Raw genomic sequence first — 110,083 nt, forward strand, 5'->3', positions numbered from 1 at the left:
CATGGGATTCCACCCTATCGCCGCCTGCGCTTACATGGAGCGCGCTTTAAAATGAACATTTCTTGAATAATTGCGCTCTCAGCAAGGCATAGTGCTCGCGCCGTCCGGTTCCGGCATCGAAATTCGCATTGTCGCGGCCGTTTGGCGGGCGTATCCTTTGTTCGAGATCGTGTTCGCCTGCATCGTGAGGCGACGGCGCGAGTTCCTCCCGGTGTGCGAATTGCCCACGCAATGGAGGAATCGCCATGACCGTTTCCCCGACCCTGCAAAAGTATCTGGACCAGAGCGTCACCTACGACCTGATCCCCCACGTCCCCACGATGTCGTCGACACGCACGGCGGAAGCCTGCCATGTGCCGGGCGAGGCACTCGCCAAGGCGGTCGTGCTGCGCCGGGACGGCGGTTACATGATGGCCGTGCTTCCGGCCTCCCGTCACCTGCATCTGTCGGCCCTGAAAAGTCAGCTCGGCCACAAGGTCGATCTCGCGAGCGAGGACGAAATCGAACGGCTGTTCGAGGACTGCGACCGCGGGGCCGTCCCGCCGCTCGGCGAATGCTACGGGCTGGACGTCATCATCGACGACAGCATCGATGCGCGGCGGCATGTCTATATGGAAAGCGGCGATCACGCCACGCTGATCCGCATGGAGGGCGCGCAATTCGCGCGGCTGACAGCGAAGGCCTGGCACGGCCACTTCAGCACGCACGATTGAGCCGCTCGTTCCGCGCCTGCACGGTCAAGCGACTTCAAGCAGGACGCCCCGCACCCGTTCGCGGTCGAACAGGTGCGAGTCGTTTTTGACGATTCGGTCGCAACAGGCCGCCGCTTCAATGATGGGCCGCAACGCTCTTCACGTAGCCGGACACCAGATCGCCTGACGTAAACTGGCTGATATCGCCGAGGCTGATCATGCCGACCATGCGTTTGCTCTTGTTGATCACCGGCAACCTGCGGACTTTCAGCGTCTCCATGTGATGCACCGCTTTCGCAAGGTCGTCGTCCTCGCGGCAGCAATGGATGCCTTCGGTCATCACGTCGCGCGCCTTGGCGCGACTGGCATCGAAACCGTTGCCTGCAAGCCCTTTGCAGACGATGTCGCGATCGGTCACCATCCCGACCAGCTTGTCGTCCTCCCCGATCGGAATGCAGCCGATATCGTGCGCTCGCATCAGCTTTGCGATTTCGGTAATCGGCGTGTCGGGGCTGACCCAGTCGACGCCCTTGTGCATCGCGTCTTTGACTTTCATGGCGGATCTCCGTTGCTGCGATTTCAGGTGGTATTCACGTGATGCAGAACAGTTCCCCCTTGGCTTGAGTATACGACGGATCGGCTGGAACGGCATCGCAAAAAGCACCGGCAACTTCTTGAATTGGCGAAGCGCGTCGTTGCGCGCGGGTTGATGCACCCCGCGCGCAACGATGTCGGCCAAACCAGAAGAAATCAGAAGAAGCCGAGCTTCTTCGGGCTGTAGCTGACCAGCAAGTTCTTGGTCTGCTGGTAGTGATCGAGCATCATCTTGTGGGTCTCCCGGCCGACACCCGATTGCTTGTAACCGCCGAACGCGGCATGCGCCGGATAGGCATGGTAGCAATTGGTCCAGACCCGGCCTGCCTGGATGGCGCGGCCGAAACGATAGAGCCGGCTCGCGTCGCGGCTCCAGATACCGGCGCCGAGACCGTAGAGCGTGTCGTTGGCGATCGCGAGCGCCTCGTCGTCGTCCTTGAAGGTGGTGACCGAAACGACCGGTCCGAAAATCTCTTCCTGGAAGACGCGCATCTTGTTGTTGCCCTTGAACACCGTCGGCTTGACATAGAAGCCACCGGAAAGGTCGCCCGGCAGGTCGTTGCGCGTCCCGCCCGTCAGCACCTGCGCGCCTTCCTCGCGGCCGATGTCGATATAGGACAGGATCTTCTGCATCTGCTCGGAGGACGCCTGCGCGCCGATCATGGTGGCCGGATCGAGCGGATCGCCCTGGACGATCGCCTCAACCCGCTTCAAGGCCCGCTCCATGAAGCGGTCGAAGATCTTTTCGTGGATCAGCGCGCGGCTCGGACAGGTGCAGACCTCGCCCTGGTTGAACGCGAACATGACGAAGCCTTCGATCGCCTTGTCGAAGAAATCATCGTCCTCGGCCATGACGTCCTCGAAGAAGATGTTGGGCGACTTGCCGCCGAGTTCGAGCGTTACTGGAATGAGGTTCTGGCTCGCGTACTGCATGATCAGCCGGCCCGTCGACGTCTCGCCGGTGAAGGCGATCTTGGCGATGCGCGGCGATGACGCCAGCGGCTTGCCGGCCTCAAGGCCGAAGCCGTTGACGATATTGAGCACGCCCGGCGGCAACAGGTCGCCGATCAGGCCTGCCCACACCATGATCGCGGCCGGGGTCTGCTCGGCCGGCTTCAGCACGACGCAGTTTCCGGCGGCCAGCGCCGGGGCGAGCTTCCAGCACGCCATCAGCAGCGGAAAATTCCACGGAATGATCTGGCCGACGACGCCGAGCGGCTCGTGGAAATGATAGGCGACGGTGTCGTGGTCGATTTCGGAAAGGCCGCCTTCCTGGGCGCGGATGGCGCCGGCGAAGTAGCGGAAATGGTCGATGGCGAGCGGCACGTCGGCCGCAGTCGTCTCGCGGATCGGCTTGCCATTGTCCCAGGTTTCGGCGAGCGCGAGCAGATCGAGGTTTTCCTCCATGCGGTCGGCGATGCGATTGAGGATCAGCGCGCGTTCGGCGACGCTGGTGCGGCCCCAGGCTTGCTTGGCTGCGTGCGCGGCGTCGAGCGCGTCTTCGACGTCCTTGGCATCGGAGCGCGCGATCTCGCACAGCAGCCGGCCGTTGACCGGCGAGAAATTCTCGAAATAGCGGCCCGAGCGCGGCTCGGCCCATTTTCCGTTGATGTAGTTCCCGTATCGCCTTTCGAACGGGGCCTTCGCAGTTCGTGAAAATTCGACCTTGTTCATGGCTGTTCCTCGCTATGGCGTCGCTGGATGCGGCGCTCGGGAAAACCATGAAGGAGGCCGGCTTTACTGTCTGCCCGTCGAATCCGGATCGCGAGCGCGTGTGTCGCAGAACTGCGACAGTCGAATGGAGAATCCTTTAATGCGTGCGATGGAGATCGAAGCGCCGCAGCTTTCGATGCAGCGTTGCACGGCTGATCCCGAGCGCCTCGGCGGCGGCCGAGACATTCCCGTCACTGCGCGCCAGCGCCCGCTGCACGGCGGCCCGCTCTGCCTGGTCAAGATCCCGCGCCGGGCTGGACGTGCCGCCGAGCAGGTCGGATGCCGGCAACGGCTTCTTCAGAAAATCCCGCGTCACACCGAGCGCCAGCCGCGCCGACCGCGTCGCGCCGATGACGAGGTCGTCGGCATCGACCGCGATCAGCCCGCCGCCGCCGCGATTGATATCGGGCGCAAACAGAAAGCGGGCGTTCGGGAACGCCAGGCGGAAATTCTCCATCTCGATCCGGCGGGCGGCATCGCCGACGGCAACCGCAATGAGATTGACGAAACCTTCCGTGAGGTCGGCGCGGCAGGAGGATACGTCGAGCGCCGCGGCCAGCCTGCCCTCGTGATCGTAGATCGGCGCCGAGGTGCAACTCAGCAGCGTGTTTCGCGCATAAAAATGCTGGTCGCGATGAACGGTGAGCGCGCGTTGCTCGGCGAGACAGGTCCCGATGCCGTTGGTACCCTCGCACTCCTCGCTCCAGACCGTCGCGGTCCACAGGCCCCACGCCTTGAACGTCTCGTCGTCGGACACCGCGCCGCGCCGGTCGACCGGCACGCCGTTGCGGTCGGCCAGCAGCACGCAGCAGCCGACGCCGCCGACCGCGAGAAACAGCCGGTCGAGGTTGGATTGCGCGGCCCGGACCAGCGGCCCGATCTGCTGGCGCGCCAATTCGAATTCGGCCTGGCTCAACCGGCGCGGCAGGTTGCATTCGGCGGGGTCGAGGTGGTGAAAATTGGATGACCGGCGCCAGGACGCGACCACGGCGGATTTTGCGGCCGAGCCGCGCGCGACCGTCGCCTGCACCTGATCGGCATGGTGTCTGGTGGTCTGCGCCACGCTCATTCCTCCCGCGTAGGTCAAAATATTCGGCCCGGACGGTTGGTGAATTGATCTCGATCAAGCGCGCGACCTTGACCTGTCCCCGCCCTCGACCGGGCATTTAGCCGGTTATGCCCGATGATGCTGACACGTTTTGGCAGCATACCCTGCTAGACTTTCGTCGGCTTGGTAACGGAGCGGATTAATGTCGCGCGCGCAGCGGCTACTCGATCTCATTCAACTCTTGCGTGGCTATCGGCGTCCGGTCAGCGGCGCGGTGCTGGCCGAGGCGCTCGGGATTTCGCTGCGCACGCTCTACCGCGACATCGAAACACTCAACGGTCAGGGCGCCCATATCGATGGCGAGCCGGGTGTCGGCTACGTGCTGCGCCCCGGATTCATGCTGCCGCCGCTGATGTTCTCGGAAGAGGAGATCGAGGCTATCGTGCTCGGCTCGCGCTGGGTGGCGGACCGCACCGACGCGGCGTTGAGCGGCGCCGCACGCAGCGCATTGGCCAAGATATCCGCCGTGCTTCCGGCGGACCTGAAAGATGGTCTCGATACGTCGGGCCTGCTGATCGGACCGGGACAAGCGATCGCCGCCGGTGATGCCGAACTGCCGGTCATTCGCTCGGCGATCCGTACCGGGCAAAAGTTGCGGATCGGCTATCAGGATGGCAGCGGCGGCCGTTCAAAGCGCATCATCTGGCCGTTCGCGCTCGGGTTTTTCGACCGCGTGCGTATCGTCGTGGCGTGGTGCGAACTCCGCGAGGGCTTTCGGCATTTCCGCACCGACCGCATCGGCAAGGTGCAGATCCTCGGCAAGCGCTATCCGCGCCGCCGGCAGGCCCTGTTGAAGGAATGGCGCGCCAGCGAAGGAATCCCCGAACGCTAGAGCTTTGGTTCTGATTGAATCAGAACCGAAGGCCCAGATTCTTGCCTTGACGCGTTTTCTTCACGCGAACCGGGAGCCACTTCGCTCGAAAACGCTGCGACGAATTTCACTGCTGACAGTTTTTGGCAGGGTCATCCCCTAGGCTGAACTCATGCCGGACGCCGCCAGGCGGCTTCGGCGATGATGTTCAGAGAGGAATCTTCCCGATGCCAAATTTCAGTTTCGTCCTGCTCTATGTCGAGAACCCGCCGGCCAGCGCCGGCTTTTATGCGGACCTGCTCGGCCATCCCATCGTCGAGACCTCGCCGACCTTTGCGATGCTGTCGCTGTCGGAAGGCGTGATGCTGGGGCTGTGGTCGCGCAAGACCGTGGAGCCTGCCGCCAATGCGCAGGCAGGGGCCAGCGAAGTCGCGTTCACGGTGGAAAATGCCGCCGCGCTCGAGGCGACCTTCGCCGACTGGAAGAAGCGCGGGCTGAGCATTCTCCAGGAGCCGGTGCAGATGGATTTCGGCACGACTTTTGTTGCGACCGATCCCGATGGCCATCGCCTGCGCGTGTTCGTTCCGGTGGCGGCATGACCCGGAACTGGGTGGCGGTGGCTTCGGCCGAACATGTTCGTATCGGCCGAGGCAACGGCTTCATGCAGGTCTGTCATGGCAAGGCCGCGCCGCTCCGGCGCGTCCAGCCCGGCGACCGCGTCGTCTACTACTCGCCGACCGGCGCCTTCGGCGGGCGGGACGGATTGCAGTCGTTTACCGCGATCGGCGTCGTGGATGACCACGCGCCCTATCAGGCGGACATGGACGGCGGCTTCTCGCCGTTCCGCCGTGACGTCAACTGGTGCGCGGCCCGAGAAGCGCCGATCAAGCCCCTCGTCGGCCGGCTCGAGTTCACGACAGCCAAACGCAACTGGGGCTTTCAGCTTCGCTTTGGTCTGTTCGAGATTTCCGGGGACGACATGGCGATGATTGCAGAGGCGATGGGCGCATCGTTGACACCGCGGTGACGACGAAATCGCCGCCGCCGGATCGACCAAGCCGCGGGAGATGACGGCGCCGCGCAAGGCACGCGGCGGGGCCATCCACGGTCAGTTCAACAACTCGACCTTGCCGGTCGCAAGCCGGTAGATGCCGCCGACTACTTTGACCTTGTTCTGCTCGACGGCTGCGTTGAGGATCGGTGCGGCCGATTTCAGCTTGGCGACGTTATCGATCACGTTCTGCCGAATGGCGTTGTCGAGCGCATTTCCGCTCTGCTGTGCCGACGCCTTCACCGCGGGTGCAATCGCAGCCACCAGAGACGGAATGTGTCCCGGAGGCGGCGTGTTGTCCTTCAGGGATTTGATCGTCGCGTCGACGGCACCGCAACTGTCGTGACCAAGGACGAGGATCATCGGCGCGCCAAGCACGGCGACGGCATATTCCATGCTTGCAACCGTATCGTCGTTGGCGAAATTGCCGGCCACGCGGCAGACGAACAAATCACCACGCCCGCTATCGAAGGCATATTCGGGTGCGATGCGCGAATCCGCGCAGCTCAGGATGGCCGCGTAAGGGTTCTGACCTCCGGCCAACGCCTCCCTCTCATGCTTGAAGTCGTGGCGCCGCGCCGTGCCGTCAACATAGCGCGCATTTCCCTCCATCAATTTCTTGAGGGCGGCATCCGGCGACAACACGTTCTGCGGCTTGGGAGGAGCCTTGGTATCCTTGGCGGTATCCTTGGCGCTGGCTGTGTCGGCGAGCATCAGCCCACCAAGTGCCGAGGCCGCGAACAGAACGACGGAGCGCCGCGAGGGCGCCGTCGGGTGAAGCTGATCCATTGAACATTTTTCGCACATTGCAATTTCCTCGCCCTTGCGGCGTCGAGTTCGGTGACGCCCGAATTCCTATGATTATGGTTGCGCGGCATAACTTCGCGACGCCGAAATGATTAGGCTTTGCCTGTTACTTGACTCTTAAGTTTGCTGAGTTGGATGCAAATCCAATTCGAAACAACCATTAGCTGCAAATCGAATCCTGGAAAAACATCGCGCATGCGGCGTACAGACGCCGCCTACAGCGTCTGCACGTCCACCACGCCGGCAACCGCCTTGATCGCACCCGCGATCTGCGGCGAGACCTTGAAGCGCCCCGGCAGCTTCATTTCCACCTCGGTCTGGAGGTCGAGCATGATGACGAGCGAGACGTCGCCATCGGCGCCGCCGGATGGCGCGGGCGCGGGTTTGGCCGGCGCGCCCTTCGTCAGCCCGTTCGGAGCGGCGGCTTCGGGCATGTTGAGCCGCCGCGCGATCGAATCCAGTGGCTTGGTGTCGCGAACGAAAATCCGCAGGCCTTTTTGGGTTTTCGCCGCGGCGTCATCCAGCGGCTCGGCATGCAGCACCCGCGCGCGTACGTCCTCGCCCTGCAGTTCGGCGCCGAGCTGCAGCAACACGGCCGCACCCGGCTCCAGCACGTCGCGGTATTGTGCAAGGCCTTCGGAAAACAGCACCGCCTCGAAATGGCCGGTCGGGTCCGACAACCCCATGATGCCCATCTTGTTGCCGGTCTTGGTGCGCCGCTCCATCCGCGACACGACCGTGGCCGCGACCTTGCCGGCGGTCGCGCCGGTTTTGACGGCGCGCGAGAATTCCGCCCAGGACTGCACCCGCAGCCGCTTCAACACGGTGGCGTAATCATCGAGCGGGTGGCCGGACAGGAAAAAGCCGACGGCGTCGTATTCACGGCGGAGTTTTTCGGCCGGCAGCCACGGCTCGATCTGCGGCAGCATGATGGTCGGCGCGTCGGCGGCGTTGCCGAACATGTCGTTCTGACCGATCGTTACGGCCTCATGGCTGCGCTGGCAGGCGGCGAGAACGGCATCGGCGCCGGCAAAGACGCGGGCACGGTTCGAGTCGAGCGTGTCAAAGGCGCCGGCGGCCGCCAGGCTTTCGATCACCCGCTTGTTGATGGCGCGCGGATTGACCCGTGCCGCGAAGTCGGCAAGCGAGGTGAAGACGCCCTTGCGCCGCTCTTCGACGATCAACTCCACGGCCTGGGGACCGACACCCTTCAGCGCGGCCAGCGCGTAGTAGATGGTGTTCTCGCCGACCTCGAAGGTGGCGCCCGAACGGTTGATGTTCGGCGCTTCGACCTTGATGCCGAGCCGCTGCGCCTCGGCGCGAAATTCCGACAGCTTGTCGGTGTTGTTGAGTTCGAGCGTCATCGACGCCGCCAGAAACTCCACCGGGTAATGCGCCTTCATGTAGGCGGTGTGGTAGGACACCAGCGCGTAGGCTGCGGCATGGCTCTTGTTGAAGCCGTAGTCGGCGAATTTGGCGAGCAGTTCGAAAATTGTATCGGCCTGCCCCTTCGGCACGCCGTTCTTGACCGCGCCGGCGACGAAGACCGCGCGCTGCTTTTCCATCTCGGCGCGGATCTTCTTGCCCATCGCGCGGCGCAGCAGGTCGGCGTCGCCGAGCGAATAGCCGGCCATGACCTGCGCGATCTGCATCACCTGTTCCTGGTAGATGATGACGCCGAACGTCTCCTTCAGGATCGGCTCCAGGATCGGATGCAGATATTCCGGCTCCTCGTCGCCGTGCTTGCGCGCGCAATAGGTCGGGATGTTGGCCATCGGGCCCGGGCGATAGAGCGCTACCAGCGCGATGATGTCCTCGAAACGGTCGGGCCGCATGTCGATCAGCGCGCGCCGCATGCCCTGGCTTTCCACCTGGAACACGCCGACCACATCGCCGCGCGCCAGCATCTGGTAACTCGGCGCATCGTCGATCGGCAGCGTCGGCAGGTCGACCTGGATGTCGCGCTGCCTGAGCAGTTTGACCGCGACGTCGAGCACGGTCAGCGTCTTCAGGCCGAGGAAGTCGAATTTCACCAGCCCCGCCGGCTCGACCCACTTCATGTTGAACTGGGTCACCGGCATGTCGGATTTGGGATCGCGGTAGAGCGGCACCAGTTCGCTCAAGGGCCTATCGCCGATCACGATGCCGGCGGCGTGGGTCGAGGCGTGGCGCGTCAGCCCTTCGAGGCGCTGGGCGATGTCGAAGGCGCGCGCGACCACCGGGTCCTCGTCGCGGAACGCCTGCAGCTTCGGTTCGCTCTCAATCGCCTGCGCCAGCGTCACCGGCGCGGCCGGATTTTGCGGCACCAGTTTTGTCAGCTTGTCGACCTGGCCATACGGCATCTGCAGCACGCGGCCGACGTCGCGCAGCACGCCGCGTGCCTGCAGCGTTCCGAAGGTGATGATCTGCGCCACCTGGTCGCGGCCGTAGCGCTGCTGCACGTAGTCGATCACCTCGCCGCGGCGGTCCTGACAGAAATCGATGTCGAAGTCCGGCATCGAAACGCGTTCGGGATTGAGGAAGCGCTCGAACAGCAGCCCGAATCGAATCGGATCGAGATCGGTGATAGTCAGCGAATAGGCCACCAGCGAACCGGCGCCGGAGCCGCGGCCCGGACCGACCGGAATGTCGTGGGCCTTGGCCCATTTGATGAAGTCCGACACGATCAGGAAGTAGCCCGCATAGTTCATGCGGTTGATCACGTCGATCTCGAAGGCGAGACGCTTCTGGTATCCCTCTTCCGTGGTGCCGGGCGACAGGCCGTGAACCTGCAGGCGGCTTGCGAGCCCCTCCCCGGCCTGGCGCTTCAGCTCGGCGGCCTCCTCGGCTTCCGCGTCGGAGCCCGAGCCGGCGCCGACCGTGAAGCGCGGCAGGATCGGCTTTCGCGTCTTCGGCCGAAACGAACAGCGCTCCGCGATCTCGACGGTGGAGGCCAGCGCCTCCGGTATGTCGGCGAACAGCACCGCCATCTCGGCGCGGGTCTTGAAGCGATGATCGGGCGTGAGCTGCTCGCGATCGGTCTCGGCGATCAGCTTGCCGCCGGCGATGCACAGCAGCGCGTCGTGGGCCTCGTAATCGTCATTCGCTGCGAAATATGGCTCGTTGGTCGCGACCAGCGGCAATCCCTTGGCATAGGCGAGGTCGATCAGGCCTGATTCGGCGCGGCGTTCCTTGTCGATGCCGTGGCGCTGCAATTCGACATAGAGGCGATCGCCGAACAGGCTCGCCAGCCGGTCGCAACGCGCTGCCGCGAGCGCGGCATGATCGCCAGCCAGCGCCAGCGAGATCGGGCCGTCGGGGCCGCCGGTCAGCGCGATCAAATCCTCGGCATCGCCTTCCAGCCATTCGAGCTTGATGTGCGGGGATTGATGCACCGGCGTTTCCAGAAACGCCCGCGAGTTCAGCCGCATCAGGCTGCGGTAGCCGCGCTCGCGCGCCGCCAGCAAGACGATTCGCGACGGCGCCGAGGCCAGCGCGTTGCGCGCGTTCGGGTCCTGGTCGCCGAAATCGACGGCGAGCTCGCAGCCGACGATCGGCTGGATGCCGTAGCCCGCCATCTTGTCGGAGAATTCCAGCGCCCCGAACATGTTGTCGGTGTCGGTCAGCGCCAGCGCCGGCTGGCGGTCGGCCTTCGCCAACTCGCCAAGCTTGGCAATCTTGATCGAGCCCTTCAGCAGCGAATAGGCCGAATGAACGTGGAGGTGAACGAATCCGGCACTGGACATGGTCGCTTAACGGGCTCTTGCATCATGGTGGGGAGCGATCGTCAGCACGGATGCGCACCGACTCGCTGCCCACAATGGTGATGCCTTGGCCCTGCGGAGTCCACGCGGAACGAAGCTTCCGCGCCTACCATCCGGCTTTTCCCCAGCCCGTCCGCAAGGCGCGGTTGGTTCAGGTTTCGCACGGTCTCAAAGCTGAGGAATCACCTGCGCCCAGATCGCAATCATCGCGACAAACAGCGTAATCGACGCCAGCGCCGCCGCTTCTTCCACAAACATCCGCAACATCGTCCGACTCCCTACGATATGAGAACATATGAGGAACATTGTTCCTTTTTTGTTCCGGGAGTCAAGGCCCGCTAGTGGGTCAGTTTGACGAATAAACCCTGTGGTTAATTCTGGCCGGCTGACGGTCTAGCGGCGGGGCTCACGGCGCGACGAAATGAAGGACAAAAGCCGCCACAACGCATGTCCCGACGGCAATGACTGCGCCTCTCCGCCGATCCGGAATAACGCCAAGCGTGAGGACCACCATCGCAGCCAGCAAGGCAATTTTGATAAAGGCGTCCATCGCCAGAATATGCGCCTGCCGCCGCCCGCTTTCCAGCCCGTCGCAACAAAAAAGCCCCGGGCGGCGCCCGGGGCTTCTCTGTTTCACAAAGTCTCGCGAGATCAGTACTTCGCGATGACCGGGCCGCCGAAGCGGTAGTTGATGCGGGCGGTGACGAGATCGACGTCCTGACGGATGCGATCGGTGCCGAAGAAGGCGCCGCCCGGCGTGGTGAAGGTGTAGGTACGGTCCTGCATGAACAGGTGATTGTACTCGACGCCAACCGACCAGTTCGGTGCGAAGGCGTATTCGAGGCCAGCACCGATCGTGCCACCCCAACGGGTGTCGTCGCCGGTGACGCCAGCGAGCGCGCCGCCCACAACGTTATTGACGCGATAGGTGTTCGAGGTCACCGCAGCACCGCCCTTGACGTACAGCAGGACGTTGTTGACGGCGTAACCAACCTGGCCAGTGAACAGGCCGAACGCATCGACGTTGGTGTGGTTGCGGAAGGCGGGGAACGCCTGGCTCACGTTGCTGCCCGACAAGTCGGCCCAGTTGCCCTGAGCTTCGAGACCGAACACGAACGTGCCAGCCTGCCAGCGGTAGCCGACCTGGCCACCAACCGTGCCGCCAGTGGCGTCATGGGAACCTTCAGGACCGAAGGGGAAACCGGCATCCCAGGAGTTGCGGCTCGAACCCCAACCACCGTTCGCACCGATGTAGAATCCGGTCCAGTCGTACACAGCAGCAATCATCGGGGGCGCCTTGGTGTAAGGACGCGCAGCGAGATCAGCAGCAACAGCCGGCGCAGCCGCCGCGCCGAGCGCGATCAGACTGGACGTAACAAGCAAAAGCTTCTTCATTCTTTTTATTCCCGTTCCTTTTAGACAGCCCCCAAGGCCGAGGCATGCTCATAGCATCGTTCGCTCGAATTACTGTAACCTCACGGCCACAACGCCCACGAAACAGCCGCAGTGTGAACGCAAGTTAATGTTGTGCCGCAGGCGTTTTTCGAAACTTTGCAATGGAACCCGCTCCAAGACATTCACATTCGCTTTTGCAGCGGTATTGCAATGCGGAACCGCTTGACGGGAGCGCGCCGGTGCGGCTTGTGTCGATGAAATGGAACCGGCGACGCGCGGAAGTACATGAGGAGATTCGAAATGCGTAAAGCGATTCTGGCCGTGCTTGCCGCGAGCGGATTGGCCGCACTCGGCGCCGCGCCCGCCGAAGCGGTCGGTACCCGATATCCGTTCTGCCTTCAGGGAGACGAGTATCCGGGGCTGAGCTACTGCACCTTCACGAGCTACGAGCAGTGCCAGGCGACCGCCTCGGGACGGTTTCTCCAGTGCATCGCCAATCCCTATTATGTCAGCGAGAGCGAACCGCCAATCTCCGGGTATCGCCCACTGCGCGGTCGTCCGCTGCCGCCCGCCCCCGGCAACGGCAGGTACTGATCCGCCCGTCCGGCGCAAATTGCGCTGCGTGCGCGCGCCGCCGACGGATGTTCAACGCGCGAACGTGATTTGACGCGACCATGGGTGGATCGTCAGGTTAGCGACTGGCGATTTCCAAGGGCTGCGGCGGAGGATGCATGCAAAGGGCATTGCTGGCGCTCATGGCGGCGTTTGCCGTCTCGGCAGTGATGCCGGCAGCGGCGCGCGAGTTTCCCTACTGCATCAAGGGCTGCGATTTCGGCGCCGCTGGCGGCGATTGCAGTTTTTCGTCGCTGGCACAGTGCCAGGCGACCGCCTCCGGGCGAGATGCGTATTGCGCGGCGAATCCCTATTTCAACGCCAAGGCGGAAATGCAGACCGATCGGAGCCGTCAATCCCGAAGGAAATTCTGATGCGCGTTCTGGCTTTGTCAATTTGGGCAATCGCAGCCGCCTCGGCAGCGGCGCCGGCGCAGGCACAAACCTACGATCCCAATTATCCGGTTTGCCTGCATGTGATGGGCAGGGTCAGCTACTACGAATGCACCTATACCTCGCTCCCTCAATGCAACATGTCGGCGTCGGGCCGCTCGGCGCAATGCGTGATCAATCCCTATTACGCATATGCGTCTCAAGACCCGTCGGCACGCCGTTACAAGCGCCACCACAGCGGCTACTGAGCGTTATCTGTTTGATTGAGCACCGGGCGTAGCGCGGGCAATCGCTTCCGGGCGAGCCGCCGATCCCGAAGGAGATTTTGATGCGCATTCCGGCTTTGGCAACCCTCGCGATTGCAATGATCTCCGCTTCGGCACCGGCGCGAGCGCAAACCTACAGTCCCGACTATCCGGTCTGCCTGCATGTCTACGGCCCGGTCACTTACTATGAGTGCCGCTACACATCGATCCCGCAATGCAACCAGTCGGCCTCGGGACGTGCGGCGCAATGCGTGGTCAATCCCTACGCGGCCTATCAGGACCGGGCGGTGCGCAAGCGCGGCGTTTACTGAACGCCGCTACTCCATTTCCACGACCTGGCCGTCGACCAACGACACCCGTCGGTCCATCCGGCCGGCCAGTTCCATGTTGTGGGTGGCGATCAGCATCGCGACCTGCGTCGCCTTCACCAACTGCATCAGCGCCTTGAAGACGTGATCGGCGGTGTGCGGATCGAGGTTTCCGGTCGGTTCGTCCGCCAGCAGCGCCCGCGGCGCATTGGCGACCGCGCGCGCGATGGCGACGCGCTGCTGTTCGCCGCCGGAGAGCTCGGACGGCCGATGCGTGATGCGGTCGCCGAGGCCGAGATAGGACAGGATTTCCTCCGAACGCTTGACGGTCTCGGACTTTTTGAGCCCGCGGATCATCTGCGGCAGCATGACGTTTTCGAGCGCGGTGAATTCCGGCAGCAGCCGGTGCGACTGATAGACAAAGCCGATGTCCGAGCGCCGGATCTGGGTGCGCTCGATGTCGGATAATTGCGAGGTCGGCGTACCCGCCACATAGACCTCGCCTTCATCGGGGCTTTCGAGCAGGCCTGCGATATGCAGCAATGTCGACTTGCCTGAGCCCGATGGCGCCACCAGTGCCACCGACTGTCCCGCCCACAGCGCAAGCTTGGCGCCGTTGAGAATGGTCAGCGTCGCCTCGCCTTGCTTGTACTCGCGTTTTATCTCGTGGAGATAGATAACCGGTACGTCTTCCGCCTCCTCGGCCATCTCGTCCTCACTCGTACCGAAGCGCGTCGACGGGATCGAGCCGCGCGGCGCGCCAGGACGGATAGAGCGTCGCCAGGAACGACAGCGTCAGCGCCATGATCACGACCGCGGTGGTCTCGCCGAAATCGACCTCGGCCGGCAGCCGGGAGAGGAAGTAGAGTTCCGGCGAGAACAATTCGGTGTTGGTCATCCAGGACAGGAATTGCCGGATCGATTCGATGTTCAGGCAGATCAGCATGCCGACGAAGAAGCCGGTCAGCGTACCGACCACGCCGATCGCAGCCCCCGTAATCAGGAATATCCGCATGATCGAGCCTTGAGAGGCGCCCATGGTGCGCAGGATGGCGATGTCCTGCCCCTTGTCCTTAACCAGCATGATCAGGCCGGAGACGATGTTGAGCGCGGCAACCAGCACGATCATTGTCAGGATCAAAAACATCACGTTGCGCTCGACCTGCAATGCATTGAAGAAGGTCGAGTTGCGCTGCCGCCAGTCGACCAGGAACACCGGCCGACCGGCCGCCTCCGTCACGCTCTTGCGAAACGCGTCGATTCGATCCGGGTTGGTGGTGAATACCTCGATCGCGGTCACGTCGTCCTTGCGGTTGAAATAGGCCTGCGATTCCGGCAGCGGCATGAACACGAAGCTGGCGTCATACTCCGACATGCCGATCTCGAACACGGCCGCCACCTTGTACGGTTTGATGCGGGGCGTGGTTCCCATCGGCGTCACCGCGCCCTTCGGCGCAACCAGCGTGATGGTGTCACCGGCGTGCAGCGACAATTGATCGGCGAGCCGGCGTCCGATGATGACCCCCTGCCCCTCGTCAAAACCTTCCATCGTGCCTTGCTTGATGTTCTTGGCGATCGAGGTGAGGTTGTTCAGGTCCGCAGAGCGCATGCCGCGCACCAGCACGCCGGCGGCGTTGAAGGCCGAGGACGCCAGCGCCTGGCCGTCCACGACCGGTGCCGCAAGGCGGATGCCGTCGACCTGACTGATGCGCTCAGCGACGTCCTTCCAGTCGGTCAGCGGCGATTCCAGCGGTTGCACCAGCAAATGCCCGTTCAATCCGAGGATCTTGTCCAGCAGTTCCTTGCGAAAACCGTTCATGACCGCCATCACGATGATCAGCGTGGCGACGCCGAGCATGATGCCGAGGAACGAAAAGCCGGCGATGACCGAAATGAAACCTTCCTTGCGACGCGCCCGCAGGTAACGTCCGGACAACAGCCATTCGAAAGGCGCAAAAGGCGGGGTTCGGACTGTCTCGTTCATGGTCTCATGCATTACTCGATAATCCCATGATTCGGACCAAATGTGGCCTTATTGGCCAACATTGCAACCGCGGTGGGTATCTTATCCCGCTATCTTTGCCACCACTTCCGCCGGGCTGAGATTCTCGCGCGAGCCGTCGCTGCGCCGCTTGATCTCAAGCTTGCCCTCGGCGAGGCCCTTCGGCCCGACCAGAATCTGCCAGGGGACACCGATCAGGTCGGCGGCCGCGAATTTTGCGCCGGCGCGCTGGTCGGTATCGTCATAGAGCACATCGACGCCCTTGGCCTGAAGTTCCTGATAAAGTTTTTCGCAGGCGCCATCGACGGCTGCGTCGCCCTGCTTCAGATTCAGGATCACGGCGGTGAACGGCGCCACCGCTTCCGGCCATTTGATGCCGGCATCGTCGTGACAGGCCTCGATGATCGCGCCGACCAGGCGCGAGACTCCGACGCCGTAGGAGCCGCCATGGATCGGCACGTCGACGCCATCGGCGCCGGCGACCAGCGCCTTCATCGCATCGGAATATTTGGTGCCGAAATAGAAGATCTGGCCGACCTCGATGCCGCGCGTGTTGACGCGCTTGTCGGCGGGCACTTCACGCTCGTAACGTTCGGCATCGTGAACGTCCTCGGTCGCGGCATAGACCGACGTCCATTGCTTGATGATGCCGGTGAGATCGCCCTCGTAATCGACATCGTCGGCCGGGATCGGCAGATCGAGCACGTCGCTGTTGCAGAACACACCGGATTCGCCGGTTTCCGCCAGCACGATGAATTCATGGCTGAGATCGCCGCCGATCGGGCCGGTCTCGGCGCGCATCGGGATCGCCTTCAATCCCATCCGCGCAAAAGTGCGCAAATAGGCCACGAACATCCGGTTATAGGAACGGCGCGCGGCCGCCTCGTCGATGTCGAAGGAGTAGGCATCCTTCATCAGGAATTCGCGGCCGCGCATCACGCCGAAACGCGGCCGCTGCTCGTCGCGGAACTTCCACTGGATGTGATAGAGATTGAGCGGCAGGCTCTTGTAGGATTTGACGTAAGCGCGAAAGATCTCGGTGATCATTTCCTCGTTGGTCGGCCCGTACAGCAATTCGCGCTTGTGGCGGTCGGCGATGCGCAGCATCTCCGGACCATAGGCATCGTAGCGTCCGCTTTCGCGCCAGAGATCGGCGAGCTGCAGCGTCGGCATCAACAGTTCCAGTGCGCCGGCGCGGTCCTGTTCCTCACGTACGATCTGCTCGATCTTCTTCAGCACCCGAAAGCCCAGCGGCAGCCAGGCGTAGATGCCCGCCGCTTCCTGCCGCATCATGCCCGCGCGCAGCATCAGCCGATGCGAGACGATCTCCGCCTCTTTCGGATTCTCTTTCAGGATGGGTAGAAAAAACCGCGACAACCGCATGGGACAACTCAAGGAATCAGTGGGATACCGGAAGAGGTGCAGTGAAACCGGATCGGGTGCCAAAATACAAGGCCGGGGCCGGTTAAAAGCGGCCGGAAAGGCGGATTTTGGGCCCGTTTTTGGGCCTCGTGGTCCTCATACATTCACAACGGCGTCATACCCTGCGAAGGCGGGCATGCGGTCGTTCGTAGCCCGTAGGATGGGTGGAGCGAGCGATACCCATCAACTCCAATCACGCGGCAGATATGATGGGTTTCGCTGCGCTCTACCCATCCTACAATTTGTTGCGCCGGCGTCAGCGTATCTGCAAGTCATCTTCCAGCGTGATCTTCTGAAAATCCGTGACCAGCGCATCGATCTGCATATGCCAGCGCCCCGCCAGCGGCAGCGCCACGCCGCGCACATGCCAGTAGCCGTCCGGCCCGAGCACCGCGCGGCGCTCCATCGGCTCGATGCCGCGCTCCGGCAAGCTCAGGATCAGCGTCGCCTCCTTGGCCGGTAGCAGCGCGGCGTCGCCCGTCATCAACTGCAGGACAAAGTCGTTGGCGCCGACCGTGCCCGGCGAAACCAGCACCTGAAACATCGCGGCATCGGTGTGGATATGGACTGCGAGCGGCGTGGCCACGGGAGCAACGGAGGCGCGCGGCGGCGGCGTGAAGCGCCAGCCGGCGACCACGGCCAGGATGCAAATAACGAGAACGCATTCCAGCAGGATCGATCCCAGCAGCGGCCGGGTGTTCTTGTAATCCGCAATGACCGTCGGCGTGGCGACAAAACGGTTCAGCGCCGCAAGGGCGAGCAACAGGACAACGAGGGAAAGCTTGATCGAGAGAAGGATGCCGTAGGAGGTCTCAATCAGCGCGCGCAGACTTCCAAGCTGGATGATCGACAGCGCCAGTCCGCTCAGCACCAGGAGCCCGACAAGCGGCACTGCGATGGCCGAAAACTTCTTGAGCACCCGCGGCAGATCGTCATTGCGTTGATGCGCCAACACCGCCAGCGGCGCCAACGCGCCGATCCAGTAAGCCACGGCGACGCCGTGCAGGAATAGCGACGGCCGCGTCACCCATTGGGGTGAAGCCGTGGCGGCATGCCCGCTGGCCGCCAGCGACAACCCGACGCCCACTATCGCTGATGTGGTCAACACCCGCGAAATCAGGATGCTCGGACTTTTCCAGGCGTACCAGGCGATGGCCATCACGCCGATCGCTATCAACAGCGATGGCCCGAGGCTTGTCGCAAGCGCGCTCGTCCACGGCGCCGACGTCACGATGCCGCCAAGGGGGAGGTTGAGGAGATCGAGACCTTGCAGGCCGAGCGAAGCCACCGCGCTGACAAGACCGACGGCGATCGCGCCGCGGCTGACCGTCGACCCGCTCGGGCCCTGCGCGATCCAGGCCGCGAAGAACGCGCCGCCGACGCCGACGAACAGGCCGAGATAAACTCCGATCCGCGCCAGCCAGATCAGCGCCGCCAGCGGGCTCGCTTGCGCCGCCGGCGCGCTCCCGGTCACGGCGCCGATTGAAAACACCATCGATCCCGCCACGGGATGACCGTCCTGCGAGACCACGCGGTAGCTGACGATTTGCGTGCCCTGCGGCAGGTCATCAGGCAAAACGATCAGCACGGATTGGCCGACCGCGCGCGTGGCTACGTCGCGCGTTTTGCCGGCGGCATCGATGACGCCGATCACGGCCGGCGCGACGCCCTCGTTGAAGTGCAGTTGCACCATCTTCGGAGGTTGTGCCAGCACGCTGCCGTCGGCCGGCTCCGACGACAGCAGCGTCGCATGAGCCCACGCGGCGCTGGCGATGCAAAGCGCCGAAAGCAGCGCGGCAAGACCTGCGAGCACGCGCGCCATCGGGCTTGCTTTACGGTTTTGCGATCAGCTTGAGGCCCGGCGCCGGCGTCTTGCTGTCATGCGCATGGCCGCCTTCCGAGGGAATATCGATCCAGCGGCTGACCCCCTGCTCGCATTCCTGCACCACCGGGAAATACAGCGTGGTATCCGGCTTCAGGCCCTGCGTGAGAAAGCTGGAGAAGACAAATTCATCGAAATTGTCGTCGGCTAGCTTGCCGCCGCTCCACACCACTTCCTTGACGCCTTCGGACAATTTGCTGCCGTGAAACTCGTACTCCGTGGCGTATTTGCCCTTGACCATCTCGAGGGTCCAGCCCGGCTTGGGCATCGGCTTGATGCCGATCACTCCTTCCGGAATTTGCACCCGCAACTTGACCGTCGCCGATCCCGCGCAGCCATGCGGCACGGCAAACACCGCCTTGTAGTACGAGCCGACCGGCGCCTGCCGCTTTTCGAGGGTGACATGCGCGATTGCCGGAGAGGCCGCGAACGCGGCAACGGCTGTGATAACAAAAGCACCTTTTGACATTAGCCGCCCCTATTTCTTGATGCCGGGATGATCGTGCGCCGCCGGGGCCTGTGCACCGACGCCCTGCACGTCGAACGACAGCGCGACCTTGCCGGCCTTCTCGAATTCGAGCGTGATCGGCACCTTGTCGCCCTGCTTGAAGGGCTGCTTGAGATCCATCAGCATCAAATGGTAACCGCCCGGCGCCAGCTTGACGGTCTTGCCGGGCTCGATCACGAGGCCCTTGTCCAGCGGACGCATGGTCATGACGCCGTTGTTCATCGCCATTTCGTGAATTTCGACCTTGCCCGCGATATCGCCGGCCCCGCTGATCAGCCGGTCCGGCGCCGCGCCCTTGTTTTCGATCGTGAGAAAGCCGCCCGCAATCTTCGCGCCGCCGGGCGTCGCGCGGCTCCAGGGCTGCGTAATGACAAGATCGCCGGCCTTGACCTCCTGGGCGTGCGCGGGCGCACCCAGGACAGCAAGCAAGGCGGCGAAGGCGAAGAATTGCAGAACAGGTTTCATCGTATGTCTTTCGATTTATGAAGTATGGCCGGCACAGCGGACGACCGGCCCGCTGTTGCCTTAACTTGAGAACGCAATGTTAATATTCACAATAACGGGAGTGTCTTTATTTGCTCGCCACTTTTTGCTGAGCCAGCCATTTTTCGAGGTCCGGCATTTCGGCCGAACCCTCGATCGTGGTGACGGTGCCGTCCCGCGCGATCAGCAGCGTGCGCGGGATCTCGCCCTGCCAGGCCGGGTCGATCTCGAACCGGAGGCGTTCGACAAAACCGTCGGCGAAAAGCCAGTTCTCCGCCGTCCCCAGCCCGGCCTTCTCCAGCATCCCGCGCGCGGCACCCGGCAGATTCGGGACGAGATCGGCGCTGATCATCACGACGTCGAGCTCGGAATGGTCCTTCATGAACTGCCCGAGCAGCGGCAATTCGACCTTGCAGGGGCCGCAGGTGACGCCCCAGAAATGCACCAGCGTCGGACGCCCCTTGTGCGAACGCAGCATTTCCTGCCAGCTTCCCCGCACGAAGGGCTTGAGCTCGGAAGGCGTCTCCGCTGCCGGCCCGGCAGTCAGAGAGAGAACGAGAAATATTGCAGCCAGCAGGCAGCGCTTCATGATCCGTCTCCGATCGGCAGCAGGCGGTATCCGTCGGCCTTGGTCATCCAGGAAAGGTAGGTCGCCTGTCCGTCGCTGACCAGCAGCGGATGGTCGGATGTGTCCGTCGTCGAGGCAATGGTGACAGGCTTCGACCAGCTCTTGCCCTCATCATGCGAGATCATCGCGTTGACCGAGGTCTTCTCGCCGTCGAACTCCTTCCAGACCATGGTGGCGCCGCGCGGACCGGTCAGCACGTAGGGCCGTGTGGGGTTGCGGTCGGAACGGCCGAGCGGAAGCGGATCGGAAAACGTGCGCCCTTCGTCATCCGAGCGAGCATAGAACAGCCCCTTGCGGGCCTTGCCGTTGGTGTACCACGCCACGTGATAGGTGCCGGCCGGCGAGATCGAGACACTGGGGCCATGGTGCGGGCATGCGGAAATCTGCCAGTCATCGTTGCTGACGCGGCGCACCTCGCCCGGCGTCGCCGGATCGGTGAACGTCATGACGGCGTGATCCCGCACACCGCCTTCAAAAATGTTCCGGAACACCAGCACGGGACGGCCGGGGCCGGCGAACGCCAGACCGAGCCGGCAGCATTCGCAGGTGTTGTCGCTGGCAATCCGCGCCTCGGCATAGGATGCGCCGCCGTCCTTTGACGACGCGAAGAACACCCCTGCGCCTTCGTATTTTTTACCCTCCTGCTGCGCGGGCACCCGGTTGCGCTTGTCGATCCAGGCCGCGAACACCGAGCCATCAGCATCGAGGCCGAGCGCCGCAAAGCGCTGGCTTTCGTTGTTCGCGGTGATCGGCTGCAACTCGGCAAAGCTCCGGCCGCCGTCGATCGACCTGGTGGCGAGCACCTGGCCGTTGAACGCCTTGTCCCGGAAGATCGAAAACGCCAATGCGATGCCGCCATTCTTCTCGACGACGATCTGGGGACGCGCATCCGGCCCCCAGTCGAGGTTGAGCTTTTCCTGGCTCACCTGAACCGGCGCCGAAAAGCTGCGTCCCTGATCCTTGGAGCTCGCCACCGAGACCCGGCCGCCCGCCATCCAGGCGAGCCACAGCGTGCCATCGGACGCAAAGGCCGGCGTCACCTTCGAGGCGCAGCGCAGCTCGACCTCCTCGCACGCCGCTTCCGAGGCATGCTGATGATGGCTCATTTGCGCTTGAGCCGCGGTCTGGCATAGCGAGAAAGCGAGCGTCGCGAGCAAACTCATTCGCAGCATGGCCGTACTCCTCCTGCAGGATGTCCTATCATTTGAAAGCCAGCTTTATTCCCGCGATGAACGCGCGCGGCGAGCCGGCATAGATCGACCCGGTGGTGTTCGCCAGCACGCTCGCGGGGTTTTGAACGCCGGCAGCCGTGACCGCGTTGCCGATGTTGTTGGCGGAAGCCACATAGGTGCGGTCAAACACGTTCCTGACTTCGGCATACATGCTCAACGACTTGAAGTAGTCGGACTTGAGGTCCGTGTTGTAGTGGACGTTGAGATTGACGAGTTCGTAGCCGGGCGCCTTCAGGAGATTGGCGTTGTCCATGTAGAACGAGTCTTTCCACTGGACCTCGACGAACGCCCCGAGGCCTGCGAGCGGCCCCCACATTTGATCGTAGCCGAGCCGCGCCGTCAGTTCGTGTGGCGAGATGCCGGGGATCTTGTTGCCGGCGCGGTTGAAGCTGAACGTCGCGCCGTTGACGAAGTTCTCGGTGTATTCTGTGTAGACCTCGTCGAGATAGGTGTAGGCGGCCGTAAACCGCCAGCCGGGATAGAACTTCCAGTCGGCGGCAAGCTCGACGCCGCGATGCTCCGATTTCGGGGCGTTGAACGTGAAGCTTGCATTGGTTGCGCCGACCTGGGTGGCCTGCGAAACCAGTTCGTTCTTGAAGAATTCATAGAAGCCGGTCGCACTGAATTTGAGCGTGCTGTTCGGCGTCCAGTCGAACCCGATGTCGTAACCGAGGTTCTGCTGCGTCTTTAGCTGCGTATTATTGCCGTTGGTGCCGTCGGAAAGGATGAAGAGATTGCCGACCTGCGGCGTGCCATAACCTGTGGCAACACGCGCGCGGAACAGCCACTCGGGATTCAGCTTGTAGAGCAGTGCGAACTCGGGCGCCGTGTTCTGAAATTGCCGGTCGGCAATAATCGGTACCCCCGGCGTCGCCGTAGGGACATTGGGCGTGTTGTAGGCGTAAGTGGTGTTGATCCCCTTGAGATGGGTGGCTTCCCATCCGATGCCGGCGACCGCCGTCAGGTTCGACGTCAGCTTCAGTTCTTCACGCGCGCGAACGCCATAGTTCGACGTATCGCTGAACGTGTTGCTCTGCAGAAGGCCGAGCCTGGCGTTGCCGCCCGGCATGACATTGCGCGTATCGCTTGACGCCGTCAGCGTGTTGTAGAACGCGCCGAAATACGTCGTCGATTCCAGCCCGAATATCTCACCACGCTTGGTGACGTCGCTCATGTAGTTGTAGGACGGGAAATCGCCGATCGCGCTGGTGGCTCCCGTTGGCTGGCTGATATTGCGGTCGTCGAACACAAACTGGTTGCGCCAGGTGGTCGTGTTGTCGAAGTCGTGCTCCCAGCGACCGCCGACGATGGTGCGGCGATCCTCGCGGCCGAGCCCTGCCTGCACCGCGCTGAGCGAACTCTTTGTGCCGTTGAAGCCGTTGTTGAACAGCGGCACCGACCCACAGCCTGCCACGCCGGCCATTTCGCAGCCCTGCTGGAAGGGGTTTTGATAGTACTGGTTAAGCGACAGCCGGACCGGAAGGCGGGTGTCGAGATTGTTGTTAATGAACTTGACGGTGAAGCGATCGTCAGGCGTCGCGTGCAACGTGCCGAGAAAATTGACGGTCTGGGTATTGAACCAGCTATTCTGGATAAATCCGTCGCCGCGCGCGTCGCTGGTAAACAGCGAGTACTCGAAATTGCCGACCTTCTTGCCTGCGGCGAGGTAGTTGTTGAGATAGCCAAAGCTGCCGCCCTCGACGCCGTACTCGACCCCATCGATGGTGCGGCCCGGGCGGGTGCGGAAATTGAGCGCGCCGCCGGTGGCGTAGTTGCCATAGAGTGCTGACGACGGCCCCCGGATCACGTCGATCGCGCCATAGGCTTTGGGGTCGATCAGGTCGCTGCGGGAAAGACCGTCCGGCTGCGTGACCGGAAAGCCGTCGTCGAAGATCACGAGGTTGCGGATGCCAAATCCGTTGCGGGCGTTGGAGCCGCGGATCGAGATGCCGATGTCGCGCGGCCCGTTGCCCTGCTTCACCGAGATGCCCGGGCTCTCGCGCAGCACGTCGGCCACGGAAAACGCCGGCCGGTTGTCGAATTGGCTGCGATCGATCGTCGTCTCGGTCTGGCCGGTTGGCGCCTGGTAGAGAAGCGCGCGCGCCACGCTCGGGGTGATGCCCGCGGTTAGCGATGCTGATGGCGCGGGGTTGGCCGAAGGCGGCCGCGCCTGCGTCCTGGCGGAAGAACGGACGGCCGGCTTTCGGGCCGCAGGTCTGGCGGTCGTTCCGCGTGGCGCCTCGACGGTCACCGCCGGCAACGCCGTCTGGGCCTCCGCGGCCGACGGCATGAGGGCGAGCGCGCTGCCAAGCACGGCCAAGCTCACGCCACCCAAGGCATAATAACGATACATAAGATATTCCTGACGCCAGCTCTCTGGCTGGCTTGAATTACTGCACCAACCGGCACGGCAATCGCCGCACCGGTCATTGGGTGTTCCAAATCGTCAGGAAATGGCGGGAGGGGCGCGCGCCTGCGCATGCGAACCGGCGCGAGCGTTCGTTAGCCGGAAGGCAAAATCGAACCAGGCGACCTGCTCGGCAACCCTGTCGACATCGATCGCCGCGATCTGCGGCACGTCGACCGGCGCACCGGTTTGCAGCACGCTGCAAACCGAACAGCATCCGTCATGGGCGCGGTGGCCGGTCTGATCGGTCTGCCCTGAGCCGGGTGCGGCATTGCCGTGGCAGATGACGGCGCCAGCGAGCGGATCGGAGGCCGCGATGGTCGCCGCCCAGCATGCGCCGATCGGTGCAAAAATCTGCACCGCCAGGGCGATCAGGACAATTGGCAGAAAATTTTTCAGCCGGCGCATCGCAAACCCATCCGCTTCAGACCTTAATCACCAAGAGAGTCCGAAGTCGAGATCAGGTTCCCGGAACTATATTGCCGCTTTAGGGAATAAAGCTGGCGAAAAGAGATGCGTTTTGCAGCTTTTGAAGGGCGCCATACCCCGATACCAAGCTTCGGGGGTATTGCAGCAAAACCCACAACCATCAGTAGTACATTCCCAATCATTTCGCAGATTGCTGGAATTTTGAACAAAGGTTGCCGAAAATGGTGACAAGACGAAAAAGATGGTCTACCAATTCAAGCTCAGGCTGGCCGAGAGGCTCAAGCTTGGTGGTCCAAGTCTCGGGAGGAGCCCTGACGCGCACAAGCAGCGTCGCCTCGACAATCAAGATCAAATCCAAGTTTTCGGGGAAATTAAGGGTCGACACAATTTTTGAGCAGGGCTTGATGCCCTGCTCTTTTTTTTCGAGAGCATCTTGTTTTCAAAGCCGTCTTTTTTCAAGACGATCACGAACGGCAATGATGGCATCGCCAAATCCAATCGAACGAAGTTTTGAACTGGCCGCCGAGCGTTGCGAGGATCTGACGCCGCTGGTCTATCGCCGGCTGTTCGACGCGCATCCCGAAGCACGGACGATGTTCCGCACCGAGGGCAGCGAACTCGTCAAGGGTTCGATGCTGGCCTTGACGATCGACGCCATTCTGGATTTCGCCGGAGAACGCAACGGTCATTTCCGCCTCATCACCTCGGAAGTTTCCTCGCACGACGCCTACGGCACGCCGCGCGAGTTGTTCTTGGCGTTCTTCGGCGTCGTTGCGCAGACGCTGCGTGAGATTGTCGGCGCGGACTGGTCGGACGACATCGATGCGGCGTGGCGGAAGCTGCTCGGCGACATCGAAAGTTTCGTTGCAGCGCAGTGAACTAACCAGCTCCAAAACTCCCGCAGCTCATTGATACTGGCGATCAAGTCGGCCGGTGGCGCAAATGCGCCGAGTGTGAAACACTGCCTCCAGCCGCGGTGCGTGCAATCGACGCCGTCGGTAAAAAAACAACGACAGCGAGGGAGCGAGCGATGTCCGGGACTGAGAAATCCTCAACGACAAGGCGTAATCTTCTTCAGGCGGCGGCGACTGGCGGCGCGGCAACCGCCCTGCTCGGCGGGCTGGGCATCAGCCCGGCGCTGGCGGCGGCAGCACGGTCGGAAAAACCGCTAAAGGCGGCATTCTCCAACGCCGGCCTGCAGGCCACCTGGTGCGCCCAGGGCAAGCAGGCGGCGGAATGGTGGGGCAAGCTGTTCAACGTCGAGGTCACCTGGTTCGACGGCCAGCTCGACGCGGTCAAGCAGCGCGCCGCGATCGACAACATGGCCTCGCAGAAATGGGATTTTGTCGCCATCCAGGCGTTCGGCATCGGAACGCTGACCCAACCCGTGCAGAAGATGATCGACGCCGGCACACCCGTGATCGACATGGACACGCTGATCGCCCCACTCGACCAGCTCAAGGTTCATTCGTTCCTGGCGCCCGACAATGAGTTCATGGGCGCATCGGTGACGCAGGCGCTTTGCAACGCCATCGGCGGCAAGGGCAAGGTCATCATGACGCAAGGTGCGCTCGGCCATACCGGCGCCCAAGGCCGCGCCAAGGGTTTTGAGTCCGTCGTCAAGCAGTTCCCGAACATCGAGGTGCTCGACACCCAGCCGGCGGATTGGGACGTCTCGAAGGCGGCACGGCTGTGGGAGACCTATTTGACGAAGTATCCGCAGATCGATGCGGCGTTCTTCCACAATGACGACATGGCGCTGGCCGCCGCCAACATCATGAAGGCGCGCAACCGCACCAACATCCTGATCGGCGGCGTCGACGCCATGCCGCCGGCAATCCAGGCGGTGAGCGAAGGCCGCATGTTCGCGACCGTCCGCAACCCCTCCTGCCGCATTCATGGCGGCGCCATCATCGCCGGCGTCGCCGCGGTGACCGCAGGCGAGAAGAGCGGACAGGGCATCCCGAAGCACGTGATCACGGACGGCCCGGTGGTGACGAAAGCCAACGCGGCCGGCATGCAATGGATGGAGGAACACTTCCTGATCTGAGCCAGCATGCCCAGGGGACAGCCCATCCTCGAACTCCACGACATCACGAAGGCCTTCGGCGGCGTCGAGGCGCTTCGTGGTGTCGACTTCGCGCTGACCGCCGGCGAGATCCACGGTCTCGTCGGCGAGAACGGCGCGGGCAAAAGCACGCTGATGAAGATCATCGCCGGCGTGCATGCGGATTTTTCCGGCCGGTTCGTGCTCGACGGCCGGGAGACCCGCTTTCGTTCGGTACGCGACGCGCATGCGGCCGGGATCGCGATGGTGCATCAGGAACTCAGCGTGGCGCCTGATCTAACCGTGGCCGAGAACGTGTTTCTGGGCAGCCAGCCGACCAACCGCTTCGGCCTCGTGCAATGGCGGCGGATGGCGCGCGAGGCCGGCGAGCAATTGAAGCGGTTCGGCATCGACGTCGACCCAATGTCGCGGCTCGGCGACCTGCCGATCGGGCTGCAGCAACTGATCGAGATCGCCCGCGTGCTGTCCTCGGGCGCCCGCATCATCATTCTCGACGAGCCGACCTCGGCGCTGTCGCCGCCGGAAGTGGAGCGCCTGTTCGCGACGCTGAAACGGCTGCGGGACGAAGGCACCAGCATCGTCTTCATTTCGCATTTCATCGAGGACATCCTGCGCGTCTCCGACACCGTGACGGTGTTCCGCAACGGCAGGAAGGTCGCCGAGACCGCAGCATCAGAGACGAGCAAGCCCGCATTGATCGAGGCGATGATCGGCAAAGGCCGCGAGGCGCTGGAAGAGACCTACAGCCACGACATCATGCTGCCGCCGCCGACCGATCAGCCGGTGGTGCTGAATGCGACCGGGCTTTCGCTGGCCCGCAGCCTGCGGGAGGTTTCGTTTGACGTCCGTGCCGGCGAAGTGCTCGGCATCTACGGTTTCATGGGATGCGGGCAACTCGAACTGGCAAGGATCCTGTTTGGCAAGCTCAAGCCGGACCAGGGCGCGCTTACGATCGCCGGAGAACAAACAGCCTTCCGCAGCACGGCGGGTGCCCGCCGCGCCGGGATCGCCTTCGTGCCCGAGAGCCGCCGCGACATGCTGTTCCTGCAGGAGCCGGTCTACAAGAACATCTCGATCAGCATCCTCGACCGCATTTCTTCCCTGCTGCTGAAGCCGTCGCGCGAACGCGCGGTCGCGACCCGGCAGGTCGAGCAATTGCGGATCAGGCCGGCGGCCGTCGATCTCGACCTCGGCATGCTGTCGGGCGGCAACCAGCAGAAGGTGGCGCTGGCAAAGTGGCTGAGCTATCCGCCGCGGCTGCTGGTGCTGTGCGAGCCGACCCGCGGCATGGATGTCGGCGCCAAGAACGACGTCATCCACATCGTCAGAGATTTGCGCGCAAAAGGGCTTGCCATCATCGTGCTCTCCACTGAGCCCGAGACGGTGCTGTCGCTCGCCGACCGCGTCCTCGTGCTCAAGCGCGGCGCTGTGGTGCAGGAATTTGCCAACGAACAGATCAGCAAGGACCGCCTGCTCGAAGCGGCGTGAGGAGACCGGCATGACTTCAGGTGAGAGCGTGACAGTCGCCGTGGATCGGAAACGGCCTCGCGGGATCGCCGCAATGTTGCGGTCCCAGATGCGCAACATCGCGCCGTTCCTGACGTTGATCTGCCTGTTCGGATTCTTCGCCGCTGCCAGCCCCTCCTTTGCGACGCTGGACAATCTCGGCAACATCCTCACGCAAATCTCGGTCACCGGCATCATCGCCGTCGGCCTCACCTTCGTGATTCTGTGCGCCGAGATCGATTTGTCGATCGCCGCCATTGCCAACGTCACCGGCATTGCGGTCGCCTATTTCACGCTGCAGGATTCCTACGTCAACATCGCCAACGTCCCGATGCCCGGATGGGCCGCGATCCTGCTGGCGCTGGCGCTGTGCGCCCTGCTCGGCCTCGTCAACGCGTTCGGGCTGACGGTGATCGGTATCCCCTCGTTCATCATGACGCTGGCGATGATGCAGATCGCAGCGGGCGTCTCGGCGCTCCTGGTGCGCGGACAGATTGCCTACAAGGTGCCCCCACTGGTCACGACGCTCGGATCGACATCGATCGGCGGCATTCCCTGGATCGTGATCGTGGCGGCGCTGATGCTGCTCGGCGGCCATCTGGTGCTGACCTACACCCGGTTCGGCCGCTACGTTTACATGGTCGGCGGAAACCGCGAGGCGGCGGAGTATTCCGGGCTCAACGTCAAGCTGATCCTCGGCAGCGTCATGGTGATTTCGGCGGTCTGTTCGGGGATCGGCGGCATGCTGGGCGTGGCGCATTTCGGCAGCGCGCAGCAGAACGAGTTCGACACCTATCTCCTTGATTCGATCGCCGCGGTGGTGGTCGGCGGCACCAGCCTCTTTGGCGGCCGCGGCGGCATCGGCAACACCATTGTCGGCCTGTTCGTGCTCGGCGTCCTCAACAATGGCCTCGATCACGTCAACATCGACAGTTTTTTGAAAATCCTGATCCGTGGGCTGATCCTGCTGGCGGCGCTCGTGATCAACGTCTATGCGCAGCGATTGCGGGAACGGACTGCCGACTAGGACATGATCGGGGCGTTTGCCCGGAGATTAAGCTCGCACAAAAAGATGGAGCTGGATGACGATTGGAAGAAAAGTCATCACGCACTGGTTTAGCAACGCCGAACGTCGCTGCGGCTACGGGCTCTCTCGCCCCGTGATCGGGAGGGAATTGGCGTAGCTGTCGAGGATCGCCGCGTAGTCGTCGGTGAGTGCCTTGGCATCCGCACCCGGCAGGCGGAGCTTTGTCTGAAGAATGGACAGCCGCGTAGCCATCCCCAGGTGAAACTTCCACTTCTCCCTGAACAGCAGGCTCTTTTCGAGACCGATCAGGATTGTTGCTATCGCTGCAAGCACCGCCGCGACCTTCGCGTTTTCCTGGGCAGCTGCGTAGGTACCGCCTGTGGTGCAGATCAGAACCCCGACGGTGCTCACCACATAGGCCACCATCGAGAGTCGCTGCCATTTGCGTTGAAACGTCAGCGATTGCGCGATCAATTCAGCGAGAGTGTCGTTAGTGCCGTCCGTCATGTGAACCCCTCCCCGTTTGGACCCAACACTCTCATGGCCGAAGCCCGTCGCACAAGTCTCTTGCCCGCATCTACCGTGACGGAGCCTGGCGTGGGCGCTCCGGCGCGTCGAACCGCTGCCTGACGAAGGCCGCCATGGCATCGAGCGCAGCAGGGTCCGCATAGGTCGTCGAGTGAAAGCGCGTCTCGACCATGCCGAGCTTGTGCTCCGGCCTGATCTGCAGGACGCGGAAGATGCCAGCGCCCGGCACCGGCTCGGCCGAGATTGCCATGACGAACGCCATCGGACCGAGTTCCGGCACGACCACCAGCATCAGCAGCGACAGGCAGATGTTGGCGATGATAACGACGAACCCGATTGTGGCGCCGCAAGCGAGCACGAGCAGAAGCAAGGACGCGACCGCGGCGAACGCAACCACGATCGGAGCCCCGAAGAGCGCGATGCCGCCCCAAACCCTGCTGGCGGTGGGCGTATAAGGCCCGAGAAAGAACGCCACATAGGCGTCGGGCTGTGTCCAATAGAAATACCATGCCACCGGGATGAGCACGACCATCCCGGCAAAGGAAAGCTTCGCCCATGCGACGACAAGGCGGGAAAGGGCGACGCCGACAGGCGTCTGCGACCATTTTACCAGCCGCTTGCCAAGCCACGTCCCTGACGACAGCAATGCGCGTTGGAACGCACCGCTGCGGCCCCAAAACATAGTCACCACGATCTCGAAGAACTGGGCGGCGACCAGCAAGGCGGTTGCCTCGTCGGCGAAGCTGCGTACGATGAGCAACCGCTCGCTGACGAGGTTCGGCATCGCGAGCGTCGCGTCGAGCCAGACCTTCCAGCGCGCAATGACCGTCATCGCTCCCCAAACCAGCACGGCCACCGACATCCCGATCAGCCACGCGATCCAGCTCTTGTAGGACCACCACCCATTTACGGCCACATGGCGCAGCAGGTCGAAGAACTCGTCCGCCGTCGACGGGCCAAGTGCCCAACTGATCCCGAGCAGGAAGAGGCCGAATATCGCCACGCACAGGCTCCCCAGCGCGGACAGCAAGCCGAACAGGCTGAGGTTGCGCCTTCGCACCAACAGGAATGGCGTGGAAAGCGTGATGATGCAGTCGAGCTGCTCGACGAGCTCGGCGGCGTCGCGCAAGGCGTAACACACGATGTTGCCGCCATGGCTGTGGGCGATGACGCAGTGGTGCGCGGTCGCGTTGTTCTGCACGCACTTCAGAAGCCTGCCGTGAAGGCGGCGCGCCGCGTGGTCGCGCGCGAAGTGGCTCGGCCAACCCGACCAGCGGAACCGGTGATACACGACGGGCCCGGGCAGGTGAGTCTCAAGATGCTCGCGCAGGGCCGAGCCCGGCCGCGTCCAGGCCGCGTTCCTGGCGAACGTGCCGTGCACGAGGGTGATGTGCCAGGTTTCGCTCACGTTGCCCGCTGAGCAATTGGCGACGAACGGTCCATCCAGGAAATTCAGGCAAAAAACTTTACCATAAAGCGAATGCGAGACAACGGGGTGCCGGCAGCGCGCCGCCTGAAGATCTTGATCCGCGGCCGCGCGCGTCATCAGCGTCCATGCGCAGCAGTTGCGGGAAGGGACAGTGGAATAGCCGCGCCACCGTCGATGAAGCCGGGTATTATCCCCCTGATCCTGGTCGAATGATTGAAGGTTTGGGGATTGAACGATGCCGGATGACATCCATACGCCGCAGCCAGGGCTGGTCGAAGTCGCGATCGAGCCGAAGTCAAAGGCCGACCGGGAAAAGCTCGACATCGCGCTGGCGAAGCTTGCCGCTGAAGATCCGTCGTTCCGCGTGTCGACCGATCTGGAGTCCGGCATGACCATTTTGAAGGGCATGGGTGAACTCCATCTCGACACCAAGATCGACATCCTCAGGCGCACCTACGAGGTCGACGCCAATATCGGCGCGCTGCAGGTGGCGTTTCGCGAGCGCATGACTCAGCGCGTCGAAGTGGAATACACTTACAAGAACATTTTCGGCCCGAAAGTCGAAGTGGAATACACTCACAAGAAGATTTTCGGCCCGAAAGGTGAGTTCGCGTCCGTTAAATTCATCGTCGAGCCCAACGAGCCAGGCAAGGGCTACGCGTTCGAATCAAAGATCGGCGACGGCGCGATGAAGGAATACATCCCCGGCATTGAAAAGGGTCTCGAAGGTGTGCTCTCCGCCGGCGTGGTCGCCGGCTTCCCGGTCGTGGACGTCAGGGTCCAACTGGTCGACGCCAAGTATCACGACGTCGACTCTTCGGTGCGGGCGTTCGAGATCGCGGCGCGCGCGGCATTCCGCGAAGCGCTGCAGAAGGGCAAGTCCGTTCTGCTCGAGCCGGTCATGAGGGTCGAAGTGGTCACCCCGGAAGACTGTACCGGCCCGGTCATCGGCGACCTGAATTCGCGGGGCGGCCAGATCCTGGGTCAGGACATGCGCGGCAATGCCAATGTCATCAACGCGACGGTGCCGCTCATGCAAATGTTCGGGTACGTGAACAACCTGCGCTCGATGAGCCAGGGACGCGCCACGTTCCAAATGCAATTCGATCACTACGCTCCTGCGCCACCTTCGCCCGAAGACGATCCGCCATTTCGGCCTGCGATCGGGATGCGAGCCTGAACGCCCCAACGGAATGCAGTGGCTGTTGCCTCCGCCCCTTTGGGAAGCCAGGCCAGCCACCCTCCGGCTTTGTGACGCGTCCATTCAAAATAGCTGCGGGCAGGATCGCACTCGGCTAAAGTGATTGGTGCGCGACGGGTTGGAACTGATACCGTGACCGCTTATTAGTGCATGTACCTGCAACTGAATTTTCTTGGGAGATCAGAGCATGATTTCACGCCCATTCGTTGGTCTAGCGCTGGCTGCCGCTGTGGCATTTTCCGGTCCCGCCTTGGCGAAGGACCGCGTCAGCCCGATCAAGATGTTCGACTCCGACAATGATGGTACCCTCGATCTGGCCGAGGTGAAGAAGGCCGCGTCCGCCATGTTTGCCAAACTAGACCCGGATCGGGATGGCACGCTCGACGCCCGCGAGTTGCGTGGCAGGTTGAGTGCCAAGGAATTGGCTGCGGCCGATCCTGACCATGACGGCACGCTGACGCTGGACGAATATCTTGCTGTCGTCGAGCAGCGCTTCAACGCAGCCAATCCGGACAAGGATGGAACGTTGGACGCCAAGGAATTGAGATCGCCCGCCGGACGGGCCCTGCTGCGGCTGCTGAAATAGTGCTAACCGGACCTTGCGAGTAAACCGCCGCACCAGCGGCAGCTCTCAGTTGGCAAAATCCGGCAGCCAGTCCCGCACCATCCGCGCCGCCATCGTCACGGCGCCGATCGTGGGGAACGCGGACGGCTCCAGCATCATGGCACGCGCGAGCCGCAGGCTCCGCGCCTCGCAAATGGCCCGCTGCCTTGGATCCTCGATCAGTTCGAAATCGGCATTGTGCGCCAGCCCGAGAATGCGGCGGATGATTTTTGCAGCCGAGAATCCCACAGTGTCGCCGAACAGCCGCGCCATGTAGGCCTGCCGCTCGACCTCCAGACGCGCCGCACCGGCGGGACCCGGAAACAGCGTCAGGGGGTAGGCATCGCCGTGACCTTCCGTGCGCCAGAGTTCGAGGAATTCGTGGGAAAACTCCGTCCAGACGTTTTCGATCGTTTCCAGCAGCCAGACCTCGAACACCCGCCGTGCGCCCGACGACGTTTCATGGCCGGCGGAAGCTAGATAGGCCATCAGCAGATTGGCAATGACGGCTCCGATATCGAAGCCCATCGGTCCATAGAACGCGAATTCGGGATCAATCACGACCGTCGAATCTTCCGTTACCATGATCGAGCCGGTATGGAGGTCGCCGTGGATCAACGCTTCCGGCGCGTTCAGAAAGATGAGCTTGAGGCGTGAAATCGCGGCATGCAGGTCGAGATCCTCGCGAAACGCGGCGGCGGTGGCATCGAGCCACGGCTGCGTCCAGCGGTTCTGCTCGGCTACGCGGTAGGGATCGGTGAAGATCAGGTCCTCAGTGATCTTGCACAGCGCATGGTTGCCCGCGAACGCCGCTATGCCTTCCTTCTTTTTGGCAGCGGTAAGCGCGAGGTCGGACGAGAAAAACAGCGTGCGCGCCATAAAGGTCGCGATGTCCCCGACAAAGCGCGGATAGAGCGCGCCGGCAATCAGCCCCTTGCGCATGATGATATGGGGCTCGATCAATTCCATGACGACCAGCGCGAGCCCCTCGTTGTGGTGCAGCACGGCCGGGACCAGCCCGGGCACCAGCCGCGCCTGATGCGTCAGCGCCAAATATTCGTAATGCGAACGCGACAACGGCAGCGGCCAGCTTTCGCCGACAAGCCGCACGTAAGGCAGCGCCTGCTTGACGGCGACCCCGCCGTCCGCGCCCTTGACGATGAACACAAGATTGAGGTTGCCATCGCCGACCTCGCCGATCGACCAGGCTTCGGCAGCGCCGCCAAGCCGGGCCGCGACGGCCGGGACCGCCGCGAGGTAGTCCCGCAGATCGGCCTCATGAAGAATTCGATATTCGTCCTGCGGGGGTCCAGCCACCGATCCCTGCTCTGAACTCATCGCAGTCCGCCCCCCACGCCGGTACGGGAGGTCTCACGCACTCCCGCTTCAGGAAATTCGATCCGATATCTGCCTTTTTCTTGTCCGGATCATAGTCGCAAAACACGGTCAGCGACCAGCGTTCACCGCCCGCATTTGTACCTTGCGTCTCAAATGAGCTGCGCGAGCCAGATGGTGTGGCCACCGCAGTCGGGGTCCTCGACGACGTGCGACACCACATTAAACCCGTTCCGATCGAGCAATGATCGATATTCGGCCGCATCGAGGCTCGCATGATACAGCGGCTCGCCTGCAAAACTCCCGATCGCCTCCCCATGCGCAGGCCCGCTGGTGAACATCAGCGCCGCCCGGGGCGCCGCATGCGCACGAAACACCGGAAACATGTTGCGCTGATCGTCATGGCAGAGGTGGAAGAAACTGTCCCACGCCAGGATGCCGGAGAACTTCCGCTGCAAGGCAAGCTTGCGCATATCGGCGACGATCCATTCCTGCGTCGGGAAACGTTTCCGGCAGGCGTCGATCATGGCCGGGGAGGAATCCACGCCAGTAACGGGATGACCCAGCCCGATCAGATACGCGGCCATCGGCTCGGCGGAGCCACAGCCGAGATCGAGGGCTCGCCCTTCAGGCGAAAGCAGCGCAAGGAACCGATCGAGCCAGGGCTTTTCAATCAACCTGGTGCGTGCGCGACCCTCGATCCAGTCCGATGCCTTGCGCTGGTAGAGATCGATGATCCGGGTAGCTTCTTCCGACGTCATTTGCGAACTCGCGCACCACTTGTCACCGAACCCTAGAATGTTTCCCGTTCCAGGAAGTTCGACCCGATGTCGGCCCTTTTTTTTTACCGGGTCATAGTCGCAAAAGACGCTATCGGCGACCAGCGTGTAGCTCGGGAAGATCGTATCCTTGTTCAGCTTGACCGAACTGCACTGTGGAAGCAAATCGACTGGCGCGAGAGAAAGATGATCGTGCCCTTCCCTATTCTGAAGCAGCGCACCAAGCGCAAGACCGACAGAAAGAACCCGCGGGCCGTGGCGAGATGTTGAGAGGAGCGTCGTTCGAGTTTGGCGGATGTACCCAAGTCGAACGATCTAAGGGCCCTCGGAGAGATCATCTCCGGGGACTTTCGTTTGCCAATAAGCTGACTTGAGCTGGCGGTTAGCTCCCGGATCCCACATCTGACACTACTCCTCAGGTATTCCAGCTATAAGCATCCCCTCGCGAATGCGCTTGCTACCAGCACGATAGACCGGGTCAGAACTTAGGGAGAGCCCTTTCGTTCGACGTACGCGAGCGCAGCGGCCCGCGCCTCTTCCACTGAACCGACGAGAGCCAAGGCGGCAGCGAGCTGGAAATGTGCGATTGGAAAATTCGGGTTGGCTTCCAAGGATCGGCGTAACCAGTCAATTGCTTCGCCTTCCGCGCCAAGGATCAACTTCACCACGCCAAGCAAGTGCAACCACCGGAAACCTTTTAAATCCCGTGGAGAAAGGCGGAACGCCTGATGAAAGTGGTCCTCGCTTTCGGACCCACGACCAATGAAGACCTTTGCAAATCCAAGCAATGCGTGGGCATCGGCCAAATTGCCATCAATCTCCAGCGCTAGTTCGCACCCTCTAATAGCCAGCTTTGCGCGATTGGTGAATAAATGCAGCACTGCCAGAACAAGACGGGCCGCAGCATGACGCGGCGCCATCGACAAGACGTTGGTGAGCGTTGCTTCGACCTGAGCGAGGCGCGATCCGCGATCATCGACCATAAAAGTCGTAATACCCAATAAATCGATATACGAGGTACCAACCAATGCTTCGATATTCTGTGGATCGCGCGCCAGCGCTTGCTCAAAAAAGCTGCGAGCAATGGCCACATGTTTCGATGTACGTCCCTGATTTAAGAAGTGGCGGCCTTGGAGATACAAATCTAAGGCATCGGGATGCCGCGAACGTTCTGCGCGTCTCGCCTCAGCCTTGACAAGTGGGGCATCGAGCGCGTTGGCAATTCTCGCGGTCACTTCATCCTGCATTTCAAATAGGTCGGCAACCGGCTTGTCGAACCGATCTGTCCAAAGATGCGAGCCGGTTTCCGCGTCGGTTAGCTGCACGCTCACGCGAAGTCTGCTGTCGCCGCGCTGTACGGAGCCCTCAAGCACGTACCGAACGTTCAGCTCGCGACCGACCTGCTTCAGATCGCCTGCCTTACCTTTGTAGGTGAATGCGGTGTGTCGGCCAATCACGAATGAACCACTGATCCGGGATAAGTCGGTGGTTACGCTCTCCGTCACACCATCGACGAAATAGTCCTGCTCGGGATCGCCGCTCAGGTTGGTGAACGGCAGCACAACCATAGAAAGACGAGGCGGTGAAAATTTGCCCTCACTCGGTGCCTTCAAACTTGCCTGTTCTCGCACTGTACCAACGAAGCGAAAGCCTTTTCGCGGCAATGTTTTGATTAGGCGCTGCTTGTCACCGTCGTCACCGATCGCCGCCCTAGCAGCATTCATGCGGGTCGTCAGCGCGGCATCTGAGACGATGCGTCCATTCCAAACCGTGTTGATGAGATCGTCTTTGCTGACGACGTGCTCTCTGTGGCGGATCAAATAATCGAGTAGATCGAAGACCTGCGGCGATGTCGGGACTACGTCAGCGCCCCGCCGTAGCTCTCGCCGGTCGGTGTCGAGAACGAAATCCTCAAATAAATAGCGCAAACTATGCTTCCTTGCCCGCTGCGAAGGCTCTAGAGACAGTTGCAGCGCAAGAATAAGCCGTCGGTGGTTCCGATGGAAGTCCGCTTTGGCATTTAGCGGACTTGCTTCCGGCTTTGGCAGACGACGGTTAGTGGCACATTTCGGACGTGCTGACGCAGTCCTCCGATGTCCGCTGCTGGGGGATGAGGAGATCTAAATCAGCCGCGCCCGAAGGTCGCCTTTTGACCCCAAGCGGACCTTACGTGCCGATTTGCGGCGGACGTTCTGCTTGGACCATCACCACCACAGCGGTCGATCGATGGTCGGGACGACTAATAGACTCTAAAAAGGTCTCGGAGATTTGCTCAAAGCGTTTTGCGCCGAAATAAGCCTTCATTACCGGAAGGCGTGCAAAGCGTCGTCGCCAGGCAGCAAGGATTTCCGCCGGAGCCGGGCCGTTGAAGGCCAGCTCAGGGTCGTGCCATCGAGATTCGGAAATTGCTGTAAGCCCGATGTCCCGGCAAGCCTCGACGAGTCGCCGGCCCATGCGAAAGTCGTAGCCACCTTGAGTGCGCAAGCGTCCCTCAAATTCCTCGAGCGCCGCGCGGACGTCTTCCGGTAGCGGATGATGTCCTCTCCATAGATCATCGATCTCTACGAGGGCGACCCATCCCCCGGGTGATAAACACGATGTCCAATGTTTCAATACGGGCAAAAAATCCGGGAAATAGGCGGCGGCGAAGCTGGACCACAGACCGTGCGCACGCGGAATGACCCGTGGGTCCAACGCTCTAAGATCAGCCTCTATGAATGTGCAGTTGTTTGGGCACCGTTGCCGGGCAGCGCTTATGAACTCCGCGTTATGATCAACCCCGACGACGTTCGTAGCGCGCGCAGCCAATCGAGCAGACACCGACCCTGGGCCACATCCTAGATCGAGAACGGTTTGATCTCGCGCAATTGGCAGTCGTTTGAGCATGGCGTCCCAGTCACGCCATCGATCTTGGGCCCCGTATTCCGCAAGCAGGTCCATCCGTTAGTATAAACAGATCGGTCCCATTTTCACAACGAGGCGAACTTCCGCTGTTGGCACTTTTCGGACGTGCTGCAGCAGTCTTCCTATGTGGGGGTAGAACAGACCTAAATCAGCCGCGCCCGAAGGTCGCCTTTTGACCCAACTCGGACCTTGGGCGGCAGCAGGGCTGCGCCAGATATTGATCTAGATCAACAGATTGCGTGTCGACATCGGGACCAATCGCCGCGGGCTTACAGGCCCTACGATCCGTGCTCGTCCCGGTCCTTCCCTTCGATTGTGCTCAGGAGGCGAAAATGGGTATCGTACACCGTTCCAGCGACTTGAAATCAGGAGCTTCAATTGCTGCACTAGTGGCGTGCGCGCTTGGGTTGGCGGCCCTCGGCATGCCGAATGTTGGTTTCGCCCAAAATATTCGTGGAAGCGCGACCGGACCGACCACTGCTCGCGGATACGACCATCCCGGTCAATACCTTCATCTCCAAGACGTCAAACCTGCGGACAACATGTATCCTGTTGTTCAACACTTCGAGCAGGACAGGCGCGCGCAGGACAAACTTTCGGCGCTGGCAGCGAAGACCGGCAAGAAGCCAAACATCTTGGTCTTCCTCATGGACGACGTCGGCTGGATGGACCCGGGCTTCAACGGAGGCGGCGTCGCTGTTGGCAATGCCACGCCCAACATGGACAAAATCGCCAACGATGGACTGATCCTCACGTCTGCCTATTCGACCCCGTCTTGCTCACCGAGCCGCGCGACGATCATGACGGGACAGAACCCCCTTCATCACGGCATCTTGCGCCCGCCGATGTACGATGAACCCGGCGGTCTCTCGGGCGCAGTCACTGTCGCCGACCTGCTCAAGCGGCAGGGGTACGTTACGCAGGGCGTCGGCAAATGGCACATGGGCGAGAACAAGGAGTCGCTGCCGCAGAACGTCGGCTTCGACGATTACGTCGGCTTCCTTGGCGTATCAGACGAATATTCCGAGTGGCGGGACGTGTACTTCAACCCAGAAGTTGCGCTATCGCCCGCCCGCTTCAAAATGATGGAGCAGGACAAGTTCAACCACACCGAAGTTCATTGCACACCAGCGAACACGAATGACTGCGAGAACGGCAGGCTGATCGACCTGACCTACATCAAGGACCTCGACAAGCATTGGCTGGACACGAGCTTGGCCTTCTTGGACAAAATGAAAGGCAGCAAACAGCCCTTCTTTCTGTACCACGCAACACGCGGCTGTCACTTCGACAACTATCCATCTGATGAATGGGCGGGGAAGTCGGAGGCCCGCACCGTATACAGCGACTGCATGGTGCATATGGACTATGTGCTCGGGCAGCTTGTCGATAAGCTGCAGCAGACTGGTGAGCTGGAGAACACGCTAATCATTCTCACATCTGACAACGGACCAGAATGCGAAATCCCGCCCCACGCCCGCACGCCATTCCGAGGCTGCAAGGGTTCAAGCTGGGAAGGCGGAGTGCGCGTGCCGACCTTCGCCTACTGGAAGGGAATGATCAAACCGCGCAGATCCGACGGCCTGTTCGATTTCGCGGACATCATGCCCACTGCGCTTTCGCTGGCGGGGGTCCCGGGAGCCAAGCTGGCTGACCTACTTCCCAAGACCACTTACATCGATGGCGTGGACCAAGCCTCGTTCCTCGTCGCTGACGATGGCCTGTCGGCTCGCCGCAGTCGGCCCTACACCCTAAACCAGTACTTTGCGGCGATCCGCGTGGATGAGTTGAAGTACGTTTGGACGGCGGAACTTGAAAACGCGATTGTCCAAAAAGGCGATTGGGGTGGGTTCAGCGGCGCGATTTTCACTGACACGGGTGGCGCAGTGGGCTTCAACCTCTATACCGACCCCAAGGAAGACGTGGTCATAGGCGTTCGTCACATCCCCATAGGGGTCCCAGTCCTTGGAGCCGCAGCCTTTTACATGAAGGAACTGATCAAATATCCACCGCAGTTCAAGGTCGGCTTCTTGTCCAACAATCCCCCTGTGTATGACCTGATCCCGAAGATGCAGGACCTGCTCAGACAGAACATGGAGAAAACTGGAACCGGCAGGCCAACCCCATAAGAGGACGAAGGCGAAATTCAATTGCGCACTGCTCGGGCGACGGGCAGTTCGTCATCGTGTTTTGGCTTTACACCGCTACCAGTCTGCCGACGCACGACCCGATCAGGAGTTACCGCACATGAAAGTCACAGCTTTAGAGCGCTTCGCTTCAGGGTTGGCGCTACTTGCTTTGATGGGTTCGGCGACCGCCTTTGCGCAACAAAGCAATAAGCCCAACGTTGTGTTCATTCTCGCCGATAACATGGGCTATGGCGATCTTGGGTCATATGGCGGCGGCGAGCTGCGCGGCGCTCCGACGCCGCGTCTCGATGCAATGGCTCAAGAGGGATTGCGTCTCACGCAATTCCTAGTCGAACCGGCGTGCACACCGTCACGCGCCGCGCTTATGACGGGACAGTACTCGATCCGCAACGGCCTATCGCTGATTGCCATCGAAGGTACTCCCTACACGCTTCCCGCCCGCGCGTTCACAATGGGTGAGTTATTTAAGGGTGTCGGCTACGCTACCGCAATCTTTGGAAAATGGCATTTGGGAAGTGCGCCGCAGAGCCTACCTACCGCGCACGGCTTCGACGAGTTCTATGGCATCCCGCCGGACATCAGCTGGGATGCGTCAACATACGCGCAGACAATTGCCCTCACGCACTCAATCAATGCTCCGTTCGATGAGTTGCTGAAGATCGGGCCGCAGATCGTCGAGGCGAAGGATGGCGGGCCGTTGCGAGTGGTGAAGCCGTTCACCGAGGAAGTGCGCACCAATATCGACGATGAACTGGTCGAAAAATCAATAGATTTCATGCGTCGGCAGAAGAGCGCTGGCAAGCCTTTCTTCCTCTATCTGCCATTCTCCATGGGGCATGTGCCGAACCTGCCTTCGCAGCAGTTCAGAGGTAAGTCGCGAATTGGCAACTTCGGCGACAAGATGATGGAAGGAGACTTCCACGTCGGGCAAATCATGGACACCTTAAGGGCACTGGGTGTTGAAAATGATACCATCGTTGTCTTTGCTTCTGACAACGGGCCTTTTGGCGAGGCCGCCCGCGAGTTTGGCAATCAGGGAACGCCGGACAAGGGGAGTTCCGGCCCGTTTCGCGGCGAGTTAGGCGAAGTAACCGAGGGTTCGATACGGACGGCAGCAATTATCCGTTGGCCCGGGCACGTCAAGCCGAACACCACTGCATACGCCATGTTTTCGATCATGGATTTCTTGCCGACCTTCGCTCGCATTGTGGGTGGTCAGATGCCGACCGACCGTCAAATCGACGGTGTGGATCAGATCGACGTATTACTCGGCAACAGCGCAACGGGGCATCGCGAGAGCTTCTTGAGCTTTATCGGTGGTGAGGTCGTTGCCGCACGCTGGAAGCAGTGGCGTATCTACTTTACCGACATTCATCCAACCGGCAACGGACCGCAGCGGCAGCCGGGGATTTTCTCGGCCAGTGCTGCGATGGCAGGCTATCCCAAGGTCTACAATATCGAGATGGACCCGCATGAGGATCTTGTCGTCGCTGGATTGTTTGGCTGGGTATCGGGACCTGCGCTCAAGACGGTCGAGGAGTACTTGGCTTCGGTCAAGAAATATCCAAATCCGCCAGCACCGAACATCACGCAATTTGGTGGACGCTAATTACAGACAAAGTGCTGGCTTCCACAAGACCGTCTGCACTTCCGCTGTTGGCACTTTTCGGACGTGCCGCGACCATCTTCCGATGTCCGCTGTTGGGGGATGAACAGACCTAACGCGGACGCGCCCGAAGGTCGCCTTTTGACCCAAAGCCGACGTAGGGCAGTAAAGCACTGAAGTCGGCCCGAAGCGCTCATCACCCTTCCGGCACGCCAGCGAGGCGCCAGCCTTCACACAAGCGCTGCAGCCCGGCAAGGTAAATTGGATTGTCGCTTTGTTGAGCTGCGAGCAAGCGACGAATGGTGAAACCTGAGTTGAGCGCAAGTCCCGTTCTCGCAGCAGTTCGCGCCTCATCGAGCGCGCCGGTCAAGGCCAAGGCAGCGGCGAGCGATATATGAGCGAGATGAAAGTTACGGTTCGCCTCGGTGCTTCGTCGCAGCCAACTGACGGCTTCGACGTCTGAACCAAGCAGCAGCTTGGCCACGCCCGCAAAACACGCCCACTGGTAGGCGAAAACGTCGCGAGGAGAGAGCCGTAAAGCTTCGAGTATATGGCCTTCAGTCTCCGTAGCGCGACCTATGTAGGATTTTGCGAAACCAAGGGCAGCATGAGCGTTGACCAAATTCGGAGCCAGCGCCAACGCATGTTCGAACTCACGGATGCCTGGGGCGGCCCGGTTCGTAAAGGTCTGGACCCAACCCCGAGCCATGTGGGCTGAGGCACTGTTCGGCCTAATCGACAATACCTTGTCCACCATCGCCTCGGCCGCCGCAAGCCGCGCGGGCCCATCATCCGTCGTAAAGCTACCTCCAACTACCGTATCAACATTTGCCAGACCAATCATTGCTTCGACGTTGCCGGGATCGAACTCCAGCGAGCGTTCGAAGAAGCCCCGCGCTTGCGTCACGCATTCAAGGCTAATCCCCTTCATCAACCAGGCCCGGCCCTGGAAGCACAAGTCCATCGCATCGGGATGCAGCGTACGCTCGGCTCGTCGCGCCTCAGCCTCGATGAGCTGGGCACCTAATGTACCGGCGAGCCTCGACACTATTTCGTCCTGCATATCGAACAGGTCGACGACAGGCTTCTCGAAGCGCTCGGCCCAAAGATGCTGGCCGCTCCTGGCATCGATCAGCTGAACATTCATCCGAAGTCGCTTGCCGCTGCGTTGCACTGAGCCTTCGAGCACGTAGCGAACATTCAATTCGCGGCCGACTTGGCGGACATCGACAGCTCTGCCCTTGTATGAGACGGCGCTGTTCTGTGCCATTACAAATGAACCACCGATGCGCGACAGGTCCGTGGTCAGACTCTCGGTTATACCGTCCGCGAAATAGTCCTGCTCACGATCACCGCTCAGGTTCGCGAACGGTAGCACGACGATGGACAGGCGCGGCGGCGCTTCGCCGGCTCGCTCAATTAGGCCAATCGTCTCATTTGCGGGCCTCCGGTCTTCCTTCACTGCGCCAACGAAGCGGAAACCTTTGCGCGGCAATGTTTTGATTAGGCGCTGCTTGTCACCGTCGTCACCGATCGCCGCCCTAGCAGCATTCATGCGGGTCGTCAGCGCGGCATCTGAGACGATGCGTCCATTCCAAACCGTGTTAATGAGATCGTCTTTGCTAACGACGCGGTCCCTGTGCCGGATCAAATAGTCGATTAAATCGAAGACCTGCGGCGTTGCCGGGAGCACGTCAGCGCCCCGCCGTAGCTCACGCCGGTCGGTGTCGAGAACGAAATCCTCGAATAAGTAGCGCAAACTATGCTTCCTTGCCCGCTGCGGCGACGGCTCCAGTGACAGTTGCAGCGCAAGAATAAGCCGCCGGTGGCTCTGAGGGAAGTCGGCTTTGGCACTCAGCGGACTTGCTTCCGGCTTTGGCAGACGATGTTTAGTGACCCACAGCGGACCTCTCCCCAAACCCTTTGCTCTGGCGGATTTCGTCTCACACAGCCTGCCTTGGGCATTTGTTTGAATGCACCCGGTCATCTGCTGAGAGGGAGGAAGATATGGTACTTCTCCGTGTGCTCGCTGCTGCTGTTGTATGCGTATGTTTTCAAGCTGGATCTGCCCTTGGTGAGGATACGGCGGGGCAACTCGCAGGTAGTTGGAAGCTAAACTCATGGACAATTCAGATTATCGGTGGAGAGGCTACTGAGCCTTTCGGTCCCAGTCCCAAAGGCAGGGCGATCTTCGCGGCGGATGGGTACGTGACGTTCGTCATCGTGGGGGCAAATCGTAAACCGGCAACAAGCAATGAGGAGTCAGCAGTCCTTCTGAAGTCGCTCCTTGCCTACACCGGAAAATTTATGATCGAAGGAGACAAGTTTACGACCAAAGTGGACATATCGGGGAACGAACTGCTCACCGGACAGGACCAAATACGATTTTTCAAGCTGGAAGGTGATAAGCTGACCATTCGAACGGCTGAACAAGTCAGCTCCGTTTTTCCCGGAAAGAGAGTGGTAGGAAGCCTTACTTGGGAACGCGAGCGCTAAGAACGCTCGGCTGGCAATCTGTGTTCTGCTTCGCCCGCGTCGATGAGGCAGGAAATAAGAACAACGACTTCCGTTGTTGGCCGATATTGTTGCAAAAGTCTTTTCGGGGTGGCGGTCGACAATTCTTAGAGCCGCTGATGCGTCTAGCGCCCGGCGACGCGAGGGACCATATCGCTTCATCCAAAATCGATCACGGACCTCCGTGATGGCGTTGAAAAGCGACGCGGCAGCAGAGAAGTCCAAAGATCGACTTTCGCGAGATTTTTAAGGTTGTTCGATTTTCGACTTTTGCAACAATATCGGCACTTTTTCGAACGTGTGCGGCGGTCTTCTGATGTCCGCTGTTGGGGGTCGAACAGACCCAAATCAACCGCGCCCGAAGGTCGCCTTTTGACCCAAAACAGACTTGCTGCCGGGAGCCGTCACCAAGCCGACGTCATTTGTATTAAGCCTTTAAGCAGACGGTAACGGTCGTTCGCTTAGAGGTTGAGTATGGCCCTGCGATCCGCGTACTTTGTAGACTGGAAAGGCAGTTCCACCATTCTCCTTTGGGGAGATGCAACGGGCATGCGTGAGTTGCGGGATTTTCTGCGCGGCGCACGGGCGGCCCCGAATGCACCGACATTCGAGAGGTTCTGCGAGGCGGTAGACGGCAGGACGGTATCTGTCAGAGCCGTCTCTGACCAACGTGACACCGGTATGCGCCTCGCCCGTGACGGTCTGGAATGGAGGCTCCGATCGGATTTGGCAGAGGATTTCGCTGAAAAGGTTGATGTGCTGGCGGCATCGGTGGCGGGACACCAATACCTCGGCCACTACCCCGGCGATGACGACATCACCGTGGAAGTTTCGATAGGTGAATATCCTGAGACTTTGCGCCCAAATGGTTGAGAGTTTTGAGTATGACCAACGAAGTGCCTTGGTATGTAAGTTTGATCGTCTCTTTCCTTCCGCTCGTACTGGCTTGCGGCGCTATCGCGTGGCACGGACGACAGGTTCGGAAGGCCATGACGACCAGCGACGGCCGCTCACTGGCGCAAGTTTTCGACGACGTTGCCCGGGAGATGAGACGCGCCAATGATCTCCGGGACGGCAGAAAGCCATAAGTACTCGCAAGCTCTCGGTTCGGCCGTCGTCGTTCCTGCAAGTCCGGTTGTGGCACCAAGCGGACCAGCAGATAATACTGACGGATGTCCGCTTTCGGCGGAATAGCGAACGCGGACTAACTCCCCGCGACGCCGCGCGGCCCCCGTACTGCGGCAGTGCCGGTGGCAAATTATTTCGTCTTCTCGGTTTTGAATGAAACGCCTAGTCGCATTGCAACTTTGGCGAATACGCTAAGGCTTACGCTTCATGTCTGATCTTCTTTGTCAGGCGAGGCGCTTGGGGAACCGTTGACCTCTTCTTCCTAAACCGTTCGCAACGTTGGTGAACATCCATTCAAAAAAGTTTCGACAGAGTTCCCGAAACATCACGTCCCGCCGTTCGTTTCCCTGTGAGTGTCACTAACGAGAGGAGACGACACATGAGGAAACTTTCTTACGTTCTCGCCGCGTTAGCAACCATCGCCGTTGCGGCCCCTACAGTCGCAAGCGCTCAGGGATTTAGTGTGCGGATCGGCGGCGACCGAGACTACTATCGCGACCGCGACTACTACGGTCCGCGCGCTGGGTTCTATGGACACGACCGTGGCTGGCATCGCGGATGGTATCATCGCTACGGTGACCGTGACGTAGTCATCAGGCGTCACCACTATTGGGACTAACGGAAAGACTAACGGAAAATGGCCCCTTAACCGGGGCCATTTTTTTGTCGGCTGTTAAATTCGTTGAAACTGCGAGCGTTCGGCGCCTGCATTCTCGGCGTTTCGCACACTAATCTCTACGATACACGTCTTTCAGTTTCCGCATGTAATACCCCTGTGCCTCAAGAGCTGACCTGATCTCCTCGCTGACTTTCGCAATCCGTTTCTTCTTGCTCTTACGCCAGTTTCCTAGCGCCGCAACGGCGGGGATCGGAGTTCCCCTTCTCACAACGAGCAGGTCACGTCTTGCGCTTAAATACACATCCATATGCGTGCCTCCCAAAAACGGTTGATCATATCGCTTGGTGAGCAGAGCATTGGTTACCTAATGGCAACACCGAGCCATTGTCGTGCGCCCTCCTCATTTACCGTTGGGCGACCTCAGCAGAGCGGTTGACCAAGTTAGAGCGCTGTAGGCGCGTTATGCCGCTAGGTATCGTGGATTGCTCACACGCTTGGATGACGCTGTAATCGTCAGCGATGAGCACTAAGACGCGCGAGGTCATATGGGGCGGTCGGGTCATGGGCGCCAAGATGCGCGCCGAGACAGCCCGCCAGGAGGCTAGGAAGGCCGCCCGCGCGGCAGACCGAGCAGAGGCTGAAGCATGGTCCGTCCGCATGGAAGGCTACGGCGGGCCAGCACAGCCAAGCCCAACGATCGGCCAATGCTTGAACGGCGGTTACGGGTGGCTGGAGATCGAATGCTGCCGCTGTAAAACAAGGGCGAGTTTGCCGTTGGATGCTATCCGCAGGGCGCGGGATACGCCGATCTGGAAGCTAGAAGCATCATTCCGATGCCGGTCCTGCGGGACGCGTCGCTACAAGCCGCCGGTTCGGATGATCAAGTTGACCGAGCAGCGGGGAATTACGCCTTACAAGTGGGTGCATCCTGATGAGGAGCGATGAGCTGCGATTGCAGTCTAGTAACCGGGAAAATGTGGCAATACATCAGGAACCGGTCCTCCAGTTAACCGTTTGTGTGCCGCGTCCTAAACCCGGGCGTCAACAGGGGGACTTCAATGACCATCCAGCAGAGCCCATCGGTCTCGCCGATCAGGTCGCGTTGGGTAGCACACGACCTCTATCAGCTAATGAACGAAGTCATCGCCCTCCGCGAAAGAGCAAAAGCGCTGGAAGCTGAGGCGGCTGACCGGACCGCACCTTTGTCCTCGGTCGAAAGCAAGGCTCGATAGATGGCAGTTCCGCTCGGTTTGCGTGAGCCCGTTCACCTGTTGCCCCCTGCCGACACCAAAGCAGGCAATCCCTCAACGTCAGCCCATGCGCAACGCAGAATAGGGTCGGCTGTCAGACGCGTAGTAAGGAAATACGCCGCTGTCATCGCTTGTGGCCTCGTCGCGTTCGTTGGGATGACAGCGTGGGCCTATTTTCTAGGCTGGGCCTTGGTTAGAACGGTCGAATGGATGCTGGGATAAGCGACGCGTCTCTTGCGTGCGCAAAGAGACATGGGCGCGTACATCCTGATGAGGAAACGTTGAGGCCGGGGCGGTCGTTACCATTAGGCCCCCCGCCAAATCGCGCACCACTCGTCACTGAGCCCTAGAATGTTTCCCGTTCCAGGAAGTTCGACCCGATGTCGGCCTTTTTCTTGACGGGGTCATAGTCGCAAAAGACGCTATCGGCGACCAGCGTGTAGCTCGGGAAGATCGTATCCTTGTTCAGCTTGACCGAAGTCAGGCCGATGACGGCGGTCTGCTTGGCGCCGGTCCATTTGAACGGCGTCGTGCTCGGCGCCTTCTCACAGGCAGCTACCGCGTCGGCGAAGACGGAGCCCTCGACGAAGGCCTTCACCGTTCGAAGCTGCCCCAGCGTCTTCCAGTTCATGTAAAACGATCCGGCGAGGCCGGCGGCGAGCAGAACCACAAACAATAATAAAATACGCTGAAAATTCATTCATTTCCCCCAGCCGGAACAGACCAGTGCAAAATTAACCGATCCCACCGGATTTGTCCGAACCCGAATACTACCCCAGGGAACCCTCCAGCGGGCTATTGCCGCGATAGCTCAGATGTGAATAACGGTATCCTTCGGCCTTTAAAATCGGATCAGGGACATCCGATGACAACTGACGATCCAGACGCGATTGCATTGCGGCCCACCGTCATCGGCGGCGCCCGCCAGGACGACGATTATGAGGTGGTCTGGCGTGGCTTCCCGGTCGGACGGATGATGAAGCAGGCGGACGGCCCGCACTGGTGGTGGGCTTGTACGGTCTATGGGCTGCCCCCGACCCCCAATGACCGCGGGCCTGCCATCAATTACAAGGACTGCCAGGTCCGCTTCCGGCTCGCCTGGGCGAGAATCCGGCCTACGCTGACCAACGAGACCATCCAGGCCGCAACGCAGCACGCCCAAGGGCTGCTGGAGCAACAGGCGGCGAAGGGAGCAGAGCCCAAGGCACCCGAACCGCTTCAGGTTCTGGAGAACCATCGCGCCGCGCCCCGGCACCGGGTATTGAAGGCAGGATCCATCGAGTTCAACGGCGGGGTCATCGACTGCACCATCCGGAATGTATCGGACACCGGCGCTGCAATCGAAGTCGCCAGTCCGGTCGGCGTCCCCGACAGCTTCTGGTTGGTGGTCTCGGGCGATCACACGCGCCGCCATTGCCGGGTGGCCTGGCGAACGGACAAGCGGATAGGCGTCGCGTTCGACTAGAGCAGGATGGGGTCAGGTTGGGCCGTGACGACGGACCATCTCGTGCCCCGGACGCAAGCGGCCCGAGTGCTTCGCGCCGGGATCACTTCTACTTTGCATGGGGTTGTTTTCGCGATTTTGTGTTTGGACCCTGAATTGCTCCGGCAGGGCTGGCGCGAGCAGGATCACGAGCGCGAGCAATACCCTTTGAAAATTCCTTCCAGCTCGCCCGGCAAGCTAATGCTTGCCCTCATTTGAACGAGACACTTTCCCCTCATGCGTCGTCGAAGGCCCAATCGTCCGGCGCATACCGGGGATCGGAGACGCTTTCATTTCCGGCTGCGAAAGATGTGCGGCAACGGAACGGTTCCTGTTGAGTGGAGCCTGCCCGGCACCGCAATGCTCCTGATTGGCGTCGCAGGCCATCAGGCAGTTGGTCTCCTCCATGGCGGATGGATCCATCGCGGCGGCCGGGCCACCGACCGATGCCAGCAGCAAAATGATTGCAACGACGCTGCGCGCCATTGTGTCCCTTCCCTAGAACGGCAGTCCCATCAGCCGCGACAGCCGCTCGATGTTCAGATAGCCCTGATAATAGGCCCACATGCTGATACCGAAGATCACGCCCGAGATCAGCGTGGTCCAGAGCAGCTTGTAGCCCATCCGCGCCATGACAGGTGCGCCGGGATCGGTGCCGGGAGCGCCCTCGCCGTCCTCGTGCTGGCTGCGGACGCCGAACGGCAGCGTCACGAACAGCACGACCCACCAGAGCACGAAGTAGATCGCCAGAGCTGTGGAAACGCTATAGGCCATGGCTTCAGGCCTGTTCGATTTCGACGAGTGCGCCGGAAAAATCCTTCGGGTGGAAAAACAGCACCGGCTTGCCGTGGGCGCCGATCTTGGGCACGCCGTCGCCGAGCACCCGCGCGCCCTCGCTGATCAGTCTGTCGCGCGCCGCGATGATGTCGGGCACGTCGTAGCAGATGTGATGGATGCCGCCGTCGGCGTTGCGTTCGACGAATTTGGCGATCGGCGAGGCCTCGCCGAGCGGCTGGATGAACTCGATCTTGGTGTTGGACAGCGTCACGAACACGGTGATGACGCCATGCTCCGGCAGCGGCACCGCGCCGGAGATTTCCGCGCCGAACGCGCCGCCATAGATTTTGGCGGCCTTTTCCGCGTCCTTGACCGCGATCGCGACGTGATTGAGCCGGCCCAGCATGACACTCCACTCCCTGCTTCGATTCCGGCAAGAGCCCGCCGGCTCGCCGGAAAACGCCTTTTACCTCAAACCGTCAGCACATGAACGAGGCAAATCGGCTTCTTGCCCCAATGTTCGTTGATGACGGCCCGCACCGCGCGGCGCACCGATTCCGCCGCCGCGTCCGCATCGCGCCGCCGCGCCCGCGGCAGGTTTTCCACCGTCGAAACCACCGTGTCGAACACGATTTCGTCGATCACCTCGCCGGCCGCATTCTTCTCTGGGATGCCGACGAGATCAACCTCGGGATCGTCGGCCAGCTCGCCCTTGTCGGTCATGGCGATCGCCACGAAGGCGCAACCGGCAAATCCCATCCGGCGCCGCTCGACCACGGCGCGGGACTTTGAGTCCTCCAGGATATTGCCGTCCTTGTAGAGCCGCCCCGACGGTAATTCGTCGATGATGCCGGGGTCGCCGGGCCCGAGCTTGACCAGATCGCCATTGCGGCAGATCAGCACCTTCGGCACGCCGGCCGTGCGCGCCAGCTTGGCGTGCTCGGAGAGATGCAGCGCCTCGCCATGGACGGGGATCAGGATCTGCGGGCGTACCCATGAGATCATGTCGCGCAGCTCGTCGCGGCGCGGATGGCCGGAGACATGGACCAGATCGGTCCGGTCGGTGATGACCTCGATGCCCTGGCTGACCAGGCCATTGATGATGGCGCCGACCGCCTTCTCGTTGCCGGGGATGGTGCGCGAGGAAAAGATCACGCTGTCGCCCTTGTTCAGCGTCACCTGCGGATGGTCGTTATTGGCGATCCTGGCGAGCGCCGCCCGCGCCTCGCCCTGGCTGCCGGTGCACAGCGCCAGCACCTTGTCCGGCGGGAAATGCCCGTAATAATCGGCACCACGGAAATTCTGCACGCCGTCGAGATAGCCGGTTTCGCGGGCGACCTGCACCACGCGCTCCATGGCGCGGCCGACCACCACCACCTCGCGATCGGCGGCCTTGGCGGCATCCGCCACCGCCTTCACGCGCGCGACGTTGGAGGCAAAGGTCGTGACGGCGACCCGGCCCTTGGCCGCCTTCACCAGCTTGGCGATGGTGGCGGCAACCTCGGTCTCCGAGGGCGAGCGCCCTTCCCGCACTGCGTTGGTGGAATCCCCGACCAGCGCCAGCACGCCGGCATCGCCGAGTTCGCGCAGGCGCCGCTCGTCGGTCGGCAGGCCGATGATCGGCGTCGGGTCGATCTTCCAGTCGCCGGTATGGAGCACGGTGCCGACGGAGGTATGGATGGCCAGCGCATGCGATTCCGGAATCGAGTGCGCGACCGGGATGAATTCGACGGTGAACGGCCCGAGATTGATCCGGCCGCCCGACGGCACCACGGTCACGGGGATCTTCGGCGGATTGCGCTCGGCGGCGCATTTGGCCTCGAACAAAGCGGCGCTGAATTTGGTGGCATAGATCGGGCATTGCAGCTTCGGCCAGAGGTCTATGATGGCGCCAAAATGGTCCTCATGGGCGTGCGTCAGCACCAGCCCCATCAGGTTCTTGCGCTCCTTTTCCAGAAAGCGGATGTCCGGCATGATCAGGTCGATCCCCGGCAGATGCTCCTCGTCGCCGAAGGAAACGCCGAGATCGACCGCGAGCCAGGAACGCTGGTTGCGATTGCCGAGCCCGTAGATCGACAGGTTCATGCCGATCTCGCCGACGCCGCCGAGCGGCGCAAAGGTCAATTCATCCGGCCGCGCCATCAAGCTGCTCCTACCGACGCTGCCGTGCCGAAATAGACCTCGCCGGCCGTGATCGGCGTGCGCCTGCCGTCCGCGGTGCGGATGATCAGGCAGCCGGTATCATCAATCGTATCGAACGTGCCTTCCACCTTCGTGGTTCCGGTCTGGATCGCGACCGGCTCGCCGACGCCGAAGGCGCGCTCCAGCCACAGCTTCCGGATCTCGCCGAAGCCGCGGCCATTATCCCAGATGCCGCGGAACTCGACCCAGGCATCCGACAGTGCGGCGAACAGCTCTTCCGCACCGACATGGACGCCGAGCGCGGCCAGCGAAGTGGCCGGCGTCGGCGTACCCTCGGGTGCTGCGATGATGTTGGTGCCGATCCCCGCCACAACGGCGAGGCCGCCGTCCGTCATCGCCTCAGCCTCCACCAGCAAGCCGCAAAGCTTCTGCCGGCGCACCAGAATGTCGTTCGGCCATTTCAGGAGATATTTCAATTGATCCGATCCGGCCAACCGAAGGTTGGCCTCTACGCTGACACGCTGCAGCGCGCTTTCATGCGCCAAACCGAAGGCGAAGCCCATGGTCGCCGCAACGGCGGGAGATACATCCATGACCTCGAGCACGCTGCTGGCGAGGTTGCCGCGCGGCGCGATCCAGGCGCGCTGCCGGCGGCCCCGGCCCGCCGTCTGTTCCGTGGTGACGAACCAGGTCGGCCCACGCTCGCCCTGGCGTGCATGCGCCATGGCTTCCGCATTGGTCGAACCGGCCTGATCGAAGGCAATGAGACGGTAACCCGCCGCTGTAGCCCGGGGACCGAGCGCGAGAGCCATCTAGAACAATGACTTCGCCGCAGCCGTGGCGACGCTGACCAGCGGCCCCGGATAGACGAAGAAGAAGATGTTGAAAATGCCGGCAACGGCCAGCACCGTGCGCAGCTCGATGCGCATCGGTTCGATCTCGCCGGCCGGCTCGTCGAAATACATCACCTTGATGATGGTGAGATAGTAGAACGCGCCCACCACGCTGCTCAGCACGCCGATCACGGCGAGCGTGAACAGGCCGGCCTTGATCGCGGCGACAAAGACGTACCATTTGGCAAAGAAGCCCGCGAGCGGTGGAATGCCCGCCAGCGAGAACAGCAGCATGGCGAAGAAGAACGCCAGCAGCGGATTGGTGCGCGACAGCCCGGAGAAATCGCTGATCTGCTCCATCGGCTGGCCGGCGCGCTTCATGGACAGGATGACCGCGAAGGTGCCGAGCGTCATCGCGACATAGATCGCGATATAGACCAGCACGCCCTGCGCGCCCTCCACCGTGCCCGATGCGAGCCCGACCAGCGCAAAGCCCATATGGCCGATCGAGGAATAGGCCATCAGGCGCTTGATATTCTTCTGCCCGATCGCGGCAAACGAGCCCAGCACCATCGAGGCGATCGCCACGAACACCAGGATCTGCTGCCATTGCGGCACGATTCCGGGGAAAGCCGTCAGCGTCACACGGGTGAACACGGCGAGTGCGGCGACTTTCGGCGCCGAGGCAAAGAACGCCGTGACCGGCGTCGGCGCGCCTTCATAGACGTCGGGCGTCCACATGTGGAACGGCACGGCCGATACCTTGAAGCAGAGCCCAGCCAGCAGGAACACGAGGCCGAACACGATGCCGGCGCTGCCGGTTTTCACCGCCGCCGCGATGCCCGCAAATTCGACCGTGCCGGTAAAGCCGTAGATCAGCGAGGCGCCGTAGAGCAGCATGCCGGAGGACAGCGCACCGAGCACGAAGTACTTCAGGCCGGCCTCGGTCGACTTGGCATTGTCGCGGTTGGAGGCGGCGACCACGTAGAGCGCAAGGCTCATCAGCTCAAGGCCAAGATAGAGCATGATCAGGTCGGCGGCCGAGATCAGCACCATCATGCCGAGCGTCGAAAGCAGCACCAGGATCGAATATTCGAAAATGCGCCGCGACGGGTCGGACAGGAACTCCGTCGACAGGACCAGCGTCACCGCCGAGCCGATAATGGCAAGGGTCTTCAGGAAGCGGGCGAAGTCGTCGACGATGAAACTGCCGCCGAAGGTCGTGAGCTTGCCGGCCGGCAGCATCAGCTCCAGCGCGCCAGTCACGACCAGCAGCACCACCGCAAGCGTGGTAACGAGCCGGGTCGTCCCCTCGCCGCGATAGGCGCCCAGCATCAGCAGCACCATGGCGCCGACGGCCAGCACCAGTTCCGGCAGCACCGGCAGCAACTGATAACCTGCACTCGAGAAGCTCATGGCGGCGGCCCTATTGGACGACCAGCGCGGCTGCCTTCACGGCAGTCACGGCGGCATTGTAATTGTTGACGAGTTGCTGAACCGAGGCCGCCGACATGTCGAGCACCGGCTTCGGGTAGACGCCGAACAGGATGGTCAGCGCGACCAGCGGGAACAGCGTCAGGCTCTCTCGGACCGTCAGGTCCTTGATGCTGGCGAGCGACGGCTTTGTCAGCGCGCCGAACACCACCTTGCGATAGAGCCACAGGGCATAGCAGGCCGACAGGATCACGCCGAGCGTGGCAAAAGTCGCAGTCGGAATCGAGACCTTGAAGGTGCCGAGCAGCGTCATGAACTCGCCGACGAAGCCGGACGTGCCGGGCAGCCCGACATTCGCCATGGTGAACACCATGAACACCAGCGCATAGAGCGGCATCCGGTTGACGAGGCCGCCATAGGCCACGATCTCGCGGGTATGCATGCGGTCGTAGACGATGCCGACACACAGGAACAGCGCCCCGGAGACGATGCCATGCGACACCATCTGGAACACGCCGCCGGCTACGCCCTGCGTGGTGCCGGCGAAGATGCCCATGGTGACGAAGCCCATATGCGCCACCGACGAATAGGCGATCAGCTTCTTGATGTCTTCCTGCATCAAGGCCACCAGCGAGGTGTAGACGATGGCGATCACCGACAGCGAGAAGATGATCCAGGCGAAATCATGCGACGCCAGCGGGAACATCGGCAGCGAGAACCGCAGGAAGCCGTAGCCGCCCATCTTCAGCAGGATCGCGGCCAGGATCACCGAGCCTGCGGTCGGCGCCTCGACGTGGGCGTCAGGAAGCCAGGTGTGCACCGGCCACATCGGCATCTTCACGGCGAAGGAGGCAAAGAACGCCAGCCACGCCCAGGTCTGCAAGCTGCGCGGCACGGCGGTGTGCATCAGCGTCGGGATGTCGGTGGTGCCGGCATTCCAGTACAGCGCCATGATGGCGAGCAGCATCAGGACCGAGCCGAGCAGCGTGTAGAGGAAGAACTTGAACGACGCGTAGACCCGGCGCGGGCCACCCCAGACACCGATGATCAGGAACATCGGGATCAGGCCACCCTCGAAGAACAGGTAGAACAGCATGAGATCGAGCGCCGAAAACGTGCCGACCATCAGCGTTTCCAGGAGCAGGAACGCCATCATGTATTCGCGCACCCGCATCGTGATCGATTTCCAGCTCGCGACGATGCAGAACGGCATCAGGGCAGTGGTCAGGATCACGAACGGCAGCGAAATGCCGTCAACACCCATGTGATAGGTGATGCCGCTGGCGAGCCAATTCGCCTTTTCGATGAACTGGAAATCCGGATTGGCGGCGTCGAAGCGCCAGACCAGGATCAGCGACACCGCGAAGGTGACCAGCGTGGTCCACAGCGCGATCCAGCGCGCATTGCGACGCGCGGCCTCGTCGTCGCCGCGGGTGAGATAGATCGCCAGCGCGCCGATGACCGGCAGGAACGTGACGACGGAAAGGATGGGCCAGGTTGTCATTACTGGCCTCCCAAGCCGAACATGAACCAGGTGATCAGCCCCGCGACGCCGATCAGCATCGCAAAGGCATAGTGGTAGAGGTAGCCGGTCTGGATCTTCACCACGTTACGGGTGACATCGAGCACACGCGCCGAAACGCCGTCCGGGCCAAAGCCGTCGATGACGAAGCCGTCGCCCTTCTTCCACAGGAAGTAGCCGATCCGCTTGGCCGGGCGGACGAAGATAAAGTCATAGAGCTCGTCGAAATACCATTTGTTGAGCAGGAACTGGTAGAGCATCTGGTGCTGGCCGGCGAGTTCGACCGGCAAATACGGCCGGCGGATGTAGAACAGCCACGACACCACGAAGCCAAGCGCCATCATGACGGTCGGCAGATTGGTAATGGTCTTCGAAATGTGGTGCATCTCGTCGATGATGTGCGGGTGCATCTTCAGCGACTCGCGGAAGAACTCTTCCACGCCGTGACCGGCGAAAGCTTCGTAGAACGGGAAGCCGGCCAGGATGGAGCCCGCGGCGAGAATACCGATCGGGACCAGCATCCACATCGGCGCTTCATGCGCCGCCTCGTAATGGTGCTGGTCGTGGGGCTCGCCGTGGAACGTCTTGAAGATCAGACGCCACGAATAGAACGAGGTCAGGCCGGCCGCGATCACCGTCATCGCAAAGCCGTAAAACGCGAACGGATTGTGCGCGACATAGGCGGACTCGATGATCGCGTCCTTGGAGAAATAGCCGGCCGTGAGCGGGAAGCCGGTCAGCGCCAGGGTGCCGATCAGCATCACGCTGTAGGTGTAGGGGATCTTGCGCCACAGCCCGCCCATGTTGCGGATGTCCTGCTCGTGGTGCATCGCGTAGATCACCGAACCTGAGCCCAGGAACAGCAGCGCCTTGAAGAAGGCGTGCGTGAACAGATGGAACATGCCGACCGAATAGGCCCCTGCTCCCATCGCCACGAACATGTAGCCGAGCTGCGAACAGGTCGAGTAGGCAACGATGCGCTTGATGTCGTTCTGGACGAGGCCGACGGTCGCGGCGAAGAACGCGGTGGTGGCGCCGAAGAACATCACGACGGCCTGCGCGTTGGGCGCGAGCTCGAACAGCGGCGACAGCCGCGCCACCATGAACACGCCGGCCGTCACCATGGTCGCGGCGTGGATCAGCGCGGAGACCGGCGTCGGGCCTTCCATCGCGTCCGGCAACCAGGTGTGCAGCAGGAACTGGGCCGATTTGCCCATCGCGCCCATGAACAGTAAGAGGCAGGTCAGCGTCAGCGCGTCGGCGTGCCAGCCGAAGAAGTTGATGGTCTTGCCGGAAAGCCCGGGCGCGCCAGCGAAGATAGTTTCGAAATCGGTGGTCTTGAGCAGCATGTAGATGGCGAAAATACCAAGCGCGAAGCCGAAGTCGCCGACGCGGTTGACTACGAACGCCTTGATCGCCGCCGCGTTCGCCGACGGCTTTTGGTACCAGAAGCCGATCAGCAGGTAGCTGGCGAGACCGACGCCCTCCCAGCCGAAGAACAGCTGGACCAGATTGTCCGCGGTCACCAGCATCAGCATCGCGAAGGTGAACAGGCTGAGATAACCGAAGAAGCGCGGCCGGTACGGATCCTCGTCCATGTAGCCGATGGAATAGAGGTGCACGAGCGAGGAGACGGTGTTGACCACGACCAGCATCACGGCGGTCAGCGTGTCGACCCGCAGTGCCCACGAGACCTGCAGATCGCCGGAATTGATCCAGGGAAACAGCGCGATCCTTACGACATCATGGTGCAGGAAGCCGATGTCGACCAGCACCACCCAGGAAAGAACCGCGGAAACGAACAGAAGTCCCGTGGTGATCAATTCGGCCGCGCGCGAACCCTGCGCCGGCGGCTCCGAGACGTGGTGGTCGTCGTGGCCGTGATCGTCATGACCATGGTCGTCATGGGCATCAGCGGCATGGGCGTGAGCGCCATGCCCGTCGTCGTGGTGCTCGACCGTATCACCGGTCGGGTTGCGGGCATGCGCCCCGAAGATCGCGATCAGGCCGGCCAGAATGGCGCCCAGCAGCGGCAGAAAGACGATTGCCTGAACCATAGCTGCCCTTAGCCCTTCATCAGATTGACGTCTTCAACCGCGATCGAACCGCGGTTGCGGAAGTACACCACCAGCACTGCGAGGCCGATCGCCGCTTCAGCCGCGGCAACCGTCAGCACCAGCAGTGCAAAGACCTGCCCGACGATGTCGCCGAGGAAGGTCGAGAACGCCACCAGGTTGATGTTGACGGCAAGCAGGATCAGCTCGATCGACATCAGGATGACGATGATGTTCTTGCGGTTCAGGAAGATGCCGAGGATCCCGAGCGTGAACAGGATGGCGCCGACCGCGAGATAGTGCCCCAGACCGATCGTCATTTCACCCACTCCGCCGCATCCGCGTCCTGCAACCCCTGCCCGGACGTCACCTTGCGCACGGTCATCGCGAGCTCCGGCGTCCGCGCGTTCTGCACGTTGATGTCCTGCCGCTTGACCTTCACCTTGTGGCGCAGCGTCAGCACGATGGCGCCGATCATGGCGACCAGAAGTACCATGCCTGCGATCTGGAAGTAGTGGATGTACTTCGTATAGAGCACCAGCCCGAGCGCCTCGGTGTTGCTGACATTGGTCGGGATCGCCGCCGTGATCTGCTTGACGGTGCCGGGATTGATCACCCAACCGCCGGCGACCAGCAGCAGTTCGACGAGGAAGATGCCGCCGATCACCAGACCGATCGGCAAATATTCCAGAAAGCCCTCGCGCAGTTCGACAAAATCGACGTCGAGCATCATGATCACGAACAGGAACAGGACTGCGACCGCGCCGACATAGACCACGATCAGCATCATGCCAAGAAATTCTGCGCCCATCAGGATGAACAGGCCGGAAGCGTTGACGAAGGCCAGGATCAGATACAGCACCGAGTGCACGGGATTGCGCGACACAATCACCATCACCGCCGACGCCACGCAAACGCCGGCGAACAGATAGAAGAACAGCGCGGTTAGGATCATGCCCTCACCTCACCGGTACGGCGCGTCGAGTTCGATTGATTTCGCAAGCTCGCGCTCCCAGCGGTCGCCATTGGCGAGCAGTTTCGCCTTGTCATAATACAGTTCCTCGCGGGTCTCGGTCGCGAATTCGAAATTCGGTCCCTCGACGATGGCATCGACCGGGCAGGCTTCCTGGCACAGCCCGCAATAGATGCATTTCACCATGTCGATGTCGTAGCGCACCGTGCGGCGGGTGCCGTCGTTGCGGCGCGGGCCGGCTTCGATCGTGATCGCCTGCGCCGGACAGATTGCTTCGCACAGCTTGCAGGCGATGCAGCGTTCCTCGCCGTTCGGATAACGACGCAGCGCATGCTCGCCGCGGAAGCGCGGAGAGATCGGACCCTTCTCGAACGGATAGTTCAGCGTCGGCTTCGGCTTGAAGAAATAGCGCATGGCGAGAAAGAACGCCGATACGAATTCGGTCAAGAGAAGCGCGCGGGCGGTTGCGTTGATGTTGACACTCATGACGGCCTCACTTCGGCGCAATGCCGGTGAACTGCAGCACACCGGCGACGATCACGACCGCCGCCAGCGACATCGGCAGGAACACCTTCCAGCCGAGCCGCATCAGTTGATCGTAGCGGTAGCGCGGCACGATCGCCTTTGCCATCGCGATCATGAAGAACATGAAAAACACTTTCAGCGCGAACCAGATCACCCCCGGTATCCAGGTGAACGGCGGCAGCGCCACCGGCGGCAGCCAGCCGCCGAGGAACAGGATCGTCGCCAGCGCGCACATCGTGGTGATCGCGACATATTCGCCGAGCATGAACAGCAGATACGGCGTCGAGCCGTATTCGGTCATGAAGCCCGCGACCAGCTCGGATTCGGCTTCCACCAGGTCGAACGGCGGACGGTTGGTCTCCGCCAGCGCCGAGACGTAGAACACCACGAACATCGGGAACAGCGGCCACACATACCAGTTCAGGATGGTGAGCTGCGGCAGACCGATCAGGCTGGCCAGCCCTCTTGTATTCTGCGCTTCCACCACGGCCGAGAGATTGAGCGAGCCGGCGCACAGCAACACCGTGATGATGACGAAGCCGATCGAGACTTCGTATGACACCATCTGCGCGGCAGAACGAAGCGCGGCCAGGAACGGATATTTCGAGTTCGACGACCAGCCGGCCATGATGATGCCGTAGATCGACAGCGACGAAATCGCAAAGATATAGAGTACGCCGACATTGATGTCGGAGATGACCCAGCCGAGATCCATCGGGATCACGGCCCAGGCCGCCAGCGCCAGCACACACGAGACCAGCGGCGCCAGCAGGAACACGCCCTTGTTGGAGCCGGACGGGATGACCGGTTCCTTCAGCACGAACTTCAGCAGATCCGCGAAGGACTGCAACAGGCCCCAGGGGCCGACGACGTTGGGACCGCGACGGATCTGCACCGCCGCCCAGATCTTACGGTCGGCGAGCAGGATATAGGCGATCGCGATCAGGAGCACGACGAGCAAGAGCAGGCTCTGCGCGACCATGATGATCAGCGGCCAGAGAAAGCCGGTCCAGAACGAGCTTGCGAAGAAATCAGCCATCAGGTCACGCTTACTCCGCTGCCGTCAGCATTTTCCCGGACGCCAGCCGGGAACATTCCGCCATGACAGCGGAAGCCCGCGCGATCGGGTTGGTCAGATAGAAATCCTCGACCGAACTCTTGAACGGCGTCTTGTCGACCTTGCCGCCCTTGCCCGCCAGTGCACTGACGTCGCCGGCCTTGCCGGGCTCGATCTGGTCGATCCGCATCAGATGCGGCACGGCCTTGAACAGGGCCTGGCGCAACGCCTGCAGGGAATCATAGGGCAGCTTATTGCCCAAGACATCCGACAGTGCGCGGACGATCGCCCAGTCCTCGCGCGCCTCGCCGGGCGGGAACGCCGCACGGCTGGCGATCTGCGCCCTGCCTTCGGTGTTGACGTAGAGACCGGATTTTTCGGTATAGGCCGCGCCCGGCAGGATGACGTCGGCGCGATGCGCGCCGCGGTCGCCATGGGTGCCGATATAGACCACGAACGTGCCGTCAGGCACCTTCACTTCATCCGCGCCGAGCAGGAACAGCACGTCGAGCGTGCCGAACGTCGTCATCTGCGCCAGACTGAGACCATTAGCGCTGGCCGCAAAGCCGATATCGAGCGCGCCGGCGCGCGAGGCGGTATCCTGCAGCACCGCAAAGCCGTTCCAGCCATCCTTGAGCGCGCCTGCGCCGGCCGCGACCTTGGCCGCCAGCGTCAGCGCCGCCGCGCCGTCATGCCGCGAAAGCGAGCCGGCGCCGACCAGCACGATCGGGTTCTTGGCGGCCTTCAGCACTTCCGTGAAGGAATGCTTGCCGCTGGCGAGGTCACTGAGCGTATCCGTGCCCGCGCCGAGATAGTCGTAATCATACGTGAGATCGGCCTTGGCGCCGATCACGCCGACCTTGAGCTGGCCGGTGCGCCAGCGCTTGCGGATGCGCGCGTTGAGGACGGCGGCTTCCCGGCGTGGGTTGGCGCCGATGATCAAAAGCGCGTCGGCCTGCTCGATCCCGGCAATGGTGGGATTGAAAATCCAGGTCGCCCGTCCCGCCTTGGCGTCGAAGGCGTCGCCGCCCTGCACCGCCAGATTGGAAGAGCCGCACTTTGCCAACAGCTCCTTCAGCGCAAACATCTCCTCGACCGCCGCGAGATCGCCGGCGATTGCGCCGATACGCTTGCCGTCGATACGGCCAGTCTTGGCGGCGATGGCTGCAAAAGCTTCCTGCCACGACGCCGCACGGAGTTTGCCGTTCTCGCGGATATAGGGCCGGTCGAGCCGCTGCGTGCGCAGGCCGTCGACCACGTGACGGGTCTTGTCGGAAATCCATTCCTCGTTCACGGCCTCGTTGATCCGCGGCAGGATCCGCATCACCTCGCGACCGCGGGTATCGACGCGAATGGCTGAACCAACGCCGTCCATGACATCGACCGACTGCGTCTTGCCGAGCTCCCACGGGCGCGCGGCGAACGCATACGGCTTCGAGGTCAGCGCGCCTACCGGGCAGATATCGACGAGATTGCCCTGCAGCTCCGAGGTCAGCGCCTGCTCCAGATAGGTCGTGATCTCCATGTCCTCGCCGCGGCCGGTGGCGCCCATTTCCGGGGCGCCGGCCACTTCGGCGGAGAAGCGGACGCAGCGCGTGCACTGGATGCAGCGGTTCATCGAGGTCTTGACCAGCGCGCCGAGATACTTGTCCTCGACCGCGCGCTTGTTCTCGGCGAAGCGCGAGGTGTCGACGCCATAGCCCATCGCCTGATCCTGCAGATCGCACTCGCCGCCCTGATCGCAGATCGGGCAATCCAGCGGGTGGTTGATCAGCAAAAATTCCATCACGCCCTCGCGGGCCTTCTTGACCATCGGCGAACGCGTCGAGATTTCCGGCGGCTCGCCCTTCGGCCCGGGCCGGCAGTCGCGCACGCCCCAGGCGCAACTTGCGACCGGCTTCGGGCCGCCCTTCACTTCAACCAGGCACATCCGGCAATTGCCGGCGATCGACAGCCGCTCGTGATAGCAGAAGCGCGGGATTTCGGCGCCGGCGGCCTCGCAGGCCTGCAGCAGCGTGTACTCCGCGGGGACATCGATCTCTTTGCCGTCGATGATCAGTTTGGTCATTGCGCTCAAGTCTTTCCCAGCTTGCAGTCTGGCGGTGTAACGCTGGCGGTCTTCAAGGACGTCTTGATCCATTGCTGGGTCTCGACGCCGTAGGTGGCGAGATAGGCCGGCTGCGCCGCGTTCTTCTCGCACAGGAACGGCAGATGCGGCTTCAGGTCATAGTCGCAGGACGCCTGCCATTCGCGCTTGTCGGCGAAGGCTGAGATCGTCTCCTCGCAGGCGTAGAGGAAATACGAAACGAAGCTTTCATACTGCACCCGCTCTTCACGGCTACCGGCCTTGATCGCATCGTAGTCGGGCTGCGAGAACTTTGGATTCTTGAACGCCAGATCGGTGTAGCCCAGAAACGCGGCCCGCGCGCTGGCGCCGCGATTGTTGGTGCGGATCTCGTTGATCTGAAACAGGATCGCAACAAAGCCGAGCAGCGCCACGGCCGCCTGCGCCATCTGCGCCAGCGTGCCGAATCTCTGCCACCAGAAAACGCTCGGTTGCGACATTGGTCCCTACTCCGCCGCGACCATGTTCACGGGATCGCGCACGCCGATATCGTCGATATCGGCCTTGTGCGAATACTGGGCGATCCGCTCCTCGATCTCGTGCCTGAAATGCGCAATCAGGCCCTGGATCGGCCATGCCGCCGCGTCGCCGAGCGCGCAGATGGTGTGGCCTTCGACCTGCTTGGTCACTTCCAGCAGCATGTCGATTTCACGCTTGTGGGCGCGGCCATCGGCCATGCGGGTCAGTACGCGCCACATCCAGCCGGTGCCTTCGCGGCACGGCGTGCACTGGCCGCAGCTCTCATGCTTGTAGAAATAGGAGATGCGCGCGATCGCCCGGATCAGGTCGGTCGACTTGTCCATCACGATCACGGCGGCGGTGCCGAGGCCCGAACGCAACTTGCCCAGACTGTCAAAGTCCATCGGCGTGTCGATGATCTGCTCGGCCGGCACCATGCGCACCGACGAGCCGCCGGGGATCACGGCCTTCAGATTGTCCCAGCCGCCGCGAATGCCGCCGCAATGCCGCTCGATCAGTTCGCGGAACGGAATCCCCATCGCCTCTTCGACGTTGCAGGGCCGCTCGACATGGCCGGAAATGCAAAACAGCTTTGTGCCGACATTGTTGGGCCGGCCGATCGCGGCAAACCACGCCGCGCCGCGCCGCAGGATATCCGGCGCGACTGCAATGGATTCGACGTTGTTGACGGTGGTCGGGCAGCCATAGAGACCGACATTGGCCGGGAACGGCGGTTTCAGCCGCGGCTGGCCCTTCTTGCCTTCGAGGCTCTCCAAGAGCGCGGTTTCCTCGCCGCAGATATAGGCCCCGGCGCCGTGGGCGACATAGATGTCGAACGGCCAGCCGTTGATGTTGTCCTTGCCGACCAGTTTCGCGTCGTAGGCCTGATCGATCGCGGCCTGCAGATGCTCACGCTCGCGGATGAATTCGCCGCGCACATAGATGTAGCAGGCATGCGCGTTCATCGCGAAGCTCGCCAGGAGGCAGCCTTCGACCAGCAGATGCGGATCATGCCGCATGATCTCGCGGTCCTTGCAGGTGCCAGGCTCGGACTCGTCGGCATTGACGACCAGATAGCTCGGCCGCCCGTCGGTGGATTCCTTGGGCATGAACGACCATTTCAGGCCGGTCGGAAAGCCCGCCCCGCCGCGGCCGCGCAGGCCGGAGGCCTTCATCTCCGCGATGATCCAGTCGCGGCCCTTGTCGATGATCGCCTTGGTGCCGTCCCACGCGCCACGGCGGCGCGCGCCCTCCAGCCCCCAATCGTGGAGGCCGTAGAGGTTCTTGAAGATGCGATCCTTGTCGTCGAGCATGACTTGAAGCTTCCCTGGGGATCAACGATTGGATTGCGCGTAAGCGAGACCCGCGGCGCATCCGCCGAAGGTCAGCGCCCACAACAGGCTGGATTCGAGCGTCGCGTTCAGCCCGTAACGCTGCAGCAGAAAAATGAACGCGGCCGCTGCGACGGTGTGCATAGCGATATAGCGCCAGTTCTTCATCGCGCTGCCTCTCTCCGGCCCCTGCACGGGCCATGTGCCGTTACGCGTCATGTGGTTTCCTTCAGCGTCGTCGGCCCGCCCACCGGCGCCGAGAACTGGCGGTCGATCTGCGGTCCCGGCTTCGGCGGATTGCCGGACGCGAAACCGTCGAGCACCTTGCCGAAGTTTTCCTTGGTCAGGTCCTCGTAGGTGTCCTTCCAGATCAGCACCATCGGCGCATTCACGCAGGCACCCAGGCACTCCACCTCTTCCCAGCTGAAATTGCCGTCCTTCGACAAATGGAAGGGATCATGATGGATGCGGCTCTGGCACACCTTGATGATGTCCTCGGCGCCGCGCAGGCGGCACGGCGTGGTGCCGCAGACCTGCACATGGGCCTTCTTGCCGACCGGCTGAAGCTGGAACATGGTGTAGAAAGTCGCCACCTCCAGCACGCGGATGTAAGGCATTTCGAGCAGATCGGCGACGGCGCGGATCGCGGCTTCCGACACCCATCCCTCATGCTGCTCCTGCACGCGCCACAGGATCGCGATGACCGCGGACGCCTGACGACCCGGCGGATACTTTTCGATCTGCGCTTTCGCCCAGGCGAGATTCTCTTCCGAGAACGTGAAGCTCGCGGGCTGCAATTCCTTCGGGGCGAGGCGGCGGACGGACATCGTTCAGTCTCTCATTGCACGCGGCGAGCGGATTTCGCATTGAGCGCATCGATCCGGGCGAGCCAGAATGCGCTTGCGGTGCCGAACACGTTGTAGCCGACATGGGTTGAAACCTTGATCCGGTCCAGAATCGAAAGGTCGGTCACGGTTTCAAGGCGGTTGGAATGGGGATCAAAGACGATCAGTTTCATCGGCGTCTGTTCGAGGATGTAGCGCGACACGGTGTGGGCGCGATCGCCGCCATGCTCCTCGCACAGGATCACGCTGTCGCCCTGCAACAGCCGCACGCCGCCCTTCATCGCTTCGATCTCGACGCCCTCGACGTCGAGCTTGATCAGATATTTGCCGGTCGGGCTGACCTTGCCATCGTCGAGCAGGTTGTCGAGCGCAATCACCGGCACTTCCTCGCCATCATCCTGAGCGCCAGCGATCGAGAACGCCTCGTGCTTGGTGCCGGACAGTCTTGCGGTGCCCCGGCCGGCGCCAATCGCGCACTTCATCGCCTCGAAACGGTTGCCGTTGATATCGGCGTTGTTGACGAGTTTTGGATAATTCTGCCCCGACGGCTCGATCGCGATGGCCCTGTGCGCGCCGAACGGCCTGCTTGAGACCAGGACCGACCAGTAGCCGTAATTGGAGCCGCAGTCGAGCAGCGTGTAATCGACGTCGGCGGAGTCCTGAAACAACAGCTCCAGTTCGTCCTCATAATGATAGGAGCGGTTGAGCAATTTGCTCCAGTAACCATCGCCATAGGGAAATTCGAACACCGCGTCGTCGTTGAGCCTGACCGCGATGTTACGCTCCTGCAGCGTCTTGCGCAGCAGATTGGCGCACGCGATGTAGCCCATATGCGAGAAATGCGACGAGATCTTCGATCCCGTCGACAACGCCAGCGCAGCCAAACGCTCCCACGCGTTCGCACCTTCGAGCGCGCCCGAAGCCCGGTCAAACTGGATGGGCGCCCGAGAGAAAGATGCGGTTTGCTGGGTCGACATCAAGGCTCCCATCAGTTGGAGCTCTGGCTTGGATAACAAGCCCAGCCGCTGAAAGAAACGCAGACATACTCGCGGTCAACGGCCTTCAGCCGCTTGAAAGAGCCGAATTTGGGCGTGCAGGAATCACGCGACCCGTTCGGCAGGACGCGCATCGTCCATCGCGTGCACTCGGCCACTTCCTGAAGCTGGCCTTCGGCCATCACTTCAAACCCACGATCCACCAAGTCCTGGAGACGGTCGGACGGCACGCGATCGTCCGCGACGGCAATCGTCACCATCGTTCCGATCGTCACAGCTATCGTGGTCGCGGCATTCATCTACCGATCGACCTCCCCGAACACGATGTCGAGCGAGCCGAGAATCGCCGAAACATCGGCGAGCAGATGACCCTTGCAGATGTGATGCATCGCCTGCAGATGGGCGAAGCCCGGCGCGCGGATCTTGCACTTGTAGGGCTTGTTGGTGCCGTCGGCGACCAGGTAGACGCCGAACTCGCCCTTCGGCGCCTCGACCGCGGCATAGACCTCGCCGGCCGGCACGTGCACGCCTTCGGTATAGAGCTTGAAGTGATGGATCAGCGCTTCCATCGAGCGCTTCATCTCGCCGCGGCGCGGCGGCGCAATCTTGTTGTCCTCGACGACCACCGGTCCCTGCCCGTCCGCCGCGCGCAGCTTTGCAATGCACTGCTTCATGATGCGCACCGACTGTCGCATCTCTTCCATGCGGATGCAGTAGCGGTCGTAGCAATCGCCGTTTTTGCCGATCGGAATGTCGAAATCCATCTCGGCGTAGCACTCGTAAGGCTGCGACTTTCGCAGGTCCCAGGCCGCGCCTGACCCGCGCACCATGACGCCGGAGAAGCCCCACTCCCAGGCTTCCTTCAGCGACACCACGCCGATATCGACGTTGCGCTGCTTGAAGATGCGGTTGCCGGTCAGAAGCGTTTCGAGGTCGGCGACGACCTGCAGGAACGGATCGCACCACGCCTCGATGTCGTCGATCAGCTTCGGCGGCAGGTCCTGATGCACGCCGCCGAGACGGAAGTAGGCCGCGTGCATGCGCGAGCCGGAGGCGCGCTCATAAAACACCATCAGCTTTTCGCGCTCTTCAAAACCCCACAGCGGCGGGGTCAGGGCGCCGACGTCCATCGCCTGCGTGGTGACGTTGAGCAGATGCGACAGGATGCGGCCGATCTCGCAATAGAGCACGCGGATCAACTGGCCGCGGCGCGGCACCGTGATGCCGAGCAGCTTTTCGGCTGCGAGACAGAACGCATGCTCCTGGTTCATCGGCGCGACGTAATCGAGCCGGTCGAAATACGGGATCGCCTGCAGATAAGTCTTCTGCTCGATCAGCTTTTCGGTGCCCCGATGCAGCAGACCGATATGCGGATCGACGCGCTCGACGACTTCGCCATCCAACTCCAACACGAGGCGCAACACGCCATGCGCGGCCGGATGCTGCGGCCCGAAGTTGATCGTGAAGTTACGGAGATTTTGCGGTTGTTCGTTCATGGTCAGGCCTTCGGCTCAGCCTTCTCGTCGCCCGGCAGCGGATAGTCCGCGCCTTCCCATGGCGAGAGGAAATCGAATTTGCGGAATTCCTGGTTGAGCCGGACCGGCTCATAGACCACCCGCTTCTCCTGGTCGTCGTAGCGGACCTCGACGAAGCCGGTGAGCGGAAAATCCTTGCGCAGCGGATGGCCGTCAAAACCGTAATCGGTCAAGAGCCGACGCATGTCGGGATGGCCGATGAAGATCACGCCGTAGAGATCGTAGGCCTCGCGCTCAAACCAGTCGGCGCCGGGAAACACGTCAATGATCGATGGCACCTGCGTATTCTCGTCTGCCTCGGCGCGGATGCGGATACGCTCGTTCAGGGTCGGCGACAGCAGATGATAGACCACGTCGAAACGCTTCTCGCGGCCGGGATAGTCCACCGCCGTCACGTCGGTGATGTTGACGAAACGCAGCGCGGGATCGTCGCGCAGGTGCTTCATCACCTCGACGATCTTGATCGCATCGACCGTCACGGTGAGCTGGTTGAACGCGACCGCATGGGCAGAGGCCGCGCCAGGAAGCGCGCTAACAATCGTCTGCCCAAGGGCGTCGAGCTTGCCGTCGTCCATTACCTAAAACCTTAGCGTTCGATGGTCCCGATGCGGCGGATCTTCTTCTGCAGCAGCAGCACGCCGTAGAGCAGCGCTTCCGCCGTCGGCGGGCATCCGGGCACATAGATGTCGATCGGCACGATGCGGTCGCAACCGCGCACCACCGAGTAGGAGTAGTGATAGTAGCCGCCGCCATTGGCGCACGACCCCATCGAGATCACGTAGCGCGGCTCGGGCATCTGGTCGTAGACCTTGCGCAGCGCCGGCGCCATCTTGTTGGTCAGCGTGCCGGCCACGATCATGACGTCGGACTGCCGCGGCGAGGCGCGCGGCGCGAAACCAAAACGCTCGACGTCGTAGCGCGGCATCGACACCTGCATCATCTCGACCGCGCAGCAGGCGAGACCGAACGTCATCCACATCAACGATCCCGTGCGCGCCCAGGTGACCAGGTCGTCGGCGGCGGCAACGAAGAAGCCCTTGTCTGACAGTTCGTGGTTGACCTCGAGGAAGTACGGGTCATTCGCCCCAACCGGCTTGCCGGTCGAGGGGTCGAGAATGCCCTTCGGCGCCTGCGCGATGGCTGGCGAAGAGCCTAAAGCTGTCGGGCTCAATCCCATTCGAGCGCGCCTTTCTTCCACTCATAGGCAAAGCCGACCGTGAGGACGGCGAGGAACACCATCATCGACCAGAAGCCGGTGGCGCCGAGCTTGCCGAAGGCGACCGCCCACGGGAACAGGAACGCCACTTCGAGGTCGAAAATGATGAAGAGGATCGCGACCAGGTAGAAGCGGACGTCGAACTTCATGCGGGCGTCGTCGAATGCGTTGAATCCGCATTCATAGGCGGAGAGCTTCTCCGGGTCCGGCTGTTGGAACGCGACCAGGAACGGGGCGATCAGAAGCGCCAGACCGATCAGGCTTGCCACCCCGATAAACACCACAAGTGGAAGGTAATTCTGCAGGATGCCGGTCATCGGCGGAGCCTTTTCCTGCGGTTTTCGAACGGCCGCAGATTCGTTGATTGGAATTATTCTTGGCTTAGCGCAGCGCAACAGAGGGCGCAAGACAAGCCGTCCTGACGCCTCTGCCCGTCCTTGGCGCGTCGGCAGAACACCAAAAAGTGTTGCGCTCCTGCCTCGCCCGACCGCCGCGGGGCCAGCCGAACGGGCCGCAATTTCAGCCCTGGTTCTTCTCGTCCGCAAGCATCTGGGCAGCCGTGTCGGTCAGCCGATCGATCTGGTCGAGCAGCACCTTGAACTCGTCCTTGCTGAGCTGTTCCAGGAGCCGCCGATTGCGGTCCTGCGCGCCTGCCACAATGGTGTCATGCGCTGCCAGCCCGGCCTTGGTCAGGCAGACCAGCGTCTCGCGATTGTCCCGTGGATTGATTTCCTTGGCGACCAGCTTTCGCGTGACCAGTTCCGCCAGCGCCCGGCTGATCTGCCCCTTGTCCATGCCGACCGCTTCCGCAAGCCTGACCACGCTCATCGGCGGCCGCCGCCCCAGCGAGGCCACCAGGCCGAACTCCACCGAGGACAGCCCCGCCAGCCGCTTGTAGCGCAGGATCGCGCCGCGCTTGAGCAGATTGGCCAGCACCATCAGCCGCGAAGACATCATCGCGGTGATCGGCGCCAACGCCTCGTCATTCCCTGCAGCGGGCGCGGTTTGCTTGCCTGGCTTTTGGCTCATCCGAAACCTCTGCCAACAAAGCGCGCCGATGCCAAGGTCACCGACGATCCCGATCGAACAGGCCGATCAGGCGATACGATATCGATATCGTTGACATTGTCATCTATTTACTTTTCACTCGGACATCGAACGACCGCGGCGCCAGAAGCTGCGGCGGGAGGAAACGGCATGAACATTACGCAGCGGGATCGCGATCTCGGGACCGGCTATGCCAAGAAGCCGTCCACCACCCGGACCGAGCTGACCTCGGTCGGCCGCGGCACGCCGATGGGCGAACTGCTGCGGCGCTACTGGCACCCTGTCGGCCTCGTCGGTGACGCTACCGATATCCCCAGAAAACTACGCGTGCTCGGCGAGGATCTGGTGCTGTTTCGCGACAAGCACGCCCGGGCGGGTCTCCTGCACGCCCGCTGCTGCCATCGCGGCACCACGCTGTATTACGGCAAGGTCGAGGAAGACGGCATCCGCTGCTGCTACCACGGCTGGAAATTCGACACCGAGGGCCGTTGTCTCGAACAGCCCTGCGAGCCCGAGGGCGGCCTGTTCAAGGACAAGGTGCGCCAGCCCTGGTACCCCGTGCAGGAGCGCTACGGCCTGATCTTCGCCTATCTCGGACCGGCCGAGAAGAAGCCGGCCCTGCCGCGCTACCAATGCCTGGAAAAGATGGACGACGGCGAGTTCGTCGAGGCGGACGATTCCTCGATCGGCGGTGGCGGTCCAGCCGTCATTCCCTGCAACTGGCTGCAGCATTTTGAGAACGTGGTCGACCCCTACCATGTCCCGGTGCTGCACGGCTCGTTCTCAGGACCGCAATTCACCAACATGATGGCCTCGATGCCGGAGGTGAAGTTCGAAACCTCGGCGCGCGGCGTCACCGTGCGCTCGATCCGGCATCAGGACGACGGCAAGGTGTTTTACCGGGTGACGGAAGCCGCCCTCCCCACGCTGCGCGTGGTGCCCAATCCCCGCGTCGCGCAATTCGCCCGCGTCGAGTCGATCGGCTGGACCTTGCCGATCGACGATACGTCGTTCCGCATCTATGTCGCGGGCCGGGTGAAAAATTCAGGCGACATCGGACGGATGCGCTCCAAATTCAACGGCAAATTCTGGTGGGACATGACCGAACAGGAGCACCAGCAATTCCCCGGCGACTACGAGGCGCAGGTCGGCCAGGGCCCGGTGACGCTGCATTCGGAAGAACACTTTGGCCAGAGCGACCGCGGCATCCTGATGATCCGGCGAATGCTGAGCGATCAGCTCGAAGCGATAGAAGCGGGCCGCGATCCGATCGGCATCTCGTTCGAGGAAAACGCGCCCCCGGTTGAATTCGAGGCGGGGAATTTCATTCGCGAGGCGTGAGGCGGCCCGTTCGGCAAAAACAACATCCAGGGGGAAAGCATGGTCGATCTCGCGCCACCGGCAGCGTTGCAAACGGATGCCGCCGCAAAGCCCTCGATCCGGCGCTATTACGTGCTTGGCTTGTTGACCGTCATCTATGCGCTGAACTTCCTCGACCGCACCATTTTCAACGTCCTGATCGAGCCGATCAAAAAGGAGTTTTCGCTCAGCGACACGACGATGGGCCTGCTTGCGGGTTTTGGCTTCGTGCTGTTCTATTCGCTGCTCGGCATCCCGATCGCGCGCCTCGCCGACCGCTTCAATCGCCGCAACATCGTCTCGATCGCGCTGGCGTTCTGGAGCGCGATGACGGTTTTATGCGGCATGGCCTCGAGCGTGGCGACGTTGGCGCTGGCGCGTATCGGCGTCGGCATCGGCGAATCCGGCGGCACCCCCGCCTCGCAGTCGATCATTGCCGATCTCTTCAACAAGAACGATCGCCCGCGCGCGCTCGGCGTCTACGCCATCGGCACCTATCTCGGCGTATTCCTCGGCTATTTCATCGGCGGCTACATCAACCAGTACTATGGCTGGCGGATGGCGTTCTATGTCGCAGGTCTCCCCGGCATCGCGCTCGCCGCCGTGTTGTGGCTGACGGTCTCGGAGCCGAAACGCGGCACGATGGCGGAGACGTTTACGCCGGAGCCGATCGGCCCCACGCTCGGCTTCCTCGCCTCGCAACGGACGTTCGTCATCTTGCTCGCAGGCTTTTGCCTGACGACCTACACCAACTACGCGACGTCGGCCTGGATTCCGCCGTTCCTGGCGCGCGTGCATCATCTCTCCAGCGCCGAGATCGGCACCTATGCCGGCACCTTCAAGGGGCTGTGCGGCATCGCCGGCACCCTGCTCGGCGGTTTTGTGGTGGCCCAGATCAGCCGCCGCGACGATCGCTGGAAATTGTGGGCGCCCGCGATCACGTCAGGCCTCGCGGGACCCGTGTTTGCGCTGTGTATGCTGACATCCGACTTCACCACGATGGTGGCCACACTGGCCGCCACCTCGTTCCTGGTCGGCTTTCATCTCGGCCCGATCTTTGCGATCGCGCAGACGGTTGCAAAACCGAGCATGCGGGCGCTGGCGTCCGCCATCATGCTGCTGACGGCCGCCGGATTCGGCCAGGGCATCGGCCCGCTGGCGGTCGGCATGCTCAACGACGCGCTGAAGAACGATTTTGGCGCCCAGGCTGTGCGGTACTCGCTGCTGTCGGCCGCGGTCACGACCACGCTTGGCGCCTTGTTGTTCATCTGGGCGGCACGGTCGATACGGCGCGATATCCAGCGGGCGAGCTGACCGGTCGACTCGTCCTCACCCTTCTCATTGTTTCTATTAGATTTTTGGTTCTCGTCGGGTTTTGCGCCCGTCGCAGCGGCTGCCGGTCTGTGCTCTCCATCACAGAAATCAGGACGAAAACCGGCAAAAAACCGACCGAATGAAACCATTTTGCCGTAACCGCGAAACGATCCTGAAACAGATGAGGCGTACCTCTCTCTCCAACAGAGGACGCCAAAGGTGTCCGGGAGGCATCACATGAACCACTCAATTCATTCAGCTGATCGCAGTACCCATTTGAAGATTGTGGTCGTCGCGCTCGTGGCCGGTATTGCGGTTGCGGCGTTTGGCATCTCCGCCCGGACCGGTGCGGATTACAGCCAGACCGCGCAGGTCGTGAAAGCCGGCAAGCCCGTGGTCGTCACCAGCTCGAGCATCTCGGCGGTCCGTTAAACGATATTGCTGGCTTTGGAATAAAAACGGCCGCCTTGAGGGCGGCCTTTTTGTTTGCGGCGGTCTCCAGGATCAACATCAAGCCATCGATAAATGGCGCGAGAAACGGGACTCGAACCCGCGGCCTTCGATTACGTCGCTGCCACCGGGTCATCTGCGTAAGATGGCGAGTGCCTCGCGGTAGAGACTGCAGGCGGAGATTGCCAGCCCGCTGAGAACAAGAAAAAGCGCGAAACGATGATAATCTTCGCCATTAAGCGGGGAGAACTCAAACTGCGGGGGCAGAAACTCCCACCAAACTATAGGAATCGCAATTGCAGCCACGCAGGAGCCCGCCGGGGCGCCAGCCAACAGGCTTACTGCGACGATCGCTACGAAGAAGGTCGCGAAGTGCAGTGAAATTCCAACAGAGACAATCGCCTCCTGGAGGATGCTCGCGGCGAGCGTCGCAAGCAATGCCAATGCAAAGGCCTTCGAAGACCACGGTCTGAGCCTGAGGAGAAAATCCGCGCCTTTCCGCACCGGTACCCTCCGAATCCTCCCGAAGATTTAGCTGAACGCCCGGTTACGGACAACTCGGGGACGATGCCATTTGAGAGGGAAAGATTGATCTCCGCCGTGGCCCCCAGGCTTTGGCACCGCAATCGCGCCTCCCCTGCCATTTTTGATTGCGGTGCAGCACAAAGTGCCGGCGGAGGTATTTTCTCGCGCCTGGACTTGCTCTTGGGCGTCAGTTGCCGTTGGGTTATGCCGACTTTTGCGGGGGTTTATGCGTGCGGCATCCGGTCGACATCGCGGTCATGTTTTTGGCCCTTTGGTTGTTGGGCTCAATGGTCGTCGATATTTTGACGCCCAAAGAATTGACGGTTTACCTGATCGCTGCAGCAACCGGTCCAGCGGCCTTCGGTACCGCGATTTGCTATTGGCTTCGAATCCCCAAGGTCGATTTTGCGATGATCATTACGGTGCTTTGGCTGGTCGCATCGATGGGGATCGAATTAATTTCACCAGTGCCACTGCCAGATTACATGATCCCCGGCGCGTTGGTCCCGCCGATGATCGTCGGCGCAGCGCTGCACTGGCATCGTTACCGGCTGCGTCGACGAGCAGACGCGGAACGGGGCAGACCGCTTGCTGGTTGAGTGGCTAGAAATCCGGGACTTGAGCTAAGCGCTTGAAAGAATGGCGCGAGAGACGGGACTCGAACCCGCGGCCTCCGCCGTGACAGGGCGGCGCTCTAACCAACTGAGCTACTCCCGCGGATGCCGTAATCATGTTCTGATCCGCGCAGAACCGAGGGCATAAAGGGCCGCCCCCGCTTAGTCAAGGACGTTGCGAATCCCATTGCCAGACGGGCGTTTCTGCGATGGTGATGCAAATAACGGCCTGTTTTCAGGCAAAACAGCGTAGGCGGCGATCACCCGAATCGTTTAAGGCCTGCTACGTCTGGGTTTCTTGAAATCCTCCCCGCCTGGGTTGCACCGGACCTTCGGGTTTAAGGTCATCACCCAAGGCGTTTTTTCGGCGCGGACCGATACTCACAAACGTGCTCAAAGCGATTCAACCAACGAGGAGGCCAGTTATGGCGAAGAAGGCAGCGGCTCCAGCCACCATCACACTCAAGCATCTGGCGGCGGCACTGGCCGAAGAACATGACCTGTCGAAGAAGGCCGCCGAAGCGATCCTGACCGACATGGTCGACAAGATCGCAAAACACCTGAAGAAGGGCGAGCGGGTCCGTATCGTGGGGCTGGGCATCCTCCAGGTCCGCAAGCGCGCCGCCCGCATGGGCCGCAACCCCGCCACCGGGGAACCCCTCCCGATCAAGGCCAGCAAGAAGGTCGCCTTCCGCGCGGCCAAGGAACTCAAGGAAGCTGTCTGATCCAAAACGCTTCCCGATTCGACCAAAAGCGCCATTCGGGCGGGGACCCGGAATGGCGCTTTTCTGTTATAGAGCGCTTCCCCTGTTCATCTTTTCCGGATCGCCATGCTGGCCTCGCCCATCACCTTCACCCACGATGTCACCGAACGCTTCCTGCGCTATGTCGTGATCGACACCCAGTCCGATCCGGCGTCGCCTACCTGCCCTTCCACCGAGAAGCAGAAGAATCTGGGCCGCCTGCTGGCTTCGGAGTTGCAGGCGATGGGGCTCAAAGACGCCCATCTCGACGAGCACGGCTATGTCTATGCGACGATCCCGGCCAATACCGGGAAGAAGGTCCCGGTGATCTGCTTCTGCTCGCACATGGATACGTCTCCGGACTGCACCGGCGCCAACGTCAAGCCGCAGCTCGTGAAGAACTATCGCGGCGGCGACATCGTTCTGCCGGCGGATCCCACGCAAGTAATCCGCGCCGCCGAGCATCCCGCGCTCGCCGAGCAGATCGGCCACGACATCGTCACGACGGACGGCACCACGCTGCTGGGCGCCGACAACAAGGCCGGCCTTGCCGAGATCATGGATGCGGCGCGGTTCCTGATTCAAAATCCTGATATCAAGCACGGCACCATCAAGATCCTGTTCACGCCCGACGAGGAGATCGGCCGTGGCGTCGACAAGGCCGACCTGAAAAAGCTCGGCGCCGACTTCGCCTATACGATGGACGGCGAATCCGCTGGCAATATCGAGGACGAAACCTTTTCGGCGGACGGCGCCACCATCACCATCGAGGGCGTCTCAACCCATCCCGGTTTCGCCAAGGGCAAGATGGAGCATGCGATCAAGATCGCGGCCGCCATCCTCGACCGCCTGCCCAGGGACACCTGCTCGCCGGAGACGACGGAAGGCAAGCAAGGCTTTTTGCATCCGATCGGCATTTCGGGTGCATTGGAGAAAGCCACCATCGGCTTCATCGTGCGCGATTTCACCGACGAGGGGCTGAAGGAAAAAGAGGCGCTGCTCGAAGGCATCGTCAAAGAGGTGATGAAGGACTATCCGCGCTCGACCTACCGGATGGAGGTCAGGCACCAATACCGCAACATGAAGCAGGTGATCGACCGCCACCCCCAGACCGTCGACTACGCCATCGAAGCGATAAAACGCGCAGGGCTAACGCCGGTGCGCAGCTCGATCCGTGGCGGCACCGACGGCTCGCGGCTGTCGTTCATGGGCCTGCCCTGTCCCAACATCTTCGCCGGCGAACACGCGTTTCATTCGCGGCTGGAATGGGTCAGCCGCCAGGACATGGAAAAGGCGGCGGAGACGATTGTGCATCTGGCGATGATCTGGGAAGAAAAAGCGTAGCTCTCGCGCCGTCATCGCCTGCGCCGAACGCGAAGCGTTTGCGCAAGGAAGCGATAGCGGCGTGGTTGTAAGCGGGTACGCCCGCGTTTTTAGAACGAGGAGCTCTATTATGCGGTTGTCCAAGGTCGCCGCTTTGGCGCTTATCGTCGGAGCTACAGGCTCAATGTCCGCATCTCCGGCGCTGGCCGCTTCTGACTGTTCAAAATTAGTGGAACTGGCGAATTGGGGCGAGAACTCGACCGGCGACATCAGCGTCGCGTCCGGGCAAAGCTGCCTGTTTCCGATCACGATGCGCGGCACGGTGACCAGCTCGGAGATTTTTCAAAAGCCGGCGCATGGCAAGTTGAAGAAGCTCAATGCAACGACTTACGAATACAAGGCGAAGGCCAGATACAAGGGAAGCGATAGCTTTGCCATCAAAGCAACGGGTCAGGGGCCGACGGCTTCGGGTACATCGGTCATTACCGTGAACGCGACAATCAAATAGCGCTCCTCGCGCCCATTGCATGGCGGCCGCGCATTGTCGTCCGACAAATTAGCTTATTCCACCGATCCTCTCAGGCCTCTGACACCCGTGCCCGAGGTAACAGGCCCACCGTTCTCGGGAGCGGGAGGCGTGCGGACATTGCTGTGTTCGGACGCAGTGATGACTCGAACGGCGATCGCGCCGAGCAGAAGCAACGCGAGTAAAATCAGCCCGGTCCGGGCCGGCGTCAAATATGGATCGGACACGCGCACCAAAGCTCCACCCATGCGCATCGGCGCCAGCCCCGCGCAACCAGAATCGTCGAGTCGTCAGGCGATTCGGTGGCGTGGTAATGGCTATCCGGCGTTCGAATGGAAGCGCGGGCGTCGCGTGCTCTGCGAGGCTGCGCCCGCTCTGCTACGACGCCCTTGCCGTGACGATCCAGACCGACGCCGGCAGCAACACGGTGTTGCCCTTGGCGAACGGCGTCAGTGCTTCGCGAATGGAAGCAGACGCAGCCTTGCGGAGTTCCTCCGGCTGGCCCTCCAGCGCGCGGCTCACCGGGCCGATCTCCAACGCGCCCTGCACCGCCCCATCGAGACCGCGGCCGATCGCGGAATCCAGCAGCAGCGGACACGGCTCCATCTCGACGCCGGTAAAGCCCGCCTCGCCGAGAATCCGCCGGACGCGCGCCTCGGAAGCGAATGCAAACGGTCCGGGATCTTCCGGCCCCTGCTGCGGCAGTTTCGGCACGTGCTTGTAGGCGGCGGCAAGCGGCGCCATGAAGAACGGGTTTTCGCGCGGCTCGCGCCAGCAGGCGAACGCCAGCCGGCCCGAGGGCCGCAGCGCTTTGCGCATGTTGGCAAACGACAGCGCGGGATCGGCGAAGAACATCACGCCGAACCGCGAGGCCAGCACGTCGAAACTGGCGGGCTCAAACGGATAGACGGTGGCGTCCGCCAGCACGAAATCGATCGAAAGGTCCTTCGGCGCACTCCGCCGCGCCCGCTCCAGCATCGGGCCGGATATGTCGACGCCGAGCACATGGCCCGACGGCGCGACCTCGCGTGCGAACGCCATCGTCGTGGCGCCGCTGCCACAGCCGACATCGATCACACGCTCGCCCGGCTTCAGCTTCGCCCGGTCGATCACAAGGTCGGCGACCGGCCCGAGCACGACGTCCTGCTCCGCCTGCCGCGCGGCCCAGCGCTGGCCGGCGGGACCGTTCCAGTAGGCGACCTGGTCGGCGTTTTGATCGTGGCTTTGGGGGGCGTCCATTGCGCGGTCCTCTTGATATTCGGAACGTTCAGTTTTCGCGCAATGGGGTTCGAACAGTCCGCCTTCGCTCTTCGAGCTTCGGCGCGACAGCCTTCGCGCTTCACGCCGCGGCTGGCAGGCTAACCGTAGCGCGAAGGCTGGTAGGCGGCGACAGATTCGAACTGCCGACCCTCTCGGTGTAAACGAGGCCGGAAGACCTCGCAACATGCGATTTCAATGACTTGCGTGGCATCTCGTTGCATCCTGTTCTATGCCGGTTCACGGTTTTCATGGGCGTTTCGTGGGCGTAGCCGTCCGGCCGAACCGGTGCGAGGCTTGAAGCAAGTGGTCGAAGGTTCCCGGCAGGTGGTGCTTGTAAACCCGGCGGATGACGACCTCCGACACGCCCGCGTAATCGCTGACATCGCTGATCGCGATCTTGGCCCGGAGCATCCAGCTAATCCCGGTGTGCCTCAGGCTGTGGCGCAGAACCTTTTGCTTAGGATCGTCGGTCGCCAGCCCAGCCTCTTCGACGATGCCCGGCCAAGCCGTCTTGAAGCTCTTCACCGCATTGCCTTGGTATTCGATCAGGTAGCGCTTGGAGATGCCGAGCCGGTGCCAGCGGCGAACGTGGGCCAGCAGCCTAGGCGGCATTGGAACCTCTGGCTGGCGCTTGTTGGTCTCTCTCTTATTCTCCGGCTTGCGCTTCCAGATGCCGGAATTGTGATCGACGAACCCCGCGCCGATGGTCGGCATCATGGCCGCGTTGGTGATGTCGCCTGCCCGGCTCCCTGTATAGAGAGCGACCAAGACGAACCGGGCGATGTGCTTGGCACCGCTGCGCCACGCGGACCAGAGCAGCGCTGCCGCCTCTGACCGGCTAAGCCAGCGCTGGCGGGGATCGACATCATCGGGCAGCGTTGGCCGGAACACGACGGACGCCCCGCCCGCCTTTCGGAAGGCGTGATTGATCGCTGCCGACAAGTCTTCCAGCTCACGGCGCGGTGCCGAGTGGCATTCGTGCGGCAACATATCCTTGTTGTCGGCGATCTCGGATGCGCGCTTGGTAACGTAACGCTCTTGCAGCGGGCCGGTGACTTCGCCGACGACGTGCTCCCCGAAGAAATCGAGAAGATGATTCAAGCGAGCGCGGATCGCTTCCGGCCGCGCCAGCTCCTTGCCCGGCTTGGTAACGTGACCTTTCCAGTACAGCGCGACGGCGTCGGCTACCGCGATTTGATTTGGATGACGGTCGCTGATTGCGCTGGCGGGGTCGTGCTTCTCTTCGAGATAGGCTCGGAAGGCTCGCTCGGCCCCATCAAGGTCGCTCGCGCCGCAGCCAGTGCTAACTTCCTTGCCTCGGTCGAGGATGACGAAGATTGCGGCTCGGTCGCCACGGGCTGACCGGAGGAAGAGACGGGCGGACTTTGCTGGACGTGGCATGATGCTGAAGCCTCTCGCATGAGTTCGATAGCGTGCAATGTCGTGTAATCTTTTCCGGCAATTCGATAGACGCGGAGCCGTCCGGCAATGCCTTCACGGCGCAGCGCTCCCACCGACATCGAGCCATCCGGGAACGCCACCTGTGCAGCCACAGCCAAGCGCAACATCGTGTCCGGCTTTACGTTATCCGGAATCGGAATCGTTTTCTTCGCGCGCCGCCTTGGCAGCAGCCGTCCTTCGAGGCGCGCATTTTCCCAGATATCCTCGACCAAGGCTTTCCGAACCCAAGGTTTCGCCATCAGGCGGCGGTCGCGCTCGGCCCGCTCTTCCTTGGTGCCAAAGACGGCATCCCATCCACTCATGATCAACCTCGTCTTCAGTTGGTAACGTAACTGTGCCCATAGCCAGCGGCCATCGCGATCTCACGCGGGCGGGCAATGCTAGTTGGGTCGTTTATATCCGTGTCGGTGTCCCAACTATCAACATGATCAACCTCGCTTCTTTGTCGGGGCCTTCTTGGCCTCGTCAGGCTCTTCCAACGAACGCAGGTATTCAGCGCCTTCGGCTGCGAGTATCTTTTTCGATCGGGGTGAGAGCGAACTCCCCTGTTCGAATGATTGCAGGAGTTCACGAAGCTGTTTGGCGAGTATCTTTTTCGAGCGTGGTGTAAGCATGATCAACCTCGTTTCTTTGCCGGGGCTTTCTTAGCCTTGGCGGCATTCGCCTTGGGCGCTTGAACCTTGGCGGCGAGCTTGCGCAGCGCCTTCAGTTCGGCCGCCTGTCTGGCGCGCCAGCGGGCTTGCTTCTCTGCATTCGTAAAGGCCATTGGGTCATTCTCCTAGCTGCGGTTACGTAACCTATTCTTCTGGATCGGCTATGTAAATTGGTGCCGTCACACTGTGCCGGACTTGATGCCCGGTAAGGCGTTGACTTTTCTGGATTGTGCCGTTGTGCCGTCCGAACAATACCTCCGCCACGCTTCTTCGAAATGTTGCCTCAGATAACCCTTTGAGCTTTTGCTGGCGGGGGTACGGTTCGCTGGCCAGATCGACCGCGAACGGATGCCGAAATTGCGAAGCAGTAAAGCCATTTCACCGGCCTTCAATGTGTGCGGCGATTGATCTCCACGAACGCCGCGAAACTCGCTCCAGTCGGCATCATCAAGTTCGATCAATGCTTCAAGCAGCGTCTGGCTGGACATCCGGTCTGTGGTGCCGAATACTTTGCGGATGCCTTCCAGCAGCTGAATGCTGACGTCGGCGTCCTGATACTGTCGCGCAAATTCAGCCAGTGCTTTACGCGCCTCTTCGCCCCATCCAAGATTGTCGGCGATGCTCAGCAACGGTCGCCAGTTATCCGCCAGTCGGTTGTCGATTCCCTCCGGCATTACTGGATCGGAATCGAGCTCCACGTCGTTTCGCCACAGCAGTATTTGCCCATAGGCCGCCTCGAGCGCTGCATCACGGCGACGTGGGTCCATCCGCTTCAACTCCCGCCTGCCGCCGGAACGTTTCATCATAAGTGTGATGCAACGCGAGTTGAGTGTACGTGGCAGGCCGCCGCTGGCGTCGGGCAGCGCCATCAGCAGCGGTGCGAAAGTTGAAAAATACGTCACCTTGTTATGACCGTTACGACGCTCTACGAGAGCGAACTGACCGCCGTGGCGATGCCCAGAATTGAAAAGAGCGTGAAGCCGGTGGTTTCTTTGAATATCGAGGTTGTCGGCCTCATCGATCAGCAGCGTTGGATGCCTACTATCGATCAGGCGAAAGATTGTAGACGGCGTAATCGAGTCGAATTTATCAGCGCGCGCGGCCAGATACATCAAGACGTCGATAAGCTGGGTCTTTCCGCAACCCGCAACAGGACTGCGCAGCGTGAGACGGGGCGTTACCATGAAGTGGCTGAAGACGTGCGTATGAATCGCCCACAGCGCCACTACTGTATATTCTTGCTCGGTTTGAAGTTCGACATATTCCCAGAGAAGAAACCGGAGCAGCCCAAGCAAATCTTTGACGCGCTCGGGCTCGGGTGCACCTGAAGGGCTCAACCAATCCGCCGGCGAGATACCCATCAAGGCGTCGAACAAGTCATTCCAGCTCTTTCGATGACGTTCCAGCAGCTCGACAATGCGTCGACGCGCTTCAGTTCGGCAACCGAGATCAAGATCGCCGAGCGCAGCGATATCGGCGGCGACGTTACCCTGGATGCTGATTACCGCCCCGTTACCGAGTAAGCTGACCAGACCATCCCAAGTCTTGCCGAACGATTGCAGAAGGCTATCAATGCGGCTGCGCGCAGCCTCAGCCTCATGAGCATTGTCGGTTCCGAGCTGTCGGCATAGCTTTTCGAGAAGTTCGCGATTGAACCGCTTTGCGACGGACTTGGTCATGCCGTCACACCGGCACAGTCGCGGGATTTCAGAGAGTTAGAGCCGCCCCTCGGCGGCACACGTGCCGTCACATACGCCATTGGTGATCTCCCGATAGCGAGCGGGCGCGCAAAAGCGATCCGTCGCCGGGTGGTAGTTGTCTGAGAGATCGGGGGACGTCGCCGGAGGTGTTAAAACCTGCGGCCCTGTGTCGGTTCGCCGTTTCGCCTCGATCAACACGAAATCTAGACCGTCGTGTAACGTAACCCAGTCAAGTGTGGTTACGTTACGACCGGGGTCAACGCGTGAATGCGAAAAACACGGGATAATCGACGGCCGGAAACGAAACGCCCCCCTTTTTCGAGGCAGGTGCGTTCGCCCCCCGAGGCGGGGTGCCCTTCCCTGCCCCGGTTTCGCCGGAAACCCGGTCTGGATTCGTTATTTTCTTACCTAGGGGTGGCCAGCTGGACCCCCTCTCAGGAAGCTTCTAAAGCGGTCCTGCGGGATCAGCGCCGGGGCACGGGGTTGCCAGCGTCGCGGGCGGCATATTTGCCAGCGGTCCAGCGCTGTTCGTCGCGCCATGCAGCGAAGTCTTCAGGCGTGCGTGAGTGAGCGAACTTGAGCCAAGCCACCGTGAACTTGGTCTTGGCCTCGTCGAATGTGCCGGCGGTGCCGGTCTTGATCGAGCCGGGCTTTGAGCCGGGATAGAAGCCGGCGCTCCACGTCCACACGTTTTTAGCGTTCGGCATTCCCACCGCCTTGGCGATCCACCCTGCGCAAATATCACCGCACCATATGCGCCAGCAATCCGGCCGGTGCGGATCGCGGCGGCGTCTGAGGTCGTTAAAATCCATTCATCTAGAATAGCGAATTCGGCCCAGTCGAATCAATCGGGCCAACGGCGGCCAAAGCCGTGAATGTCGCCGTGCGCGACCATGAAATCACGCCGGCCACTCGGAAGCCTTAAAATTCTCTTTGCCTGATGTCCGGTAGTTACCCGGTGTAAATGTTGCAGCACGGATACAACGCGAGCGAAGTGGCACCGTATCTTTACGAGGCAAGCGCCCTTTGCACGACTATTGCATTGCAATGTGAAGTCGCTCGCGTGTCCAATCGGTGCATGTGGTGATTGTGATTCGAACACACAGTCAAACACAAACGGAAAAGCCCCGTCGCTGAGAACGACGGGGCCATCCGAATCGAAACGTCCACCCGCTAAGGAAAGACCTTTCTTATGAAACGATGCTCGCCCAAACGCTCGCAGTCAATATCGGATTTAGCCAACACGCCCCCGTCAAAGACCGGGGGTCCGCCGCAGGAAAGCGGTGTCCTGACGAAAATTAGGATCACTGCAAAGAACTGGCTCGGCCGCCTTCGAATCGAAATCACTCACGTTCGAACTAAGGAGGCCAAGCATGGCGAGCTTTTTTAAAAGAGCGATTGAGGTCGGCGGGCACGCTACAACCGTTTGGACGTTCATTCCTGCTGCCGTTCAAACGGCCATTACGGCCGCCCTCTCCGGCGTGACGGCTTACTTTGGATACCACGAACTCGGCATCGCGCGAGCGATTTTTCTCGCTACGGGGGTAATGGCTTTCGGGTTGAGCGTCGTCTTCCTATGGGTGCGCCTTTCTCAAATGCTTGGCATGTACCACCGCCTGTCTCTAGCTTCGATAGGTACGCCTAACGTCTCGTTGGACTCTGAACAGAAACCAACGACGATAACAGGCATCACCTTTCAATGCGTTTTAAGAAATGACAGCCAAGCCGTCATGTTTTATCAGTTGCGAAAGACGAATATTGTTTTAGAGCAGCGCGTACCATCGCAACGCGCAGTAGACGATAACGTCGTTGTCATTTCGCCGTTCGGCGGAACACAAAGTATTAGCTTTGCGACGATCGAAAACATTCCATTCCAAAACCGCAAAGATTTGAGAATATCAGGACAAATCGAAATCGAAATTGCTTATGGCCCAGCCAAGGATGATTTGAAGTTTCTGTTTTTGTATGCCGCAAATGTGCAAGTTGCTTTTGGTAAGAACCCCAGTCAAAAAAATCACTCCGTTGTCGGAGGCACCAGCATTACCAAATACGAGCACACGAAGGCGAAACAATGAGTGGTGCCTTAGCCCACGCCATGCAGTGTGCCCTCGATTCAACCCAGCCCACCAGCTATCATCCTTGCCCGTTTTGGTAGAGAACCTGCTTGCTCCGGAGTCTACCGAAATTCGAAGGGCAAGTGCAGCCGGTCAAATTGGAAATTAATGCACTGCTGGTGATCTTTTTGAAACAGATGATCGTACAACGCTTCTAAGGCTTGCCGCTTGGCGCTGGGCCAGCGTATCCAAAAAAAGTGCATTGGTCTTGCGATCGATATGTTCAAGGCGCTCTGCAATCGCGCCAACTTCCGAGCGTAGCTCCATCAACTGATCGCCGACAATCCGCTTTGCGGTTAGACGAACGGTAGCAACGAACACGCGGTAAATGATGGTTGCAGTCAGAAGGCAAGCGAGGATCGATCGCACTTCTGGAAGTACGATCCAAAGAACCACACCTATAATCGCGACCGCAATCCAACCGGCGATCTCAAGTATTCGATCCATTCCAATACTCCGAAAAAGCGGGACGTTGAAAAATTGGCTTTCATCGCGGGATAGCGCATTACGAACCGCGGGCTTTAAAAACATCTTGGCAAACAGCCGCTTAAAGGCTGGTTCAAACTCAGCCGGGTGTGTAGCCAAAATCGTGGTTCCCGGAGAAGAAACAGCGCGACTGTTGCTGTTTTGCGACAGTCAACCTCCGCGATTGCGAATTAACAACTTCTCGCTTAGCTCATGCCGTGGGCTAATCTAGGACCCGTCTGTATGCGGGATGCTTGCGGTTCTTCACCTTGATCCAGTGATCGCAGCGGCCGATGCGATAGGCGCGCTCCCGGTGCTTTGAGACGAGGCCTTCAAGTCCCATCCTGCACGCGGCGTCGAATAGGTCAGGGCCGATCTCCCCTGCCTCGAAGGGAGCAACGAAGATGCCTTGGCTTCTCCCTCGCAGGAGCTGCATCAGGTTTGTTTTACGCAAGTGAAGCGGTAGCCGTCTCAGGTCGTCGCCTCCGAACGCCAGACAATCAAAGGCGTACAACTGGGCCTGGTGGTCCTCCTGCCGAGAATGCAGGGCATTAAAATCCGATATCCCATCGACCCCGAGAATGACCGCTTCGCCGTCGATGACAAAATTGCTCTGCTTGATCTTCAGTGCGGTCTCGACAATCCGAGGGTATCGCTTAGTCCAGTCGGTCCCGCCTTTTGAATACAAACGCACGGTTTTGCCGTTGCGCACAACGCGCATTCGGTAGCCGTCGTATTTCACCTCGTGAATCCAGTCATCACCGGAAGGCACCGCCTTGCCAGCGGTGGGCAAGCAAAACTCAGTATCTTTCGGCATCTCTCAGGGGCAATGCTAGTTGGGTGCCGACCTTGCGGCCGAGCTGACCTTCAATGAAATCTCTGAGGCCGTCTGATATCTCGCGGTCCTCGGCTGCTATTCGTCGTTCCAGCTCGTGGGCAATGTCCTCGGAGGCGTCCCGCGACCAACCCTCAGACGGATTGAACGCTACAACGCGAAGCACCTGCTCGTATTGGCCGGAAAGAAGGTCGCCAATGATGGTTGGGTAATCCGCGCCCTCATCTGTTTCGCGAAAAGCCGCGCCCCCACGGAAGTCCTCCAGAACCAAATAAAAATCCCGGTCCAATCGATCGTTCGGAATAATTGAAGGCGAACCCATAAACCAACTCCACCTAACCGAGTCCAAAATAGGCGGGGGCTTGACTGAAAGCGAATCATATCGGAGCGCGTGATTCGCATGCCTCGGACAAATTCGGCAACCTCCGAGGACTCGGGTGCGTACGAGTCTTCTAGAGTTGTGCTAATCGCGTTCGAGCCTGATGGGCGTGCTGTAAATCGCCTTGCCCTCATCAGTTTTTACAACGACGTTTTTAAAGCGCGTGTCCCCAACATCGATCGAGATTTGCTTGGCGATCTCGTGGGCCAGATTTTTTGCCGCCCTCTCGGTCGGCAACTCCATCCCGGCCGGATCTCCGAGCGTATATCCGTCCACAATCTCAAAATGAAACCTAGGCATTTTCTCCTCCTCGGGAGGAAAATGCTCCTTTCCACCGGATGTTCCACCGCAGGAACCAACGAGGTTAACGTGCGTTAGACGGCCGTTCTTTTGGGAGAGAGAACCATGGGCAAGGTCATCGAGCTAATCTTGCAGGCGTTCACGAAAAAGGAAAAGCCCGACAGCACCGAGGAAGCACTGCTGGATTTTCTGTCAAAGAAGCCCGGCACCGATGCACGAGCCAAGGCGGTCGAGGAAGTCGAATTTCTAAAGGACCTGCGAACGTAGCGTAGGAACGTGATGCCCCGGCGGGGGTTCTGTTTTGATGACAGAACCTCTTCCTATCCTCGTAGAAAACTCCCTTCAGATCGCTTGGGACTTCCTTGACGCCTCGGGCGAGATTGAAGATCCGCAGCAGACGGCCGAAGTCCTCTTGGGAGCGATCAAGACGCTGCTTCTCAGGGGCGAGAACCGCAGGCTGATGCTCTCGAATCGGGCGATCGACGCCTTTCGGGAGTTCAAGGAAACAGCATGATCGACCGACGTTGCCGTTATTGCCATGGTCTCGGATGGGTGTGCGAGAACCACCCCGAGCTGGCTTGGTCTGACGAATTGGATGGCTGTCAGTGCGGGGCCGGAATGCCCTGTGAATGTCAGGTTGACGTGGGCGACCTGCGGCCCGTCATTCTCGAAATCGTGGAAACGAAGCACTAAAACGACAGCCCCGGCCGAGAGGGGCCTTTGCTTTAAGGGATGCACCCGCCGGGAATGGGTTAGTTGTCAGCGCGTACCGATGCGTTGATGTCGCAGGCAGAAATCGGAAAAATGCTCTGCGTCCAACATCCCCATTGTGTCCGGTTGTCACCCGGCGTGCGCACCCTAGCAACTCAGTCTTCTGAGTTTGGTTGCAAACAACGGGCAAACAGACATTGGGCGGCAGCACGGTTCTGTCCAACCACGAACTTTTCAGCGATGATGTTTCATCGGACTGTCGCCGTAGCCGCGTAACTCGGCATAGCGGTGCATCTGATGGGGACTAAGAACAGCCACCGTCGAAAGATGATACTTGAGGTGTGTCTCGCGAAGTTGGCCTTGCGTCACAGCAACTGCTGTTGTTGATGCCTTTAGGTTTTCCGGCGTGATCGTACGTTCGACGAATTGCTTATCCAGATCGGCCTCCTGTTCGATCAGTTTCGCGCCAAGAGGCAGTGCCTCTGATTTCATTGCGTCGAACATTGCCTTGAGGCTGGCGCGCTGATCTGCAGATAACTCCAGCTTCTCGGCCAATTCTAAGAGGTGGGACGGGCCAGGATAGCCGTTCAACTCTGCCGCCAATGCGAGCCCCATGCCCCGCCCAGCCGCGAGGTCTGCCACCTGCTGTTCCGATAGCGCCTTGATAGATCGATTTTGCATTCCAGCGTAAGGCGTTTGGGCGGCGACAGCGGTCGCAGTGAGGATCAGAGCGGCAGCGATAATGGAGCGTTTCATGGATGGTCTCTTTCCAGAATGATGGCGGCCCGGCGGGGCCGTAAGTACCCACCGGACCTAGCCAAGAGAGGTCGGGACAGCCGAACAGTCACTTGGTTGAATACTAGCTTACCGAAAAATGGGCCGGGAAACATCGGGATTTCTTCAACTCAGAGGTCCGATTTGGGTCAAAAACGGAAGTCGCCGTCGGTTCGGACCACTTCCGGTCTTCCCCTGTAAACGGACGTCGTGAGGGCCAGTGGGCATGTCTCAAAAGGGCCAGAACCAGAAGTTGCGCACCATTTTATATGCACATTTACTACGATTAATTGTGCAGCGGTTCGGGCAAGGTCGGTTCCGCATTCGTGAACGGCGGTTTCGCGAATGGATGTTAACCTGAGGGCATGAAGCCTCAAGCTGAACAAGCCAAGACGGGTGGTAGCGTGCATTCCGAAACGCAACGCATCGTCAATGGCATGCCGTATCGTCCGCGGAAGGTAAGCCTATGGGAAGGTCTGGGCTTTGCCGGTCTTGTTTTGGTGCCCGATTTTCTCCTGCTGCTGGCAGCCATCCCGCTCGCCGTGCGCGGCATTTTGAAATACTTTGACACTAAGGGATGCCTGCCAAATCGACCCGACATTACTGAGTGATCCTCTGACGAGATTTCCGCTTCGGGTCAAAAGGCGACCTTCGGGCGCGGCTGATTTAGGTCTGTTCAACCCCCAACAGCGGACATCGGAAGACTGCCGCAGCACGTCCGAGAAGGGCCAACAGCGGACATGATCACCAATTCAGGCCGGGCGGTTGGAATTACATCATGCGCCGAAGATGAAGCGAGCTCCGACCGCTGCGTGGATTACTTTGTCGGGCATTTCGACCCGCACAAGGTCGTAGAATCGCTCCCCGGCACAATGCCCCGGAATCAGATAATCGGGATTGATCTCCTTGAAGGCTGCGATCACTTGCCGAATGTACTCGTCGGTCAGGGGCGGCACGATGTGGAAGCCGCCAATGACCGCGTGCACTTTCTGGATGCCGGAAGCGGCTTGCGCTTGCTTGATTGTGTTGATCACACCGCGATGACTGCAGGAGGTCAGCACGACGAGACCTTTGCCTTTGACGACGAAGTTCGTTCCAACCTCGTGCTCGAAGTCATCGGGAATGAAGCTGCCGGTGTTCTTTGCCGCCGGAACTTTGTCCGGGAAACACCCGAACCCGTTGACGATCCCGACCTTCTCGCTGCTTGGCCGCAGGGGTTTTTCGAAACCGCCCTGTGCGATCTTGCCGGTGGTGAAGGCATGGTCAGCAACGATGGCAGGCCCTTCAGCCATCATGAGCGAGAGGTCCGCGTCCAAGATTGCCTTTCGGTCAAGCGCCCCATACTGGCCAGCAGCGGTCTGGCGCATGCAAAAGCAATCCTCGCCGCCGACGAAGAACGGCAGACCCTTTTTGAGCCGCCCCTTGTTCACCGAGAGGAAGCCGACCAGCCCACCGAAATGATCGTAATGGCCATGGCTCAGCACCAATGCGTCGAAGCGAGCGGGATCGATTTTGAGCACAGATATGTTGTTGAGGAGCGTTTGCGGCTGATAGCCGAAGTCGACCAAAATATTCCGCACCTCGTTGCCGCGCCGGGACTCCGCATGCATTGATAGTCCCCACTCGGCGACCAGGTCCACGCTCGGTGGTGCGTCTGGGCTCAAATTGCCGCCCGGCCGCCGCTCGATGGTCAGCCCGTCTCGCTTCTCAGTCGGGATCCATTTGATGATCTGGTTATCCGTGACGATCCGCACCGCGACGCTGTCCACTTCCGGCGCCTTGGAGGCCAGCTCCTGTGCCTGTGCGGTTCGTGAGCTGCCGGCCAGAGTGCCGATCAATGCGGTCACGAAACCCGCTCCGCCGGCGCAAAGCAAGCCGCGCCGCGACATCGATAAGGTTCGGGGATTACAGTTGCATGTGCCAATGAACATGACGAAATCCTCCCGCTTGCTCGCGTGGCGGCAGGTCACTTGGGCCAGCGCCGCAAGAACCCGGCCGTGCGCACGGCGAATGCTCAGTGAGACACCGGCACAAAAGGATTGTCGGCTTTATTGAGAGTGCGATGCCCGCCGACGGCATTCCCCGCTGCCCATCCACCTCTAACGGAGACGTCGGCACATCCCGTCTCAAAGAGCAGCTCTAAAGAAGATTATCCGATTTCATGCCCAGCCGAAAGACCGCATATTAGCCGGAGCGCGGCACAAACAATTCGGCCCAAACGAGTGCCCCAATGTCCGAGTCGGGTCAAAAGGCGAAATCGCAGCCGATCTGCGCCACTTCCGTTCTGCCCACGAGAGCGGACATCATCCATAGCACTCCTTCGCTGCCGTGTTGCACGACTAACGAGCGAGCCAAGGCGGGGACGGATTGCGCTTCACGCTCGCGAGGGACGGCAACACCATTGAGGCCTCTTCGTCGTGTCGGCGACACCGGCAGCGATGACGGTTAGGGCCAGAACGATGATTGCGATGACGGTCACCAGTGCGCTCCCAGAGGCGTGTCATCTTCGGCGACCGTAGGCGGCCGCAATGGAATATTGCGATCCGATGTCGGCAACAGCGGTTCGAACTTCCCGTTGATTTTGACATGTGGCGGTCGGGCCAGAGAGACGCCTTCCGCCGCGAGGCTCGCGAATTGTGCGCAAACTTCGTCTGCCGAGAAATCGACGATGTCGAGGGCCGTCGCAACCGCCGTTGTGAAAATCGATTTCAGCCTCGGATCGACAACTAAAGAAGATGCAAGTTTTGCATCTTCTTTATTCAGGCGGGCTTCGAGGACGGAATCGAACGCCTGCAACATGGCGGCCGGTGAAGTTTCAGTGTCGGACATTTGCAGTTTCCTTTTTCTGTGTTGGCTTGTGATCTATGCGGCGCGGTGACGGGGCCAGCGTGTGCCGAGGCCACGACACACGATTGCGCCAGCGCCGTCGCGCTCGATGAAGTCTTGAAGCTTTGGGCCAGCGGCGGCCCAGAGCGTGAAACGATCGACCGCGATCTCAGGCAGCTCGTCTTCCTTGTCACCCATCGGCGATTCAATTCCGACCGTGTGCAGCAAAACCAAATAGGCGGCCAGCTCTCCGATAATTGGTAACGATCGCAGCGTGTCGGCGTCATAGATCGTGGCCAACAGCTCGCGCTGATCGGTGTCGAGACGAACAGGTGAACCCTTGCGCGGGCCGCGCGGTATGACGCAATATTTCTCGATCCATCGCACGTTTTTCTGACTGCGCGTCTTCTTCGGCTTAGGCTGCATCGTCATCGTCGTCGCTCCCTACGTATCGGAATGATTTGTCCCACGGCATCGGCGCGTTATTTTGCGGCGTTTCCCGTCCGATCGTTTTTGGATCAGAGCGCGTGCTCGGGGCCAAGCGCAGCGATGTGGCCAGAGATTTTTGCAGACGTGCCGCCTTTTCGAACACCGGAAACAGTTTTGGCTTGTTCGCTGTCGCTCGCGCCGTCAACGTCGCGGTGACGTAGCTCTGCAAAAGCGGGATGTCGCTGCTTCGGAAATGTTGCGGCGAACAGGCGTTGACGATCTCGTTGAAAACCTTTTTCTCGCGCGGTGTCAGTGTCGAGGGCGCAACGATGCGCGGTGCTTCGCCCCGCACGTTCGGCGTCATGATGTCATTGATTGATCGTCGGCCGGGCTTCAATTGAATCTCCTATGATTTTTACGGACGTGTTTGACGCTAAGTGCAAGCCCCGTTCCGTCGTTTGAAGGGGGTTTTGCTTCGTGACCTCCCCCTCCCTATGGAGAAGGTTGTACCGTCCCGCGAGGCAACTGAGGGCCGGCGGAGCTTCATCGCGGCTTTTCCATTCGCCGCATAAGGTCTTTCTCCATGACGTCGGCGACATCGCGCAACACGCTCGCGCATTTGGCCTTTGTGGTGTCGTCGAGCATCGTTGCCATCGTGCACATCAAATTCGCCAACGACTTGATCACCGACACAGGATTGCGATGCCGACCTATCACTTCGTTTGCGAAGTTTGAAATCAAAACGCCTTCTTCCAGTTGGGCCATGTTGTTTGATCCATCATCGTTTCGGGTTAGGCGTCGAAGGATGACCGGAGCCACAAGGAAACAACTCCGGTCATCCCACGCCACGTTCTTCGAACCGATGACAATGCTGGCGTGCTTGCCCAGTCATCAATTCAACTTCGGCGTCGCTTAGTTTTCGAAGCGGTCGCGATGCTGGCTTTCTCGCCCGGCTCGCGCTTCGATAGTCAGTCTCAGAGATTGAGCAGTCGTTGATCCTCGCGAGCAAGCGCGCCTTCGAGCACCGCGATTTGTTGAAGCAGTTTTCTGTGTCGATCTGCCTCTTCGAACGTGCGGCGCGCGAACAGCGGTTCTAATTCCGCCGCTTCGGCGCGAAGTGCTGCGAGCCTCTCACAGAGTTTGCTGACGCGGTTGAGCCAGCGATCCTGCTCAGCGTCGAGAGCCGCTTTCGCGGCCATGATCTTCGCGCGCTGTGCGGATGAATACAGCGGCTTCTTCAGCGCGGCATGTTGCTGACGCTGCGCCAAGCTTCCATTCACTGGCGGCTTGTCGATCAGTTTCTTGATGGTCGCTTCGCTAATGCCGAGAAGCTTGGCCTCGACACGCAATGCCGCCGGGTTCGCGGGCGTGCTTACGATTGAGCATTCGATCAGCCGCTGTTTTTTATAACGACGGCCACCGCCGGAGAGCGGTTCAAAATCGATCGGCAGAAAACCGACTGAGCAGGCTCGATAGATTCCGGAGAGCACCAGCTTTCGAAGTTCGTCGAGACGCGGGCTTGTGCCGGGTGGTGCGAGTTGCAAGTGGCCAAGCAGTTTGTTGTTTGCGACGTGCACGTTGTGCCACGTGCCAGCGACGAACGAGGCGTCATGGTTTGCCAGCGCAATCGGGTTCGCCGCGAATTCCGTCAGGTCCCAGCCGCTGGCTTCGACAACATCACCGTATCTATCTCGCGTGCCGTCGCTCATGACGAATTGCAGCGGGTCGTCGCCGACCGTTGCGGTACCAGAATTTTTTCGCAGCACGTCCATCGTGTTTTACCTCGGTTACGTCTCGCGCGCGGCGTTGCGCAAAGCTTGCTCAAATTTTGCTTGGTCTGGCCGGTCCAGATACGTCGTCGCGTAAAGCGTGCTCCGCGTGGCTTCCATAATATTGCGCACGCGCTGCTGATCTTCCCGGCTCAAGGTGACCGTAAGTTTTAAGGCACGCGCGAACAGCGCCGTGATTTCGTCAACGCGGTCGAGCACCGCGACATCGTTGCGTCGCTGGCGATACGGCACCACCTCGACGGCGGACGGTTGCACCACGGCGGGCGCAGGGACGGGCGCAGCGGCAGGGCGAGCGATCACTTCGCCTCCTACACTCACTAGCCCGTCAACACCAAGAACTCCAATCATCTGCCGCATCGTCGTCCCTCTCGAATTCGAAGGGACGATAACCCGGACAAAGCGAAACGGATGAAACGCGTTTCGCTATTTCTTGCGCTGCAACACCAGCCGGAGAATTTGCGTGGCCGCGCCTTCGACCTCGGCACGCCAGAGCTTTCGCGGCAGCTCTCTGTCGCGATCCTGCGGCCGGGCTTTCTTGACCAGCCTGATGATCTCGTTGGTTTCGCTGTCCCGTAGCCAGATGCGGAAACAGCGAAGCGGGTCGTCAGCCTCCGCGCGCGCGCGAAGCTTGTGCACGCGTGATGTCGATTTCGTTACGCCCTTGGTGACGATCTCGATTGAGTTCATCACCATCAGCGGCACGCCGATTGTCGGCGCGCGGTTGGCCAGCGGCGCAGCGGTCAAGGCGACAGGTTCAACTTTCAGCTTCTGCCGCTGCAACGTTGCGACGTCAGCCATAGCGGGCGGCTCGCGTTGCTTTGTAGGCGGCGACTTGTTTGCTGCCGAGCACTCGCCGGCGCTCTTCGGCGTCATCAAGCGCCATCGTGGCGTCGCTGACGTCCAATTGAGCTTGCGCCAGATCGCGCCGGATCATCGCCAGCTTGTGCCGTGCCTCCAGCCGCTCGCGCAGCGCGGCCTTGATCTCTGCATCGGCTTGCTCGATCGCGGCTGCAAGATCATTGTCATCAACATCAATCGTCATCGTAGGTGCCCTTTGGGGTTGTCGGTCCGGCTTCGGCCGGGGAAAATCGCGGCCGGACCGGTGCCGCGAACCCCGTTTTGGCCAGCACGACGCCGCTGGGGGTGTAGGGGGGATTAGGGGTGATTTCTCACTCCCGCCTAAAACTAAGAAAGAAATTTTTTATTATTGCAGTTACGGGCGGGAGGGTGAAAACAGCCCTCGTACCCCCGTCACCCCCCTTGGCCATTCGGGGGCTCGCCCTGGCCGATACGGTGCTCATTTCGCGGCGGCTTCCACCCACCAAAGCGAACCGCCCTTCGGGTTGGAGCGCACCATCAACTGCAAGCCGTCAACGAGGCGTCCTTTGTGTTTCTTGCACCAAGCGGAAAGCTTGACGATGTCCGCAGGTCCGCGCCAGCCAGCGACGGCGTCGATAGCGTCGTGCAATTCCGGATGTTCTGGGCCAACGCCCCCCCATTCCTGACTGGCGTCCCTGATCACACGCGCCAGCGTCACGCACTTCGCGCTGCCTTTGCCATAAACGGCTTCCCACGCCTTGAGGACGTCGCGCAGTTGCGTCAGCTTGGGGTCTTCCGCGCGGGCCAGCTCCATCGACGTGACGGGATCAGCGGTGCCCAACCACATCAGCGCCGACCGAACGCAATCGCTCCAACCTTCGAACGAACCGAGAGGCTTGGCTTTCTTCGGGCGTCCGGCGAGATGGTAGGCTCGGCATATCGTCAGGCATGCGGCGATGTAGGCTCCGCGATCAGCCATCACGGCCTTGTAGGGGTTACCCTTGAACTTCCGCAGCTCCGGCCGTTCCAGTTTGGAATCGAGCGTTGAGATCAGAACGCGCCGGGTAAGGTCGCCGACAACGGTCAAGTTGTTGCCCGTCGCGAAGCAGGTCGTGCCGCGCGCTTCGATCCGAGTCAATTCGCTATGTCCAAGCCGTCGAACTTCGACGACGGGGCGTTCGATAATCTGGCAAAGCGCATCGCCACCCAGTTCGCCGTTGACGTTATCGAGGGCGACCAGCGAGCGCGCACACAGCAGTGCCGCGCCAAGCCGCTTTTCGGTTTCCTCTTCGGTGCGGCCAGCGGCGATCACTGCCATCGGAAAACCCATCGCGATTGCCGACACGGTGTCAAAGAGAAACGACTTGCCGGAGCCGGGAGTTGATGCGCGGGCGATATGCATCGGCGTGTTGTTGAACGCGCCGCGCACGATTGGCGTGATCAATCCCGACAGCGCGACAGCTTCCGCGACGGCATCGATGAATGGAAATTCCGCGATCAATGTTCTGAGTTTTGCCAGTGCAGCTTCGGCGTCTTTCTTCGTCGGCTTCTCTGGCATCTCCGGCAGCTCCGGTGGTTCTGACAGCAACAACCGCGTCGCCTTGTCGTAACCCGGCTTGGTCAACAACGAACCGTCGGGGCGCATGGTCGGCGTCGTGATGACGCCAGCGAGCGCTGGAAAACTCCAATGCCCGCCACGTGCCAAGATCGTTTGCGCGATTTCGAGCGGGGGATTGACCGCAACAGTTTCGTTGGAACGGCCGTCGAGGCGCTGCCAGATTGCGACTTGCGTCAGCCGGTCGCGAAGATAATGCGCATCGATCTCCTTAAGTTCGCAAATCTTGGTCGTGCGTCCGTGCGCGGCGTCAACCTCGCTGATGATTGGACGCACCAACGCGCCGCCACGCTGGTAGATCGGCTCGCGTGCCCTCATCAGGGTCTTCTCGCCATGGGTCGCAAGTGTTGAAAGTTCGCCGCCCGCGACGGTGAACACCGGTTTCTCCGGTGGATCGGATTCGAATTCGTGTATTTTCTTCTCGCCCGGCTTGGCTTTCGGTTGTTCGGCGGGAGCCTCATCCTGCATGTTGATGACCGGTGCGGATTTCTTCGGCTTGTTTGCGTCGCGTCGCGTCAAGCGATTGAACTTCTCCCTGATGTTTTTGATTTCTTCTTGTTCGTTCCACGGCGGGGCACCTGCGCCACGGCCGCGTTCATACGCCCGTTTCGCTTCACCGAGAATGACCTGAAGGCACGCCTGCAAGCTCCGGCCTTCAGCGACCATCGCGCCGACAACCTTCGTGATGGTGGCGTCAATGCCGTTGCCGCGCGCGCTCTTGTATTCCATGTCGTCGAGCGCCCCATCGATGTCAAAGCCTCCCGTCCGGTGGCGCAGTTTATAGTAAGCTTCCTGAAACGCATTCAGAGGGGCGGCGTTCGCCTTGGCCTCATCGCGCTTCGTCGGCTTGTACGTTAGCAACGGCTCGGAATTAGTAGACCAGCGGTCAAGCGCGGCGACGTCGTAAGTCTTCCAGCTCGAAAGCTCGTCGATCACTTCAACCGGTTTCCACTCACCGTTTTTGCTGTTGTGCGACCCCGGCAAGCGCGGCACGCGGGCCACTTCAGCAGCGGCAACGTCGCCAGCGAGCACAGCGCAGATACGCCGCATGATGTCTTCGGTTGAAGGGGTCGATTCAGGCGGCAAAGGCTTCGCCAGTCGCCAGTATAGATGCAGACCGTTGCCGCTAAACACTGACGCGGTCGGCTTCAGCTCCAGATTCCTGATGACGGCTTCAATCTTCTTCTGGTTTTCGACAATGCCTTTGAAGTCGAGATCGGTGAACAGCATTCCGATCTGCGCGACATGATCCTTGTCGCGAACCAATCCCGTCATCTCGTTACAGGCGAAGTAGCAAGCGCGGCCGGGCACATCGAATTGAGCAACGAACTTGGCAACACGGGCCGGATCGGTGATGACCCTGTCACGCGGCGGAAACTTCTTCTTCTCTGCACGATCATTCGCGAAGCTGGCCAAAAAGATCGGCGTTCCCGGCTTAAACAGTCGACTAAGGAATTCCGCTCCGGTCATGCCAGTTGCCGGCGTCGGCTTTTTCGTGCTATGCATCGCTTCGATCTTTCTTGCGTCAGAAACCAGAGGGATCAACCCACCATCATCCAAGCCGTGTTGCGAGCGCCCCGGTCTCATTCACCGGGCCGCTTCGCGCCGTCCGCTATTCGGCGGCTTGCATTGCGCCGCGTTTGGTCGGCTTGGCGGTAGTGAGACTGTGCCGCAACCGGTGCAGCATCTCGCCCGCGAGGGATCGATCGTTGCGCTCGGCCTCAATCTTCAACGGCTCATAGACTTCCTTTGGAAATCGCATGCTGAAATAAACAAAGTCATCTTCGGTTTTTGCCTTCGGCATTAGATTTCTCCGGTGAGTGTTGGGCACAAAAAAGAGGGCCGATAAATGATCCGCACCACGCGCCCCAATAGAAAGGCGGTCGTCGGCGAATCACACATCGGCCCCCTATAGGGACACAGCGATTCAAAAACGTTTCGTGTCGGTTTGCCAAGAGGGCAATGGTGTTTAAATCTAGGCGGGTGACCATTTTCATCATGGCCCGCGCCTCCAAGACAGGCTTACGGCTGGCGACGAGGTTACGGCTGGCGATGAGGATATGAGGGCTGCTCATTGCATGCCCTCATGTTGGGGCTGCGATACGATGATGGTGGGCGGTGAGAGGATCGAACTCCCGACCAGATGCGTGTAAAGCACCTGCTCTACCGCTGAGCTAACCGCCCAACCGTTCGCCCACGCTGTTAGCGTTTCATGGGCGGTATCATGGGCGTAAGCTCTTCCACTGTGAGAAAACCCCTTATTTTGTAGGGTTTGCTCGTTGGAGCCAGTCTCGGTGTAAACGAGATGCTCTAACCAGCTGAGCTAGCCGCCCTTGAGCCGCCTGTTTAGCCCTGCGGCCCCCTTTGATGCAAGGGTTGGATACTTCGGGTGGTCTGCCTGTACTAGTCGCCCGGCCGCCCCGGCAAATCCCTGATATCGTTGATCCATGGCGCGGCGGAGCGGCACCAGATCTGCCGCATGGGCTTGAGCTGGTCGCGCTGGAGGATGCTGCCCCAGCGGATGCCCCAATCGTCCGGCCCGCCGTCGCCGCTGGTGAACAGCGGGGAACCACAGTCCTCGCAAAAATGCTGGAAGCGCGTGCGGCCGTTGTCGCCGGTCTTGGCGTAGATCTTCGCCGGCGCGCCCGTCATGCGGACCTGTTGTTCGGAGCAGATCACCGTGACCCGATACGGCGAGCCCGTCAGGTTCTGGCAATCGGTGCAGTGACAGATCGATACTTTCTTCGGATCGATCTCGGCCCGATAGGTCACCCGCCCGCAATGGCATTGCCCGTCGATTTCCATCCCATTCAACTCCGCCTGTCCAATGGAGGTCCGGTACGCACAAACAAAAACGGCGCCCGAGGGCGCCGTTTTACCATTTTCAGTGATGACCGATCGGAATTAGTGGGCCGTCAGCCCACCGGCCGCCTCGTCGCCGCCGTCAGCCTTGACGGGCACCTTGGTGTCCTCTTCCCAGACGATCGGCACCGGTGCGCGGACCAGCGCCCTGGCGGTGACGTCGTCGAGCCGGGCCACCGGGATGATCTCCATGCCGCCCTTGATCGCATCGGAAATCTCCGTGAGATCCTTGGCGTTGTCCTCGGGGATCAGCACCGTCTTGATACCGCCGCGGGCGGCAGCCAACAGCTTCTCCTTCAGGCCGCCGATCGGCAAAACCCTGCCGCGCAGCGTGATCTCGCCGGTCATCGCGACATCGTGGCGAACCGGGATACCGGTCATGACCGAGATGATCGCGGTTGCCATCGCGACACCCGCCGACGGTCCGTCCTTCGGGGTTGCCCCCTCCGGCACGTGGACGTGGATGTCACGCCGGTCGAACAGCGGCGGCTCGATGCCGTAGTTGATCGCCCGCGAGCGGACGTAAGACGCCGCCGCCGAGATCGACTCCTTCATCACGTCGCGCAGATTGCCCGTAACCGTCATCTTGCCCTTGCCGGGCATCATGACGCCTTCGATGGTCAGCAGTTCGCCGCCGACATCGGTCCAGGCAAGGCCCGTGACGATACCGACCTGCGGTTCGCTCTCGATCTCGCCGTAGCGGTACTTCGGCACGCCGAGGAACTCTTCGAGAGTCTTCTCGGTGACCTTGACCGACTTCTTCTTGGAGATCATCAGCTCCTTCACCGCCTTGCGGGCGAGTGTGGAGAGCTCACGCTCCAGGTTACGCACGCCCGCTTCGCGGGTGTAGCGGCGGATCATCAAGAGCAAGGCATCGTCGTCGATCGACCATTCCTTGGAATCGAGGCCATGCTTGGCGATGGCGTTCGGGATCAGATGCTTGCGCGCGATCTCGACCTTCTCGTTCTCGGTGTAGCCGGCGATCCGGATGATCTCCATGCGGTCCATCAGGGGTCCGGGAATATTCAGCGTATTCGCGGTCGTGATGAACATGACGTTCGACAGATCGTAGTCGACCTCCAGATAGTGGTCGTTGAAGGTCGAGTTCTGCTCAGGGTCCAGGACCTCAAGCAGCGCCGACGACGGATCGCCGCGGAAATCGGCGCCCATCTTGTCGATCTCGTCCAGCAGGAACAGCGGATTCGAGCTCTTCGCCTTGCGCATCGACTGGATGATCTTGCCGGGCATCGAGCCGATATAGGTGCGGCGGTGACCGCGGATCTCGGCTTCATCCCGCACGCCGCCGAGCGAGACGCGCACGAATTCGCGGCCCGTCGCCTTTGCGATCGACTTGCCGAGCGAGGTCTTGCCGACGCCGGGAGGCCCGACCAGGCACAGGATCGGTCCGGTCAGCTTGTTGGCGCGCGACTGTACCGCGAGATACTCGACGATGCGGTCCTTGACCTTCTCGAGCCCGTAGTGGTCGTTGTCCAGCACGGCCTGCGCGGCCTCGAGATCCTTCTTGACCTTGGACTTCTTGTTCCACGGGATCGACAGCAGCCAGTCGAGATAATTGCGCACGACGGTTGCTTCCGCGGACATCGGCGACATCTGGCGCAGCTTCTTCAACTCGTGCTGCGCCTTCTCCCGCGCTTCCTTGGAAAGCTTGGTCTTGGCAATCTTCTCTTCCAGATCGGCGAGCTCATCGCGACCTTCGTCGTCGCCGAGCTCCTTCTGGATCGCCTTCATCTGCTCGTTCAGGTAATATTCGCGCTGGGTCTTCTCCATCTGGCGCTTGACGCGCGAGCGGATGCGCTTCTCGACCTGCAAGACCGAGATCTCGCTCTCCATCAGCCCCAGCACCTTCTCCAGGCGCTGCGTGACGGACAACGTCTCCAAGATGCCCTGGCGATCGGCGATCTTGACGGCGAGATGCTGGGCGACCTGATCGCTCAGCTTGGCGAAATCAGTGATCGCCTGAACCACGCCGACGACTTCGGCGGAGATCTTCTTGTTCAGCTTCACATAGCTTTCGAAGTCGGACACGACCGAGCGCGCCAGGGCTTCGGCTTCAACCGAATTGGCGTCGACGTCGGCAAGCGCAATCGCGGTCGCCTCGTAATATTCGCTGCGGTCGGAATATTTCTGCACGCGCGCGCGCTCCAGCCCTTCGACCAGCACCTTCACGGTGCCGTCGGGAAGCTTCAGGAGCTGCAGAACGCTGGCGAGCGTACCGACCTCATAGATCGAATCCGGGCTTGGATCATCGTCGGACGCGTTCTTCTGCGTCGCGAGCAGGATCAGCGCGTCGTTCTTCATCACCTCTTCGAGGGCGCGGATCGACTTCTCGCGGCCGACGAACAGCGGCACGATCATGTGCGGGAAAACGACGATGTCGCGGAGCGGCAGCACCGGATACGAATGGCTTTCGCCGAGAACGATGGTTGGCCGGGTTTTTGGGGTCGTCATGGCCTATTCCTTTTGTTTTGCCCCCTTGCACGCAGTCCGCTTCGCTTGCGCAACCGCCACAAGGTGCCGGGAGTTCCGGGTCACTCGGCCGCCTTCGCTGCCGCCTCTCGCCGGATGATTTTGCGACGAATCTCGAACGTGATTTCCGCCACCGTGAGCATAAGGTGGCTATCGGCTATGGGGGTGTCAAGTCACGGAAAATGACCGCAAATAGCGGGTCAGACGCGCGAAAAACGCTTACGCTACAACGGCTGCCGGGAGCTCCGACAGCCGCGTTATTGAAAGTTGTGAGTTCTGGCCGGCCTGACGGTATCAGGCGCTGGCGCTGCTTTCGACAGCCCGGTCCGAACGGTCCGCGTAGATGTAGAGCGGACGGGCGGTGCCCTCGACCACTTCGCGCGAGATCACCACCTCTTCGACACCTTCCAGACCCGGCAGATCGAACATGGTCTCGAGCAGGATGCTTTCGAGGATCGAACGCAGTCCGCGCGCGCCGGTCTTGCGCTCGATCGCCTTGCGGGCGACCGCGCCAAGCGCCTCGTCGGCGAAGGTGAGCTCGATGTTCTCCATCTCGAACAGCCGCTGGTATTGCTTCACCAGCGCGTTCTTCGGATCGGTCAGGATCTTCTTCAGCGAAGCCTCGTCGAGGTCTTCCAGCGTCGCGACCACCGGCAGACGGCCGACGAATTCCGGGATCAGGCCGTACTTCAGCAGGTCTTCCGGCTCGACATGGCGGAAGATTTCGCCGGTGCGGCGGTCTTCGGGCGCCAGAACCTGGGCGGCGAAACCGATCGAGGTCGAACGTCCGCGCGCGGAGATGATCTTCTCCAGGCCGGAGAAGGCGCCGCCGCAGATGAACAGGATATTGGTGGTGTCGACCTGCAGGAATTCCTGCTGCGGATGCTTGCGGCCGCCCTGCGGAGGCACGGAGGCGACCGTGCCTTCCATGATCTTCAACAGCGCCTGCTGCACGCCTTCACCCGACACGTCGCGGGTGATCGACGGATTGTCGGACTTGCGGCTGATCTTGTCGATTTCGTCGATATAGACGATGCCGCGCTGCGCGCGTTCGACATTGTAGTCGGCCGACTGCAGCAGCTTCAGGATGATGTTCTCGACGTCCTCACCGACGTAACCGGCTTCGGTCAGCGTCGTCGCATCGGCCATCGTGAACGGCACGTCGAGAATCCGCGCCAGCGTCTGCGCCAGCAGCGTCTTGCCCGAGCCGGTCGGACCGATCAGCAGGATGTTCGACTTCGCGAGTTCGACGTCGTTGTGCTTGGTCTGGTGATTGAGCCGCTTGTAGTGGTTGTGGACGGCGACCGAGAGCACCTTCTTGGCATGGCTCTGGCCGATCACGTAATCGTCCAGCACCTTGCAGATTTCCTTCGGCGTCGGGATGCCGTCGCGCGACTTCACCAGCGAAGACTTGTTCTCCTCGCGGATGATGTCCATGCAGAGTTCGACGCACTCGTCGCAGATGAATACAGTCGGACCCGCGATGAGTTTGCGGACTTCGTGCTGGCTCTTTCCACAGAACGAGCAATACAGCGTGTTCTTGGAGTCGCTCGTGCCAACCTTACTCATTCCTGTCTCCGTCCGCCGTTCGATCCGTTACCCGATCGACCCATTCCGGTACACTCACCGGACCTCAAGGTAGATAGAGCAAATTCCGTACCAGAAAAGACCCTAACTCAAATACCTACCGTGCGAATCACGGTTTCTCGAATCCCCCGCGATCTTAACCCATCCCACACAGCCAACCATGCTGACACCCGACTATCAAGAATTCGCTAATCGGGGCCGGAATGGCTACCCGTGACAATACCGTGATTTGTAGCGTTCGCACGGGGAGAAGTTCACGAAATCGACCGAGCGTTGCGTAACTGCCACGCCGCAAAACCAGCACGAAAGCGGAACTTTCGGCCCATGCGGGGGCATAGGCACACAGCTTTCGGCCACATTTGCCGGTTCAACCAACCGTTAAGGTCAACGCGGGGTATCGTTATCCGTTACCTTACGGGGTTTTTACTTTACCCGATTTTCGCCGGCATCGCCTCTTCGGGACGCTTGTCGATCACCTTGTCGACGATGCCGAAGTCGCGGGCCATATCGGCGGTCAGGAATTTGTCGCGCTCAAGCGCATCCTCGATCGCCTTGTAGGTCTGGCCGGTGTGCTTCACGTAGATTTCGTTGAGGCGCTTCTTGAGATTCAGGATCTCCTGCGCATGCAGCATGATGTCCGTGGCCTGGCCCTGGAAGCCGCCGGAAGGCTGATGCACCATGATGCGCGAATTCGGCAGCGAGAAGCGCATGTCCTTGGCGCCGGCTGCGAGCAGCAGCGAGCCCATCGAGGCCGCCTGCCCGGTGCACAGCGTCGACACCGGCGGACGGATGAATTGCATGGTGTCGTAGATCGCAAGCCCCGATGTCACCACGCCGCCCGGCGAGTTGATGTACATCGAGATTTCCTTCTTGGGATTTTCCGCCTCGAGGAACAGAAGCTGCGCGACGGTCAGCGTCGACATGCCGTCTTCGACCGGACCGGTTACGAAGATGATGCGCTCTTTCAGGAGCCGCGAGAAAATGTCGTAGGCGCGTTCGCCGCGGTTGGTCTGCTCGACCACCATGGGCACGAGGTTCATGTAGGTTTCAACGGGATCGCGCATTAGTCACCCCAAGGGTTAGTAGAGGGTTAGGTAGAAAGCAGGCGGGGGCGAACATCCATCGGCAAGGCAGGCCAATCGCCATGATTGCCGCGCGCGGACGAACGTCCCGTGATGCAGGGACTTCAACTCAGAACTCGCGGGTAAGCGAGCCGCTCACAGATATGAGCCAATTTCCCGGCGACAAGACCGGGCCATCGCGAGCCGAACGAGACGAGTTCAAGCTGATTCGCAGGCGATCTCATAGCGACGGATGCCGCAGCCCAGCCGCTTTTGCCGTTCATCATTAACGTCAGAGCCTTTTCCGTTCCGATTTGAAATCGGAACGGGGCTCTGGATTCTTTGTTTTGACGCGTTTTCTTCACGCGAACCGGTAACCACTTCGCTTGAAAACGCTCTAGCCTGACCAAACCGGTCAGGCTGCGCTCTTTTCGTCGTCTTCCTTGAACAGGTCCTCGCGCGAGACCTTCTTCTCGGTCACGTTGGCGAGTTCGAGGATGAAATCGACCACCTTGTCTTCATAAATCGGCGCACGAAGCTGGGCCAGCGCATTGGCATTGTTGCGATAGTAGTCCCAGACTTCCTTCTCGCGGCCGGGCATCGAACGCGCCCGCTCGATCACCGCGCGGCTGACTTCGTCATCGGTCACGGTGATCTTGTTCTTCTCGCCGATCTCCGACAGCACGAGGCCCAGCCGGACCCGGCGGTCGGCGATCTTCTGATATTCTTCCTTGGCGGCGTCCTCGGTGGTGTCCTCGTCGGCAAAGGTCTTGCCGGAAGATTCCATCTCGGCCTTGATCGAGTTCCACATCAGGTTGAACTCTTCCTCGATCAGCGACGGCGGCGCCTCGAACTTGTGGCTGTCGTCGAGACGATCGAGCAGCGCCCGCTTGACGCGCTGGCGCGTCGCACCGGCGAATTCGGCGACCAGGCGCTCGCGCGCGGCTTCCTTTAGCTTGTCGAGCGATTCCAGGCCGAGCGTCTTGGCGAACTCGTCGTCGATCGTGGTCTCACCCGGAGCTTCGATCAGGGTCGCTGTGGTCTCGAACTCGGCCGGCTGGCCGGCGAGTTTTTCACTCGCGTAGTTCTTCGGGAACGACACTTTCAGCGTGCGGGTCTCGCCTGCGCCCATACCGACCAGCTGTTCCTCAAAGCCCGGAATGAACTGACCGGCGCCGATCACCACCGGGATGCCCTCGCCGGTACCGCCGTCGAACAGTTCGCCGTTGATGCTGCCCTTGAAGCTGATCGTCACGCGATCGCCGTTCGCGGCCTTGGCGCCCTCGGACTTCGCAGCATAGGGACGGTTCTGGTCGGCGATGCGCTTGATGGCCTCATCGACCTCGGCATCGGTGACTTCGACCACCGGCTTCTCCACCGAGAAGGTTTTGAAATCGGCGAGCTGGATCGTCGGCACCACCTCGATCGCCACCGTGTAGGTCAGATCGGTCTTGCCGGCGAGCAACTCCTCGACCTCGGCCTGCTCGGTCGGCATGGTGATCTTCGGCTCGGTCGCGAGGCGGAAACCGCGGTCGGTGAAGATCTGCGTGTTGGTGTCGCGGATGGTCTGGTCGATGGTCTCGGCCATGACAGAGCGGCCATACACCTTCTTCAGATGGCTCACCGGCACCTTGCCGGGGCGGAAGCCGTTGAGCTTCACCTTGTCCTTGAGGTCGACCAGCTTGGCGCCCGCCTTGGCATCGAGATCCGATGCGGGAACGCTGACCTTGAACTCGTGCTTCAATCCCTCAGCGAGGGTTTCGGTGACCTGCATGGTGTCAATCTTCTTCCGCTTGCGCCGGGCCAGAGCGGCCCGGCAGTGTCAAATGTTCGAGGCGTGGCCTTGCAGCCTGCGCCGGTGGTTCGGCGGACCCTGGCTCCCCGACCGGGAAGCAGGCCCTCCAGTATTCGTCATGCAAACGCTTGGATAGAGCGCTTGGTGCGGGCGGAGGGACTCGAACCCCCACAACTTTCGTCACTGGAACCTAAATCCAGCGCGTCTACCAGTTCCGCCACGCCCGCATGAAAAGCATCCATACCCGGCCGCGATGCCGCGGGCGGCGGGCTTATAACATGAGCCACCACCTCCGCAGCAAAAAAATGGCCCTTTTTGACAGCGCCGGGGCAAGGCGTCACAGCTAGGCCAGACACACCAAAAATGGTCCACATTGGTCCGATGGCAAGCCCCGAATTTCCGTTGGATCGACGCGAGCTGATGGCCGGATTGGGCGCGGCTGCGCTGGCTTCGATGTGGCCCGCCGTGGGGCGAGCCCAGCCCCGATCCGCGGTGGCGCTGCAGGCTAAAGCCGATAGCGTCGCTCTCCGCCCGAACCTCCCGGCCACGCCGATCTGGTCGCTGCAAGGGCCCGAACTTCGCTTTAAGCGCGGCGAGACCCTCGATGTTGCTTTTGGCAACGAATTGCCGGCGCCTGCCGTCCTCAACTGGCGTGGCATCGATGGCGTCCCGGCGGCCGAACCGCTGACCGGCCGGCCGCCGCTCGCAGCCGGCGGCAAGGACGCCCTGAAACTGCCGCTGCGTCACGCCGGAACCTTCCTGTGCGGCCTCAGCCTGCTAGGGGACGGCCAACCGCGACCTTCACCGGCACGGGCGCTGATCGTCCAGGAAAGCGAAGCCGTCGCCGTCGACCGCGACGAGGTTTTGTTGATCGAGGACTGGCGGGTCAGACAAGATGGAACCGCGGTGACACCGGGGAGCGATCCCGGGGACGCCGTGCCGGTCCATACAATTAACCGCCAAACCTCGCTCGATCTCTCAGCCCGGACCCACGAACGGATTAGGCTCCGCATCATCAGTGGCTGCCAACGCTCTGTTATTGCTGTCAAACTGGAAGGGATCGAGGTCCGCGTGATGGCCCTCGACAGTCAGCCATCCGAGCCGTTTCAGGCCCGCAGCGGCGCGCTGGTACTGGCGCCCGGCGGCCGGGTCGACGCCTTTATCGATGTAACCACGGCGGCAGGCACCGAAACGCCGATCCTACTGCACGACGGCAAGGAAGCCCGCCCGATCGGAAAAATCCGCGTCACCAGCGAGCCGCCGATCCGCCCCACCCCGCTCCCACCGGCCCCGCCATTGCCCTCGAACGGCCTCCCCGAACGGCTCGACCTCAAGAACGCTACCCGGGTCGATCTCGCGCTCGGCGGCCCCCAGAGCAACTGGGTCACGCCAAGCGAATTCGCAACGAAAGACCCGCTCACCTTTCGCGCCGGCCGCACGGTGGTCCTGGCGCTGACCAATCCTGGCCCGCTCCCGACGGTCTTCCACCTGCACGGCCACCATTTCCGCCTGCTGGACCGGCTCGACGATGGCTGGAAACCGTTCTGGCTGGATACGCTGGCGATCGAGCCCGGGCAGACCCAGCGCATTGCGTTCCTGGCCGAATATCCGGGGCGCTATTTGATTGAATCGGTCGTCACGGATTGGACGGCGCCACGGCTGGTGCGGTGGTACGCTGTCACCTGAGGAGGAAACCATGAGCAAGTCCGTTCCCGCCATCCGCAGCGTCAAGGCGCGCGGTGTCGTCGTGCCGCTCGCGCGCCCCGTGAAGAACGCCTTTGGCGTGATCGATGTCGGGCCGCTTGTCCTGATCGATGTCGAGACCGATCAGGGCGTTACCGGCCACGCCTACATTTTCGCCTACAGCAAGCTGACGCTGAAGCCGCTGGTCCACCTGATCGAGGAGATCGGGCGCGAGCTTACCGGCAAGCCGGTCGCGCCCTACGATTTAATGGCAGCGATGGACGCCAAATTCCGCCTGCTCAGCTGGCAGGGTCTCGTCGGCATGGCGGTATCGGGCCTCGACATGGCCTATTGGGATGCGCTCGGCCAACTGGCCGGAAAACCCGTCGTCGAACTGCTCGGCGGATCGCCAAAACCGATTCCAGCGTATGACAGCTATGGCGTGGTCGATCCCGTAGCCGACGAGAGGGCGCTGCGCCGCTCGCTCGAACAGGGGTTTCGCGGCATCAAGATCAAGGGCGGCGATGGCGACGCCGCCAACGACGAACGCGTGGTGAAGGGCGTGCGCGCCCTGCTCGGTCCTGACATCGCGCTGATGATTGACTTCAACCAGTCGCTCGATCCCGCGGAAGCGTCGCGCCGGATTGCCCGCCTCGCCCCTTACGATTTGCTCTGGATCGAAGAACCGGTACCGCAGGAAAATCTCTCCGGACACGCAAAAGTGCGCGAGAAATCGCCGACGCCGATTCAGGCCGGCGAGAACTGGTGGTTTCCGCGCGGCTTTGCCGAAGCGATCGAAGCCGGCGCCAGCGACTTCATCATGCCCGACCTGATGAAGTGCGGCGGCGTCACCGGCTGGCTGCAGGTCGCGGCGCAAGCGGCAGCCGCCAACATTCCGATGTCGAGCCACCTGTTCGCGGAGGCCAGCGCCCACATGCTGGCAGTGACGCCAACCGCGCACTGGCTCGAATTCCTCGACTTTGCCAGCGTGATCCTCGCCTACCCGGCCAAGATCGTCGATGGCACGGTGACGGCAAGAGGACCTGGGCTCGGGCTGGAATGGAATGAGGCGACGGTGGCGAAGTATCTGGTTTCGTAGGATGGGTAGAGCGCAGCGAAACCCATCAACTACATAGCCATTCGAGAGACGATGGGTTTCGCTTCGCTCTACCCATCCTACGGAACCAATGCGCGCGTCCAGAGATAGCGCGCGTCCGGCTCCTTCTCTTCATTGCGAGCACCGTCGGTTTCCTCGACGAGCGCAAAGCCCCGCGCCTCGTAAAAGCGTCGCGCTCTTAGATTGCGCTGAAACGTCCAAAGCTGGAGGCAATCGCACGCGCGCTTGGCGACCTGCAGCAACTCACCGCCGATGCCGCACCCCTGCACTTCCGGCAGCACGTACAACTGGTCGATCCAGTCGTTCCGGAAGGCGATGATTCCGGTCAGCGCGCCGCCCTCGAATGCTCCGTGCACCTGACATCCCGTGAACACGCGCTCTCGGTAGAACCACCGGTCTTCTTCGGGCGTGTGCAGACCGGTGAGCCAGGGCAGTGCATGGTCGAACGCCGTGCGATGGACGCCGGCCGCGGCGTCCATGTCAGCAAGTTCGAGTTTCCTAATACTCAATCCCGAACTCGTCATAGAGCCGCCTGAATACCGCGGGCAGCACTTCCGGCAGATCTTCGGCGATCAGCCCCGGTCCCGCTTCCACCGCGGCTTCGCCGTGCATCCAGACACCGATGCAGGCGGCCTCGAACGCCGGCACGCCTTGCGCCAGAAACGCTGCGATCATTCCCGCCAGCACGTCGCCGGCGCCGGCGGTGGCGAGCCAGGGCGGCGCGTTGGAGGCGATGCTGGCGCGGCCATCTGGCGAAGCCACCACCGTATCGGGTCCCTTCAGCAGCACCACCGCGCCGCAACGTTCGGCGGCGTCGCGCACCCGCTCCAGCTTGGAGCGGCCGGGATGCTTGTTGCTGATGTCGCTGAACAGGCGCGGAAACTCGCCTTCATGCGGGGTCAGGACGACGTGGGCGTCTTCGGCAGCCTTGATCGATTCAAACAGCCGCTCCGGCGCTTCGGCAAAACTCGTCAGCGCGTCGGCATCGAGCACCAGGCCGCGCTTCGCCGACAGTGCCGTGTGGACGAAATCGCGCGTACGCTCGCTGACGCCGGCGCCCGGCCCGATCACGACCGAACTGAACCGCCTGTCGCCGAGCATCTCGGCAAATTCGACGGGCGTATCGACGGCGCGCACCATGATCGCCGTCAGCGCCGCCGCATTGACCACCAGCGCGTCGCGCGGCGAGGCCACCGTGACGAGGCCAGCCCCTGCCCGCAGCGCGCCGCGGGCCGCAAGCCGTGCCGCGCCGGTCGACGCCAGTTCGCCTGAGAGCACGAGGGCGTGGCCGCGGGCGTATTTGTGGCCGTCGATGTCAGGCACGGGGAAGGATTTTTGCCAGCTTTGCGGAACGATCTCCGACGTCTGCGGCCGGATCTCCTCGAGCACGCGGGGGTCGATGCCGATATCGGCGACGCGCACCCGCCCGCAGTGTTTCCGCCCCGGCATCAGCAGATGCGCCGGCTTGCGGCGGAAGAAGGTCACGGTCTCCACGGCGTTGATCGCAGCGCCCATCACGGCGCCGGTCGTGCCGTTGATCCCGCTCGGCAGGTCGACCGCGAGCACCGGCGCGCCGTTGGCGTTGACCGCCTCGATCATCTCGAGCGGGTCGCCCTTGACGGGACGGTTGAGCCCGGCGCCGAACAGCGCGTCGATGATCAGCGCCGGCTTGCCGATCGCCTGCGGGTTGAACGGCAGCACCGGATACTTCCAGCCGCGTGCAGCGAGCGCGGCATCGCCCTGCAGGCTGTCGCGTTCGCACAGCAGGATGACCGAGACGTCGCGCCCTCGTGCGGCGAGTTCGGCCGCCGCCACAAAACCATCGCCGCCATTGTTGCCGCGGCCGGCGACCACCATGATCGGTCCCTCCTCGACGAGACCCATTGCGGCTTCGGCCACGGCCTGCCCTGCGCTCATCATCAGCGCGAAGCCGGGCGTGCCGGCAGTGATCGTCAGCCGGTCGGCGCGCTCCATTTCACTCGTGGTCAAAACTTCCATGCCGAATCCTCGATCCGTCAGCCTTTTCTGGAGGCACATCGCTGCCACGCCCGCGGCCCACCCGGCCTCATCTGCACATGATTTGACCTATTTGCCTATTCTGTAGGCTCAGCTATCATGCCGTGTCCGGCTCAACCTCTTCCACCTGCCTGTTAAAAGTCTGATAACGTTCCGAAATCAGCCGCGTTAACAACTTGGCATAGACCCTGCTTTTGAGGAAGCCGATCGGAAAACCGAGCTCATGATCGTCGCAGTTAGCGGCAATTATGAGCAATCCGGCTTTGCCGGATGCAAGGATCAAACCAGACGGCGCCTCGCGCAACATCGAAACTATCTGCACTCTGCAATTTGGAAATGCCCGGGAGGCGCTCAGTGAAGAAGATTGAAGCCATCATCAAGCCATTCAAGCTCGACGAGGTGAAAGAGGCGCTTCAGGAAGTCGGGCTTCAGGGCATTACGGTCACCGAAGCCAAGGGTTTTGGCCGCCAGAAGGGACACGCCGAACTCTATCGCGGTGCGGAATACATCGTCGACTTCCTGCCCAAGGTGAAAATCGAGATCGTGATTTCAGATGAGCTGGTCGAAAAGGCGATCGATGCGATCCGCCGCGCCGCCCAGACCGGGCGCATCGGCGACGGAAAGATCTTCGTCTCCAACATCGAGGAAGCGATCCGGATCAGAACCGGAGAATCCGGGCTGGACGCTATCTGAGCCGGGTGCTATCCGGATTTCGCGACTAAAAAATCACAAAAACGGCTGCTTCCGCAGCCGATTTCGTTTGCGATAGCTCACCGATCGCCGGCGATAATATCGTTGTCGCCTGAATCCTGGAAACCGACCCGTTAGTAGCCAAAAGGGGTATTCATGAAGACCGCCAAAGACGTCCTGAAATCGATCAAGGACAACGACGTGAAATACGTCGACCTGCGCTTCACCGATCCGCGCGGCAAGTGGCAGCACGTAACCTTCGATGTCAGCATGATCGAAGAGGACACCTTTGCCGAAGGCCAGATGTTCGACGG

118 protein-coding genes, 3 tRNA genes and 1 pseudogene (2 of these 122 running past the window's edge) are annotated in these 110,083 nt (G+C 61.2%); 39 read left to right on the plus strand and 83 right to left on the minus strand.

The window, feature by feature from the left end; genetic code table 11:
* Positions 1–3, minus strand: partial view of a caspase family protein gene (locus tag ACPPVP_RS25130; protein WP_426525471.1) — the beginning only. The gene continues 2,265 nt to the left of window position 1, outside the view; only the first 3 of its 2,268 coding nucleotides appear in the window; its start codon is at positions 1–3; its stop codon lies beyond the left edge, outside the window.
* A 242-nt stretch (positions 4–245) separates the two neighbouring features.
* On the opposite strand from ACPPVP_RS25130, the gene ACPPVP_RS25135 reads away from it, so the two are divergent.
* Entirely contained in the window at positions 246–713 is a 468-nt protein-coding gene (locus tag ACPPVP_RS25135; protein ID WP_426525473.1) for an aminoacyl-tRNA deacylase, read from the plus strand.
* A gap of 115 nt (positions 714–828) precedes the next feature.
* Here ACPPVP_RS25135 and ACPPVP_RS25140 read toward each other — a convergent pair whose 3' ends face one another.
* From ACPPVP_RS25140 to ACPPVP_RS25150, 3 genes are all read right to left on the minus strand, one after another.
* A complete protein-coding gene (locus ACPPVP_RS25140) occupies positions 829–1,248 on the minus strand; it encodes a CBS domain-containing protein (protein WP_426525475.1) in 420 nt (139 codons plus the stop codon).
* Between the two features lie 194 nt (positions 1,249–1,442).
* On the minus strand, positions 1,443–2,960 hold the full coding sequence (gene adh, locus ACPPVP_RS25145) for an aldehyde dehydrogenase (RefSeq protein ID WP_426525477.1): 1,518 nt from the start codon (positions 2,958–2,960) through the stop codon (positions 1,443–1,445).
* 136 nt (positions 2,961–3,096) lie between these two features.
* A complete protein-coding gene (locus ACPPVP_RS25150) occupies positions 3,097–4,068 on the minus strand; it encodes a helix-turn-helix domain-containing protein (protein WP_426525479.1) in 972 nt (323 codons plus the stop codon).
* A 181-nt stretch (positions 4,069–4,249) separates the two neighbouring features.
* On the opposite strand from ACPPVP_RS25150, the gene ACPPVP_RS25155 reads away from it, so the two are divergent.
* The 3 genes from ACPPVP_RS25155 (at position 4,250) to ACPPVP_RS25165 (ending at position 5,945) form a co-directional block, all read left to right on the plus strand.
* Positions 4,250–4,939, plus strand: coding sequence for a helix-turn-helix transcriptional regulator (locus ACPPVP_RS25155; protein WP_426525481.1), 690 nt, complete (start codon positions 4,250–4,252; stop codon positions 4,937–4,939).
* A 206-nt stretch (positions 4,940–5,145) separates the two neighbouring features.
* Positions 5,146–5,517 carry a VOC family protein gene (locus tag ACPPVP_RS25160; RefSeq protein ID WP_426525483.1) on the plus strand — a complete coding sequence of 124 codons (372 nt, stop codon included), beginning with the start codon at positions 5,146–5,148 and terminating at the stop codon, positions 5,515–5,517.
* Positions 5,514–5,945 carry an EVE domain-containing protein gene (locus ACPPVP_RS25165; RefSeq protein ID WP_426525485.1) on the plus strand — a complete coding sequence of 144 codons (432 nt, stop codon included), beginning with the start codon at positions 5,514–5,516 and terminating at the stop codon, positions 5,943–5,945. The genes ACPPVP_RS25160 and ACPPVP_RS25165 overlap by 4 nt, the downstream gene beginning before the upstream one ends.
* Positions 5,946–6,026: 81 nt before the next feature.
* On the opposite strand, the gene ACPPVP_RS25170 is transcribed toward ACPPVP_RS25165, so the two are convergent.
* Both ACPPVP_RS25170 and dnaE read right to left on the minus strand, forming a co-directional pair.
* Positions 6,027–6,776: a carbonic anhydrase gene (locus ACPPVP_RS25170; RefSeq protein ID WP_426525487.1), complete on the minus strand. Its 750-nt coding sequence runs from the start codon at positions 6,774–6,776 to the stop codon at positions 6,027–6,029.
* A 215-nt stretch (positions 6,777–6,991) separates the two neighbouring features.
* A complete protein-coding gene (gene dnaE / locus ACPPVP_RS25175; protein ID WP_426525489.1) occupies positions 6,992–10,501 on the minus strand; it encodes a DNA polymerase III subunit alpha in 3,510 nt (1,169 codons plus the stop codon).
* 439 nt (positions 10,502–10,940) lie between these two features.
* On the opposite strand from dnaE, the gene ACPPVP_RS25180 reads away from it, so the two are divergent.
* Complete coding sequence (locus ACPPVP_RS25180; protein ID WP_426525490.1) at positions 10,941–11,207, plus strand: hypothetical protein; 267 nt, start codon at positions 10,941–10,943, stop codon at positions 11,205–11,207.
* Here the strand turns inward: ACPPVP_RS25180 and ACPPVP_RS25185 are convergent.
* Positions 11,171–11,914 carry an outer membrane protein gene (locus ACPPVP_RS25185; RefSeq protein ID WP_426525492.1) on the minus strand — a complete coding sequence of 248 codons (744 nt, stop codon included), beginning with the start codon at positions 11,912–11,914 and terminating at the stop codon, positions 11,171–11,173. The genes ACPPVP_RS25180 and ACPPVP_RS25185 overlap by 37 nt on opposite strands.
* Before the next feature lie 300 nt (positions 11,915–12,214).
* Here ACPPVP_RS25185 and ACPPVP_RS25190 point away from each other — a divergent pair, with 300 nt between their 5' ends.
* The 4 genes from ACPPVP_RS25190 (at position 12,215) to ACPPVP_RS25205 (ending at position 13,495) form a co-directional block, all read left to right on the plus strand.
* Positions 12,215–12,508: a DUF3551 domain-containing protein gene (locus ACPPVP_RS25190; RefSeq protein ID WP_426525494.1), complete on the plus strand. Its 294-nt coding sequence runs from the start codon at positions 12,215–12,217 to the stop codon at positions 12,506–12,508.
* A 137-nt stretch (positions 12,509–12,645) separates the two neighbouring features.
* Positions 12,646–12,900, plus strand: coding sequence for a DUF3551 domain-containing protein (locus tag ACPPVP_RS25195; RefSeq protein WP_426525495.1), 255 nt, complete (start codon positions 12,646–12,648; stop codon positions 12,898–12,900).
* On the plus strand, positions 12,900–13,166 hold the full coding sequence (locus tag ACPPVP_RS25200) for a DUF3551 domain-containing protein (RefSeq protein WP_426525497.1): 267 nt from the start codon (positions 12,900–12,902) through the stop codon (positions 13,164–13,166). The genes ACPPVP_RS25195 and ACPPVP_RS25200 overlap by 1 nt, the downstream gene beginning before the upstream one ends.
* An 80-nt stretch (positions 13,167–13,246) precedes the next feature.
* A complete protein-coding gene (locus tag ACPPVP_RS25205) occupies positions 13,247–13,495 on the plus strand; it encodes a DUF3551 domain-containing protein (RefSeq protein WP_426525498.1) in 249 nt (82 codons plus the stop codon).
* Positions 13,496–13,501: 6 nt separating this feature from the next.
* On the opposite strand, the gene ACPPVP_RS25210 is transcribed toward ACPPVP_RS25205, so the two are convergent.
* The 10 genes from ACPPVP_RS25210 to ACPPVP_RS25255 all read right to left on the minus strand — a co-directional run bounded on the left by ACPPVP_RS25210 (position 13,502) and on the right by ACPPVP_RS25255 (position 24,464).
* Positions 13,502–14,200: an ABC transporter ATP-binding protein gene (locus ACPPVP_RS25210; protein WP_426525500.1), complete on the minus strand. Its 699-nt coding sequence runs from the start codon at positions 14,198–14,200 to the stop codon at positions 13,502–13,504.
* A 7-nt stretch (positions 14,201–14,207) separates the two neighbouring features.
* On the minus strand, positions 14,208–15,488 hold the full coding sequence (locus ACPPVP_RS25215; RefSeq protein WP_426525502.1) for a lipoprotein-releasing ABC transporter permease subunit: 1,281 nt from the start codon (positions 15,486–15,488) through the stop codon (positions 14,208–14,210).
* A 69-nt stretch (positions 15,489–15,557) separates the two neighbouring features.
* Positions 15,558–16,877 (minus strand): proline--tRNA ligase, encoded by a 1,320-nt coding sequence (gene proS / locus ACPPVP_RS25220; RefSeq protein ID WP_426525504.1) that lies wholly within the window; start codon positions 16,875–16,877, stop codon positions 15,558–15,560.
* Between the two features lie 295 nt (positions 16,878–17,172).
* Positions 17,173–18,738 (minus strand): copper resistance CopC/CopD family protein, encoded by a 1,566-nt coding sequence (locus tag ACPPVP_RS25225; protein WP_426525506.1) that lies wholly within the window; start codon positions 18,736–18,738, stop codon positions 17,173–17,175.
* A gap of 10 nt (positions 18,739–18,748) precedes the next feature.
* Positions 18,749–19,267, minus strand: a complete 519-nt coding sequence (locus ACPPVP_RS25230; RefSeq protein WP_426525508.1) for a YcnI family protein — start codon at positions 19,265–19,267, stop codon at positions 18,749–18,751.
* Between the two features lie 9 nt (positions 19,268–19,276).
* Entirely contained in the window at positions 19,277–19,771 is a 495-nt protein-coding gene (locus ACPPVP_RS25235) for a copper chaperone PCu(A)C (protein ID WP_426525510.1), read from the minus strand.
* Positions 19,772–19,877: 106 nt separating this feature from the next.
* Complete coding sequence (locus tag ACPPVP_RS25240) at positions 19,878–20,378, minus strand: TlpA family protein disulfide reductase (RefSeq protein WP_426525512.1); 501 nt, start codon at positions 20,376–20,378, stop codon at positions 19,878–19,880.
* Positions 20,375–21,589: a sialidase family protein gene (locus ACPPVP_RS25245; RefSeq protein ID WP_426525514.1), complete on the minus strand. Its 1,215-nt coding sequence runs from the start codon at positions 21,587–21,589 to the stop codon at positions 20,375–20,377. The genes ACPPVP_RS25240 and ACPPVP_RS25245 overlap by 4 nt, the downstream gene beginning before the upstream one ends.
* A gap of 28 nt (positions 21,590–21,617) precedes the next feature.
* Positions 21,618–24,002: a TonB-dependent receptor domain-containing protein gene (locus tag ACPPVP_RS25250; protein ID WP_426525516.1), complete on the minus strand. Its 2,385-nt coding sequence runs from the start codon at positions 24,000–24,002 to the stop codon at positions 21,618–21,620.
* 93 nt (positions 24,003–24,095) lie between these two features.
* A complete protein-coding gene (locus ACPPVP_RS25255) occupies positions 24,096–24,464 on the minus strand; it encodes a DUF2946 domain-containing protein (protein WP_426525518.1) in 369 nt (122 codons plus the stop codon).
* A 497-nt stretch (positions 24,465–24,961) separates the two neighbouring features.
* On the opposite strand from ACPPVP_RS25255, the gene ACPPVP_RS25260 reads away from it, so the two are divergent.
* From ACPPVP_RS25260 to ACPPVP_RS25275, 4 genes are all read left to right on the plus strand, one after another.
* Positions 24,962–25,363, plus strand: coding sequence for a globin (locus ACPPVP_RS25260; protein ID WP_426538046.1), 402 nt, complete (start codon positions 24,962–24,964; stop codon positions 25,361–25,363).
* 152 nt (positions 25,364–25,515) lie between these two features.
* On the plus strand, positions 25,516–26,535 hold the full coding sequence (locus ACPPVP_RS25265) for a sugar ABC transporter substrate-binding protein (protein ID WP_426525520.1): 1,020 nt from the start codon (positions 25,516–25,518) through the stop codon (positions 26,533–26,535).
* Positions 26,536–26,541: 6 nt separating this feature from the next.
* Positions 26,542–28,041, plus strand: coding sequence for a sugar ABC transporter ATP-binding protein (locus ACPPVP_RS25270; protein WP_426525522.1), 1,500 nt, complete (start codon positions 26,542–26,544; stop codon positions 28,039–28,041).
* Positions 28,042–28,051: 10 nt separating this feature from the next.
* Positions 28,052–29,086, plus strand: coding sequence for an ABC transporter permease (locus tag ACPPVP_RS25275; RefSeq protein WP_426525524.1), 1,035 nt, complete (start codon positions 28,052–28,054; stop codon positions 29,084–29,086).
* 114 nt (positions 29,087–29,200) lie between these two features.
* On the opposite strand, the gene ACPPVP_RS25280 is transcribed toward ACPPVP_RS25275, so the two are convergent.
* Together ACPPVP_RS25280 and ACPPVP_RS25285 are read right to left on the minus strand one after the other, a co-directional pair.
* Positions 29,201–29,593 (minus strand): hypothetical protein, encoded by a 393-nt coding sequence (locus ACPPVP_RS25280; RefSeq protein WP_426525526.1) that lies wholly within the window; start codon positions 29,591–29,593, stop codon positions 29,201–29,203.
* 70 nt (positions 29,594–29,663) lie between these two features.
* Complete coding sequence (locus tag ACPPVP_RS25285; protein ID WP_426525528.1) at positions 29,664–31,292, minus strand: hypothetical protein; 1,629 nt, start codon at positions 31,290–31,292, stop codon at positions 29,664–29,666.
* 7 nt (positions 31,293–31,299) lie between these two features.
* On the opposite strand from ACPPVP_RS25285, the pseudogene fusA reads away from it, so the two are divergent.
* Positions 31,300–32,223, plus strand: a pseudogene (fusA, locus tag ACPPVP_RS25290) (elongation factor G); the annotation flags it as partial.
* A 208-nt stretch (positions 32,224–32,431) separates the two neighbouring features.
* Positions 32,432–32,830, plus strand: coding sequence for a calcium-binding protein (locus ACPPVP_RS25295; protein ID WP_426525530.1), 399 nt, complete (start codon positions 32,432–32,434; stop codon positions 32,828–32,830).
* A gap of 45 nt (positions 32,831–32,875) precedes the next feature.
* Here ACPPVP_RS25295 and mtnK read toward each other — a convergent pair whose 3' ends face one another.
* Positions 32,876–34,186: an S-methyl-5-thioribose kinase gene (gene mtnK, locus ACPPVP_RS25300; protein WP_426525532.1), complete on the minus strand. Its 1,311-nt coding sequence runs from the start codon at positions 34,184–34,186 to the stop codon at positions 32,876–32,878.
* Between the two features lie 149 nt (positions 34,187–34,335).
* The gene (locus ACPPVP_RS25305) at positions 34,336–34,944 is read right to left on the minus strand and encodes a class I SAM-dependent methyltransferase (protein ID WP_426525534.1); all 609 of its coding nucleotides are present in this window, start codon (positions 34,942–34,944) and stop codon (positions 34,336–34,338) included.
* Between the two features lie 66 nt (positions 34,945–35,010).
* Here ACPPVP_RS25305 and ACPPVP_RS25310 point away from each other — a divergent pair, with 66 nt between their 5' ends.
* A complete protein-coding gene (locus ACPPVP_RS25310; RefSeq protein WP_426525536.1) occupies positions 35,011–35,232 on the plus strand; it encodes a hypothetical protein in 222 nt (73 codons plus the stop codon).
* 215 nt (positions 35,233–35,447) lie between these two features.
* Here the strand turns inward: ACPPVP_RS25310 and ACPPVP_RS25315 are convergent, their stop codons facing one another.
* Positions 35,448–36,890: a winged helix-turn-helix domain-containing tetratricopeptide repeat protein gene (locus ACPPVP_RS25315; RefSeq protein WP_426525538.1), complete on the minus strand. Its 1,443-nt coding sequence runs from the start codon at positions 36,888–36,890 to the stop codon at positions 35,448–35,450.
* A 238-nt stretch (positions 36,891–37,128) separates the two neighbouring features.
* Complete coding sequence (locus ACPPVP_RS25320) at positions 37,129–37,902, minus strand: class I SAM-dependent methyltransferase (RefSeq protein ID WP_426525540.1); 774 nt, start codon at positions 37,900–37,902, stop codon at positions 37,129–37,131.
* 296 nt (positions 37,903–38,198) lie between these two features.
* On the opposite strand from ACPPVP_RS25320, the gene ACPPVP_RS25325 reads away from it, so the two are divergent.
* On the plus strand, positions 38,199–39,995 hold the full coding sequence (locus ACPPVP_RS25325; RefSeq protein WP_426525542.1) for a sulfatase-like hydrolase/transferase: 1,797 nt from the start codon (positions 38,199–38,201) through the stop codon (positions 39,993–39,995).
* A 118-nt stretch (positions 39,996–40,113) separates the two neighbouring features.
* Positions 40,114–41,625, plus strand: a complete 1,512-nt coding sequence (locus tag ACPPVP_RS25330) for an arylsulfatase (protein WP_426525544.1) — start codon at positions 40,114–40,116, stop codon at positions 41,623–41,625.
* A 193-nt stretch (positions 41,626–41,818) separates the two neighbouring features.
* Here the strand turns inward: ACPPVP_RS25330 and ACPPVP_RS25335 are convergent, their stop codons facing one another.
* Positions 41,819–43,381 (minus strand): winged helix-turn-helix domain-containing protein, encoded by a 1,563-nt coding sequence (locus ACPPVP_RS25335; RefSeq protein WP_426525546.1) that lies wholly within the window; start codon positions 43,379–43,381, stop codon positions 41,819–41,821.
* A gap of 248 nt (positions 43,382–43,629) precedes the next feature.
* Here ACPPVP_RS25335 and ACPPVP_RS25340 point away from each other — a divergent pair, with 248 nt between their 5' ends.
* The 5 genes from ACPPVP_RS25340 (at position 43,630) to ACPPVP_RS25360 (ending at position 47,115) form a co-directional block, all read left to right on the plus strand.
* The gene (locus ACPPVP_RS25340; RefSeq protein WP_426525548.1) at positions 43,630–44,118 is read left to right on the plus strand and encodes a lipocalin-like domain-containing protein; all 489 of its coding nucleotides are present in this window, start codon (positions 43,630–43,632) and stop codon (positions 44,116–44,118) included.
* A 492-nt stretch (positions 44,119–44,610) separates the two neighbouring features.
* On the plus strand, positions 44,611–45,009 hold the full coding sequence (locus ACPPVP_RS25345) for a hypothetical protein (protein WP_426525550.1): 399 nt from the start codon (positions 44,611–44,613) through the stop codon (positions 45,007–45,009).
* A gap of 634 nt (positions 45,010–45,643) precedes the next feature.
* The gene (locus tag ACPPVP_RS25350; RefSeq protein WP_426525552.1) at positions 45,644–45,883 is read left to right on the plus strand and encodes a hypothetical protein; all 240 of its coding nucleotides are present in this window, start codon (positions 45,644–45,646) and stop codon (positions 45,881–45,883) included.
* A 519-nt stretch (positions 45,884–46,402) separates the two neighbouring features.
* Positions 46,403–46,828 carry a hypothetical protein gene (locus tag ACPPVP_RS25355; RefSeq protein ID WP_426525554.1) on the plus strand — a complete coding sequence of 142 codons (426 nt, stop codon included), beginning with the start codon at positions 46,403–46,405 and terminating at the stop codon, positions 46,826–46,828.
* Positions 46,829–46,941: 113 nt separating this feature from the next.
* Positions 46,942–47,115: a hypothetical protein gene (locus tag ACPPVP_RS25360; protein WP_426525556.1), complete on the plus strand. Its 174-nt coding sequence runs from the start codon at positions 46,942–46,944 to the stop codon at positions 47,113–47,115.
* Positions 47,116–47,479: 364 nt separating this feature from the next.
* Here ACPPVP_RS25360 and ACPPVP_RS25365 read toward each other — a convergent pair whose 3' ends face one another.
* Positions 47,480–47,833 carry a hypothetical protein gene (locus ACPPVP_RS25365; RefSeq protein WP_426525558.1) on the minus strand — a complete coding sequence of 118 codons (354 nt, stop codon included), beginning with the start codon at positions 47,831–47,833 and terminating at the stop codon, positions 47,480–47,482.
* Positions 47,834–48,358: 525 nt separating this feature from the next.
* Between ACPPVP_RS25365 and ACPPVP_RS25370 the strand changes: the two genes are divergently transcribed.
* Positions 48,359–48,598 carry a PilZ domain-containing protein gene (locus ACPPVP_RS25370; protein WP_426538048.1) on the plus strand — a complete coding sequence of 80 codons (240 nt, stop codon included), beginning with the start codon at positions 48,359–48,361 and terminating at the stop codon, positions 48,596–48,598.
* 216 nt (positions 48,599–48,814) lie between these two features.
* Here the strand turns inward: ACPPVP_RS25370 and ACPPVP_RS25375 are convergent, their stop codons facing one another.
* The 24 genes from ACPPVP_RS25375 to ACPPVP_RS25490 all read right to left on the minus strand — a co-directional run bounded on the left by ACPPVP_RS25375 (position 48,815) and on the right by ACPPVP_RS25490 (position 69,468).
* On the minus strand, positions 48,815–49,102 hold the full coding sequence (locus tag ACPPVP_RS25375) for a hypothetical protein (protein ID WP_426525560.1): 288 nt from the start codon (positions 49,100–49,102) through the stop codon (positions 48,815–48,817).
* Between the two features lie 12 nt (positions 49,103–49,114).
* Positions 49,115–49,390 (minus strand): DUF1467 family protein, encoded by a 276-nt coding sequence (locus ACPPVP_RS25380; protein ID WP_426525562.1) that lies wholly within the window; start codon positions 49,388–49,390, stop codon positions 49,115–49,117.
* A gap of 4 nt (positions 49,391–49,394) precedes the next feature.
* A complete protein-coding gene (gene mce, locus ACPPVP_RS25385; RefSeq protein ID WP_426525564.1) occupies positions 49,395–49,799 on the minus strand; it encodes a methylmalonyl-CoA epimerase in 405 nt (134 codons plus the stop codon).
* Between the two features lie 65 nt (positions 49,800–49,864).
* Complete coding sequence (locus ACPPVP_RS25390; protein WP_426525566.1) at positions 49,865–51,535, minus strand: ribonuclease J; 1,671 nt, start codon at positions 51,533–51,535, stop codon at positions 49,865–49,867.
* The gene (locus ACPPVP_RS25395; RefSeq protein WP_426525567.1) at positions 51,535–52,347 is read right to left on the minus strand and encodes a biotin--[acetyl-CoA-carboxylase] ligase; all 813 of its coding nucleotides are present in this window, start codon (positions 52,345–52,347) and stop codon (positions 51,535–51,537) included. The genes ACPPVP_RS25390 and ACPPVP_RS25395 overlap by 1 nt, the downstream gene beginning before the upstream one ends.
* Positions 52,348–53,784: an NADH-quinone oxidoreductase subunit NuoN gene (nuoN, locus tag ACPPVP_RS25400; protein ID WP_426525569.1), complete on the minus strand. Its 1,437-nt coding sequence runs from the start codon at positions 53,782–53,784 to the stop codon at positions 52,348–52,350. It abuts the gene before it with no gap.
* Positions 53,785–53,794: 10 nt separating this feature from the next.
* Positions 53,795–55,306, minus strand: coding sequence for an NADH-quinone oxidoreductase subunit M (locus tag ACPPVP_RS25405; protein WP_426525571.1), 1,512 nt, complete (start codon positions 55,304–55,306; stop codon positions 53,795–53,797).
* Entirely contained in the window at positions 55,306–57,381 is a 2,076-nt protein-coding gene (gene nuoL / locus ACPPVP_RS25410; protein ID WP_426525573.1) for an NADH-quinone oxidoreductase subunit L, read from the minus strand. Before nuoL ends, ACPPVP_RS25405 begins: the two co-directional genes overlap by 1 nt.
* An 8-nt stretch (positions 57,382–57,389) precedes the next feature.
* Positions 57,390–57,698 (minus strand): NADH-quinone oxidoreductase subunit NuoK, encoded by a 309-nt coding sequence (gene nuoK / locus ACPPVP_RS25415; protein WP_171581897.1) that lies wholly within the window; start codon positions 57,696–57,698, stop codon positions 57,390–57,392.
* Positions 57,695–58,333: an NADH-quinone oxidoreductase subunit J gene (locus tag ACPPVP_RS25420; protein WP_426525574.1), complete on the minus strand. Its 639-nt coding sequence runs from the start codon at positions 58,331–58,333 to the stop codon at positions 57,695–57,697. Before ACPPVP_RS25420 ends, nuoK begins: the two co-directional genes overlap by 4 nt.
* A gap of 9 nt (positions 58,334–58,342) precedes the next feature.
* Entirely contained in the window at positions 58,343–58,837 is a 495-nt protein-coding gene (gene nuoI, locus ACPPVP_RS25425; RefSeq protein ID WP_426525575.1) for an NADH-quinone oxidoreductase subunit NuoI, read from the minus strand.
* A gap of 7 nt (positions 58,838–58,844) precedes the next feature.
* Positions 58,845–59,915 carry an NADH-quinone oxidoreductase subunit NuoH gene (gene nuoH, locus ACPPVP_RS25430; RefSeq protein ID WP_426525577.1) on the minus strand — a complete coding sequence of 357 codons (1,071 nt, stop codon included), beginning with the start codon at positions 59,913–59,915 and terminating at the stop codon, positions 58,845–58,847.
* 10 nt (positions 59,916–59,925) lie between these two features.
* Positions 59,926–62,001 (minus strand): NADH-quinone oxidoreductase subunit NuoG, encoded by a 2,076-nt coding sequence (gene nuoG / locus ACPPVP_RS25435; protein WP_426525579.1) that lies wholly within the window; start codon positions 61,999–62,001, stop codon positions 59,926–59,928.
* A 5-nt stretch (positions 62,002–62,006) separates the two neighbouring features.
* Positions 62,007–62,498, minus strand: coding sequence for a hypothetical protein (locus ACPPVP_RS25440; RefSeq protein WP_426525581.1), 492 nt, complete (start codon positions 62,496–62,498; stop codon positions 62,007–62,009).
* Between the two features lie 6 nt (positions 62,499–62,504).
* Positions 62,505–63,830 carry an NADH-quinone oxidoreductase subunit NuoF gene (gene nuoF / locus ACPPVP_RS25445; protein WP_426525583.1) on the minus strand — a complete coding sequence of 442 codons (1,326 nt, stop codon included), beginning with the start codon at positions 63,828–63,830 and terminating at the stop codon, positions 62,505–62,507.
* 21 nt (positions 63,831–63,851) lie between these two features.
* The gene (locus tag ACPPVP_RS25450) at positions 63,852–64,067 is read right to left on the minus strand and encodes a hypothetical protein (protein WP_426525585.1); all 216 of its coding nucleotides are present in this window, start codon (positions 64,065–64,067) and stop codon (positions 63,852–63,854) included.
* Positions 64,064–64,675, minus strand: a complete 612-nt coding sequence (nuoE, locus tag ACPPVP_RS25455; RefSeq protein ID WP_108516285.1) for an NADH-quinone oxidoreductase subunit NuoE — start codon at positions 64,673–64,675, stop codon at positions 64,064–64,066. The genes ACPPVP_RS25450 and nuoE overlap by 4 nt, the downstream gene beginning before the upstream one ends.
* Before the next feature lie 11 nt (positions 64,676–64,686).
* Positions 64,687–65,670: an FkbM family methyltransferase gene (locus tag ACPPVP_RS25460; RefSeq protein ID WP_426525588.1), complete on the minus strand. Its 984-nt coding sequence runs from the start codon at positions 65,668–65,670 to the stop codon at positions 64,687–64,689.
* A gap of 11 nt (positions 65,671–65,681) precedes the next feature.
* Positions 65,682–65,987: a hypothetical protein gene (locus ACPPVP_RS25465; RefSeq protein ID WP_426525590.1), complete on the minus strand. Its 306-nt coding sequence runs from the start codon at positions 65,985–65,987 to the stop codon at positions 65,682–65,684.
* A complete protein-coding gene (locus tag ACPPVP_RS25470; RefSeq protein WP_426525592.1) occupies positions 65,988–67,184 on the minus strand; it encodes an NADH-quinone oxidoreductase subunit D in 1,197 nt (398 codons plus the stop codon).
* Between the two features lie 2 nt (positions 67,185–67,186).
* Positions 67,187–67,798 carry an NADH-quinone oxidoreductase subunit C gene (locus ACPPVP_RS25475; RefSeq protein ID WP_426525594.1) on the minus strand — a complete coding sequence of 204 codons (612 nt, stop codon included), beginning with the start codon at positions 67,796–67,798 and terminating at the stop codon, positions 67,187–67,189.
* Positions 67,799–67,809: 11 nt separating this feature from the next.
* Complete coding sequence (locus ACPPVP_RS25480) at positions 67,810–68,400, minus strand: NuoB/complex I 20 kDa subunit family protein (protein WP_426525596.1); 591 nt, start codon at positions 68,398–68,400, stop codon at positions 67,810–67,812.
* Positions 68,391–68,756 carry an NADH-quinone oxidoreductase subunit A gene (locus ACPPVP_RS25485; protein ID WP_057856661.1) on the minus strand — a complete coding sequence of 122 codons (366 nt, stop codon included), beginning with the start codon at positions 68,754–68,756 and terminating at the stop codon, positions 68,391–68,393. Before ACPPVP_RS25485 ends, ACPPVP_RS25480 begins: the two co-directional genes overlap by 10 nt.
* Before the next feature lie 202 nt (positions 68,757–68,958).
* A complete protein-coding gene (locus ACPPVP_RS25490) occupies positions 68,959–69,468 on the minus strand; it encodes a MarR family winged helix-turn-helix transcriptional regulator (protein ID WP_426525599.1) in 510 nt (169 codons plus the stop codon).
* A gap of 168 nt (positions 69,469–69,636) precedes the next feature.
* Here ACPPVP_RS25490 and ACPPVP_RS25495 point away from each other — a divergent pair, with 168 nt between their 5' ends.
* The 3 genes from ACPPVP_RS25495 to ACPPVP_RS25505 all read left to right on the plus strand — a co-directional run bounded on the left by ACPPVP_RS25495 (position 69,637) and on the right by ACPPVP_RS25505 (position 72,591).
* Positions 69,637–70,827: a Rieske 2Fe-2S domain-containing protein gene (locus ACPPVP_RS25495; protein WP_426525601.1), complete on the plus strand. Its 1,191-nt coding sequence runs from the start codon at positions 69,637–69,639 to the stop codon at positions 70,825–70,827.
* A 39-nt stretch (positions 70,828–70,866) separates the two neighbouring features.
* A complete protein-coding gene (locus ACPPVP_RS25500; RefSeq protein ID WP_426525603.1) occupies positions 70,867–72,159 on the plus strand; it encodes a spinster family MFS transporter in 1,293 nt (430 codons plus the stop codon).
* A gap of 237 nt (positions 72,160–72,396) precedes the next feature.
* A complete protein-coding gene (locus ACPPVP_RS25505) occupies positions 72,397–72,591 on the plus strand; it encodes a hypothetical protein (protein ID WP_426525605.1) in 195 nt (64 codons plus the stop codon).
* Between the two features lie 150 nt (positions 72,592–72,741).
* On the opposite strand, the gene ACPPVP_RS25510 is transcribed toward ACPPVP_RS25505, so the two are convergent.
* On the minus strand, positions 72,742–73,113 hold the full coding sequence (locus tag ACPPVP_RS25510; RefSeq protein WP_426525607.1) for a DUF4118 domain-containing protein: 372 nt from the start codon (positions 73,111–73,113) through the stop codon (positions 72,742–72,744).
* A gap of 251 nt (positions 73,114–73,364) precedes the next feature.
* On the opposite strand from ACPPVP_RS25510, the gene ACPPVP_RS25515 reads away from it, so the two are divergent.
* Positions 73,365–73,733: a hypothetical protein gene (locus ACPPVP_RS25515; RefSeq protein ID WP_426525609.1), complete on the plus strand. Its 369-nt coding sequence runs from the start codon at positions 73,365–73,367 to the stop codon at positions 73,731–73,733.
* Positions 73,734–73,774: 41 nt separating this feature from the next.
* Here the strand turns inward: ACPPVP_RS25515 and ACPPVP_RS25520 are convergent.
* Positions 73,775–73,851 (minus strand) — tRNA-Asp (locus ACPPVP_RS25520).
* A gap of 322 nt (positions 73,852–74,173) precedes the next feature.
* Between ACPPVP_RS25520 and ACPPVP_RS25525 the strand changes: the two genes are divergently transcribed.
* From ACPPVP_RS25525 to ACPPVP_RS25535, 3 genes are all read left to right on the plus strand, one after another.
* Entirely contained in the window at positions 74,174–74,473 is a 300-nt protein-coding gene (locus ACPPVP_RS25525; protein ID WP_426525611.1) for an HU family DNA-binding protein, read from the plus strand.
* Positions 74,474–74,578: 105 nt separating this feature from the next.
* Positions 74,579–75,835 (plus strand): peptidase T, encoded by a 1,257-nt coding sequence (pepT, locus tag ACPPVP_RS25530; RefSeq protein ID WP_426525613.1) that lies wholly within the window; start codon positions 74,579–74,581, stop codon positions 75,833–75,835.
* Positions 75,836–75,944: 109 nt separating this feature from the next.
* Positions 75,945–76,322, plus strand: a complete 378-nt coding sequence (locus ACPPVP_RS25535) for a hypothetical protein (protein WP_426525614.1) — start codon at positions 75,945–75,947, stop codon at positions 76,320–76,322.
* A gap of 396 nt (positions 76,323–76,718) precedes the next feature.
* Here the strand turns inward: ACPPVP_RS25535 and ACPPVP_RS25540 are convergent, their stop codons facing one another.
* The 6 genes from ACPPVP_RS25540 to ACPPVP_RS25565 all read right to left on the minus strand — a co-directional run bounded on the left by ACPPVP_RS25540 (position 76,719) and on the right by ACPPVP_RS25565 (position 82,121).
* Positions 76,719–77,579: a class I SAM-dependent methyltransferase gene (locus tag ACPPVP_RS25540; protein ID WP_426525616.1), complete on the minus strand. Its 861-nt coding sequence runs from the start codon at positions 77,577–77,579 to the stop codon at positions 76,719–76,721.
* Between the two features lie 267 nt (positions 77,580–77,846).
* The gene (locus tag ACPPVP_RS25545; RefSeq protein ID WP_426525618.1) at positions 77,847–78,701 is read right to left on the minus strand and encodes a hypothetical protein; all 855 of its coding nucleotides are present in this window, start codon (positions 78,699–78,701) and stop codon (positions 77,847–77,849) included.
* An 83-nt stretch (positions 78,702–78,784) separates the two neighbouring features.
* On the minus strand, positions 78,785–79,363 hold the full coding sequence (locus tag ACPPVP_RS25550) for a hypothetical protein (RefSeq protein WP_426525620.1): 579 nt from the start codon (positions 79,361–79,363) through the stop codon (positions 78,785–78,787).
* A 314-nt stretch (positions 79,364–79,677) separates the two neighbouring features.
* Entirely contained in the window at positions 79,678–79,827 is a 150-nt protein-coding gene (locus ACPPVP_RS25555) for a hypothetical protein (RefSeq protein WP_426525622.1), read from the minus strand.
* Positions 79,828–79,893: 66 nt separating this feature from the next.
* Positions 79,894–81,393, minus strand: a complete 1,500-nt coding sequence (locus ACPPVP_RS25560) for a DUF3631 domain-containing protein (protein ID WP_426525624.1) — start codon at positions 81,391–81,393, stop codon at positions 79,894–79,896.
* 485 nt (positions 81,394–81,878) lie between these two features.
* Positions 81,879–82,121 carry a hypothetical protein gene (locus tag ACPPVP_RS25565; protein WP_426525626.1) on the minus strand — a complete coding sequence of 81 codons (243 nt, stop codon included), beginning with the start codon at positions 82,119–82,121 and terminating at the stop codon, positions 81,879–81,881.
* A gap of 666 nt (positions 82,122–82,787) precedes the next feature.
* On the opposite strand from ACPPVP_RS25565, the gene ACPPVP_RS25570 reads away from it, so the two are divergent.
* Positions 82,788–83,489 (plus strand): hypothetical protein, encoded by a 702-nt coding sequence (locus tag ACPPVP_RS25570; RefSeq protein WP_426525628.1) that lies wholly within the window; start codon positions 82,788–82,790, stop codon positions 83,487–83,489.
* Between the two features lie 144 nt (positions 83,490–83,633).
* Here ACPPVP_RS25570 and ACPPVP_RS25575 read toward each other — a convergent pair whose 3' ends face one another.
* From ACPPVP_RS25575 to ACPPVP_RS25590, 4 genes are all read right to left on the minus strand, one after another.
* Complete coding sequence (locus tag ACPPVP_RS25575) at positions 83,634–84,113, minus strand: hypothetical protein (protein ID WP_426525630.1); 480 nt, start codon at positions 84,111–84,113, stop codon at positions 83,634–83,636.
* Positions 84,114–84,216: 103 nt separating this feature from the next.
* Positions 84,217–84,786: an RNA ligase family protein gene (locus ACPPVP_RS25580; protein ID WP_426525632.1), complete on the minus strand. Its 570-nt coding sequence runs from the start codon at positions 84,784–84,786 to the stop codon at positions 84,217–84,219.
* Between the two features lie 7 nt (positions 84,787–84,793).
* Positions 84,794–85,150, minus strand: a complete 357-nt coding sequence (locus tag ACPPVP_RS25585; RefSeq protein ID WP_426525634.1) for a hypothetical protein — start codon at positions 85,148–85,150, stop codon at positions 84,794–84,796.
* Between the two features lie 141 nt (positions 85,151–85,291).
* On the minus strand, positions 85,292–85,507 hold the full coding sequence (locus ACPPVP_RS25590; RefSeq protein ID WP_426525636.1) for a DUF6894 family protein: 216 nt from the start codon (positions 85,505–85,507) through the stop codon (positions 85,292–85,294).
* A gap of 105 nt (positions 85,508–85,612) precedes the next feature.
* Between ACPPVP_RS25590 and ACPPVP_RS25595 the strand changes: the two genes are divergently transcribed.
* Both ACPPVP_RS25595 and ACPPVP_RS25600 read left to right on the plus strand, forming a co-directional pair.
* Entirely contained in the window at positions 85,613–85,774 is a 162-nt protein-coding gene (locus tag ACPPVP_RS25595; protein ID WP_426525638.1) for a hypothetical protein, read from the plus strand.
* 37 nt (positions 85,775–85,811) lie between these two features.
* Positions 85,812–86,021 carry a hypothetical protein gene (locus ACPPVP_RS25600; RefSeq protein WP_426525640.1) on the plus strand — a complete coding sequence of 70 codons (210 nt, stop codon included), beginning with the start codon at positions 85,812–85,814 and terminating at the stop codon, positions 86,019–86,021.
* 431 nt (positions 86,022–86,452) lie between these two features.
* Here ACPPVP_RS25600 and ACPPVP_RS25605 read toward each other — a convergent pair whose 3' ends face one another.
* Positions 86,453–86,974, minus strand: coding sequence for a Spy/CpxP family protein refolding chaperone (locus tag ACPPVP_RS25605; protein ID WP_426525642.1), 522 nt, complete (start codon positions 86,972–86,974; stop codon positions 86,453–86,455).
* Positions 86,975–87,357: 383 nt separating this feature from the next.
* Here ACPPVP_RS25605 and ACPPVP_RS25610 point away from each other — a divergent pair, with 383 nt between their 5' ends.
* A complete protein-coding gene (locus ACPPVP_RS25610) occupies positions 87,358–87,603 on the plus strand; it encodes a hypothetical protein (protein ID WP_426525644.1) in 246 nt (81 codons plus the stop codon).
* 165 nt (positions 87,604–87,768) lie between these two features.
* On the opposite strand, the gene ACPPVP_RS25615 is transcribed toward ACPPVP_RS25610, so the two are convergent.
* The 18 genes from ACPPVP_RS25615 to ACPPVP_RS25700 form a co-directional block, all read right to left on the minus strand.
* A complete protein-coding gene (locus ACPPVP_RS25615) occupies positions 87,769–88,839 on the minus strand; it encodes an MBL fold metallo-hydrolase (protein ID WP_426525646.1) in 1,071 nt (356 codons plus the stop codon).
* A 628-nt stretch (positions 88,840–89,467) separates the two neighbouring features.
* A complete protein-coding gene (locus tag ACPPVP_RS25620; protein WP_426525648.1) occupies positions 89,468–89,821 on the minus strand; it encodes a hypothetical protein in 354 nt (117 codons plus the stop codon).
* A gap of 33 nt (positions 89,822–89,854) precedes the next feature.
* Positions 89,855–90,250 (minus strand): hypothetical protein, encoded by a 396-nt coding sequence (locus ACPPVP_RS25625; RefSeq protein WP_426525650.1) that lies wholly within the window; start codon positions 90,248–90,250, stop codon positions 89,855–89,857.
* Entirely contained in the window at positions 90,234–90,644 is a 411-nt protein-coding gene (locus ACPPVP_RS25630) for a hypothetical protein (protein WP_426525652.1), read from the minus strand. Before ACPPVP_RS25630 ends, ACPPVP_RS25625 begins: the two co-directional genes overlap by 17 nt.
* 146 nt (positions 90,645–90,790) lie before the next feature.
* A complete protein-coding gene (locus ACPPVP_RS25635) occupies positions 90,791–91,012 on the minus strand; it encodes a hypothetical protein (RefSeq protein WP_426525653.1) in 222 nt (73 codons plus the stop codon).
* Between the two features lie 209 nt (positions 91,013–91,221).
* Positions 91,222–92,019 carry a hypothetical protein gene (locus ACPPVP_RS25640; protein WP_426525655.1) on the minus strand — a complete coding sequence of 266 codons (798 nt, stop codon included), beginning with the start codon at positions 92,017–92,019 and terminating at the stop codon, positions 91,222–91,224.
* Positions 92,020–92,034: 15 nt separating this feature from the next.
* Complete coding sequence (locus ACPPVP_RS25645; RefSeq protein ID WP_426525657.1) at positions 92,035–92,394, minus strand: hypothetical protein; 360 nt, start codon at positions 92,392–92,394, stop codon at positions 92,035–92,037.
* A 66-nt stretch (positions 92,395–92,460) separates the two neighbouring features.
* The gene (locus ACPPVP_RS25650) at positions 92,461–92,835 is read right to left on the minus strand and encodes a hypothetical protein (protein ID WP_426525658.1); all 375 of its coding nucleotides are present in this window, start codon (positions 92,833–92,835) and stop codon (positions 92,461–92,463) included.
* Positions 92,828–93,079 (minus strand): hypothetical protein, encoded by a 252-nt coding sequence (locus ACPPVP_RS25655; protein WP_426525660.1) that lies wholly within the window; start codon positions 93,077–93,079, stop codon positions 92,828–92,830. The genes ACPPVP_RS25650 and ACPPVP_RS25655 overlap by 8 nt, the downstream gene beginning before the upstream one ends.
* A 255-nt stretch (positions 93,080–93,334) precedes the next feature.
* Positions 93,335–96,031: a hypothetical protein gene (locus ACPPVP_RS25660; protein WP_426525662.1), complete on the minus strand. Its 2,697-nt coding sequence runs from the start codon at positions 96,029–96,031 to the stop codon at positions 93,335–93,337.
* A gap of 52 nt (positions 96,032–96,083) precedes the next feature.
* A complete protein-coding gene (locus tag ACPPVP_RS25665) occupies positions 96,084–96,275 on the minus strand; it encodes an Arc family DNA-binding protein (protein ID WP_426525664.1) in 192 nt (63 codons plus the stop codon).
* A 305-nt stretch (positions 96,276–96,580) separates the two neighbouring features.
* Positions 96,581–96,655: transfer RNA gene (locus tag ACPPVP_RS25670), tRNA-Val, on the minus strand.
* Positions 96,656–96,874: 219 nt separating this feature from the next.
* Positions 96,875–97,276 carry a GFA family protein gene (locus tag ACPPVP_RS25675; RefSeq protein ID WP_426525666.1) on the minus strand — a complete coding sequence of 134 codons (402 nt, stop codon included), beginning with the start codon at positions 97,274–97,276 and terminating at the stop codon, positions 96,875–96,877.
* A gap of 99 nt (positions 97,277–97,375) precedes the next feature.
* Positions 97,376–99,802, minus strand: coding sequence for an endopeptidase La (gene lon, locus ACPPVP_RS25680; RefSeq protein WP_426525668.1), 2,427 nt, complete (start codon positions 99,800–99,802; stop codon positions 97,376–97,378).
* Between the two features lie 312 nt (positions 99,803–100,114).
* Positions 100,115–101,389: an ATP-dependent Clp protease ATP-binding subunit ClpX gene (gene clpX / locus ACPPVP_RS25685; RefSeq protein ID WP_027537232.1), complete on the minus strand. Its 1,275-nt coding sequence runs from the start codon at positions 101,387–101,389 to the stop codon at positions 100,115–100,117.
* 446 nt (positions 101,390–101,835) lie between these two features.
* Entirely contained in the window at positions 101,836–102,471 is a 636-nt protein-coding gene (locus tag ACPPVP_RS25690) for an ATP-dependent Clp protease proteolytic subunit (RefSeq protein WP_426525669.1), read from the minus strand.
* A 412-nt stretch (positions 102,472–102,883) separates the two neighbouring features.
* Positions 102,884–104,242, minus strand: coding sequence for a trigger factor (gene tig / locus ACPPVP_RS25695; RefSeq protein WP_426525670.1), 1,359 nt, complete (start codon positions 104,240–104,242; stop codon positions 102,884–102,886).
* 163 nt (positions 104,243–104,405) lie between these two features.
* Positions 104,406–104,490 (minus strand) — tRNA-Leu (locus ACPPVP_RS25700).
* A gap of 193 nt (positions 104,491–104,683) precedes the next feature.
* Between ACPPVP_RS25700 and ACPPVP_RS25705 the strand changes: the two genes are divergently transcribed.
* The gene (locus tag ACPPVP_RS25705) at positions 104,684–105,949 is read left to right on the plus strand and encodes a multicopper oxidase family protein (RefSeq protein ID WP_426538050.1); all 1,266 of its coding nucleotides are present in this window, start codon (positions 104,684–104,686) and stop codon (positions 105,947–105,949) included.
* Positions 105,950–105,959: 10 nt separating this feature from the next.
* Entirely contained in the window at positions 105,960–107,045 is a 1,086-nt protein-coding gene (locus ACPPVP_RS25710; RefSeq protein WP_426525672.1) for an enolase C-terminal domain-like protein, read from the plus strand.
* Between the two features lie 77 nt (positions 107,046–107,122).
* Here ACPPVP_RS25710 and ACPPVP_RS25715 read toward each other — a convergent pair whose 3' ends face one another.
* From ACPPVP_RS25715 to ACPPVP_RS25725, 3 genes are all read right to left on the minus strand, one after another.
* Complete coding sequence (locus ACPPVP_RS25715) at positions 107,123–107,542, minus strand: GNAT family N-acetyltransferase (protein WP_426525674.1); 420 nt, start codon at positions 107,540–107,542, stop codon at positions 107,123–107,125.
* 19 nt (positions 107,543–107,561) lie between these two features.
* Positions 107,562–109,061: an NAD(P)H-hydrate dehydratase gene (locus ACPPVP_RS25720; protein WP_426525676.1), complete on the minus strand. Its 1,500-nt coding sequence runs from the start codon at positions 109,059–109,061 to the stop codon at positions 107,562–107,564.
* 115 nt (positions 109,062–109,176) lie between these two features.
* A complete protein-coding gene (locus ACPPVP_RS25725) occupies positions 109,177–109,386 on the minus strand; it encodes a hypothetical protein (protein WP_426525677.1) in 210 nt (69 codons plus the stop codon).
* 47 nt (positions 109,387–109,433) lie between these two features.
* Between ACPPVP_RS25725 and ACPPVP_RS25730 the strand changes: the two genes are divergently transcribed.
* Complete coding sequence (locus ACPPVP_RS25730; RefSeq protein ID WP_027537227.1) at positions 109,434–109,772, plus strand: P-II family nitrogen regulator; 339 nt, start codon at positions 109,434–109,436, stop codon at positions 109,770–109,772.
* A 153-nt stretch (positions 109,773–109,925) separates the two neighbouring features.
* Positions 109,926–110,083: the 5' end (the start) of a type I glutamate--ammonia ligase gene (gene glnA / locus ACPPVP_RS25735; protein WP_426525680.1), read on the plus strand. 1,252 nt of this gene lie beyond the right edge of the window; 158 of the gene's 1,410 nt are visible here — the first part of the coding sequence; its start codon is at positions 109,926–109,928; its stop codon lies off the right edge, out of view.

Source organism: Bradyrhizobium sp. McL0615 (genome assembly GCF_049993905.1).
Lineage (GTDB): Bacteria > Pseudomonadota > Alphaproteobacteria > Rhizobiales > Xanthobacteraceae > Bradyrhizobium.

Bases quoted from the DNA above. Each gene is read 5' to 3' on its own strand.
- ACPPVP_RS25320 (WP_426525540.1), bottom strand. From the start codon at position 37,902: ATGGACCTGCTTGCGGAATACGGGGCCCAAGATCGATGGCGTGACTGG.
- ACPPVP_RS25600 (WP_426525640.1), top strand. From the start codon at position 85,812: ATGACAGAACCTCTTCCTATCCTCGTAGAAAACTCCCTTCAGATCGCT.
- ACPPVP_RS25215 (WP_426525502.1), bottom strand. From the start codon at position 15,488: ATGCATGAGACCATGAACGAGACAGTCCGAACCCCGCCTTTTGCGCCT.
- ACPPVP_RS25480 (WP_426525596.1), bottom strand. From the start codon at position 68,400: ATGGGATTGAGCCCGACAGCTTTAGGCTCTTCGCCAGCCATCGCGCAG.
- ACPPVP_RS25340 (WP_426525548.1), top strand. From the start codon at position 43,630: ATGGTACTTCTCCGTGTGCTCGCTGCTGCTGTTGTATGCGTATGTTTT.
- ACPPVP_RS25295 (WP_426525530.1), top strand. From the start codon at position 32,432: ATGATTTCACGCCCATTCGTTGGTCTAGCGCTGGCTGCCGCTGTGGCA.
- nuoH (WP_426525577.1), bottom strand. From the start codon at position 59,915: ATGGCTGATTTCTTCGCAAGCTCGTTCTGGACCGGCTTTCTCTGGCCG.
- ACPPVP_RS25440 (WP_426525581.1), bottom strand. From the start codon at position 62,498: ATGTCGCAACCGAGCGTTTTCTGGTGGCAGAGATTCGGCACGCTGGCG.
- ACPPVP_RS25625 (WP_426525650.1), bottom strand. From the start codon at position 90,250: ATGACGATGCAGCCTAAGCCGAAGAAGACGCGCAGTCAGAAAAACGTG.
- nuoN (WP_426525569.1), bottom strand. From the start codon at position 53,784: ATGAGCTTCTCGAGTGCAGGTTATCAGTTGCTGCCGGTGCTGCCGGAA.
- ACPPVP_RS25715 (WP_426525674.1), bottom strand. From the start codon at position 107,542: ATGGACGCCGCGGCCGGCGTCCATCGCACGGCGTTCGACCATGCACTG.
- ACPPVP_RS25135 (WP_426525473.1), top strand. From the start codon at position 246: ATGACCGTTTCCCCGACCCTGCAAAAGTATCTGGACCAGAGCGTCACC.
- ACPPVP_RS25450 (WP_426525585.1), bottom strand. From the start codon at position 64,067: ATGACGCGTAACGGCACATGGCCCGTGCAGGGGCCGGAGAGAGGCAGC.
- ACPPVP_RS25655 (WP_426525660.1), bottom strand. From the start codon at position 93,079: ATGACGATTGATGTTGATGACAATGATCTTGCAGCCGCGATCGAGCAA.
- ACPPVP_RS25395 (WP_426525567.1), bottom strand. From the start codon at position 52,347: ATGGCTCTCGCGCTCGGTCCCCGGGCTACAGCGGCGGGTTACCGTCTC.
- ACPPVP_RS25720 (WP_426525676.1), bottom strand. From the start codon at position 109,061: ATGGAAGTTTTGACCACGAGTGAAATGGAGCGCGCCGACCGGCTGACG.
- ACPPVP_RS25470 (WP_426525592.1), bottom strand. From the start codon at position 67,184: ATGAACGAACAACCGCAAAATCTCCGTAACTTCACGATCAACTTCGGG.
- ACPPVP_RS25200 (WP_426525497.1), top strand. From the start codon at position 12,900: ATGCGCGTTCTGGCTTTGTCAATTTGGGCAATCGCAGCCGCCTCGGCA.
- ACPPVP_RS25350 (WP_426525552.1), top strand. From the start codon at position 45,644: ATGAGGAAACTTTCTTACGTTCTCGCCGCGTTAGCAACCATCGCCGTT.
- mtnK (WP_426525532.1), bottom strand. From the start codon at position 34,186: ATGAGTTCAGAGCAGGGATCGGTGGCTGGACCCCCGCAGGACGAATAT.
- ACPPVP_RS25325 (WP_426525542.1), top strand. From the start codon at position 38,199: ATGGGTATCGTACACCGTTCCAGCGACTTGAAATCAGGAGCTTCAATT.
- ACPPVP_RS25500 (WP_426525603.1), top strand. From the start codon at position 70,867: ATGGTCGATCTCGCGCCACCGGCAGCGTTGCAAACGGATGCCGCCGCA.
- ACPPVP_RS25560 (WP_426525624.1), bottom strand. From the start codon at position 81,393: ATGACCAAGTCCGTCGCAAAGCGGTTCAATCGCGAACTTCTCGAAAAG.
- ACPPVP_RS25665 (WP_426525664.1), bottom strand. From the start codon at position 96,275: ATGCCGAAGGCAAAAACCGAAGATGACTTTGTTTATTTCAGCATGCGA.
- ACPPVP_RS25170 (WP_426525487.1), bottom strand. From the start codon at position 6,776: ATGTGCGAAAAATGTTCAATGGATCAGCTTCACCCGACGGCGCCCTCG.
- ACPPVP_RS25705 (WP_426538050.1), top strand. From the start codon at position 104,684: ATGGCCGGATTGGGCGCGGCTGCGCTGGCTTCGATGTGGCCCGCCGTG.
- ACPPVP_RS25260 (WP_426538046.1), top strand. From the start codon at position 24,962: ATGATGGCATCGCCAAATCCAATCGAACGAAGTTTTGAACTGGCCGCC.
- ACPPVP_RS25310 (WP_426525536.1), top strand. From the start codon at position 35,011: ATGTCGGCCCTTTTTTTTTACCGGGTCATAGTCGCAAAAGACGCTATC.
- ACPPVP_RS25225 (WP_426525506.1), bottom strand. From the start codon at position 18,738: ATGGCGCGCGTGCTCGCAGGTCTTGCCGCGCTGCTTTCGGCGCTTTGC.
- ACPPVP_RS25590 (WP_426525636.1), bottom strand. From the start codon at position 85,507: ATGCCTAGGTTTCATTTTGAGATTGTGGACGGATATACGCTCGGAGAT.
- ACPPVP_RS25180 (WP_426525490.1), top strand. From the start codon at position 10,941: ATGAAGGACAAAAGCCGCCACAACGCATGTCCCGACGGCAATGACTGC.
- ACPPVP_RS25140 (WP_426525475.1), bottom strand. From the start codon at position 1,248: ATGAAAGTCAAAGACGCGATGCACAAGGGCGTCGACTGGGTCAGCCCC.
- ACPPVP_RS25605 (WP_426525642.1), bottom strand. From the start codon at position 86,974: ATGAAACGCTCCATTATCGCTGCCGCTCTGATCCTCACTGCGACCGCT.
- ACPPVP_RS25585 (WP_426525634.1), bottom strand. From the start codon at position 85,150: ATGGGTTCGCCTTCAATTATTCCGAACGATCGATTGGACCGGGATTTT.
- ACPPVP_RS25305 (WP_426525534.1), bottom strand. From the start codon at position 34,944: ATGACGTCGGAAGAAGCTACCCGGATCATCGATCTCTACCAGCGCAAG.
- ACPPVP_RS25420 (WP_426525574.1), bottom strand. From the start codon at position 58,333: ATGATCCTAACCGCGCTGTTCTTCTATCTGTTCGCCGGCGTTTGCGTG.
- ACPPVP_RS25690 (WP_426525669.1), bottom strand. From the start codon at position 102,471: ATGCGCGATCCCGTTGAAACCTACATGAACCTCGTGCCCATGGTGGTC.
- ACPPVP_RS25525 (WP_426525611.1), top strand. From the start codon at position 74,174: ATGGCGAAGAAGGCAGCGGCTCCAGCCACCATCACACTCAAGCATCTG.
- ACPPVP_RS25375 (WP_426525560.1), bottom strand. From the start codon at position 49,102: ATGGCGCGCAGCGTCGTTGCAATCATTTTGCTGCTGGCATCGGTCGGT.
- ACPPVP_RS25485 (WP_057856661.1), bottom strand. From the start codon at position 68,756: ATGACCGGCATCCTGCAGAATTACCTTCCACTTGTGGTGTTTATCGGG.
- ACPPVP_RS25195 (WP_426525495.1), top strand. From the start codon at position 12,646: ATGCAAAGGGCATTGCTGGCGCTCATGGCGGCGTTTGCCGTCTCGGCA.
- ACPPVP_RS25360 (WP_426525556.1), top strand. From the start codon at position 46,942: ATGACCATCCAGCAGAGCCCATCGGTCTCGCCGATCAGGTCGCGTTGG.
- ACPPVP_RS25465 (WP_426525590.1), bottom strand. From the start codon at position 65,987: ATGAATGCCGCGACCACGATAGCTGTGACGATCGGAACGATGGTGACG.
- ACPPVP_RS25460 (WP_426525588.1), bottom strand. From the start codon at position 65,670: ATGTCGACCCAGCAAACCGCATCTTTCTCTCGGGCGCCCATCCAGTTT.
- nuoK (WP_171581897.1), bottom strand. From the start codon at position 57,698: ATGACGATCGGTCTGGGGCACTATCTCGCGGTCGGCGCCATCCTGTTC.
- ACPPVP_RS25710 (WP_426525672.1), top strand. From the start codon at position 105,960: ATGAGCAAGTCCGTTCCCGCCATCCGCAGCGTCAAGGCGCGCGGTGTC.
- nuoG (WP_426525579.1), bottom strand. From the start codon at position 62,001: ATGACCAAACTGATCATCGACGGCAAAGAGATCGATGTCCCCGCGGAG.
- ACPPVP_RS25280 (WP_426525526.1), bottom strand. From the start codon at position 29,593: ATGACGGACGGCACTAACGACACTCTCGCTGAATTGATCGCGCAATCG.
- ACPPVP_RS25185 (WP_426525492.1), bottom strand. From the start codon at position 11,914: ATGAAGAAGCTTTTGCTTGTTACGTCCAGTCTGATCGCGCTCGGCGCG.
- ACPPVP_RS25230 (WP_426525508.1), bottom strand. From the start codon at position 19,267: ATGTCAAAAGGTGCTTTTGTTATCACAGCCGTTGCCGCGTTCGCGGCC.
- ACPPVP_RS25235 (WP_426525510.1), bottom strand. From the start codon at position 19,771: ATGAAACCTGTTCTGCAATTCTTCGCCTTCGCCGCCTTGCTTGCTGTC.
- ACPPVP_RS25475 (WP_426525594.1), bottom strand. From the start codon at position 67,798: ATGGACGACGGCAAGCTCGACGCCCTTGGGCAGACGATTGTTAGCGCG.
- proS (WP_426525504.1), bottom strand. From the start codon at position 16,877: ATGCGGTTGTCGCGGTTTTTTCTACCCATCCTGAAAGAGAATCCGAAA.
- ACPPVP_RS25390 (WP_426525566.1), bottom strand. From the start codon at position 51,535: ATGGCGCGGCCGGATGAATTGACCTTTGCGCCGCTCGGCGGCGTCGGC.
- ACPPVP_RS25275 (WP_426525524.1), top strand. From the start codon at position 28,052: ATGACTTCAGGTGAGAGCGTGACAGTCGCCGTGGATCGGAAACGGCCT.
- ACPPVP_RS25645 (WP_426525657.1), bottom strand. From the start codon at position 92,394: ATGCGGCAGATGATTGGAGTTCTTGGTGTTGACGGGCTAGTGAGTGTA.
- tig (WP_426525670.1), bottom strand. From the start codon at position 104,242: ATGCAGGTCACCGAAACCCTCGCTGAGGGATTGAAGCACGAGTTCAAG.
- nuoF (WP_426525583.1), bottom strand. From the start codon at position 63,830: ATGCTCGACGACAAGGATCGCATCTTCAAGAACCTCTACGGCCTCCAC.
- ACPPVP_RS25570 (WP_426525628.1), top strand. From the start codon at position 82,788: ATGGCGAGCTTTTTTAAAAGAGCGATTGAGGTCGGCGGGCACGCTACA.
- mce (WP_426525564.1), bottom strand. From the start codon at position 49,799: ATGCTGGGCCGGCTCAATCACGTCGCGATCGCGGTCAAGGACGCGGAA.
- nuoL (WP_426525573.1), bottom strand. From the start codon at position 57,381: ATGGTTCAGGCAATCGTCTTTCTGCCGCTGCTGGGCGCCATTCTGGCC.
- ACPPVP_RS25240 (WP_426525512.1), bottom strand. From the start codon at position 20,378: ATGAAGCGCTGCCTGCTGGCTGCAATATTTCTCGTTCTCTCTCTGACT.
- ACPPVP_RS25650 (WP_426525658.1), bottom strand. From the start codon at position 92,835: ATGGCTGACGTCGCAACGTTGCAGCGGCAGAAGCTGAAAGTTGAACCT.
- dnaE (WP_426525489.1), bottom strand. From the start codon at position 10,501: ATGTCCAGTGCCGGATTCGTTCACCTCCACGTTCATTCGGCCTATTCG.
- nuoE (WP_108516285.1), bottom strand. From the start codon at position 64,675: ATGTCCGTCCGCCGCCTCGCCCCGAAGGAATTGCAGCCCGCGAGCTTC.
- ACPPVP_RS25355 (WP_426525554.1), top strand. From the start codon at position 46,403: ATGAGCACTAAGACGCGCGAGGTCATATGGGGCGGTCGGGTCATGGGC.
- ACPPVP_RS25725 (WP_426525677.1), bottom strand. From the start codon at position 109,386: ATGTTGCGCGAGGCGCCGTCTGGTTTGATCCTTGCATCCGGCAAAGCC.
- ACPPVP_RS25620 (WP_426525648.1), bottom strand. From the start codon at position 89,821: ATGTCCGACACTGAAACTTCACCGGCCGCCATGTTGCAGGCGTTCGAT.
- ACPPVP_RS25405 (WP_426525571.1), bottom strand. From the start codon at position 55,306: ATGACAACCTGGCCCATCCTTTCCGTCGTCACGTTCCTGCCGGTCATC.
- ACPPVP_RS25155 (WP_426525481.1), top strand. From the start codon at position 4,250: ATGTCGCGCGCGCAGCGGCTACTCGATCTCATTCAACTCTTGCGTGGC.
- ACPPVP_RS25490 (WP_426525599.1), bottom strand. From the start codon at position 69,468: ATGAGCCAAAAGCCAGGCAAGCAAACCGCGCCCGCTGCAGGGAATGAC.
- ACPPVP_RS25380 (WP_426525562.1), bottom strand. From the start codon at position 49,390: ATGGCCTATAGCGTTTCCACAGCTCTGGCGATCTACTTCGTGCTCTGG.
- ACPPVP_RS25205 (WP_426525498.1), top strand. From the start codon at position 13,247: ATGCGCATTCCGGCTTTGGCAACCCTCGCGATTGCAATGATCTCCGCT.
- ACPPVP_RS25540 (WP_426525616.1), bottom strand. From the start codon at position 77,579: ATGGACGCCCCCCAAAGCCACGATCAAAACGCCGACCAGGTCGCCTAC.
- ACPPVP_RS25150 (WP_426525479.1), bottom strand. From the start codon at position 4,068: ATGAGCGTGGCGCAGACCACCAGACACCATGCCGATCAGGTGCAGGCG.
- nuoI (WP_426525575.1), bottom strand. From the start codon at position 58,837: ATGAGTGTCAACATCAACGCAACCGCCCGCGCGCTTCTCTTGACCGAA.
- ACPPVP_RS25675 (WP_426525666.1), bottom strand. From the start codon at position 97,276: ATGGAAATCGACGGGCAATGCCATTGCGGGCGGGTGACCTATCGGGCC.
- ACPPVP_RS25595 (WP_426525638.1), top strand. From the start codon at position 85,613: ATGGGCAAGGTCATCGAGCTAATCTTGCAGGCGTTCACGAAAAAGGAA.
- ACPPVP_RS25165 (WP_426525485.1), top strand. From the start codon at position 5,514: ATGACCCGGAACTGGGTGGCGGTGGCTTCGGCCGAACATGTTCGTATC.
- ACPPVP_RS25610 (WP_426525644.1), top strand. From the start codon at position 87,358: ATGAAGCCTCAAGCTGAACAAGCCAAGACGGGTGGTAGCGTGCATTCC.
- ACPPVP_RS25255 (WP_426525518.1), bottom strand. From the start codon at position 24,464: ATGCGCCGGCTGAAAAATTTTCTGCCAATTGTCCTGATCGCCCTGGCG.
- ACPPVP_RS25265 (WP_426525520.1), top strand. From the start codon at position 25,516: ATGTCCGGGACTGAGAAATCCTCAACGACAAGGCGTAATCTTCTTCAG.
- ACPPVP_RS25345 (WP_426525550.1), top strand. From the start codon at position 44,611: ATGGCCCTGCGATCCGCGTACTTTGTAGACTGGAAAGGCAGTTCCACC.
- ACPPVP_RS25250 (WP_426525516.1), bottom strand. From the start codon at position 24,002: ATGTATCGTTATTATGCCTTGGGTGGCGTGAGCTTGGCCGTGCTTGGC.
- ACPPVP_RS25635 (WP_426525653.1), bottom strand. From the start codon at position 91,012: ATGGCCCAACTGGAAGAAGGCGTTTTGATTTCAAACTTCGCAAACGAA.
- ACPPVP_RS25190 (WP_426525494.1), top strand. From the start codon at position 12,215: ATGCGTAAAGCGATTCTGGCCGTGCTTGCCGCGAGCGGATTGGCCGCA.
- ACPPVP_RS25505 (WP_426525605.1), top strand. From the start codon at position 72,397: ATGAACCACTCAATTCATTCAGCTGATCGCAGTACCCATTTGAAGATT.
- pepT (WP_426525613.1), top strand. From the start codon at position 74,579: ATGCTGGCCTCGCCCATCACCTTCACCCACGATGTCACCGAACGCTTC.
- ACPPVP_RS25330 (WP_426525544.1), top strand. From the start codon at position 40,114: ATGAAAGTCACAGCTTTAGAGCGCTTCGCTTCAGGGTTGGCGCTACTT.
- ACPPVP_RS25270 (WP_426525522.1), top strand. From the start codon at position 26,542: ATGCCCAGGGGACAGCCCATCCTCGAACTCCACGACATCACGAAGGCC.
- adh (WP_426525477.1), bottom strand. From the start codon at position 2,960: ATGAACAAGGTCGAATTTTCACGAACTGCGAAGGCCCCGTTCGAAAGG.
- ACPPVP_RS25365 (WP_426525558.1), bottom strand. From the start codon at position 47,833: ATGAATTTTCAGCGTATTTTATTATTGTTTGTGGTTCTGCTCGCCGCC.
- lon (WP_426525668.1), bottom strand. From the start codon at position 99,802: ATGACGACCCCAAAAACCCGGCCAACCATCGTTCTCGGCGAAAGCCAT.
- ACPPVP_RS25160 (WP_426525483.1), top strand. From the start codon at position 5,146: ATGCCAAATTTCAGTTTCGTCCTGCTCTATGTCGAGAACCCGCCGGCC.
- ACPPVP_RS25245 (WP_426525514.1), bottom strand. From the start codon at position 21,589: ATGCTGCGAATGAGTTTGCTCGCGACGCTCGCTTTCTCGCTATGCCAG.
- ACPPVP_RS25535 (WP_426525614.1), top strand. From the start codon at position 75,945: ATGCGGTTGTCCAAGGTCGCCGCTTTGGCGCTTATCGTCGGAGCTACA.
- ACPPVP_RS25550 (WP_426525620.1), bottom strand. From the start codon at position 79,363: ATGAGTGGATGGGATGCCGTCTTTGGCACCAAGGAAGAGCGGGCCGAG.
- ACPPVP_RS25285 (WP_426525528.1), bottom strand. From the start codon at position 31,292: ATGTCATCCGGCATCGTTCAATCCCCAAACCTTCAATCATTCGACCAG.
- ACPPVP_RS25640 (WP_426525655.1), bottom strand. From the start codon at position 92,019: ATGGACGTGCTGCGAAAAAATTCTGGTACCGCAACGGTCGGCGACGAC.
- ACPPVP_RS25565 (WP_426525626.1), bottom strand. From the start codon at position 82,121: ATGCCGAACGCTAAAAACGTGTGGACGTGGAGCGCCGGCTTCTATCCC.
- ACPPVP_RS25210 (WP_426525500.1), bottom strand. From the start codon at position 14,200: ATGGCCGAGGAGGCGGAAGACGTACCGGTTATCTATCTCCACGAGATA.
- clpX (WP_027537232.1), bottom strand. From the start codon at position 101,389: ATGAGTAAGGTTGGCACGAGCGACTCCAAGAACACGCTGTATTGCTCG.
- ACPPVP_RS25495 (WP_426525601.1), top strand. From the start codon at position 69,637: ATGAACATTACGCAGCGGGATCGCGATCTCGGGACCGGCTATGCCAAG.
- ACPPVP_RS25555 (WP_426525622.1), bottom strand. From the start codon at position 79,827: ATGGCCTTTACGAATGCAGAGAAGCAAGCCCGCTGGCGCGCCAGACAG.